95 protein-coding genes, 1 tRNA gene and 1 other RNA gene are annotated in these 97,316 nt (G+C 42.2%); 19 read left to right on the top strand and 78 right to left on the bottom strand.

The window, feature by feature from the left end; genetic code table 11:
- A partial coding sequence (locus tag FC14_RS07880; protein WP_156655773.1) for a zinc ribbon domain-containing protein occupies nt 1-366 on the top strand: 366 nt, incomplete at its 5' end.
- 101 nt (nt 367-467) lie between these two features.
- On the opposite strand, the gene FC14_RS07875 is transcribed toward FC14_RS07880, so the two are convergent.
- From FC14_RS07875 to FC14_RS07810, 15 genes are all read right to left on the bottom strand, one after another.
- Nucleotides 468-1,733: a MucBP domain-containing protein gene (locus FC14_RS07875; RefSeq protein WP_056977211.1), complete on the bottom strand. Its 1,266-nt coding sequence runs from the start codon at nt 1,731-1,733 to the stop codon at nt 468-470.
- A gap of 58 nt (nt 1,734-1,791) precedes the next feature.
- The gene (locus tag FC14_RS07870) at nt 1,792-2,133 is read right to left on the bottom strand and encodes a hypothetical protein (RefSeq protein WP_235804524.1); all 342 of its coding nucleotides are present in this window, start codon (nt 2,131-2,133) and stop codon (nt 1,792-1,794) included.
- 517 nt (nt 2,134-2,650) lie between these two features.
- Nucleotides 2,651-3,379: an acyl-[acyl-carrier-protein] thioesterase gene (locus FC14_RS07865; protein WP_056977207.1), complete on the bottom strand. Its 729-nt coding sequence runs from the start codon at nt 3,377-3,379 to the stop codon at nt 2,651-2,653.
- 11 nt (nt 3,380-3,390) lie between these two features.
- A complete protein-coding gene (gene rsmI, locus FC14_RS07860; RefSeq protein ID WP_056977205.1) occupies nt 3,391-4,275 on the bottom strand; it encodes a 16S rRNA (cytidine(1402)-2'-O)-methyltransferase in 885 nt (294 codons plus the stop codon).
- Nucleotides 4,275-4,607 (bottom strand): DNA replication initiation control protein YabA, encoded by a 333-nt coding sequence (locus FC14_RS07855; protein ID WP_050611651.1) that lies wholly within the window; start codon nt 4,605-4,607, stop codon nt 4,275-4,277. Before FC14_RS07855 ends, rsmI begins: the two co-directional genes overlap by 1 nt.
- Nucleotides 4,608-4,618: 11 nt before the next feature.
- Complete coding sequence (gene holB / locus FC14_RS07850; protein ID WP_056977203.1) at nt 4,619-5,614, bottom strand: DNA polymerase III subunit delta'; 996 nt, start codon at nt 5,612-5,614, stop codon at nt 4,619-4,621.
- A gap of 9 nt (nt 5,615-5,623) precedes the next feature.
- Nucleotides 5,624-5,953 (bottom strand): cyclic-di-AMP receptor, encoded by a 330-nt coding sequence (locus tag FC14_RS07845; protein ID WP_050611653.1) that lies wholly within the window; start codon nt 5,951-5,953, stop codon nt 5,624-5,626.
- Between the two features lie 13 nt (nt 5,954-5,966).
- Complete coding sequence (gene tmk / locus FC14_RS07840) at nt 5,967-6,611, bottom strand: dTMP kinase (RefSeq protein WP_056977201.1); 645 nt, start codon at nt 6,609-6,611, stop codon at nt 5,967-5,969.
- Nucleotides 6,612-6,693: 82 nt separating this feature from the next.
- On the bottom strand, nt 6,694-6,948 hold the full coding sequence (locus FC14_RS07835) for a YaaL family protein (RefSeq protein WP_050611655.1): 255 nt from the start codon (nt 6,946-6,948) through the stop codon (nt 6,694-6,696).
- A 1-nt stretch (nt 6,949) separates the two neighbouring features.
- Complete coding sequence (recR, locus tag FC14_RS07830) at nt 6,950-7,549, bottom strand: recombination mediator RecR (RefSeq protein ID WP_056977199.1); 600 nt, start codon at nt 7,547-7,549, stop codon at nt 6,950-6,952.
- Nucleotides 7,550-7,577: 28 nt separating this feature from the next.
- A complete protein-coding gene (locus tag FC14_RS07825) occupies nt 7,578-7,895 on the bottom strand; it encodes a YbaB/EbfC family nucleoid-associated protein (RefSeq protein WP_089144933.1) in 318 nt (105 codons plus the stop codon).
- An 18-nt stretch (nt 7,896-7,913) separates the two neighbouring features.
- Nucleotides 7,914-9,623, bottom strand: coding sequence for a DNA polymerase III subunit gamma/tau (dnaX, locus tag FC14_RS07820; RefSeq protein WP_056977196.1), 1,710 nt, complete (start codon nt 9,621-9,623; stop codon nt 7,914-7,916).
- Between the two features lie 84 nt (nt 9,624-9,707).
- Nucleotides 9,708-9,794, bottom strand: an RNA gene (gene ffs, locus FC14_RS10415) — signal recognition particle sRNA small type.
- A 65-nt stretch (nt 9,795-9,859) separates the two neighbouring features.
- Nucleotides 9,860-10,324, bottom strand: coding sequence for a tRNA adenosine(34) deaminase TadA (gene tadA / locus FC14_RS07815; protein ID WP_082618718.1), 465 nt, complete (start codon nt 10,322-10,324; stop codon nt 9,860-9,862).
- A gap of 1 nt (nt 10,325) precedes the next feature.
- Entirely contained in the window at nt 10,326-10,934 is a 609-nt protein-coding gene (locus FC14_RS07810; RefSeq protein WP_050611659.1) for a class I SAM-dependent methyltransferase, read from the bottom strand.
- Between the two features lie 221 nt (nt 10,935-11,155).
- Between FC14_RS07810 and nrdH the strand changes: the two genes are divergently transcribed.
- The 4 genes from nrdH to nrdF are packed head-to-tail and all read left to right on the top strand — an operon-like array spanning nt 11,156 to nt 14,930.
- Nucleotides 11,156-11,386 carry a glutaredoxin-like protein NrdH gene (gene nrdH / locus FC14_RS07805; RefSeq protein ID WP_056977194.1) on the top strand — a complete coding sequence of 77 codons (231 nt, stop codon included), beginning with the start codon at nt 11,156-11,158 and terminating at the stop codon, nt 11,384-11,386.
- A 21-nt stretch (nt 11,387-11,407) separates the two neighbouring features.
- Nucleotides 11,408-11,794, top strand: a complete 387-nt coding sequence (gene nrdI, locus FC14_RS07800; RefSeq protein WP_050611661.1) for a class Ib ribonucleoside-diphosphate reductase assembly flavoprotein NrdI — start codon at nt 11,408-11,410, stop codon at nt 11,792-11,794.
- The gene (nrdE, locus tag FC14_RS07795; RefSeq protein WP_056977192.1) at nt 11,775-13,946 is read left to right on the top strand and encodes a class 1b ribonucleoside-diphosphate reductase subunit alpha; all 2,172 of its coding nucleotides are present in this window, start codon (nt 11,775-11,777) and stop codon (nt 13,944-13,946) included. Before nrdI ends, nrdE begins: the two co-directional genes overlap by 20 nt.
- Nucleotides 13,947-13,958: 12 nt before the next feature.
- Entirely contained in the window at nt 13,959-14,930 is a 972-nt protein-coding gene (gene nrdF, locus FC14_RS07790; protein ID WP_056977190.1) for a class 1b ribonucleoside-diphosphate reductase subunit beta, read from the top strand.
- A gap of 146 nt (nt 14,931-15,076) precedes the next feature.
- Here the strand turns inward: nrdF and FC14_RS07785 are convergent, their stop codons facing one another.
- The 6 genes from FC14_RS07785 to FC14_RS07760 form a co-directional block, all read right to left on the bottom strand.
- The gene (locus FC14_RS07785) at nt 15,077-15,523 is read right to left on the bottom strand and encodes a MerR family transcriptional regulator (protein WP_056977189.1); all 447 of its coding nucleotides are present in this window, start codon (nt 15,521-15,523) and stop codon (nt 15,077-15,079) included.
- Between the two features lie 104 nt (nt 15,524-15,627).
- On the bottom strand, nt 15,628-15,891 hold the full coding sequence (locus tag FC14_RS07780) for a hypothetical protein (RefSeq protein WP_056977187.1): 264 nt from the start codon (nt 15,889-15,891) through the stop codon (nt 15,628-15,630).
- 11 nt (nt 15,892-15,902) lie between these two features.
- Nucleotides 15,903-18,506, bottom strand: a complete 2,604-nt coding sequence (gene mprF / locus FC14_RS07775) for a bifunctional lysylphosphatidylglycerol flippase/synthetase MprF (RefSeq protein ID WP_056977185.1) — start codon at nt 18,504-18,506, stop codon at nt 15,903-15,905.
- A 141-nt stretch (nt 18,507-18,647) separates the two neighbouring features.
- Entirely contained in the window at nt 18,648-19,106 is a 459-nt protein-coding gene (gene tsaE / locus FC14_RS07770; RefSeq protein ID WP_056977184.1) for a tRNA (adenosine(37)-N6)-threonylcarbamoyltransferase complex ATPase subunit type 1 TsaE, read from the bottom strand.
- A 16-nt stretch (nt 19,107-19,122) separates the two neighbouring features.
- Nucleotides 19,123-20,109, bottom strand: a complete 987-nt coding sequence (pta, locus tag FC14_RS07765; RefSeq protein ID WP_056977182.1) for a phosphate acetyltransferase — start codon at nt 20,107-20,109, stop codon at nt 19,123-19,125.
- 23 nt (nt 20,110-20,132) lie between these two features.
- Nucleotides 20,133-20,822 carry a uracil-DNA glycosylase gene (locus FC14_RS07760; protein WP_056977180.1) on the bottom strand — a complete coding sequence of 230 codons (690 nt, stop codon included), beginning with the start codon at nt 20,820-20,822 and terminating at the stop codon, nt 20,133-20,135.
- A gap of 139 nt (nt 20,823-20,961) precedes the next feature.
- Between FC14_RS07760 and FC14_RS07755 the strand changes: the two genes are divergently transcribed.
- The 3 genes from FC14_RS07755 to FC14_RS07745 are packed head-to-tail and all read left to right on the top strand — an operon-like array spanning nt 20,962 to nt 22,982.
- Nucleotides 20,962-21,828, top strand: coding sequence for a Cof-type HAD-IIB family hydrolase (locus FC14_RS07755; protein WP_056977179.1), 867 nt, complete (start codon nt 20,962-20,964; stop codon nt 21,826-21,828).
- Between the two features lie 18 nt (nt 21,829-21,846).
- The gene (locus FC14_RS07750) at nt 21,847-22,371 is read left to right on the top strand and encodes an LURP-one-related/scramblase family protein (protein WP_056977177.1); all 525 of its coding nucleotides are present in this window, start codon (nt 21,847-21,849) and stop codon (nt 22,369-22,371) included.
- Nucleotides 22,372-22,409: 38 nt separating this feature from the next.
- Nucleotides 22,410-22,982 carry a GNAT family N-acetyltransferase gene (locus FC14_RS07745; RefSeq protein WP_056977175.1) on the top strand — a complete coding sequence of 191 codons (573 nt, stop codon included), beginning with the start codon at nt 22,410-22,412 and terminating at the stop codon, nt 22,980-22,982.
- Nucleotides 22,983-23,045: 63 nt separating this feature from the next.
- On the opposite strand, the gene smpB is transcribed toward FC14_RS07745, so the two are convergent.
- The 10 genes from smpB to rpoN all read right to left on the bottom strand — a co-directional run bounded on the left by smpB (nt 23,046) and on the right by rpoN (nt 35,231).
- Nucleotides 23,046-23,516, bottom strand: coding sequence for an SsrA-binding protein SmpB (gene smpB / locus FC14_RS07740; RefSeq protein WP_056977173.1), 471 nt, complete (start codon nt 23,514-23,516; stop codon nt 23,046-23,048).
- An 11-nt stretch (nt 23,517-23,527) separates the two neighbouring features.
- Nucleotides 23,528-25,909: a ribonuclease R gene (gene rnr, locus FC14_RS07735; RefSeq protein WP_056977172.1), complete on the bottom strand. Its 2,382-nt coding sequence runs from the start codon at nt 25,907-25,909 to the stop codon at nt 23,528-23,530.
- A 77-nt stretch (nt 25,910-25,986) separates the two neighbouring features.
- A complete protein-coding gene (gene secG / locus FC14_RS07730) occupies nt 25,987-26,223 on the bottom strand; it encodes a preprotein translocase subunit SecG (RefSeq protein WP_056977170.1) in 237 nt (78 codons plus the stop codon).
- A 77-nt stretch (nt 26,224-26,300) separates the two neighbouring features.
- Nucleotides 26,301-27,854 carry a ClC family H(+)/Cl(-) exchange transporter gene (locus FC14_RS07725; protein ID WP_056977169.1) on the bottom strand — a complete coding sequence of 518 codons (1,554 nt, stop codon included), beginning with the start codon at nt 27,852-27,854 and terminating at the stop codon, nt 26,301-26,303.
- A 95-nt stretch (nt 27,855-27,949) separates the two neighbouring features.
- Nucleotides 27,950-29,275 (bottom strand): phosphopyruvate hydratase, encoded by a 1,326-nt coding sequence (eno, locus tag FC14_RS07720; RefSeq protein ID WP_050611677.1) that lies wholly within the window; start codon nt 29,273-29,275, stop codon nt 27,950-27,952.
- 99 nt (nt 29,276-29,374) lie between these two features.
- On the bottom strand, nt 29,375-30,133 hold the full coding sequence (tpiA, locus tag FC14_RS07715; protein ID WP_277922868.1) for a triose-phosphate isomerase: 759 nt from the start codon (nt 30,131-30,133) through the stop codon (nt 29,375-29,377).
- Between the two features lie 32 nt (nt 30,134-30,165).
- On the bottom strand, nt 30,166-31,356 hold the full coding sequence (locus FC14_RS07710) for a phosphoglycerate kinase (protein WP_050611679.1): 1,191 nt from the start codon (nt 31,354-31,356) through the stop codon (nt 30,166-30,168).
- Between the two features lie 106 nt (nt 31,357-31,462).
- Complete coding sequence (gene gap, locus FC14_RS07705; RefSeq protein WP_050611680.1) at nt 31,463-32,476, bottom strand: type I glyceraldehyde-3-phosphate dehydrogenase; 1,014 nt, start codon at nt 32,474-32,476, stop codon at nt 31,463-31,465.
- Between the two features lie 61 nt (nt 32,477-32,537).
- A complete protein-coding gene (locus FC14_RS07700; RefSeq protein ID WP_056977168.1) occupies nt 32,538-33,566 on the bottom strand; it encodes a sugar-binding transcriptional regulator in 1,029 nt (342 codons plus the stop codon).
- A 351-nt stretch (nt 33,567-33,917) separates the two neighbouring features.
- Nucleotides 33,918-35,231: an RNA polymerase factor sigma-54 gene (rpoN, locus tag FC14_RS07695; RefSeq protein WP_056977167.1), complete on the bottom strand. Its 1,314-nt coding sequence runs from the start codon at nt 35,229-35,231 to the stop codon at nt 33,918-33,920.
- A gap of 73 nt (nt 35,232-35,304) precedes the next feature.
- Here rpoN and FC14_RS07690 point away from each other — a divergent pair.
- Nucleotides 35,305-35,376 (top strand) — tRNA-Arg (locus FC14_RS07690).
- A gap of 131 nt (nt 35,377-35,507) precedes the next feature.
- Here FC14_RS07690 and clpP read toward each other — a convergent pair.
- The 7 genes from clpP to uvrB form a co-directional block, all read right to left on the bottom strand.
- Entirely contained in the window at nt 35,508-36,098 is a 591-nt protein-coding gene (gene clpP / locus FC14_RS07685) for an ATP-dependent Clp endopeptidase proteolytic subunit ClpP (RefSeq protein ID WP_056977166.1), read from the bottom strand.
- A gap of 114 nt (nt 36,099-36,212) precedes the next feature.
- Entirely contained in the window at nt 36,213-37,142 is a 930-nt protein-coding gene (gene whiA / locus FC14_RS07680) for a DNA-binding protein WhiA (RefSeq protein ID WP_056977165.1), read from the bottom strand.
- Nucleotides 37,143-37,163: 21 nt separating this feature from the next.
- Nucleotides 37,164-38,162, bottom strand: a complete 999-nt coding sequence (locus tag FC14_RS07675; protein ID WP_056977163.1) for a gluconeogenesis factor YvcK family protein — start codon at nt 38,160-38,162, stop codon at nt 37,164-37,166.
- A complete protein-coding gene (gene rapZ, locus FC14_RS07670; protein WP_056977161.1) occupies nt 38,159-39,043 on the bottom strand; it encodes an RNase adapter RapZ in 885 nt (294 codons plus the stop codon). Before rapZ ends, FC14_RS07675 begins: the two co-directional genes overlap by 4 nt.
- Nucleotides 39,044-39,185: 142 nt before the next feature.
- Nucleotides 39,186-39,656 carry an S-ribosylhomocysteine lyase gene (locus tag FC14_RS07665; RefSeq protein WP_050611687.1) on the bottom strand — a complete coding sequence of 157 codons (471 nt, stop codon included), beginning with the start codon at nt 39,654-39,656 and terminating at the stop codon, nt 39,186-39,188.
- Nucleotides 39,657-39,717: 61 nt separating this feature from the next.
- Nucleotides 39,718-42,570 carry an excinuclease ABC subunit UvrA gene (gene uvrA / locus FC14_RS07660; protein WP_056977159.1) on the bottom strand — a complete coding sequence of 951 codons (2,853 nt, stop codon included), beginning with the start codon at nt 42,568-42,570 and terminating at the stop codon, nt 39,718-39,720.
- Between the two features lie 20 nt (nt 42,571-42,590).
- On the bottom strand, nt 42,591-44,591 hold the full coding sequence (uvrB, locus tag FC14_RS07655) for an excinuclease ABC subunit UvrB (RefSeq protein ID WP_056977157.1): 2,001 nt from the start codon (nt 44,589-44,591) through the stop codon (nt 42,591-42,593).
- Nucleotides 44,592-44,747: 156 nt separating this feature from the next.
- Here uvrB and FC14_RS07650 point away from each other — a divergent pair, with 156 nt between their 5' ends.
- The 3 genes from FC14_RS07650 to FC14_RS07640 are packed head-to-tail and all read left to right on the top strand — an operon-like array spanning nt 44,748 to nt 47,015.
- Nucleotides 44,748-45,257, top strand: a complete 510-nt coding sequence (locus FC14_RS07650; RefSeq protein ID WP_056977155.1) for a TetR/AcrR family transcriptional regulator — start codon at nt 44,748-44,750, stop codon at nt 45,255-45,257.
- Nucleotides 45,258-45,260: 3 nt separating this feature from the next.
- Nucleotides 45,261-46,319, top strand: a complete 1,059-nt coding sequence (locus FC14_RS07645; protein ID WP_056977153.1) for an ABC transporter permease — start codon at nt 45,261-45,263, stop codon at nt 46,317-46,319.
- Nucleotides 46,320-46,340: 21 nt separating this feature from the next.
- Entirely contained in the window at nt 46,341-47,015 is a 675-nt protein-coding gene (locus FC14_RS07640) for an ABC transporter ATP-binding protein (protein WP_056977151.1), read from the top strand.
- Between the two features lie 58 nt (nt 47,016-47,073).
- Here the strand turns inward: FC14_RS07640 and FC14_RS07635 are convergent, their stop codons facing one another.
- The 11 genes from FC14_RS07635 to nusG form a co-directional block, all read right to left on the bottom strand.
- Nucleotides 47,074-48,801 (bottom strand): phospho-sugar mutase, encoded by a 1,728-nt coding sequence (locus FC14_RS07635; protein WP_056977149.1) that lies wholly within the window; start codon nt 48,799-48,801, stop codon nt 47,074-47,076.
- A gap of 321 nt (nt 48,802-49,122) precedes the next feature.
- Complete coding sequence (trxB, locus tag FC14_RS07630) at nt 49,123-50,049, bottom strand: thioredoxin-disulfide reductase (protein WP_050611694.1); 927 nt, start codon at nt 50,047-50,049, stop codon at nt 49,123-49,125.
- Nucleotides 50,050-50,114: 65 nt separating this feature from the next.
- The gene (gene lgt / locus FC14_RS07625) at nt 50,115-50,951 is read right to left on the bottom strand and encodes a prolipoprotein diacylglyceryl transferase (protein WP_056977147.1); all 837 of its coding nucleotides are present in this window, start codon (nt 50,949-50,951) and stop codon (nt 50,115-50,117) included.
- A gap of 23 nt (nt 50,952-50,974) precedes the next feature.
- On the bottom strand, nt 50,975-51,907 hold the full coding sequence (hprK, locus tag FC14_RS07620) for an HPr(Ser) kinase/phosphatase (protein ID WP_056977145.1): 933 nt from the start codon (nt 51,905-51,907) through the stop codon (nt 50,975-50,977).
- Between the two features lie 141 nt (nt 51,908-52,048).
- The gene (locus FC14_RS07615) at nt 52,049-52,393 is read right to left on the bottom strand and encodes a phage holin family protein (RefSeq protein WP_056977143.1); all 345 of its coding nucleotides are present in this window, start codon (nt 52,391-52,393) and stop codon (nt 52,049-52,051) included.
- A 17-nt stretch (nt 52,394-52,410) separates the two neighbouring features.
- Nucleotides 52,411-52,749: a PspC domain-containing protein gene (locus FC14_RS07610; protein WP_056977141.1), complete on the bottom strand. Its 339-nt coding sequence runs from the start codon at nt 52,747-52,749 to the stop codon at nt 52,411-52,413.
- Between the two features lie 89 nt (nt 52,750-52,838).
- The gene (locus tag FC14_RS07605; protein WP_056977139.1) at nt 52,839-54,218 is read right to left on the bottom strand and encodes a sensor histidine kinase; all 1,380 of its coding nucleotides are present in this window, start codon (nt 54,216-54,218) and stop codon (nt 52,839-52,841) included.
- Nucleotides 54,208-54,921 carry a response regulator transcription factor gene (locus FC14_RS07600; protein WP_056977138.1) on the bottom strand — a complete coding sequence of 238 codons (714 nt, stop codon included), beginning with the start codon at nt 54,919-54,921 and terminating at the stop codon, nt 54,208-54,210. The genes FC14_RS07605 and FC14_RS07600 overlap by 11 nt, the downstream gene beginning before the upstream one ends.
- Before the next feature lie 11 nt (nt 54,922-54,932).
- Nucleotides 54,933-56,060 (bottom strand): PDZ domain-containing protein, encoded by a 1,128-nt coding sequence (locus FC14_RS07595; protein ID WP_056977136.1) that lies wholly within the window; start codon nt 56,058-56,060, stop codon nt 54,933-54,935.
- A 59-nt stretch (nt 56,061-56,119) separates the two neighbouring features.
- On the bottom strand, nt 56,120-56,953 hold the full coding sequence (locus FC14_RS07590; protein ID WP_056977134.1) for an alpha/beta hydrolase: 834 nt from the start codon (nt 56,951-56,953) through the stop codon (nt 56,120-56,122).
- Nucleotides 56,954-56,971: 18 nt separating this feature from the next.
- Nucleotides 56,972-57,523, bottom strand: a complete 552-nt coding sequence (gene nusG, locus FC14_RS07585; RefSeq protein WP_056977214.1) for a transcription termination/antitermination protein NusG — start codon at nt 57,521-57,523, stop codon at nt 56,972-56,974.
- Between the two features lie 171 nt (nt 57,524-57,694).
- Between nusG and FC14_RS07580 the strand changes: the two genes are divergently transcribed.
- On the top strand, nt 57,695-58,669 hold the full coding sequence (locus FC14_RS07580; RefSeq protein WP_056977132.1) for a choloylglycine hydrolase family protein: 975 nt from the start codon (nt 57,695-57,697) through the stop codon (nt 58,667-58,669).
- Between the two features lie 91 nt (nt 58,670-58,760).
- Here FC14_RS07580 and FC14_RS07575 read toward each other — a convergent pair whose 3' ends face one another.
- Entirely contained in the window at nt 58,761-59,681 is a 921-nt protein-coding gene (locus FC14_RS07575; protein WP_056977130.1) for a hypothetical protein, read from the bottom strand.
- A gap of 414 nt (nt 59,682-60,095) precedes the next feature.
- Between FC14_RS07575 and FC14_RS07570 the strand changes: the two genes are divergently transcribed.
- Nucleotides 60,096-62,069, top strand: coding sequence for a beta-glucoside-specific PTS transporter subunit IIABC (locus FC14_RS07570; protein ID WP_056977128.1), 1,974 nt, complete (start codon nt 60,096-60,098; stop codon nt 62,067-62,069).
- A 19-nt stretch (nt 62,070-62,088) separates the two neighbouring features.
- Nucleotides 62,089-63,555, top strand: a complete 1,467-nt coding sequence (locus FC14_RS07565) for a glycoside hydrolase family 1 protein (protein ID WP_056977126.1) — start codon at nt 62,089-62,091, stop codon at nt 63,553-63,555.
- Nucleotides 63,556-63,658: 103 nt separating this feature from the next.
- On the opposite strand, the gene secE is transcribed toward FC14_RS07565, so the two are convergent.
- The 11 genes from secE to FC14_RS07510 form a co-directional block, all read right to left on the bottom strand.
- The gene (secE, locus tag FC14_RS07560; RefSeq protein ID WP_050611706.1) at nt 63,659-63,823 is read right to left on the bottom strand and encodes a preprotein translocase subunit SecE; all 165 of its coding nucleotides are present in this window, start codon (nt 63,821-63,823) and stop codon (nt 63,659-63,661) included.
- A gap of 15 nt (nt 63,824-63,838) precedes the next feature.
- The gene (gene rpmG / locus FC14_RS07555; RefSeq protein WP_050611707.1) at nt 63,839-63,988 is read right to left on the bottom strand and encodes a 50S ribosomal protein L33; all 150 of its coding nucleotides are present in this window, start codon (nt 63,986-63,988) and stop codon (nt 63,839-63,841) included.
- A gap of 55 nt (nt 63,989-64,043) precedes the next feature.
- Nucleotides 64,044-64,571 (bottom strand): NYN domain-containing protein, encoded by a 528-nt coding sequence (locus FC14_RS07550; RefSeq protein WP_056977124.1) that lies wholly within the window; start codon nt 64,569-64,571, stop codon nt 64,044-64,046.
- Nucleotides 64,572-64,573: 2 nt separating this feature from the next.
- Nucleotides 64,574-65,320 carry a 23S rRNA (guanosine(2251)-2'-O)-methyltransferase RlmB gene (gene rlmB / locus FC14_RS07545; RefSeq protein WP_056977123.1) on the bottom strand — a complete coding sequence of 249 codons (747 nt, stop codon included), beginning with the start codon at nt 65,318-65,320 and terminating at the stop codon, nt 64,574-64,576.
- A 2-nt stretch (nt 65,321-65,322) separates the two neighbouring features.
- Entirely contained in the window at nt 65,323-65,724 is a 402-nt protein-coding gene (locus tag FC14_RS07540) for a Mini-ribonuclease 3 (RefSeq protein WP_156655774.1), read from the bottom strand.
- Entirely contained in the window at nt 65,724-67,136 is a 1,413-nt protein-coding gene (gene cysS / locus FC14_RS07535) for a cysteine--tRNA ligase (RefSeq protein WP_056977212.1), read from the bottom strand. The genes FC14_RS07540 and cysS overlap by 1 nt, the downstream gene beginning before the upstream one ends.
- Before the next feature lie 118 nt (nt 67,137-67,254).
- Nucleotides 67,255-68,742 (bottom strand): glutamate--tRNA ligase, encoded by a 1,488-nt coding sequence (gene gltX, locus FC14_RS07530; protein WP_056977119.1) that lies wholly within the window; start codon nt 68,740-68,742, stop codon nt 67,255-67,257.
- A 70-nt stretch (nt 68,743-68,812) separates the two neighbouring features.
- The gene (locus tag FC14_RS07525) at nt 68,813-70,201 is read right to left on the bottom strand and encodes an ABC transporter ATP-binding protein (RefSeq protein ID WP_056977117.1); all 1,389 of its coding nucleotides are present in this window, start codon (nt 70,199-70,201) and stop codon (nt 68,813-68,815) included.
- The gene (locus FC14_RS07520; protein ID WP_056977115.1) at nt 70,198-70,875 is read right to left on the bottom strand and encodes an energy-coupling factor transporter transmembrane component T; all 678 of its coding nucleotides are present in this window, start codon (nt 70,873-70,875) and stop codon (nt 70,198-70,200) included. The genes FC14_RS07525 and FC14_RS07520 overlap by 4 nt, the downstream gene beginning before the upstream one ends.
- Entirely contained in the window at nt 70,875-71,456 is a 582-nt protein-coding gene (locus tag FC14_RS07515; protein ID WP_056977113.1) for an MptD family putative ECF transporter S component, read from the bottom strand. Before FC14_RS07515 ends, FC14_RS07520 begins: the two co-directional genes overlap by 1 nt.
- A gap of 108 nt (nt 71,457-71,564) precedes the next feature.
- Nucleotides 71,565-72,608: a zinc-binding dehydrogenase gene (locus tag FC14_RS07510; protein ID WP_056977111.1), complete on the bottom strand. Its 1,044-nt coding sequence runs from the start codon at nt 72,606-72,608 to the stop codon at nt 71,565-71,567.
- A gap of 205 nt (nt 72,609-72,813) precedes the next feature.
- On the opposite strand from FC14_RS07510, the gene FC14_RS07505 reads away from it, so the two are divergent.
- Nucleotides 72,814-74,415: an Nramp family divalent metal transporter gene (locus FC14_RS07505; RefSeq protein WP_056977109.1), complete on the top strand. Its 1,602-nt coding sequence runs from the start codon at nt 72,814-72,816 to the stop codon at nt 74,413-74,415.
- Entirely contained in the window at nt 74,405-74,830 is a 426-nt protein-coding gene (locus tag FC14_RS07500) for a universal stress protein (protein WP_056977107.1), read from the top strand. The genes FC14_RS07505 and FC14_RS07500 overlap by 11 nt, the downstream gene beginning before the upstream one ends.
- 41 nt (nt 74,831-74,871) lie before the next feature.
- Here the strand turns inward: FC14_RS07500 and FC14_RS07495 are convergent, their stop codons facing one another.
- The 16 genes from FC14_RS07495 to FC14_RS07420 form a co-directional block, all read right to left on the bottom strand.
- A complete protein-coding gene (locus FC14_RS07495) occupies nt 74,872-76,803 on the bottom strand; it encodes an FtsX-like permease family protein (protein WP_056977105.1) in 1,932 nt (643 codons plus the stop codon).
- Complete coding sequence (locus FC14_RS07490; RefSeq protein WP_056977103.1) at nt 76,803-77,552, bottom strand: ABC transporter ATP-binding protein; 750 nt, start codon at nt 77,550-77,552, stop codon at nt 76,803-76,805. The genes FC14_RS07495 and FC14_RS07490 overlap by 1 nt, the downstream gene beginning before the upstream one ends.
- A 98-nt stretch (nt 77,553-77,650) precedes the next feature.
- Nucleotides 77,651-78,592: a sensor histidine kinase gene (locus FC14_RS07485; protein ID WP_056977102.1), complete on the bottom strand. Its 942-nt coding sequence runs from the start codon at nt 78,590-78,592 to the stop codon at nt 77,651-77,653.
- Complete coding sequence (locus tag FC14_RS07480; RefSeq protein WP_056977101.1) at nt 78,589-79,260, bottom strand: response regulator transcription factor; 672 nt, start codon at nt 79,258-79,260, stop codon at nt 78,589-78,591. Before FC14_RS07480 ends, FC14_RS07485 begins: the two co-directional genes overlap by 4 nt.
- Before the next feature lie 103 nt (nt 79,261-79,363).
- Nucleotides 79,364-80,476 carry an ABC transporter ATP-binding protein gene (locus tag FC14_RS07475; RefSeq protein WP_056977100.1) on the bottom strand — a complete coding sequence of 371 codons (1,113 nt, stop codon included), beginning with the start codon at nt 80,474-80,476 and terminating at the stop codon, nt 79,364-79,366.
- Nucleotides 80,477-80,487: 11 nt separating this feature from the next.
- Entirely contained in the window at nt 80,488-82,077 is a 1,590-nt protein-coding gene (locus tag FC14_RS07470; RefSeq protein ID WP_056977099.1) for a glycoside hydrolase family 13 protein, read from the bottom strand.
- Nucleotides 82,074-82,898 (bottom strand): hypothetical protein, encoded by an 825-nt coding sequence (locus FC14_RS07465; protein ID WP_056977098.1) that lies wholly within the window; start codon nt 82,896-82,898, stop codon nt 82,074-82,076. The genes FC14_RS07470 and FC14_RS07465 overlap by 4 nt, the downstream gene beginning before the upstream one ends.
- A gap of 21 nt (nt 82,899-82,919) precedes the next feature.
- Nucleotides 82,920-83,780: a sugar ABC transporter permease gene (locus tag FC14_RS07460; protein WP_056977097.1), complete on the bottom strand. Its 861-nt coding sequence runs from the start codon at nt 83,778-83,780 to the stop codon at nt 82,920-82,922.
- Between the two features lie 2 nt (nt 83,781-83,782).
- Entirely contained in the window at nt 83,783-85,072 is a 1,290-nt protein-coding gene (locus FC14_RS07455) for a sugar ABC transporter permease (RefSeq protein WP_056977096.1), read from the bottom strand.
- Nucleotides 85,073-85,161: 89 nt separating this feature from the next.
- On the bottom strand, nt 85,162-86,406 hold the full coding sequence (locus FC14_RS07450; protein WP_056977095.1) for an extracellular solute-binding protein: 1,245 nt from the start codon (nt 86,404-86,406) through the stop codon (nt 85,162-85,164).
- Nucleotides 86,407-86,672: 266 nt separating this feature from the next.
- Nucleotides 86,673-88,415, bottom strand: coding sequence for a glycoside hydrolase family 13 protein (locus FC14_RS07445; RefSeq protein WP_056977094.1), 1,743 nt, complete (start codon nt 88,413-88,415; stop codon nt 86,673-86,675).
- Complete coding sequence (locus tag FC14_RS07440; RefSeq protein WP_056977093.1) at nt 88,415-90,061, bottom strand: alpha-glucosidase; 1,647 nt, start codon at nt 90,059-90,061, stop codon at nt 88,415-88,417. Before FC14_RS07440 ends, FC14_RS07445 begins: the two co-directional genes overlap by 1 nt.
- Nucleotides 90,024-91,010, bottom strand: a complete 987-nt coding sequence (locus FC14_RS07435; RefSeq protein WP_056977092.1) for a LacI family DNA-binding transcriptional regulator — start codon at nt 91,008-91,010, stop codon at nt 90,024-90,026. Before FC14_RS07435 ends, FC14_RS07440 begins: the two co-directional genes overlap by 38 nt.
- An 83-nt stretch (nt 91,011-91,093) precedes the next feature.
- Nucleotides 91,094-91,765, bottom strand: a complete 672-nt coding sequence (gene pgmB / locus FC14_RS07430; RefSeq protein WP_056977091.1) for a beta-phosphoglucomutase — start codon at nt 91,763-91,765, stop codon at nt 91,094-91,096.
- Between the two features lie 11 nt (nt 91,766-91,776).
- Nucleotides 91,777-94,035, bottom strand: a complete 2,259-nt coding sequence (locus FC14_RS07425; RefSeq protein ID WP_056977090.1) for a glycoside hydrolase family 65 protein — start codon at nt 94,033-94,035, stop codon at nt 91,777-91,779.
- A 189-nt stretch (nt 94,036-94,224) separates the two neighbouring features.
- Nucleotides 94,225-95,208 carry a LacI family DNA-binding transcriptional regulator gene (locus tag FC14_RS07420; RefSeq protein WP_056977089.1) on the bottom strand — a complete coding sequence of 328 codons (984 nt, stop codon included), beginning with the start codon at nt 95,206-95,208 and terminating at the stop codon, nt 94,225-94,227.
- 135 nt (nt 95,209-95,343) lie between these two features.
- On the opposite strand from FC14_RS07420, the gene FC14_RS07415 reads away from it, so the two are divergent.
- Together FC14_RS07415 and FC14_RS07410 are read left to right on the top strand one after the other, a co-directional pair.
- Entirely contained in the window at nt 95,344-96,195 is an 852-nt protein-coding gene (locus tag FC14_RS07415; protein WP_056977088.1) for an NAD(P)H-binding protein, read from the top strand.
- Nucleotides 96,196-96,258: 63 nt separating this feature from the next.
- Nucleotides 96,259-96,675, top strand: a complete 417-nt coding sequence (locus FC14_RS07410; RefSeq protein WP_056977087.1) for an Rrf2 family transcriptional regulator — start codon at nt 96,259-96,261, stop codon at nt 96,673-96,675.
- Nucleotides 96,676-96,733: 58 nt separating this feature from the next.
- Here FC14_RS07410 and FC14_RS07405 read toward each other — a convergent pair whose 3' ends face one another.
- Entirely contained in the window at nt 96,734-97,090 is a 357-nt protein-coding gene (locus tag FC14_RS07405) for a DUF1304 domain-containing protein (RefSeq protein ID WP_056977086.1), read from the bottom strand.
- Nucleotides 97,091-97,316: the final 226 nt, after the last annotated feature.

Raw genomic sequence — 97,316 nt, 5'->3', positions numbered from 1 at the left:
AACACCTTATTTGTTTTAGAAGACTTAACAGGTGTTTCCTTTGAACGCACTGATTTGCCCAAAGCCTTACGTAATCAAAATAAATCCTGGGCGTTTTATCAATTAGCACAATTCTTAACCTACAAAGCACACTTAAATAACAGTGAAGTAATTGAAGTTTCAGCTCAATATACTTCGCAACGTTGTCCTAAATGCAGAACGATTAAAAAATCTAACCGGAATCACGACTTACATGAGTATTATTGCACTAATTGTGGTTATCGCTCTAATGATGACCGCTTAGGTGCAATGAATATCCAATTATTGGGTACGCAATATATTAGTGGGCAAGAACAACCTAAATTTGAATTAACAACTAACGCGTAAACGTGTTAGTTAAGTGGGTGCTGTCAACCACCCAATGATGTAGCCACGTATAGTGTGGAAGCAATTAATTGCGTTATGACCACTGACCGTAAGGTCGTGATCTACAAGCCTCTCACTTTAGTGAGGGGTAGTTGACTGTATGGTCCCTCATAGTAAGCTAGGAGAGAATCGGTTACCGCTTGGTTAATAGCTACCCGGTCACTGCTACTATCAGCTACCCGCCCGCCGTAAGTAATCACAAAGGACTTGTTAGTCTTAACATAATCTCCGATAAACTCGATTACATAGGCATTGGGGCTGGAGCTATTTTCAACAAGCTTGTAGTCCGTTCCGGCTACTAACTTCTTAGTGACTTCGTAACCCATACTGTCATGAATGTTAGCCTCATAAACTTCAATACTATCCTTATTGATTTTATATAAAGCGTTACCATCGTATTCGGGGTTGATAGCCTTGTATGAGGAACTTGGATCCCCAATTAGATTTCCTTCACGGTCATAGCCCAGCTTGGTAAACTCTGGGTCGATTCCTAAAACCGTATCCGGACTTAGGTAAACCACGGCTTCGTTTAAGTCGATCCCAGCCTTGTTAATCGTTGTAGCCCACTTAACATCCATGGATTTGTCTGGATTATCCTTTGATTCGTTAGCATACACAGACACTAAGGTTAATTGCGGACTAATTTGGGCCGCGTCAAAAGTAACGTGCAGTGGCCGTTCAACCGTTGTCCCATCTGGCATTTGCAACTGAATCATTTCATCGTTTTCAACTTCTTTGAAATGATTCCGGTCTACGAAAGTAGCAATGTTGATGCTACCGTTATAAATCTTGTTAGGGTCCATTTCCCCGGTAAAACGGGTGTAAATCTTGTGGTTAGTATAATCTAATACTAAGACCCCAATTTCATCGTTGCCGGAATAAAATGGTGTTTCTACCAACTTGGTGATGGAAGTGAATGCAGCTGGCATTTCAGAAACTAGGGTATCACCCTTGACTAAGCCTTTACCTGTCCAGTCGTAAGCATAGTCAATGTCTAAGCCCTGTGATTCTTTAACCACACTCTTATTAAAGTGGACGTTACTGATTGAAACCTTGTTAGTCGCTAATTGGTCAGTTGGGACAGCTGCCACCCTATCTAAGGCTTGTGTAGCCGCTTCAGTATTAGAAATCTTTTTAACTGTGTAAGTTACAGTAATTGGGTCCTTAGTATATGTACCCGTAGCATTTTCAATGCTCGTGCTACCGGCTAGAGCATAACCAGCTGGTAATTCAACGGCAGTGGTGTCATAGCTTTCACCAACGTTGCCTGTCAAAAATTTAGGCATCCCCACTTGGTTACCACTTTCATCAACATACTTAACAACCACTTTTCCTTCTTCAACTGGGGCTTCTTCTGAAGTAGCGGTAGCCGAAGAAGCGCTAGTGTCAGTTGCAACTTGAATCAGGTGTTGCTTCGCTAGCTGGCGCAGCAGTCGTCGTTTCGGCTACACTTGTTTCTTCTGAGCTGGCGGTTGCTGGGGTCGCAGTGCTATTTAAAGTAACCTCGTTTTTATCAGTTGCACTTGAACTCGCTGCACTAGTTGTGCTAGCTGAAGTGCTGTCTGGCGTAGTGGTTGTATCAGCACTGGCATTAGTGATGCCTGAAACCATTAACCCACCAAGCACAACACTGCCGATGATAAAGGAGGCCGCGCCGCCACCGTTTTTCTTTTTCCTAATCGCAAACTTTAAGTCCTTATTTGACTTATCCCTAAACATACTTTCCATCCCTTCTAAACCTAATAATAAATAACTCATCTAAATGATAATAAAATTATAAAAATAAGTGTAAAAAAAGACCCTATGTATCAGCTTGATTCAATTGCAATAGATGAGTAATAGGAGTTGCTTGGTCTTATTCACCTTATACGATTAAATTGTTACTAATGCATAGAGTAGTTACTACTCTTATTTAGAAAAATCCTAATTAGCCGTCACTTTTACCCTCATAAAAGCAGACAAGCTATATAACCTAACAACAGTTGTTATTATAACTAAGACAAGTCCAGACTGCAATAAAAATTGTCCAAAATCTATTCAACTTGTATTCTTTTACGTAAAATTTAAAAAATATCATTTTCCAAAACCTTCATTTATAAACACTTTATCTTAGGTAAAATAACTTGTATATACCTTGTATTTTTAATCAAAATATAATTTGAAAAAGAGACACTTTTTAGACTTTGACCCATTTTTATAAAAAAATCGGTCTATCTACTTAGATAAACCGATTATTACTTACTTATTAACGTAATTCCCATTCACATTGGGCTACGCAGGAGAGGTCTTGCCCGACCTTAATTTGATGGTAGCTAGTTAGGTCTGCTATTTCTACCTCACTGGTAGCTACCTGACCATAACGAACCTCTTGTTTATATTGAATGTTCATCTTTTTGAGCCGGTGACTAGTTAGGAAGTCAGCTCCCAAAACGTCTAGCATCCAGTCAAAGTAGTGAACGTTATTGACGTGGTGGTTACTGTCAATATCCATAAAGCGGACCCCATAATCATTGCTCGCAGTTGGCTGTTTAGGGGCCATAGGTAGGGGATTGCGCTCAATTTTCTTAGTGTATTCCGATTCAAACGGAGCTACTAATTCGGGTAAAATCCGTGTAATCTTGCGCTTGGCTTGATTCATTAAGACGAAGACCGTGTGCATCTTGGCTAACATTTCCCCATCAGCTGCCTCTACCCAAAAGTCCCGGTAACAAAAATACGGATTATAACTGGCTGCCTTGGTGCTTACCGTGACCACTTCATTAGTCTTGGGCAGTCGTTTAACTTCTAATAGGTGTTGGGTAATTACCCAGCCTAGACCTAAACCCAAGACTTTTTGGGTGGTAACCCCAACTGAGTCGCTGTGATCTTCTGAAGCTAGCATCATCATATCGACTAGCTTACCGATTCCCATTTCCCCGGTTACCTCGGTGTCGTAATAAACAACCCGGTGTTGTTCACTAAACTCTTGTGCCACTTAGTTCACCCCTAATTAATTTCATGGTAGTCGTTATAGACGACCTGTTTTTTTAAGTTATTGCGTTTAGCAACCTCTTTGATGGCGGCATTGGGCTTCAAACCAGTTGCCACCAATGCTTCTACCTGTGCCTTTAAACTTAAATTTGTGTCTTGTTCTACTTGCTCAGCTTGGTTAGGCGTCGAATTACCCGCAACAATTAAGACAAATTCCCCCCGAACTTCCTCGGTAGAACTAAAGTCATAAGCGGCTTGTAAATCCCCCCGTAAAAATTCCTCGTACTGCTTAGTTAACTCCCGGCATAAAACAACCTGACGATCTCCACCGAAGGCCTCGAGTAATGCCTTAAGGGTCTTTTTCAAGCGGTGCGGTGCTTCATAAAAAATCAAGGTATAGCGCTCATTAGCCAACGTCGCTAGTTCTGCCTTTAGGTCCTTGTTTTTACGGGGCAAGAACCCATAAAAGGTAAAGGGCTGGGGGGTAATTCCCGAAGCAATTAAGGCGGTCAAAGCGGCGTTTGGCCCGGGCAAGGGTACAACCGGAATTTGCTTTTCTATACAAGCTTTGACTAGTTCTTGGCCTGGATCACTAATTGACGGCATCCCCGCATCACTAACTTGAGCGAGATTTTGCCCTGCCAGTAGCTTATCTACCAACAACGGAATCCGCTCCATGGTGTTGTGTTCGTGAAAGCTGATTTGGGGCGTTTTAATCTCGAAATAATTTAATAATTTAGCCGTGTTACGGGTATCTTCAGCCGCAATTAAATCCACTTCTTGAAGGGTCGTTACCGCCCGGGGAGACATATCACCTAGGTTACCGATAGGTGTCGGTACTAGGTATAAGCGGCCACTAGTGGTTACCCCTTTAAAGCTACTTGTCCTTTCAATCAACATTAATGCCTTTCACCGTAAATCACATCTTGGCAAAAAATACATGGTTCATCATTAACCCGCCGTGAACCATACATATCATTGCAGACATGAAATCCTTCCTTGTAGAGTTTTTCTAAGTTTTGGCGTGATTTAGATAAGCCCGGTTCTTCTTTATGTTGGGGCAGTTCTATTTCTTGCAGGCGTTCGCGTAAGTGTTGATTTTCAATTTCTAATTCCGCATTTTTTTCCAAAACTTGAGTAAGTTCTTCCTTTATCTTACTTAACATCTCACTGACAGTGCGGGTTTGTTGTTCCATTTTTTCAAAACTGTCATAAATCTCACGTTTATCCACAAAATCACCCCTTATCGCTGATGATAACAATTACACAAATTCAAGGTTAATTCTTCTAAAATATTTTGAAAAGCAACATTAAGCGCCATTTCGGGCCAGGACTTTAACACCAATTCCATTGCCGCTACCAACTTAGTCGCGCTTAATGGCAGAATTTGTTGACTCAATTCTGTTTTGTACATGCTAAATGCCACTTCATCATCGCGCTGATAATGCAACAACATGGCATCCCTAACAATCAATACCAATAGCTGCAACAACACTTCTTGTTCGGCCCTAGTTTCAGCATAAGTCATTAACTTAGTTTGCACAAGTACAAATGCCTGTAAATCGTTTTTTAAGATGAGGCGGTACCATTCCCACACGCTCTGAATGACTTGGTTAAAGGCGTCATCCGCCGCTAATTGCTTAGCCAGCTTTAAGTCGCCCGTTAAGTGCGCGAGTAACTGTGCCTTGTCTGGCGGCAGTCCTTGTTCTACCAACTTGGCTGTCAGTTGTTTAACCGTCAACGACGACAGCTCTACTAACTGACAGCGGGAAATAATGGTGGGTAGAATTTGGTTTAGATGACTAGTCAGTAAGAAGGCTGTCACCTGACCACTAGGTTCTTCCAAGAACTTTAGTAAACTATTGGCAGCCCCAACCGTCATCTTATCGGCATCTTGGATAATAAAGATTTTTTGCTTACCTTCAACCCCACTTTTAGAAAACTCGGTCTTAAGATAGCGAATCTGTTCAACTTTTATCGACAAGCCCTCGGGAATAATCCGGACCACATCCGGGTGGTTATTTTCCGCAATCCGCCGACACTCTGGACACTTAAGACAGGGCTTGCCTGCCTCCTTTTGCTGGCAAAAAACCGCTTGGGCCACATACAAAGCCAGTTGCATCTTACCGACTCCGGCTGGCCCGGAAAATAAATAAGCATGCACTAGCTGTTGTTTAGCCACCAGCTTAGTAAAGTGCTCTACTAATTGGGTTTGCGTTTTTCTTACTTCTACTTCCATCTTCCGTCCTTAAAAATGATAAAAACTATCGACTGGTAAGACGAACACAGTCGCGCCCCCAACTTGCACCTCAATTGGGTAAGTATGGGTTGCTTCCATTGGCGAATCAAGGTTAATTGGTGGCGCCATGTATTGTTCCCGCTTTTGGGAAGATTCCTTGATAATCGCCAGTACCGTTTCAATCTTATCTTCTTCCACCCCGATTAAAAAGGTGGTATTCCCCGCTCGTAAAAAACCGCCGGTTGTCGAGAGTTTAGTTGCCCGAATGTCCGCTTCAACTAAAGCATTGCTTAACTTACTACTGTCTTTGTCTTGGACAATTGCAATAATTAATTTCATGTTGACCACCCCACTAATTGTTGGTTGCTAAAATTTTACTTTCAAAAACTTGCCAAACATCACTTTGAACCTGGGCTAACTCTTGGTTGGCATCAATCGCTACTAACCGGTGTGGCTCTTTAGCTACTAGTTTAAGGTAGGCTCTTCTGATGGCTTGATAAAATTCCAAGCGCTCCTTGTCCATCCGGTTAACCTCATCTAAGCGGTTATTGGCAATCCGCTTTAACCCTACTTCAGGGTCAATATCTAATACAAAGGTCAAATCTGCTTTTAATTCATCGGTCGCAAAGTTGTTAATTGCAAGTACAGGCTCAATTCCCACCTTGCGTCCCACTCCTTGGTAGACTAAAGAACTCTCAACATAGCGATCACATAATACAATTTTACCAGCTTTAAGCGCAGGTAACACGGTTTGAACCAAATGTTGCCTCCTAGCCGCAGCGTATAATAAGACCTCCGTTTTAGGGTCCATCCCTTCATATTCTTCGTCTAATAAGATATGCCGGATTGCCTCCGAAATTTTATTTCCACCTGGTTCACGAGTTACAAGGTAGCGGTTTTGGTAGCCTAACTGCTCTAATTTCTCTGTTAGCCCGTTAATAACGCTCGTCTTGCCCGAACCATCCGTTCCTTCAAATGTTACTAAAAAACCAGTCACTTTTTTCCACCACCGTCAAAGTTTTTATTAAAAAACAGCAAGCCGCAAAAAAAGTATCTTGCCTAAACTTGCTGCCAAATGGTTAATTATTAAATTCGTTGACCTTAATCATTGTTGCTTGGAGATGCCCCTTAATTCTGCGTAACCGCGCTTCCCTAAAGAGCAACTGGTATTTTGCCTTGGCCAACTTAGTCTCGGCTTCTAACTCATCATCAGCGTCATAAACTGATTTTTGCGTTAACTTAGCATTATCCCAGTCCACCTTTGCCTGCTCAACATCTGCTAACAGCAGGTCATCATAGGTTCTCCGCAACTTTTGCTTATTTCTGCCAAACATCTTAAATCTCCGTCCTACCTTCAATCGCTTTAAACAAGGTCATTTCGTCTGCGTACTCAATATCACTCCCAACGGCTAACCCGTGTGCTAGCCGGGTTGTCTTAAGTCCCGCTGGTTTTAATAGGCGGGAAATATACATCGCCGTTGCTTCTCCTTCTGGAGTTGCATTGGTAGCCAAGATAACTTCTTGAATAGCTTCGTTATCTTGGAGCCGTTTAACTAGGCTAGTAATATTTAAATCCTCCGGCCCTTTACCTTCGATTGGTGATAAGACCCCGTGTAAAACATGATATAAGCCATGATATTCCCGCATCTTTTCTAGTGACATTACATCTTTAGGTTGTTCGACAACAATCAGCTTACTTTGGTCCCGGGTCTTGTCAGCACAAATTACGCAGGGATCATTTTCAGTAATATTGCCACAAATGCTGCAATAATGCAGGTCCCGCTTAGCCGAAATTAAGGCCTTGGCAAAGTCAGTCACATCATCGGCCGGCATATCAATCGTGTAAAAGGCCATGCGCGTTGCTGACTTAGCACCAATTCCGGGCAATTTCATATAACTATCAATCAATTTGGCAATTGGTTCTGGGTATTGCATTCCACGCACTTCTTTCTAATTATTAATTTTAAAGGCCAGGGATATTGCGGGAGTACTTACCCATTGTCTTTTGCGTTTGGGTTTCAATTTGGTCCATGGCATCGTTAACCGCAGCGATAACCAAGTCTTGTAACATTTCAACGTCATCTGGATCAACTGCTTCTTCCTTGATGGCAATGTCGACCATCTTGCGGTCCCCAGTGAACTTAACCACTACCGCTTCATCAGGGGCTTGCCCTGTAAATTCTGTACTATGTAGTTCTTCTTGATCCTTTTGCATCTGCTTTTGTAGCTTTTGCATTTGTTTCACCATATTTTGCATATTTCCCATTCCACGCATCATAATTAAATCATCCTTTCAGAGCTAATCTGCTTTTATTTCAACATTTTCTTTGCCAAAAAGTTTTTGGGCTGTAAGTACAATTGGGGCAACTTCCTCTTTTTTAGGGGCTTTTTCCTCTGTTTGCGGTTGATTTTGCCGGTAAAATTCCTGGCGAATCTCCTGCCAGTTTTCCTTTGGCACAAAGTGTAGACTTGGTGCTTGGGGTAAGAGCCGACTAAGCCCATTACCGATTGCATCCTGTAATTCTTGACTACTTTGAGCGCGCTGGCACAAATAAGGGTAGGCTCCCTTTAAGATTAAGCCGTCGTCACTGGCCGCTGCCGGTTCAAAGGAACGCAACATTGCCCTTTGAGCTGGGTTGAGCATGTTTAACAAGTCACCCCAAACCTCTCTTAATTGTAACAGATTTTCCTTTTTAGCTTTATTTAAAATTGGCAATAACTGGTTTAAGTTTACCTTAAACTGCCCAGAGCTAGCCTGGCTTGGCCTTGGCCGCTTAGCAGGGGCACTTACCTGCTTAGGGCCAGCCTGGCTTAAGGTTTGTAACTGCTCTTGGAGTTGGGCCACCTGTTTAGCCAGCCGCACTACTTCTTCATGGTCCGCGCTATTTTCTGTTGCCACCGGCGCCTTAGCTTGACCTTGGCTAACCGATTGCGATAGCTTAATGGTCAAGACCTCGAGGTACACAGTCTCATGCGAGGTGTAGCGCATATTTTCTTGTTGCTCATTTAAAATGTTAATTGCTTGATATAAAACCTGGCTATCAATCTTTTGTGCAAACTCCTTAAAGTCGGCATCAAGCAACCCTAGTTCACTTTCCTCGACTAACTTGGGAGCCTGTTTATAGAGCAATAAATCTCGACAATAGCCAATTAAATCCTCAATTAACCGCTTGGCATCCTTACCTTCGTTAACAATCGTGTGAATAGTTTCTAAGGCCGCCGACGTATCTTGAGCAAAGACTTGCTTTAAATAGGCGGTCAGCTTTTGCCTGGTAACCGTCCCGGTAACTAGTAAGGCGTTGTCGAAAGTAACTTGACCGTCCTCGCCAAAAGAAATCACCTGATCCAAGATACTCAAGGCATCCCGCATGCCCCCTTCGGCTGCCTTGGCAATTACCTTTAGCGCACTATCATCGTAGCTGACTTCTTTTTGCTTTAAAATGTATTCCATCCGCCCCAAAATATCTTGGGGGGTAATCCGGCGAAAATCAAACCGCTGTGTCCGCGAGATGATGGTTGCCGGAATCTTATGGGGCTCAGTGGTTGCTAGAATGAAGACGACATTTGCCGGTGGTTCTTCTAAGGTCTTCAACAAGGCGTTAAAAGCCCCGGTTGATAACATATGAACTTCGTCGATAATGTAGACTTTATAATCAGCCACCGTGGGCGCATACTTGGCCTTATCCCTAATATCACGGATTTCTTCCACCCCGTTATTAGAGGCAGCATCGATTTCAATTACATCGTTTAAGCGGCCAGCTGTGATTGCTTGACACAGTTCACACTCATTGCATGGCTCCCCATCCGTTTGCTGGTGACAATTTATGGCCTTGGCAAAAATCTTAGCGGCCGAGGTTTTCCCTGTTCCCCGAGGGCCGGTAAACAGGTAAGCATGCGTCGTTTGGTGAGTCATCAAAGCATGCCTTAAGGTTTTGGTGACCATTTCTTGACCAACAAGTTCACTAAATTTTTGCGGGCGCCAAACCCGGTATAATGCTTGGTAACTCATTAACTACTCATAGTCCTTCCATCTAAGATTTTAGCTTATTCATTCAATAAAAAAACCCGATCATAGATCGGGGTTCACATTCTTCATAACTTGAAGCACATAACGAACCAAACTTAGTGCTGCTTCCTTCCAGACCTGACACGGTTCGTAAGGCCATTATTGCTCCAAGGCCTAACGGCAATATTAATAATACACGATATTATCAAAAATTACCAGTCTTTCCCCAAATTTTCTTATTATTTTTCTTTCCGGACCTGCTTAAAAAAAGTTTGTAAGATACCGAGGCACTTATCCTCTAAGATGCCCTTTTCGATATAGGCTTGGTGGTTAAAGCGCCCATCATTCAAAAGGTTCATCAAAGTACCTGCCACTCCCGCCTTAAGGTCGGCTGCCCCATAATAAACCTCGTCAATCCGCGCATTTAAAATAGCCCCGGCACACATCGGACACGGCTCTAAGGTAACAAAGAGCTGGCAGCCTGCTAAGCGCCAACTTGCTAGCTGCCGGTTAGCTTGACTAATGGCTAAAATTTCCGCGTGATCAATCGCCTGCTGGCTAGCCTGGCGTAAGTTATGGCCCCGGCCGATAATTTTCCCTTTGTAAACTAGCACACACCCGATTGGAATCTCACCTGCATCAAAGGCCAGCTTCGCTTCTTTTAAGGCCTCATTCATAAAATATTCTTTTTGCTCCTGGTCCACGTTAAACTTCCTTAATACTTTGTAAAATAAAGTAACCCTTGTCTTTTTTGAGGACCTGACAGTTACCAAAAACTTCTTCTAACTTCTTTTTAGCAGAGGGGGCGCCTTGCTTTTTTTGAAGCACTGCCGTCAAGGTGCCACCTACTACTAAGTGGTCCTTAGCCTGGCTCAAGATTCCGTGGACCACTTCTTTACCGGCCCGGATTGGGGGGTTAGTGATAATGGCATCGTAATCTTTAGCAGTTACGGTTTGATATTGATCAGACGACCAAATGTTAACGTTCTTAATTTGGTTAGCCGCTGCGTTTTTAGTAGCTAGACTCAAAGCCAATTCATTAACGTCAACCATATCAACTTGGGCTTGGGGAAACTTCTTGGCTACCGCTAACCCTAGCGGACCGTAGCCGCACCCAACATCTAGTAGCTTACGTGGCTGAAAAGCCGGTTGGTCTAAAGCTGCTAGTAGCACACAGGAACCAAAGTCAACCCGGCGCTTGGAAAAGACCCCGTTATCAGTGGTAAAGTTTAATTCATTTCCTAAGAGGGTAAAATTAAAGTTTTGTTCATTATGTTCCACATCGGGATTTTTGGTATAATAATAATTCGTCATTTACTCCGCTCACTTTCTTAAGTCACTTTCTATGATACGGATAATAAGGCTTAAAAGCAACTATTTCAGCCTAAAAATCCTGCTAATCCCAAAAAAAGCTTAACCACAACATGTCGGTTGCTTTCTATGAAATTTTGTCTATATGTTGTGTTTTTACTTGATTAATTACAACAATGTTGTATACTAAAAATTGCAAATTACCACGAAAGGAAGTCTTAAAAATGAGTTTAGAATTATATACTAAAAATAACTGCATCCAATGCAAAATGACTAAAAACTTCCTGATGCAACATGACATTGCATTTGAAGAAAGAAACGTTAACGAAAATCCAGAATACATCGATTACTTAAAGAACAAGGGCTTTCAATCTGTCCCTGTCCTAGAACAAGACAACAATCCAATTATCCGGGGGTTTAGACCAGATTTATTGAAAAAAATTGTTGCTCAATAAAACTGGAAAGGATCCACACTCATGAAAATAGCTTATTTTAGCGTCACTGGGCAAACCCGGCGCTTCATCAAAAAGTTGGCCCTTCCAGCTGATGAAGTCTACGAAATCGACCCGACTGGCGCTTTTAAGGAGTTTGATGAACCCTTTGTGCTCATCACTCCGACCTACGAAGATAACATTACCGAACCGGTGCGTGACTTCTTAGACACCGGTGCAAATGCAACTTATTTAAAGGGGATCGTAGGCACTGGCAATCGCAACTTTGCGCAACTCTTCATCTTTACAGCGCGCGATTTGGCTCGTGACTACCAGGTCCCTATTATTTATGCCTTTGAATTTAACGGCACCCCTAAAGATGTAACTAATTTTAAGAAAGCGGTGAAGAAACTTGAGTCTCAAAACGATTGATCCTAACCAAGTTACTTATTACGACTTAAATAATGAAATTAACTTGCCCCTTAATGGTCAAATCCAATTAGGCAAAGATAAGGAAGCCTTAGCAGCTTTCTTGAAGGAAAATGTCATCCCCAACACGATGAAGTTTAACTCCCTAAAGGAACGTTTTGATTATTTAATTGCTAACGATTACCTCGAAAGTGAATTTTTAGCTAAATACGACTTTGCTTTTATCGAAAAGTTATACGCTAAACTAACGGCAGCCAACTTTACCTTTAAGACCTTCATGGCTGCCTATAAATTTTACGCTCAGTACGCTTTAAAGACTAATGATGGTGCTTACTACTTGGAATCATTTATCGACCGGGTAGCCATTAACGCCCTTTACTTTGCGGATGGCAACGAAGAGTTAGCGTTAAAATTAGCTGACGAATTGGTCAACCAACGCTACCAACCGGCTACCCCTAGTTTCTTAAACGCGGGCCGTAAACGCCGGGGTGAATTGGTCTCTTGTTTCTTAATCCAAATGACCGACGACATGAACTCAATCGGGCGGGGAATTAATTCTGCCCTCCAACTTTCCCGAATTGGGGGCGGAGTTGGGATTACCTTGAGTAACCTCCGGGGCGCAGGGGCTCCTATTAAAGATATCCAAGGGGCTGCTTCCGGGGTCGTACCCGTTATGAAGCTATTAGAAGATAGTTTCTCTTACTCTAACCAGTTAGGACAACGCCAAGGGGCTGGGGCCGTTTACCTTAACGTCTTCCACCCAGATATTGAAGCCTTCCTTTCTACTAAGAAGGAAAACGCCGACGAAAAAATCCGGGTCAAGACCTTATCACTAGGCCTAATCGTGCCCGACAAATATTATGAACTAGTCGCTAACAACGAAGACATGTACCTCTTTGACCCTTGGGGAGTGGAACGCGTCTACGGTAAACCATTCTCTTACGTCGACATCACTAAGGAATACGACAAGATGGTGGCTAACCCCGCTATCCCTAAAAAGAAGATTAAGGCCCGGGAACTCGAAACCGAAATCAGTAAGTTACAACAAGAATCAGGCTACCCTTACGTGGTCAACATTGATACTGCCAATGAAGCCAGCCCGATTGCGGGTAAGATTATCATGAGTAACTTGTGTTCAGAAATCTTGCAGGTCCAAAAGCCCTCAATTGTCAACGACCGCCAAGAATTTGATGAACTGGGAACAGATATTAGTTGTAACCTCGGCTCAACCAACATCGTTAACCTGATGGTTGCCCCCGATTTTGGACAGTCAGTTGAAACAATGGTCCGGGCTTTGACCTTTGTTACCGACCATTCAGACATTCAAGTGGTTCCTTCTGTTCAAAAAGGTAACGCTCAGGCCCACACTATTGGTTTAGGGGCGATGGGACTACACGCCTTCTTGGCTAAAAACCAAATCGAATACGGTTCAAAAGAAGCCCTCGATTTCACTAGTGTCTACTTCATGCTCCTTAATTACTGGACACTGGTTGCCTCTAACAAGATTGCCCGCGAACGGCACACCACCTTTGTAGACTTTGCTAAGAGCAAGTACGCTGACGGGACTTACTTTGACAAGTATTTAGCTAATGATTTTGGCCCTAAGACCGCTAAGGTTAAAGCCTTATTTGAGCACGTCTTCATCCCAACTGCAGCTGACTGGGCTCAGTTAAAAGAAGCGGTCATGACTGATGGCTTGTACCACCAAAACCGCTTAGCCGTTGCTCCTAATGGGTCAATTTCTTATATTAATGACACCACCGCTAGCCTTCACCCAATCATTAACCGGATTGAAGAACGGCAGGAACGAAAGATTGGTAAGATTTACTACCCTGCTCCTTACCTGTCTAACGAAACCATTCCTTACTACAAGTCCGCTTACGACACCTCAATGCTTAAGGTCATCGACACTTATGCAGCCGCTCAACAACACGTCGACCAGGGGATGAGTTTAACCCTCTTCATGCGTTCTGAGATTCCAGCAGGACTTTACCCTTGGAAGAAAGCAGGCAATAACAAAATGACAACCCGTGACCTGTCAATTTTACGAAACTATGCCCACAGTAAGGGGATTAAGTCGATCTATTACATTCGGACCTTTACTGACAATAACGGTGAAATTGGGGTTAACGAGTGCGAAAGTTGCACAATTTAAGGAGTGATTTTTTTGGAAAACTATACAGCCATTAACTGGAATAAACTCGAAGATGAAATCGACAAAGCCACCTGGGAAAAATTAACGGAACAATTTTGGTTAGATACTAGAATTCCTCTCTCTAATGACCTAGCTGATTGGCGGACCCTAACGGAAGCTGATAAGGATGTAGTGGCTAAGGTTTTTGGGGGCTTAACCTTACTTGATACCCTCCAATCCCAAGACGGGATGGCCTCTTTGAAAAAAGACGTCCGGACTCAACACGAAGAAGCGGTCTTAAATAACATTGAATTTATGGAATCAGTTCACGCTAAGAGTTACTCCTCCATCTTTTCAACCCTAAATACCCCGGCTGAAATTGATGAAATCTTTGCTTGGACCAATTCCAACGAACTGCTTCAATATAAGGCCCAAAAGATTAACGACCTTTACCAACACGGTAATCCGCTTGAAAAAAAGGTAGCGTCCGTCTTCTTAGAAACCTTCTTGTTTTACTCCGGTTTCTACACTCCTTTATACTGGTTAGGCCACAATAAGCTTCCTAACGTTGCTGAAATCATCAAGCTAATTTTACGGGATGAATCAGTTCACGGAACTTATATTGGCTACAAGTTCCAACTAGGCTTTAACGAGCTTAACGAAGAACAACAAGAGGAATTAAAGGCCTGGATTTATGATTTGCTCTATGACCTTTACGAAAACGAAGAAAAATATACCGCTAGCCTCTACGATCAAGTTGGTTGGACCGACGATGTCTTGGTGTTCCTACGCTACAATGCCAATAAGGCTTTGATGAACCTGGGCTTAGATCCCCTCTTCCCGGATACAGCCGAAGACGTTAACCCCGTTGTCATGAACGGTATCTCCACTTCGACTTCTAACCACGACTTCTTCTCCCAAGTTGGGAATGGTTACTTGTTAGGTAACGTGGAAGCCATGGAAGATGAAGATTACCTCTTCAGATTCGATGATGATGAAGACTAATAACTAACAAAAGGTGTTGTTTGCATGAAAACGTGCAAGCAACACCTTTTTTATTGTGGCTATAACCATCCCTTAGCTTGAGCAAAATTGGTTCTAACGCCAACATCCGTTGGTAAAAATCTGGCGGCAAAATATGCGCAAAAGCATCAAGCTTTTGACTCACCACTCTCCCCCCTTTCTTTAGCAATTTGTTCTGCAATCTTATACTCTTTGAAATAACTCTTGTCTTGTTTAATTTCACCACTTTCATAAAGAGAAATCTTATGTTCCAACCGCTCAATCGACCGTTGAATATCGGCTTGACGCTGCTTTAGGACCGTAACTTGTTCTTGTAAGAGTTCTTTTCTTGTCTCTAAGGTCGCATCACCCTGTAAGATTAATTCGGTATAATCATGCAAGACCTCCACGGAAACACCTGAGTGTCGCAGGCAAACCAACATTTCTAACCAATGCTGTAGGCTGTCAGGATAGTAGCGGTTGCCATTTGCTTTACGCGGCACCTTAGGAATTAAGCCGACCCGCTCATAGTACCTCACTGTGTCGGGATTGATATTGTATTTAGCGGCTACTTGGGTAATGGTTAAATCAGCCATCTTACTCACTTCCTTTGTCAAATTCACCCTTAGTATACAGCTTGGAGTTAGGTCCAAGTCAAATAAAAAATGGTAATCAGTACTGATACTGACTACCATTTTTCTTAGCCCCGTTTTGGGGACTTAATTGTTATAACTAACCAAACTAACCCCAGACACAAGCCATAATAAATAACAATCGTCCAAGTTCCACTAAGATTAAAAGAACTTTGGCTAGCGGTTCTAATTAAGCTGAGTTTAATTCCTAGCAAGGTCTCGATATTTCCGTTGCCCTTGATTAGTAAAATGCCCCGTAAGCAATCTACAATTACCAGGCAAACAAAGAGAATTGAGCCTTGGTTAAGGATTTGTAACCAGTTCTTTTTCATACAAATTTCTCCTAAGGTTGTAAAAATTTAGGGATAAATGGCAGCTGCTTTTTCCCCCCGTTAGCGGTCCGGTAATCAGCCCGCTGGTTAACCACCATAATTACTTGCCACATTGTGGATAGTAGCGAGCTCTTCTTACGGTAGGCCGTATATTTAGGGTGCCATCCAGTTGCGTACTTGTTCTTGTAAGCCCGCAACCCTTGGAAACCATATAACTTATAGCCATATTGATAAATTAGGTGAGCAACTCGTTCCTCGATAAAGGAGAACTTAGATTGGCCCACGTTTGATAAAGGTGCCATCCCTAAGTCAAAATAAGTGTAGCCCTCTTCTTGACCATACTTAAAGAGGCTAATGAAGATTTCGTCCATAATCCCTGAGGGCGCGTCCTTGCTGTGCCGCATCAGATCAATCGTTAGAATTTCTTTTCCCCCAGTTGGCATCATGCTAGCAAAGGCAACCAGGGTCCCCTCAGCATCTCGGACTAATGCCACCGGTGCTTGGTTTAAATAGTATTCATCAAAGAAACCTAAAGAAAAGCCCTTTTCGACTTGACCGTTAAGCCATTCATCTGAAACGCGCTTCATTTCTGCTAGTAATTCGTTAGACAAAGGGTTAGGTGCTAGCGAAAAGACATAGCCTTCCCGCTCAAACTTATTCATCAAGGCCCGTTGCGCCCGCTGCTTTTTCCCGACCAAGGTAAATTTGTCCAATTCTACTAACCCATCTTCCCCGGTCTTTAGGAAGTCAAAGCCGTACTCGTGTAAAAGCATGGTGTAGTCCTTACCCACTTCATAAAAGACTAACTCATAGCCATAAAGATCAGCTTGGTGTAAGAAACTTTGCAGGGCTTCTTCTTGATAAGCTTGGTTACCTACCGGTTCACCCATGATGATGAGCTTATCGTTTTTACGCCGGTACATGAAAAAAAGCTGGTCGACTCCGTCTACTTGGTAAAAATAAAAGTTCTTATCCCGCAAGAAGGCCAGGTGACTAGTCTCATTTCCCCCAAAGGTTTCAATCACCTGCTTAACCCGTTCACTTTCAAAGTCACGGTCAACAAAAGGATCGCGGCCAGTAGTTAGATACTGCATGATAAAGTATAAAATAATCACCGCAATTCCAATCCCGATTAGGCCGGACAGCCATAACTGTTGACCGGGAAAAAAGAGCACGGACGGAATTTTATGCTTATTACTGTAAGCAGGCGCGTTAATCACCCCGATAACGACATACAGTAAGAAGCTGCCGATAAAGATAACGCCGTCAAAGGCCAATGACCCTAACGAGTATTGGAACTTTTGCCGGTATAAGGCCTTCTTGGAAAAGAGCGTGATTGCCAACACAATCCCCAAATAGATGGTTAAACTCAAGCTCCAATCTTGGAATAAGGTGTTAATGATGCCAACCAATAGGACGGCTAACATCGGCCAGTAGGCCTTTTTTACCTTGGCTTGAATCCCCCGTGCTAGCCCTAAGAGAATAAAGGCGTAGCAGATATTGGTTAGTTGGTGCAAGAAGAAAAAGGTGTAGGGATAAAACCTAACCAAGACCTTGTTTGAAACGGTTAGACTTGGTACCGCCGATTCCATCAACATAAAAATCCCTGAAAAATACAGGAAGATTGTTAAAATCCGGTGGGCCAGCGTCGCCAAAAAGGTCTGCGGAATCCCATCAAAGTAGTCATTAATCCGACCACCCATACTGTGAACCAAAAAGGCTAGCCCAACCATTACGGGCACAATGTAATAGAAAATCCGGAAGTATAATAACCAGGTTAAAGCTAACTCCCGGTTAATACCAAAGGTTGCCATCCCAATTAACATGAAGACGTCAAAAGAGCCTAACCCCCCTGGTAACATCGAGACAATCCCTAAAATCGAAGCGATAATATACAGACAAAAAATGGCAGTTAAATCATGGTTAACCCCTAAAATGCGCCCAACTAATAAGAAAAAGCCAGCCACAAATAACCATTCTAAAGTCGATCCCACCGTGAGGGTCAATTCCTGCCGTAAACTTAAATCGGCAAAAAAGCCATTGTTCTTAAACTTAGTTACAATAAACAGCAAGGGAAAATACAGGGCCCCTCCGATTAACCATAAGCCGTAATTAGCCAGGTGCTCGCCTAAATCAAAGCCATAAATTAACAGTAAGGCTAGCCATGACAACAGCGATAAGCCCGCTAATAAGAAGAGGGCAATCTTAGATAAGGCGTAAAAAATCTGTTTTTTACTAGCACCCTTACTATAAAAACTAGCGCGCAAGGTAGCCCCTAATACCCCACCAAAGCCAGCAATGTTTGTAATCGTGTTTGTAATCCAGCCACTTTTAATAATATAGGCGCGGGAATATTTTCCCGGTAAAAATTTAACAATTGAAAAATCATAGATTAGCATCGGGCTGACCGCCAGCAAGCCCCCAAATAATAGGAGGGCTAACTGCCCTAGTGAGCGCCCCATCAGTTGTTGACTGACTAACTGCCAATCCGTTCCCTTCAAAATGCGACTAATTGCATTAATGACAAAGACTAACACTGATAACACAAAAACAATTTTCAAGAGCGTTAAGCGTTTTTCTAGCGCTAGCTTAGCCTTTACGAAAAAGTTTTTCAAAGTGTCTCCTCCTTTTTTAAATTTTAACCTTCCCTTACCATTATATAAAAAAATCTTAACCGTAACTGTAAAACTTTTATAAACATCTCATTTATAAAAAAGTGGCCCGCAGATTAGCCATAATCCACGACCCACTTTCTTTTATTCGGCTAATTTAGCCACTAACTTCTCATAATGCTTACCCTGGGCGTTAAAGTCTATATAACGCTTATTGTCATCAGTTTCGTCTTTATTTAACCGAATTTCTAAATATTCAGCTGGTAGTTCTTCGGGAATAAAGCTAGCCCATTCAACGACACTGACACCGTCACCATTGAAGTATTCTTCCAAACCTAAATCTTCGGCTCCACCGTCTTCTAACCGGTAGACATCCATATGATAAAGGGGAAGCCGCCCCTCCTTATACTCCCTGATCAGAGTAAAGGTTGGGCTTTTAATATTACGCTTAATCCCTAGACCTAGCGCCAAGCCCTTAGTAAAAGTCGTTTTGCCAGCCCCTAAATCCCCGGCTAAGAGGATTAAATCCCCTGGCTGGAGTAAGGCAGCTAACTTTTTACCGACGGCCTGGGTTTGATCAGGATTAGTTGCAACTATTCTCATACTCTCTCATCCTCAATTAAACCGTTGCTTGTGCAGCTGTAAGTAAGGCCACGTCAAAGACTTCTTGGGAATTGCAACCCCGTGAAAGGTCGGACACAGGGGCATTTAACCCTTGTAAGATAGGACCAACTGCATCAAAGCCCCCAAACCGTTGTGCCATCTTGTAGCCAATGTTACCCGATTGTAGTTCTGGGAAAACAAAGACGTTAGCCTTCCCCGCTACTTCTGAATGAGGAGCCTTTTGCGCAGCGACAACTGGCACGAAGGCTGCGTCAAATTGTAATTCCCCATCAATTTCTTCGTTAGGGGCTAATTCATGGGCCAACTTCGTAGCTTCTACCACCTTGGTAACTTCATCTGACTTAGCAGATCCCTTGGTTGAAAAGCTCAGCATGGCTACCCTTGGTTCAATGTCAAATAAGCGGGCTGTCTTAGCACTTTCAACTGCAATTTCAGCCAATTCTTGGGCATTTGGGTTGATATTGATGGCGCAGTCGGCAAATAGATAGCGTTCCTTACCATCATTGCGGGACATGATAAAGGCCCCACTAGTCCGGCTAACCCCTGGGTGGGTTTTAATAATTTGGAGGGCGGGACGAACCGTATCTCCAGTTGGATGTTTAGCCCCAGAAACTAAGCCATCCACCTTTTTCATATAAACTAACATAGTTCCAAAGTAGTTAACGTCCCGTAACATTTGGCGCGCTTGTTCAGCCGTATTTTTGCCCTTACGTCTTTCTACAAAGGCTTGGACCATGGCTTCAAAATCGGCTTCAGGATAGGTGGTTGGATCTAGGATTTCTACATCATCAGTTAGGGTATAACCGTTGGATTCAACCAACTTTTTAACCTCATCCTTATTTCCCAAAACTACCGGGTGAACTAATTTTTCCTTGGCTAAGCGAACAGCAGCCGTGACAATCCGGGTGTCATCTCCTTCTGGAAAAACTAAGCTAATATTTTTTCCGCGAATTTTTTCTTTTAAACTATCGAATAAGTCCATGAAAATCCCTCCAAAAAATAAGACTATTTAGCCGTTACCTCTGCGGGCAACTGCCAATCAATCGGCTTTTCTCCCATTGCCATCAAAGCATCATTGGTTTTTGAGAACGGACGCGAACCAAAAAAGCCCCGGTTAGCAGAAAGTGGGCTCGGGTGAGCTGACTTGATGATAATATTTTGGCTTTGATCTATCAAGGCTTGCTTAGCTTGCGCCGCTTTCCCCCATAAAATAAAGACCACTGGTTTAGGCCGGGCTGATAAGGCTGCAATCGCTGCATCAGTCAGCTGTTCCCAACCTTGATTGCGGTGGGAAAAGGCCTGACCATCCCTCACGGTCAGAACCGAGTTTAACAACAATACCCCTTGCTTTGCCCATTTTTCTAAGTAACCATGATTTACCGGTGGATAACCTAAATCTGCCTGCAATTCCTTATAAATGTTTTGCAATGATGGTGGTACTTTTACCCCCGGCAAAACCGAAAAGCTCAAGCCGTGAGCTTGGTTAGGACCATGATATGGGTCTTGTCCCAAGATAACCACTTTAACTTTGGAAAAAGGCGTCCACTCGAACGCTTCAAAGATATGATACATATCAGGATGAATAGTATAATGCTGATATTCACTTTTTAAAAAATTGTGCAAATGAGCATAGTAGGCTGATTCAAATTGTGAGCCTAATACCTCTTGCCAATCATTGTGGATAAACGTTTTCATTATGAACACCTCGCCTTTAATTCTAACATAAATTTGCTTAAAAATCAGTGTCCGCTCGCGGCAAAATTGCTTCAGTTAAAAAAAAGCCACGTTCATGTTAAAATATAAGTATATACTTCAAATAAGCGAGGTTAGAGTTATGATTCAAATTATTGCTTCAGATATGGATGGTACTTTGCTAAACGATGAAATGGTGATTTCTGACTTTAATGCAGCTGCAATCAAGGAAGCCCAAGCCAAAGGTGTGCATTTTATCGTTTCTACAGGCCGGGCTTACGCGGAGGTTAAACCCCTCTTAGACAAGGTCGACCTAACCTGTCCACTAATCACGATTAATGGGGCCCAAACCTTCACGGCAGCGGGCAAGCTTTTAAATACCGTTGCCTTACCAGACCAACTAGCCCGAAAAATTTGCCTCAAGCTCAAGAAAAAGGGCCTATACTTTGAGCTAGTTACCTCTACGGGCGTTTACTCAGATAATAAGGCTAGTCGTATTGCTAACTTTGCAGAACTTTTAACTAGGGTCAACCCCGACACACCTTATAAACTGGCGGTCACCCTAGCTTCTGCCCGCCTAGAATTGATGAATATCAATTATATTGATGACTACTTTACTTTAATTGACGATCCCCACATGCCAATTTTAAAGATTGTTGCCTTTAGTCAAGAAGGGCGGCCAGTCTTAGATCCAATTCGGGCAGAATTATCAGCTAACCCAGCCTTAAAAGTCACTTCTTCTTCCGATTCCAACATTGAAATCAATCATATCAACGCCCAAAAAGGGGTGGCTCTCCAAGCCTTTGCTGATAGTTTGAACATTCCAATGGATAACGTCATGGCTATCGGCGATAACAATAATGACGTTTCTATGCTGGAAGTGGCCGGAGTTTCATACGCTATGGGCAATGGGAGCACCGAAGTTAAGCAAATTGCTAAGCGCCTAGCCAAGAAAAATACTGACAATGGTGTAGGCCACGCGATTAAAGAAGTCTTAGCAGAAAACTAGGAAAGTGAGGGGCTAGCTGTGCGTAATCTCTATACCAAACGTGAAAACTTAACAGGCACCGGAACAACTACGGTTAAAGATGAACGCGGCTTGGCCTGCTACTTTTTGACGGGACGCTGGGGGATGCATCCTGCCGTCTTATCTGTTTACTCCAGTAATGGCGACTTAAAGGCCGAAATCAAACAACGTTCCCTAGGTTTTTGGCCTAAGTTTGAGCTGTTTTCCGACCGTAAGCTAGTCGGATCTTTAAGGCGTTACTACGGCTTAGGGACCGAGATGCTCTTTGTTAAAAAACTCAATTGGCTCATCTTAGGCAACTCCTTAACCTTTAATTATAAAATCTACCATGGCCGTCGGTGCGTTCTTAGTTTACACGAGGTCGAACTGGCAAGTGGCAACTACCTCGAATTAACGATTGCCGACATAAACGATGAGGCCCTCTGCCTGTGCATCGTCGCCATCTTAGATTTTTGGGCTAAAGGTGGCCTAAAAGGTGGCTCTAAAGAAAATGACCCCCTCCTAAACCTCAGTTATATTCATTAAATTAATTATAAACTTTAATCAGAAAGAAGCGAATTATTTTGTTAATTAGACCAGCTACTAGCGACGACGCCCCCCAGATACGGGCACTCTTTAGGATTATTCTCAAGCAAATGGAACTCAAAAAGCTGCGCAATCTCAACCAGCAGCGCCTCAATTTAGCTTTAGAATTAAGTTTTAAAACTAAGGAGTGCCGCCTAAGCAAGGGTCAAATCATTGTAGCCGAAGTTGATGGCGAAGTGGCCGGGATGGCCTTTGGTTACCCTAGCCAAGCCGATGGTGACATTGACGAACTACTCTGTCACTACTTCCCTAAAGTCGGGCTTCCCGCCTATGAGAGCCTCTATGACAACGATGATAGTCAACTGACTAAAACCGAGTGGTACCTAGATTCTTTAGCCGTTAAACCTAAGTTTAGGGGGCTAGGAATCGCCACCGCCCTTTTAAAACGTTTGCCTAAAATTGCGGCTCGCTGTGGCAAAACTAAGGTCAGCCTCGATGTCGACCTCACCAACCCCAAGGCTAAGAAGCTTTATCGCAAGCTTGGCTTCAAGCAAACCGACACTTTACAAATTGGTAGCCACCGTTACCATCACCTAATGCGGGCTATCTAAGCCATGAAAATAAGCCACCACTTAAAGTAAGAATTCTTACTTTAAGTGGTGGCTTATTTACTACTACCGGTAGTTTTTAAGCGTCCGCCGAATTTCTCGTTCTTGGTCGCGTTTCTTGATTGATTCGCGCTTATCATAGTCGTGCTTACCTTGAGCAAGCCCTAAGAGCACCTTGGCAAAGCCGTTTTTGATATAGACTTTTAAAGGCACCAAGGTGACCCCCTTCTTGCTAATTTCACCGGCTAGCTGGTTGATTTGCTTTTTATGCAAGAGCAGCTTCCGGTTGCGCAAAGGGTCATGGTTGAACTGGTTACCTTGATCATACAAAGAAATGTGCACGTTCATTAACCAAGCTTCGCCATTTTTAATTTGAGCAAAGCCATCCTTAAGGTTGATTCGCGCTGCCCGTATCGACTTGATTTCTGTACCGGTTAAGACAATTCCGGCTTCAATCGTGTCTAAGATATGGTAGTCATGACTAGCTTTCTTATTTTGGGCTAAGGGCTTGTCTTTTGGACTGCTTTTTTTAGCCATTAAAATTCCTCCTATCTGTGGAATTTATTAGCCTTCTTATTGCCCTTGTAAAAAGGCTTCTTGTTTTTTCCGCCATTATTTGACCGGTTTGCGTTGCGGTTATTGCCGTAACGCTTATTGCCCCGGTCATTTTTGCGGTTACCATTATAGCGCTTGTCATCCCGGTTACGGTTGAAGCGCCGCTTTGGTTCAGCCGGAAGTTCGACTCCGTCTAATAAATTGGTCTGAGGGGCCTTGTCTGCATCTAAGAGGCTAAAGTCAATTTCCTTTTGCTCAACGTTGACGTTGGTAAGTTTAACCCTAACAGATTGGCCAATTCTAAAGGTCCGCTTGGTCCGACGTCCGACTAAAGCTAACTGCTTTTCTAAGAAGACGTAAAAATCCCCTTGCAGCTCACTAATGTGAATTAAGCCTTCAACCGTGTTCGGAAGGGCAATAAACATCCCAAACTTAGTTACAGAGCTGACAACTGCGTCAAATTCTTCACCTACGTGGTCGGCCATGTACTCGGCCTTCTTCATCGCATCGGTATCGCGTTCAGCATCAATTGCACGCCGTTCCATCTCTGAGCTATGGGTGGTAATTTCAGGCAGTTTTTCTTGGTAATCATTATTCTTACCGTGGTCTTCATAGTAACGAATTAACCGGTGCACCATTAAGTCGGGGTAACGCCGAATTGGTGAGGTGAAATGAGTATAATCTTCTGCCCCTAACCCAAAGTGTCCCACCGGCGTAGGTGCATACTTGGCCTGTTGCATCGAACGAAGCATCATGGTTTGAACCATTTGTTCTTCTGGCTTACCAGCAACCTTCTTCAAAATATTTTGCAACATCTTCGGACTAACAGCATCCGCCTTCCCGGTCACTTCAATCCCTAAGCCTGACAACATTTCAAAGAAATTCTTAATCTTATCTTCTTCAGGATTTTCGTGAATCCGGTAAACAAACGGTACGTGTAGTTTGTTATAGTGGGCTGCAACTGTCTCATTGGCTGCTAACATGAAGGATTCAACCATCCGTTCACTAATGCCCCGTTCCCGAATCTGAATGTCGGTTGGGTGGCCTGCTTCGTCCACGATAATTTTAGCTTCAGGGTACTCAAAGTCAATTGCCCCCCGCCGCTTTCTCATCTTAACTAAGATTTTGTGGAGTTCATGCATCGTTTCAAACATTGGCACTAAGTCTTGATAACGGGCCATCATTTTTTCATCATGGGACTCTAAAATCTTGTTAATCGCAACGTAGGTCATCCGTTCCGTAGTCTTGATTACTGATGGGAAGATCTCATGCTTGACCACTTGTCCTTCAGGTGTAATCTCCATTTCACATGACATTGCCAGCCGTTCAACCTTGGGATTTAAAGAACAGATTCCGTTGGATAACTTAGGCGGCAACATTGGAATTACCCGGTCGGTTAAGTAAACGGAAGTTCCCCGTTCAAAGGCTTCCTTATCCAGCGGGGTTTTAGGCCGAACGTAGTGGGACACATCAGCAATGTGGACCCCTAAATGGAAGTTACCGTTAGGTAGTTTCCAGGCGGTCACCGCATCGTCTAAGTCCTTAGATTCTATACTATCAATCGTAACTAGCTGTTGGTCCGTCAAATCCCTGCGCCCGACTTTTTCTTCCGGGGTAACGTAGTCCGGAATTTGGGCAATTTGTTCCAGTACTTCTTCTGGAAATTCGGTTGGAATGTTATGTTGGTAAACAATCTCTAGGATGTCCATCCCTGGATCGTTAACATTACCAATGACCTTAACCGCTACCCCTTTTAAGATTCCAGGCTGGTGGGCATCAGGATAGGAAGTAATATCGCATAAAACCACTTCCCCATCCACCGGATGCAAGCCATTTTCTTCTAGTAAGAAGGTGTAGTTAGCTAGTTTCTTATCCTTAAGGTGAATGGTTCCTAAAATTCCCTTAGGTAGATTTTGGTCAGGTGCACTATTAAATGCACCCACTACTTGGGTTAAAGCATGCCCCGAGATTTGGACCACCTTCCCATTAGGCCGCATTCCCTTGGCCGCATCCCCTGGGGTTAGCATTTGCACTTCAACTTCGTCTCCATTTAAAGCGGCCATTGTTTGGGTTGGATTGACGAAGAAGTCATCTTCTAATTCCTCAACGGTTACAAAGCCAAAGCCCCGGTCGTTTGAGTGGAAAATACCTTGGTAGGTTGGCAGTTGCTTACTCCTTGCAAGTGTAAATGCCCCAGATTGATTTAATGTTAAAAGCTTGTCGTGTTCTAATTCTGCTAACGCTTTGACTACAAACTTAAACTGGCCAGTCGAAGTCATATGTAAGTATTCTACTAATTCTTTGACGGTGAATTCATTATCCGGCTCTTCTTCAAAGCGCTTCATCAATAATTGTTTTAATTTTTCGTTTTCCATCTAATTCCTCATTTTGCTTAAATCTGTCATAGTTAAAAAAACCTCCTGAAAGAACTATGCAGGAGGTCTGATTGTGTCTAGTTTGATGAAATGTAAACCAAAGCAAATGCTAAAACAAAGAAGATCACACCTAACACGGCGGTTACTTTTTGCATGAATGCTTCAAAGCCTCGAGGTTTCTGTTTACTAAATAAATCAGCCGCCCCACCTGAAAGTGCGCTTGACGCATTGTCTGTTTTAGCTGGCTGCATCATCACGGCAATGATGATTAACACTGATACAATGATTAATAACGTTAAGAGTGTGCTGTACAATTAATACCCTCCTCACCCGTATAGGTAATCTACATCTACTCTAATTTAGCATAAAATATTAAAAAATGCTAGTCAATTTACTTGGCGCTTAAATTTTGGGTAATAAAATTAATCTGTTTTCTAATTTTGGCCCGCTGTTCATAGTTAGTCAAAATAATCAAGGTGTCGCCTGACCTAATGACAGTGTCGCCATGAGGAATCTGTTCATTTTCCCCCCGTCTAATCGAAATCAATAGGCAATCCTTAGGCCACTTAATGTCTCTAACCTGCCGGTCTTGCAGTTTAGAACCCGCTAACACAGGAAACTCTAGCCGGTCCTCATACGTGCCGTGAATTTGATCTGGGTTAGGACGTAAATTAGCTAGCATGGCCTCATAAATTGGCCGCCCCCGTAAGACGTCAACCACGGTGTAGGCAATGATTGACACTACTGCTAGTGGCATCAAGTGAGACAAAGATCCCACCATTTCCGTGATTAACAAGATGGCGGTAAACGGGGCCTTACTAATACATGCAAAGTAGCCGGCCATTGCGTAAATTATAAAATTGACAATCAAGTAGTCAGGAAAAATTCCCAGTAAGCAAAAGGCTTTCCCAATCAGGGCTCCTAACACGGCTCCCAAGGTTAAAATCGGTAAGAAAATCCCACCGGGAACCCCTGAACCGTAAGAAATGGTTGAAAAACCTAGTCTGAGCACAAACAACCCGAATAAAACTAGCAGGCTCAACTTAGCGTGACCTAAACTAATAATTAAACTGTTGCCGCCCCCCAGCGTATTAGGCCACAATAACCCAATTGGTAATAACAAGGCTAAGGCAATTAGAGAATCAAACTGCCGGGGAAGCCACTTTAATTTGGCATAGACCTTGTTTACATTGAGGGTTAGGTATTGGTAGAGATAACCTAAAAGCCCCAAAACAACCCCCATCAGCAATAAACACGGGTAATACTTTAGCGGCAGGGAAGTTCGGTAGGTCATGTGTAAGACTGGTGTTAAGCCAAAAAAGGCCATCGAAACCGCGTTGGCGGTCAAAGCTGCAGCTAAAGACGTGGTCCACACCAGGGGAGAAAAATTATGGTAGACTTCTTCGAGGATAAACAGTGTCCCCGCAATTGGGGCGTTAAAGGCGGCGGATAAGCCAGCGGCAGCCCCCCCGGCTATTAGGACCCTTCGTCCTGTGCCCTCGTGGCAGGTCTTTTCAGCAAAGCCTTGACCCACGGCGGAGCCTAGTTGGATGGACGGACCCTCTCTTCCTAAGAATAGGCCCGCCCCAATCATCAAGACGCCCCCGAGCCACTTTCGCCATAAGACTGACCACCAATTCATTTCTAACTCACCGGCAAGTTGGCCTTCGACTTGAGGAATCCCTGAACCCATAATGTCAATATCACCTTGAATGAGCTTGCCCACGATAAAAGAAATTAGCACAGCCACTAACAACCACACTAATACCAACCACGGTTGATTATGAATTTGTGCAAAGCCCCACTTAGAGACTAGGATTAACTTTTCAATCGCTAACCGAAATAAGCTCACGACAATTCCGACTAAAATACCAACCACAATTCCCTTTAAAATAAAACGTAAGCGCGTAACATCAAATAATAATTTCTTGTGCGTTTCTTCCATCGTCCGACCTCTATCATTAATATGTAAAAAAGAGAGCTGGAAAATAATCCCAGCCCCCTTATAAGTTGGTGGTTTCCCACCTATATGTCAATCAATTACTTGTTGATGACGTTTTGACGAGCTTCTTCACTAATGTTGTAGAATGAGTGGATACCCTTGTATTCTGCAACTGTGCTTGTCAATTGGTCTTCAATCCGCATTAATTGGTTGTACTTAGCAAGACGGTCTGTCCGGCTCATTGAACCAGTCTTAATTTGGCCTGCGTTTGTAGCAACAACTAAGTCAGAAATTGTTGTGTCTTCTGTTTCACCTGAACGGTGTGAAACGATAGCTGTGTAACCAGCTTCCTTAGCCATTTCGATAGCTTCCATTGTTTCAGTTAAAGTACCGATTTGGTTAACCTTGATTAAGATTGAGTTTGCGCAACCCATCTTGATACCTTTTTGTAGGTATTGTGTGTTTGTAACGAAGAAGTCATCACCAACTAATTGAACCTTCTTGCCCAATTTGTCTGTGATAGCTTTCCAGTCATCCCAGTTGTTTTCGTCGATTGGGTCTTCGATTGAGATGATTGGGTACTTGTTAGTCAAACCTTCAAGGTAGTTGATGAATTCTTCAGTTGTGAATTCTTCACCAGTTGACCAACGTAACTTGTACTTGCCAGTTTCTGTGTCCCAAAGTTCTGAAGAAGCAACGTCGATTGCGATTGCAATGTCCTTACCTGGCTTGTAACCAGCTGCTTCGATAGCTTTGATTAAGTATTGTAATGGTTCTTCGTTGTTAGCAAAGTCAGGAGCGAAACCACCTTCGTCACCAACAGAAGTTACCTTACCGTCAGCACCTAACAAGCTCTTCAAGTTGTGGAAAGTTTCTGAACCCATACGGATTGCTTCGGAAACAGATTTTGCACCAACAGGCATAATCATGAATTCTTGGAAGTCAACTTTGTTGTCTGAGTGTGCACCACCGTTGATAACGTTCATCATTGGTGTTGGTAATACGTGAGCGTTGAAACCACCTAAGTAGTTGTATAATGGCATTTCTAATTCATCTGCAGCAGCACGTGCAACAGCGATAGAAACAGCTAAGATAGCGTTAGCACCTAACTTACCTTTGTTTGGTGTACCATCTAAAGCAATCATAGCCTTATCGATAGCAACTTGATCAGTTACTTCGTAGCCAACGATTTCCTTAGCGATAACGTCGTTAACGTTAGCAACGGCCTTTAAAACACCCTTACCTTGGTAACGAGACTTGTCACCGTCACGTAATTCAACAGCTTCGTGTTCACCAGTAGAAGCACCAGATGGCACGATACCGCGACCAAATGCACCAGCTTCTGTGTAAACTTCAGCTTCAACTGTTGGGTTACCACGTGAGTCTAAGACTTCGCGAGCATAAATTTCTGTAATTGCAGACATTGATTTTACTCTCCTTTGAGTTTTGATTGACTTGAGAACATTCTCTCAATTTTATTCTAAAGGTTTTCCTTTAGACTTTCAATTAATTTCGTTAAAATATTAGTTCTTGTAGTTAACTAATGCTAAGTATGAATCAGGTACTAATGAAGCACCACCAACTAAACCACCGTCGATGTCTTCTTTAGCCATTAATTCCTTAACGTTAGCTGGTTTTACAGAACCACCGTATTGGATGCGAACGTTGTCAGCTGTTTCTTGGTTGTATAACTTAGCTACAGTTTGACGAACAACTGCACAGATTTCTTGTGCTTGGTCAGCAGTAGCAGTCTTACCTGTACCGATAGCCCAAATTGGTTCGTAAGCAATTACTAAGCTAGCAACTTGGTCTGCTGTTAAGTCTTTCAAAGCAGCTGTAACTTGAGCTTCAACCCATTCTTCAGCCTTACCAGCTTCACGAGTTTCAAGTGATTCACCACAGCAAATGATTGGGGTTAAACCATTCTTGAAGATAGCGTGAGCTTTCTTGTTTATGTCTTCGTCAGTTTCGTGGAAGTAGTCACGACGTTCGGAGTGACCAATCACAACGTAGTCAACGCCCATTTCCTTTAAAACTTTAGGTGAAGTTTCACCAGTGAAGGCACCTTCGTCTTCAAAGTAGCAGTTTTCAGCAGCTACTTTTAATTCTGAACCCTTAGCAGCTTCTAATAAAGCTGGTAAGTCAACTGCAGGAGCAGCGATTACAGATTCAACTTCTGAGCTAGCTGGTAATTGATCTTTAACAGCTTTTACAAATTCAGCAGTTTGAACTGGGTTCATGTTCATCTTCCAGTTACCTGCGATAATTGGTGTACGCACTATAATCCATCCTTTCGGAATTTAATCCAAATTAATTATTTGTCAGAAACGGCAGCAATCCCTGGTAAAGTCTTACCTTCAAGGTATTCAAGGGATGCACCACCACCAGTAGAGATGTGAGTTAACTTGTCAGCTACACCTAATTGTTGAACGGCAGCAGTTGAGTCCCCACCACCAACGATTGTAGTTGCGTCAGATAATTCACCTAAGAACTTACCTACTTCTAAAGTACCTTTAGCGTAGTTGCTCATTTCAAAGACACCCATAGGTCCGTTCCAAACAACTGTCTTAGCGTCTTTAAGAACATCTTCGAATAAAGCAACTGACTTAGGACCAACATCTAAAGCCATGTAGCCATCAGGAATATCGCCTTCAACTACTTGGTTAGGAACATCGTTGTCGAATTTTTCAGCAACAACGTTGTCGATTGGAAGAACTAACTTGTCGCCAGCTTTTTCGATTAATTCCTTAGCTAATTCAATCTTGTCTTCTTCAACTAAAGAGTTACCAATCTTGATACCCTTAGCTGCGTAGAATGTGTAAGTCATCCCACCACCAACAATAACTTTGTCAGCCTTGCCTAATAAGTGGTTGATAACGCCAATCTTGTCAGAAACCTTAGCACCACCCAAGATAGCAACGAATGGACGCTTTGGTTCGTCAACTGCTTCACCCAAGAACTTGATTTCTTTTTCTAATAAGAAACCAGCAGCTGCTTGAGTCATGTTGCTTGCAATACCAACGTTAGATGCGTGTGAACGGTGTGCTGTCCCGAAAGCATCGTTTACGAATACGTCACCTAATGAAGCCCAGTACTTGCCTAATTCAGGGTCGTTACCAGATTCCTTCTTACCATCTAAGTCTTCAAAACGAGTGTTTTCAACTAATAAAACATCACCGTCATTTAATTCAGCAATAGCTTCTTCTAATTGAGCGCCACGTGTTACAGGTACAAATGTAACAGGCTTGCCCAATAAGTCAGCTAAGCGTTCTGCAACTGGACGAAGTGATAACTTCTTCTTGTCATCTTCAGTCTTAACCCGACCTAAGTGAGAGAATAAGATAGCCTTACCACCGTTTTCGATAACATACTTGATTGTTGGTAAAGCTGCCACAATCCGGTTGTCGTTACCGATAACACCGTCTTTGATAGGAACATTAAAATCAACACGAATTAAGACTTTTTTGTCTTTAACATCTAAATCTGAAACAATAAGTTTAGCCATTGATAGCAAACCTCCAATATATGATTGAAAAACAAAAAGCGGAAGGAGTTTTGCCTCCCCCCGCCTCGAACTTGCAGTAACTTTAATCTTAGCTAAGCGCTAAATTTTAAAGCATGCTTGCAAATTTTTCTAATGTACGGATCATTTGAGCAGTGAAACCTGATTCGTTGTCGTACCATGCAACAGTCTTAACAACTTGGCCTTCACCTTCACCAACAACTTGAGTTTGTGTTGGGTCAAATACTGAACCAAATTCTGTACCGATAATGTCTGAAGATACGATACCATCAGCGTTGTAACCGAATGATGCGTTACCTTCAGTAACTTTCTTAACAGCTTCGTTAACTTCTTCAGCTGTAACAGTCTTGTCAAGAGTTGCAACTAATTCAGTTAATGAACCTGTGATAACTGGAACACGTTGTGCGTGACCATCTAACTTACCGTTCAATTCAGGAACAACTAAACCGATAGCCTTAGCAGCACCAGTTGAGTGAGGAATTGTGTTTTGAGCAGCTGCACGTGCGTTACGTACGTTACCACCACGGTCAGGACCATCTTGTAATTTTTGAGTAGCTGTGTAAGCGTGGATAGTTGTCATAGTACCAGCTTTGATACCGAAGGCATCGTTAACAGCCTTAGCTAATGGTGCTAAGCAGTTTGTTGTACATGAAGCAGCAGAAACGATTTTGTCGTCTGCAGTCAATGTGTCATCGTTAACACCGTAAACGATAGTCTTAACCTTACCTGCAGGAGCAGAAATTAAAACTTTCTTTGCACCAGCTTCTAAGTGAGCTGAAGCTTTTTCTTCAGATGTGTAGAAACCAGTTGATTCAAGAACTAAGTCAACACCGTTGTTCTTAACCCAAGGAATGTTACGTGCATCTGCTTCTGCGTATACAGGGATTTCCTTACCGTTAACAACCAAAGCGTTTTCTGTTGCTGAAATTTCAGCATCGAATTGGCCATGAGCTGTATCATACTTCAACAAGTGTGCTAACATTGCTGGAGAAGTTAAGTCGTTGATAGCAACAACTTCCAAATCATTTGATACTTCAGCAATACGACGGAAAGCTAAACGACCGATACGGCCAAAACCATTAATACCTACTTTAGTAGTCATACTAAAATTTCCTCCTTTAGGAAATAAAAAATTTATTTTAAAAAGTGACGCGACTATAACATCACTCTTTTAAAATCAGTTTGGCAGCTCCTTCATCCGTAATTAGACATGTATTTGAAGGAGCAAGTTGCATGTAAGCGCGAATTGCCTTAGCTTTGGATGAGCCACCCGCAACCGCGAATACACAATCCATTGAAGCGAGGTCTTCTAATTGAAGCCCAATTCTTGGAATCCGGTAAATAATCTTGCCGGTTTCATCAAAGAAATATCCAAAGGCCTCACCTACCGCCTTTTGCTTAGTCAACATTGCAATTATTTCTGGAGACATTGCCCGTCTCTTGGCCATGTGGATTGCCTCGCCAATACTATGAATTGCAACATTACTTGACCTAATCAAGGAAACAACCTCCTGGATAGCAGGTTCTTTCAACAAAGGTCGGTAAGCTTCCTCGCTCACCTGCTCTGGCACATACAAAGCCCGGTGTTTACCCCCGGTCTTAAGCGCCATCTGAGCACAAACATTATTAGCCTGAATTTCAACCCGTTCACCAATTCCCCCTCGTGCTGGGACGAAGGTTAACTGACGTTGGTTACTTAAGTCGGGACTCAAACAATTAGCGACCTGGGCCATTGTTGTCCCACCCATCACCGCAATCGTATTCGGTCCTTCAGGTAATAACATTTTTAAAGTGTCATTGACTAATTTACCCATATTATCAATGACTTGAGGCTGTTTATCACTATCACCCGACACAATCAAGCATCGTTTAATGTGAAGTGCTTTGCTTAATCTTCTTTCCATCTGTTGGAGCCCTAACAGCTGGTCCATCAAGCCGGTCAAACCATAAATGGTTTCTTGACCCTTAGCAGTTAAAATCATGCCCGACTTAGTGACAGAGATTAACTCCTGCTTCTTTAAGAAATCAGTCTCGGTCCGTAAAACCCGCTCACTCATTCCTAAGGTCTGTGCAAGCGAACGTCTACCAACCGGCTGTGCCCAACTGATATTACGCAAGATTATAAAACGCTGGCTCATAACATCAACCATATCAGGGGCGATTAACTCGATCCATTCTAATTCCTGGTGCATCTTATGGCCTCTTTCTCGCGGGACATTCGACGTCCAACAGTGTCGTCTAGCGACCCAGTAAGTTAAAAAAACAAAGTATAATAACAATCGCTACCTATCAGTTAAATTGTTACCACACCTCAATTACGATTAAAATTATAGCAACAAAAGAAATATTTTGCAAGCCAAAGACCGCTTTAATCTCATAAAAAACTGGTAAATACTTAAAGTAATTAAGCATTTACCAGTTTTCCCGAATTTTACTTTAAACTTGTTTCCTTTCAAGCTAAAAGAACGAACATTTTCCCTACTTCCTAGTCGATTAACAAATAATCTCTAACTTTGAATTTCAAAATAAATTCTGTTAAAAGGCTAATCAAACCGTTTTCTCTTACTGGAACTAGGAATATTTAATTGCTCCCGGTATTTAGCAACCGTCCTACGTGAAACAGTTAGTTCTTTTTGTTTCAATAATTCACTGAGCTTTTGATCGGATAGAGGCTTGCGCTTGTCCTCATTAGCAACCAGCTCGCTAATATACTTATGAACATCATCGCTACTTACAGACTCGCCCGTTTCAGTTTGATAATTGACCGCCTGTGAGAAGAAGTGTTTCAGTTCAAAGGTCCCAAAGCTAGTCTGCATATATTTGCCGTTAACCGCCCGGCTGATGGTTGATTCATGCAGCTGTAACTTGTGGGCAACATCCCTTAATAAGAGTGGCTTTAAGGGGTGTTCATCTTTTATAAAGAAATCCCTTTGATAGTCAACAATTTCTTGGCCCACCCGCAAAAGCGTCTGTCCTCTTTGGAGCAAGTCATTATATAGGTGTTCATATTCCTTTTGTTTTTGGGCTAAATACTTTTTGACCTCCTGGTCATCTTGTTTGGCTAAGCGATCATAGTATGACTGTTTGAATTCAAGCTGGGGTTGCGTATACTTGGTTGTTTTTAATTCCAGCTGTTGGTTCGTTTCAATCAAGACTAAATCAGGAATTATGTAACCCACTTGATTTTGGTCATAGGCGGCTCCTGGCGCAGGAGACAAGGTCCTAACGTAATCAAATACCGTCTGAATCTCTGCTAGCCTTACCCCTAATTTTTTCGCGATTTGTTCCCACTTCCGGTCTGCGAAGGCTTCAAACTCGTTTTTAATCACTTGCTGGGCTAACTTGGGAGCATGGGCGTCATTTTCAATTTGAAGCAACAAGCATTCCTGTAAATTACGCGCCCCTACTCCCGGTGGGTCTAAACGTTGAAGTAAAGTTAAAGCATCTAGTAAAGTAATCTCACTAACACCTTGTTCTTCGCTAACGGTCTTTAAATCTAACCGGAGGTAACCGTTAGAATCTAAATGCTCTAATAAATAGATGACCCATTTCCTAATTGGCGTTGCACGCATGGTTAAGTGAATCTGATCCAACAAGTACTCAAACAGTGACTGTTGCTTACGCACACTGGTATAAGTTTGCCAATCATCCTTAGATTCAGCGCCAGCCTGTGAGGAATTATAGTTGGTAGCTAAATTGACACTGATAAAAGGGTTATCTAGTTCCTGTTGTTTAAGGTAAGCTTGTAAATCTTCAGCATTGTAGCGTAATACTTGAATTGACTGTTGCATCCGCTGCGTCATCGCTAGTTTTTGCACCTGTCTTTGCTCTTGACTAAAGCCTTGTTCTAGGGCCATTAAAATTCCTCCAAAAAAAATTTATTTTTATACTTGTAATTTTACATGACTTACGATAATATAATAAGAGTACGCGCCGCTAGTGTAATGGATAGCACGCAAGATTCCGGTTCTTGAAATGAGGGTTCGACTCCCCCGTGGCGCATAACTCAGGCTAGCAGTAAGTGCTAGCCTTTTTTATTAACTTAGATATTATACCATATAAAACGCTTAACAAAAAGTTGGGCCTAAAAAAGACGCGGACTAAATTAGCCCGCGTCTTTTTTAACCTAAAGCTTAAGCTTTTTTCTTGTTTTTCATGATTCCGTCAATCAACCCATATTCTACCGCTTGTTGAGCTGTCATGAAGTTATCACGTTCAGTATCTTTATTGATGGTTTCAATGTCTTGGCCTGATCCATCAGCTAAAATTTGGTTAATCAACTTTCTTGTCTTCAAAATGTGTTCGGCTGCAATTTGAATTTCAGTTGATTGCCCTTGGGCTCCACCTAGTGGTTGGTGAATCATAATTTCAGAGTTAGGTAAAGCAAAGCGCTTGCCCTTAGTCCCGGCTGTTGCAAGCACAGAGGCCATCGAAGCAGCCATCCCCATTACGATTGTTTGCACGTCAGCATTGACAAAGTTCATGGTATCGTAAATAGCTAATCCAGCTGAAACAGAGCCACCTGGAGAATTAATGTACATGTAAATGTCTTTTTCAGGGTCTTGGGCATCTAAGAACAAAAGCTGCGCAATAATTGCGTTAGCCATGTCGTCATTAACTTCCCCAGAAACCATAATAATTCGATCTTTTAATAAACGTGAATAAATATCATAGGCACGTTCACCTTGTGATGATTGTTCAATAACTGTTGGAACTAAATTCATAGTGAGAAACCTCCCAGTATTTTTATCCGTCATGTTTTAGAACTCTCATGACTTTACTGCTAGTTTAATACATTGGTCAAAGAACGTCAAACTTTTTGACCACTTGCTTGAACATTAATTTACCTGCAATTTTTGGGCAAATTCATTTATCTTACGTAGGCGGTGGTTCACGCCGGATTTAGAGATAGGCCCCCCTGCCACCAACTCACCCAATTCCTTTAACGACACCTCTGGGTGGGCCTTTCTTGCCTGGGCTACCGCTTGTAACTTATCCGGCAACTTACTGAGTCCGACCGTCCGCTCAATATAATCAATATTTTCGATCTGCTTTCGCGCCGCGTCAGCAACTTTATTCATATTAGCCGTTTCACAGTTAACAATCCGGTTAACTGAATTGCGCATATCCCGGACAATCCTAATATCCTCGAACTTCAACATGGAATTAGTCGCCCCTATTAAGGATAAGAAGTCAGCGATTTTTTCAGCTTCCTTTAGGTAGGTAATATAGCCGCTACGCCGCTCCGTTTTTCTGGCGTTTAAACCATAGCGATTCATCATTTCGCAAATAGTATTATTATGATCTTCGTACAAGGAATAAATTTCTAAATGATAACGACTTGTTTCCGGATTATTAACCGAACCTGCTGCCAAAAACGCTCCCCGTAAATAAGAGCGGACCTTCGCATCATCATCTAAGAATTTCAGCGGGACTGTCTCCTTAATCTGAAATCCATCCAAGATATCCAGGTCCTTTAAAACATGGTCAGACCCCGTCTTTAGGCGCACAATATAAAGATTATTCTTTTTTAACTTCATCTTGCGTCTAACCAATAGCTCACTATCAATATCATAGAACTGTTTCAATAACTTATAAATTCGCCGGGCAATCGCCGGATTTTCTGTTTGAACATTGAGCACAAATTTATGGTTATAGATTCCCAAAGAGCCATTCATCCGGATTAAGGCCATCAATTCAGCCTTGGCATTTCCAAAATGGACCTCAAGCATCGTTAATTCTTTTTTCACTTCACTTGCATACGACATCTACTGCTCTAGCCTTCCTTCCTAAACAGGCAATTGGCCAATCAGCCGCATTAACTCCTCTACTACCTTATCGCCATCATGAAATACCCCGTGGTCCCGTAGTAAAAGGAAATTGTCGGAAATCACCCGGCAGCCCTGGTCTCGTAACCCCTTAAAATCATAGCGGACTTGGTAGAGGTACTCATCATATTTTTGCCTGTCCATATAATCTGTTGGTACTGGTTCCGTATTAACCAATACCGTGTTAATAAATTTTTTATTCAAATGCTGGTTTAAGACCCTAACATGGTCTGCATCGCTAAACCGTTCTGTTTCACCCTTTTGGGTCATGATATTACAGATATACACCACTTCAGCCTGGGTTTCACAAACCGCTTGCCCCACGTTGCTAATCATTAAGTTGGGCAAAATGCTGGTAAATAAACTGCCCGGTCCTAAAACAATCTGGTCCGCCTCCATGATGGCTTGAATTACTTCTGGACGCGCCTCAGGAAGGGAATCATCCCCCGTAGTTACCCAAACATCGGTGATAGTCTTACCCGCCGCGGTAATCTCAGCTTCACCAGAAATCACCGCCCCATCACTAAAACGGGCGTTTAAAACCAAGGGGATATTAGCAGCGGGATAAACATGCCCATCAACTTTCATCATTTCTGACAATTCTTGGACAGAGCTAAAAATATCCCCCTGTTTCATCTCGGATAAAGCGGCAATCACCAGGTTACCAATTGCGTGTCCCGAAAAGAATTGATCCTTTGACTCAAACCGATACTGAAAAATATCCTTGTAAACCTGGGGTAAATCTGAAAGGGAGACCAAGACATTACGAATGTCACCGGGCGGAACCACGTTAATATAATCGCGGATAATTCCAGAAGAACCTCCATCATCTGCGACCGTTACTACCGCGGTGATATCTGCATTTTCCTTATGCAAGCTATTTAAAATCACAGGCAAGCCTGTCCCGCCACCAATCACCACAATCTTAGGCCGCTTACGTTTGCTTGTAAATTTTGTCATGAGCGGTTAACACTTTCCTTTCGTTTATTCATATCACGGTGTGAAATTCTGACAGGATAGTTAGCCGCTAACGCCTTGCCAATCCTTTCAGCCAATGCTACAGACCGGTGTTGTCCCCCCGTACAACCGATTGCAATCGTCACACTAGATTTTCCTTCACGTTTATACCCTGGTAAAACTGTTTCTAACACCTTAATAAAACTTTGATAAAATTCTTCCGTTGTATCAGAGTTCATGACATACTCACTTACTGCTTGGTCCAAACCGGTCTTATTACGTAATTCAGCAACATAATAAGGGTTAGGCAAGAAGCGGACGTCCATCACAATGTCAGCGTCAATTGGCAGCCCATACTTAAAACCAAAAGACATCACCTCAACGTGAAATGACTTCACGTCATTAGTTTCAAAATTGTGGAAAATTTCTTCACGTAATTGGCGGGGTGACAATTTACTGGTATCAATCACCAATTGGGCTTGGGCTTTAATCGTTGCTAACAACTCACGTTCAAGGTGAACCCCATCTAAAATCCGGCCTTCCATTGCAAGGGGATGCGCCCGCCTTGTTTCCTTATACCGTGCCACCAATTCTTCGTCTGAAGAATCTAAAAACAAGATTTTCTTGTGAACAAAGTCCGTTTCGTCCATTTCAGACAACATTTCTCCAATTTCATCATAAAATGCCCGCGAACGCAGGTCGATTACTAGGGCGACCTTTTTAACCTTACCGGACTCTTTAACTAAATCCCAAAATTTAGGTAACAAGCTAGGGGGCATATTATCTACGCAAAAATACCCTAAATCTTCAAATGATTGCATGGCAACCGTCTTACCTGCACCACTCATTCCTGTTACAATTACCAAACTTTGTGTTTCTGTCATTTTAATCACTCCAAATCAAAGCCAATATAAGAATTATACCATACAAGCCGGGTGTTTCTTCAAAAAATAACTATCTTAAAAAAAGTGCCTAACTTCTGAATTTAACCAAAAGCTAAGCACCCCTTAAATTAAGCAACTTATCCTAAATAACTTTTCTTTCAAATGGGTCAGAAGAAATCCCTTCGGCCAAAATCTTCTTGCACCATTCTTGGGCTGAGAAAAGCGAGTGATCACGATAATTACCACAAGACTTAATGTCTGTGCCTTGAACATCTTCCCATGAAGCATTTAAAATGTCGTTCAAAGAAGCCTTCAGAGCCTTTGCAACCTCTACCGTATCATGCTTTCCCCACATAATTAGGTGAAAACCTGTCCGGCAACCAAATGGTGAACAATCAATCACACCCTCCATGTGGTCACGCAAATAACCAGCCAACATGTGTTCAATTGTATGCAACCCTGCTGTAGGAATGGCATTTTCGTTAGGTTGAACCAAGCGCAAATCAAAGTTAGAAATTTCGTCACCATGCTTTCCTTGCTCAACCGTAATTAAACGAACATAGGGGGCTTTTACCGCCGTGTGATCTAATGTAAAACTTTCTACTTCAGCCAAAAAAATCACTCCTCTAGTATTGATACTTTTTACTCTAGCACCTTTCCTTAAAATTGCAAGGCTACTGCTCGTCAGTGGGCGTAAAATAGTGGCCCTTTTCTAAGATTGGTTTTAGATACTTACCAGTGTAACTAGCACTAACCTTAACTATTTCCTCAGGACTACCGCAAGCCACAATCGTGCCACCACCAGCACCACCTTCAGGTCCAAGGTCAATTAGATAATCAGCCGTCTTAATTACATCTAGGTTATGCTCAATCACTAAGACCGTATTTCCCTTTGAAACTAGGCGCTGTAAGACCTCTAATAGGCGCTTAATATCATCACTGTGTAAACCAGTAGTTGGTTCGTCTAAGATATAAAAGGTCTTGCCATTAGACTTACGGTGCAATTCAGAAGCTAACTTCATCCGTTGAGCCTCCCCCCCAGATAGGGTGGTAGCTGGTTGACCCAGAGCCACGTAACCTAACCCTACGTCAACAATCGTCTGCAATTTGCGTCTTATCTTCGGAATGGCTTCGAAAAATTCTAAGGCTTCTTCAACGGTCATCTCTAAAATTTGGGCAATATTTTTCCCCTTATACTCAACCTCTAACGTTTCGGAGTTATAGCGACTCCCATGACAGACTTCACACGGTACGTAAACGTCCGGCAAGAAGTTCATTTCAATCTTAATAATTCCGTCCCCCTTGCAGGCTTCGCAGCGGCCCCCCTTAACGTTAAAGCTAAAGCGGCCTTTTCCATAGCCCCGTAACTTGGCCTGGTTGGTTTGAGCAAAGAGGGTTCGAATGTCATCAAAAACTCCGGTATAAGTTGCCGGGTTACTTCGTGGTGTCCGCCCAATCGGACTTTGGTCAATATTAATCACCTTTTCGAGTGCTTCAGTTCCAGTGATTTTGGTAAATTTACCTGGCTTTTCGGAGGCGCGGTTCAGCTTTTGAGCCAAGGCTCGTTCCAAAATCATGTTGACTAAGGTTGATTTACCCGAACCTGACACACCTGTCACCGCAATAAATTCACCTAGAGGAAAGCTTACGTCAAGCTTTTTCAAATTATTTTCTTGGGCCCCGTAGATTTTAACAAACTTGCCATTACCACTCCTGCGTCGGTCTGGAATGGGAATAAACTTCTTTCCAGCTAAATATTGTCCGGTTAGCGACTTTTTAGAGCGTGCCACCTGTTTAGGGGTGCCGGCAGCCATAATTTGCCCCCCGTTAGCCCCCGCTCCAGGACCAATATCAATTAAATAATCAGCCGCTCTCATGGTATCTTCATCGTGTTCCACCACAATCAAGGTATTACCTAGTTCACACATCTTCTTTAGGGAAGCAATTAACCGGTCGTTATCTCGTTGGTGGAGCCCAATGGAAGGCTCATCCAAAATGTACATTACTCCGGAGAGGTTAGAGCCAATTTGAGTGGCTAGCCTAATTCTTTGCGCTTCTCCCCCTGATAAGGTTCTTGAAGCCCGGCTTAAGGTCAAGTAATCAAGACCGACGTTTTCCAGGAAGGTCAGCCGGTCACAAATTTCTTTTAAAATCGGTTTAGCAATCTGTTCGTCTTGCGCAGAAAATTGTAACTTGCTAAAGAACTTCAAGCTATCACCGATGGCATAATCAGAAACTTGCCCAATGTGTTGGCCCGCAATTTTAACTGCCAAGGCCTGTTTATTTAACCGGTAACCATGACAGGTCTGGCAAGTTAAACTGGTCATATATTGACGCATTACGTCTCTGGTAAAGTCACTATTAGTTTCCCGGTAGCGCCGCTCAACGTTAGGAATCACCCCTTCAAACTTAGTATCTAAGTCACGCAAGCCGCCAAAGTCACTTTCAAAGGTGAAATGAAAGACCCGGCTGTCGTCACCATATAATACTAACTGCTGGTCTTTTTTAGCTAACTTCTCAAAGGGCGTATCCATATCAATTCCAAACGCCTGACAGGCCTGTTCTAACAAGCTCGGGTAGTATTTAGATGAAATTGGGTTCCAAGGTGCCATTGCCCCCTCACGTAAGGTTTTAGTCCGGTCTGGAACCACCAAGTCTTCGTCAACTTCCAACTTCATCCCCAAGCCATCGCAGTCAGGACAGGCCCCAAACGGTGCGTTAAAAGAAAAAAGGCGTGGTTCTAGCTCACCGATAGTAAACCCACAGTAAGCACAGGCAAAGTTTTCAGAAAATTGCAGTAACTCCCCGTCAATAATTTGCACGCTAGCATATCCATCCGAGAGATGAAGGGCCGCTTCAAAGGAATCAAATAAGCGCGAGCGAATCCCCTCTTTGATGACAATGCGGTCAACCACTACGTCAATCGTATGTTGTTGGTTTTTATCTAATTCAAGCTGCTCTTCAACGTCATGCATTTGCCCATCAATAATTACCCGGACAAACCCTTGGGCCTTAATCTTTTCTAAGACCTTTTTGTGTTGCCCCTTTTTAGCCCGAATAATCGGTGCCAAAATCATTAACTTAGTCCGTTCTGGCAAGGCCAACACCTTATTTACCATTTGTTCTGGTGACTGACTGGTAATCTCATGCCCATCATTAGGACAAACCGGTTTTCCAACCCGGGCCCATAATAAACGCAAGTAGTCATTAATCTCCGTAACCGTTCCTACCGTTGAGCGGGGGTTTTTGGAGGTGGTTTTTTGGTCAATGGAAATAGCTGGAGATAAGCCGTCAATCGAATCAACGTCCGGCTTATCCATCTGACCTAAAAACTGGCGGGCATAAGCCGATAAGCTCTCTACATACCGTCTTTGCCCCTCGGCGTATAGGGTATCAAATGCTAGCGAACTTTTACCCGAACCGGATAAACCAGTCACAACCACTAACTTATCTTTAGGAATTTCTACGTCAATGTTTTTTAAGTTATGAGCTCGTGCACCGTGCACAATAATTTTATTTTGCGCCAAAATCTTTCCCCTCTCTTCGCTTAATCAAGTTGTGCTTTTAACTCTAAAATTGTATCACGTAAAGTAGCAGCCTCTTCAAAGTCTAACTGCTTGGCAGCTTGCTTCATTTGGGCCTCTAAGCTGGCGATTAATGCCTGTTGTTCCTTCTTGTTCATATCAACAAAGTCTAGGTCAAGTTCAGCTTTCTTAGACTTAGCTGCCACCTTTTCCGAAGCGGAAATATTAGCCCGGATTTCTTTTTTAATTGTCTTAGGAACAATATGATGGGCTTCGTTGTAAGCCTCTTGAATTGACCGCCGCCGTTTGGTTTCAGCAATCGCTTTTTGCATCGACTCAGTGACATTGTCTGCGTACATAATCACGTGTCCATGCGCATTGCGGGCAGCCCGCCCGATTGTTTGAATTAAGGAACGTTCATTGCGTAAGAAGCCTTCCTTATCCGCATCTAAAATCACAATCAAGGAGACCTCCGGCACATCAATTCCTTCCCGTAAAAGGTTAATTCCCACTAAGACATCAAATTTTCCTAGGCGTAAATCCCTAATTAAGCGGGTTCTTTCTAAGGTTTTAATGTCTGAGTGAAGGTAGCGGACCTTGATGCTTAACTCCTTGAAGTAGTCGGTTAAATCTTCCGCCATCTTTTTAGTTAAGGTCGTTACAAAGACCCGCTCATCGGCTTCGATGCGCTTTTGAATTTCGGCTACCAAATCATCCATCTGCCCCATACTTGGTCTAACATCAATAGTCGGATCAAGCAAGCCAGTTGGCCGAATAATCTGTTGAACCACCGTAGCGGTTTGTTCCATCTCATAAGGACCAGGAGTAGCCGACATATAGATAATTTGGTTAACGTGCTTTTCAAACTCACTCAACTGTAAGGGCCGATTATCTAAGGCCGATGGTAGTCTAAAACCATAATCGACTAACATTTGCTTACGTGAGCGGTCCCCATTATACATTCCACGCACTTGGGGCATAGTCACATGAGATTCGTCTACCACGATTAAGAAGTCTTTGGGAAAGAAGTCTAACAAGGTATAGGGTGGCTGACCTGGCCGTCTGCCATCCATGTGCCGTGAATAGTTTTCAATTCCCGAGCAATATCCCATTTCCCGGAGCATTTCAATATCATAAGTAGTTCTTTGCTTTAAGCGCTGAGCTTCTAAAAGTTTTTCTTCTGCAGTTAGCTCTGCTACTCGCTCAGTTAATTCACTTTCAATTCCATCAATTGCCACCTTCAACCGGTCTTCATTAGTCATAAAGTGGGTAGCAGGGAAGATAGCCACGTGTTCTCTTTGACCATAAACTTCCCCCGTTAAGGGATCGACTTCGCGAATCCGGTCAATTTCATCACCAAAAAATTCGACCCGCAAAGCCTTATCATCACGTGAGGCCGGGAAAATCTCCACTACATCGCCTCTTACCCGAAAACGGCCCCGTTGAAAGTCAATGTCATTACGCTCAAACTGAATATCGACCAAGGAACGTAACAATTTGTCCCGACTCAATTCTTGCCCCACTCGCAGTGAGAGGGTGTGTTCCCGGTATTCGGTCGGATCCCCTAACCCAAAAATTGACGAAACGGACGCCACCACGATGACGTCATTTCGCTCTAAGAGGGAACTAGTAGCCGAGTGTCGTAACTTATCAATCTCATCATTAATACTTGAATCCTTTTCAATGTAAGTATCACTAGAAGGTACGTAGGCTTCGGGTTGATAGTAATCGTAGTAGGAAACAAAGTATTCCACCGCGTTATTGGGGAAGAATTCCTTAAACTCTCCGTATAACTGCCCTGCTAAGGTCTTGTTATGTGCTAACACCAAGGTTGGTTTATTAACATTTTTAATTACATTTGAAATGGTAAAGGTTTTCCCCGTTCCCGTTGCCCCTAACAAAATTTGGGCTTTTTTACCAGCCTTAAGCCCGGCGGTCAATTCTTCAATGGCTTCTGGCTGATCACCTGTTGGCTGGTAATCCGAGACTAATTCAAATTTTCGGTCTGCTTGTCTTTCAATCACTCTTTACCCCTCATTTCTAGCTTAAAATCCTTTATAATCATACCACACCGAACGTATTTTCACAGCTAATTTGTCTTTTCTGAGTTGACAGCGTGTCACTTTAAAGTTATACTTGTAATCACCAAGTGACACAATGTCACCAAAGGAGTTATATTTATGGTAAAAAGCACTTTTCTTAACCTACCCGCCGAAAAACAGGCCCGCATCACCCAGGCGCTATTGCACGAATTTTCGCGCGTTCCCTTGGCAACTGCCCAAGTCGCCCCAATCATTAAGCAAGCACAAATTGCCCGCGGAGCCTTTTATAAATATTTTACTGACCTAACTGATGCCTACCAATATCTATATCAGTTAGCGCTAGCAGACATTCACCAAGACCTTAATTTCAGCAAGGCACTGACCGCTAAGGACTACATCTTACTAATCACAAACTTCTTAAGCGGAACGAAAAATAGTCCTTACTACGACTTCATCCGCCTAAGCGTTACCCAAAACGATTATTTCCTTAGACTTCATTCTCCAATGAAGCAACTGGCTTCAAAGGACTGGGCGGTTGCTACTCTCTGTCACGAAGCTATTTTTGCCTGCTTACTTGAGCCAGAGCACCAAGAGTTGTACCTTGCGCGGTTAGAGGAAGCATTAACCACTTTTTTGAAAGGAGTCTAGCTTATGTTTTTAGCCCTCAAAGAATTTCGGTACGAAAAACTACGGTATAGCTTGATTGTCGTTATGTTTTTACTCATCAGCTACCTGATTTTCATTTTGACTGGCCTGGCCTTTGGCTTAGCTAATCAAAACACTAATGCCATCAATAACTGGCACTTCAAGCAAATTGTCCTCAATCAAGATGCCAATGTTAACTTAAACCAATCCTTATTGACCAAGGAAATGGTTGCCACCCTCCCGCAAAATGCCCACACCGCTTTAATCGGGCAGGCTTCCATTGTTGTAAAAAAGCCTCACCACGCCAACGTTGGTGCTAGTTTTATCGGCTTAAAGCCCCAGCAGTTCATCTACCGCAACCTTAAATTAACCGCCGGTAAAATGCCCACTAACTCACACCAGTTAGTAGTCGATGAAAACTTCAAAAATAGTGGCTACCACTTAAACGATACGGTCACCCTCAATTCTCTCAAGGATAAATTTAAAATTGTTGGTTTCGTTAAAAATCATCAATACAATGTCGCCCCAGTCGCTTACGGCCAGTTAACGGCTTGGCAAAACCTTAAAAACGTTGGCCCCAACTTCACAGCTAGCGCCCTTTTAAGCAAAGAAAAGTTGCATTTTAAGGCAACCAATCTCAAGACCTACTCGGTCACCCAGCTAATCAATAAATTGCCTGGTTATAGCGCCCAAAACCTCACCTTCGCCTTAATGATTGGCTTTTTGCTGGTAATTTCTTTAATTATAATTGCAGTATTCTTATACATTATTACCATTCAAAAACTACCTAACTACGCTGTTTTACGAGCGCAAGGAATTCCGGCTAAAACCTTAGTAGCAACTACCATCATCCAGGCTATGCTACTGGCTTTAAGCGGGACCATTTTAGGCGGACTCTTAACCTGGTTAAGTGCACTATTCATCCCCAAGGCGGCCCCGATTTTCTTTGACCCAGTCGCGCTTGGCTTAGTGGCGGCAGGCCTCTTATTTGCTAGCCTACTTGGAAGTTTACTGCCCGTTAGAACCATCTTAAAAGTCGACCCCGTCACAGTTATCAACAGCTAACCAAATAGAAAGGAAAAAGTTATGGCAACCATTGAACTAATAAATATCAGTAAAACCTTTGGGAGTGGTTTAGGTCAAGTCACTGCTTTAAAAAACGTCAATTTCAAAGCAGATAAAGGGCAACTTATTTTAATTTTGGGTCCATCCGGTTCTGGTAAAAGTACCTTTTTGACAATCCTTGGTAGCTTACAAACCCCTAGCAGTGGCCAGGTCAAACTGAATGGACTTGATTTAGCCCAACTTTCCTCGCGCCAACAAGAAAAGATTCGGTTAGAAAAAATTGGTTTTGTACTTCAAGCTTACAACTTAGTTCCTTACTTAAAGGTCAAAGATCAATTTAATTTCGTTAGCCGGATTAAGAAAAGTAATAACCTCTCTTCTGCTAAACTCAATGCCTTGCTGGCTAAACTAGAAATTGCCGACTTAGTGGATAAGTACCCTGCTAACCTATCAGGGGGGCAAAATCAACGGGTGGCTATCGCCCGGGCCCTCTACACTAACCCTGAAATTATCCTGGCTGATGAGCCTACCGCCGCTTTGGATAGTCACCGGGTTGAGGAAGTTGGCTTAATGCTTCATGACTTAGCTCAAAAAGAAAATAAGGCTGTAATCGTGGTTACACATGACCTTAGGTTGCGTAAGCATGCCGACTCCATCTACCAAATCACCGATGGGATTTTAACTAAAGAAGCCTAGCAAAAAGGATGCACAAATGAACAATTCATCTGTGCATCCTTTTAATTTAGTTCAGTTCTTAACCTTTAACAAAGGCAGTGATTGCATCTTCAAAGGCAGCCCGTTTTTCTTCCGCCTTAGCCAAACTATCTGCTTGGGTCCCAATATAGAACTTAATCTTTGGTTCTGTCCCTGATGGACGTACTGCAATCCAAGTTCCATCTGCTAAGATATATTTCAATACGTTTGAAGTTGGCAGGTCAATCTTTGTAACCGTTCCGTCTGCCAAACGTTTTTCTGACTTAGCAAAGTCTTCCAAGGCAGCCACTTCGTAGCCGGCAAATTCACTAGGAGCATCGTTTCTGAACTTAGTCATCAAGTCAGCAATTTCTTTAGCCCCTTCAACCCCATCAAACGTTAAGGAAATGGTCTTTTCAGCATAGTAACCATGCTTTTCAAATAATTCTTGCAAACCATCGTAGAGGTTCTTGCCTTGTTTCTTGTAGTAAGCAGCTACTTCAGCTAACATTACTAGTGATTGAATTGCATCCTTATCGCGAACGAATGGCCGTACTAAGTAACCGTAACTTTCTTCAAAGCCCATCATGAAAGTATGTTCATTGGTATCTTCAAAGTGCTTGATTTGTTCGGCGATAAACTTGAAGCCGGTTAACACGTTAATCATTTCTACTCCGTAGCTAGCAGCCACCTTGGTTGCAAATTCACTAGAAACGATTGACTTAACAGCGGCTGCGTTAGCTGGTAAACTACCGGCTTCCTTGTGTGCAGTTAAAATGTAATTTAACATTACGGCTGCAATTTGGTTACCAGTCAAGAGTTGGTAGTCACCATTTGGTTGCCGAACAGCTGCCCCTAACCGGTCGGCATCAGGGTCAACTGCTACTAGGAGATCAGCCCCTTCTTTCTTACCCAATTCAATTGCCAAATTAAAGGCGGCTGGATCTTCTGGGTTAGGTTTCTTAACGGTGGTGAAGTCTGAATCTGGCTTGGATTGTTCAGGCACCATCGTGAAGTTTTCAAAGCCTGCTTGACGCAAAGCCTTTTCCCCTAGCATTGCCCCAGTTCCGTGTAATGGGCTAAAGATTAACTTCATCGTCTTGCCTTCTTCAGCCACTAATTCCTTGTTAATCGTTACAGTCTTGACTTGGTCTAGGTAGTCTTGGTCTACTTCGGCCCCGATAACCTTCAAGACACCGGCGTCAATTAATTCTTCCTTGGAAGCAACCTTAATTGCAAATAAGTCGTCCACTTCCCGAATGTACTTTGTAATCAAGTCTGATTCTTTTGGTGGCATTTGGGCGCCATCTTCCCCATAAATCTTGTAACCATTATATTCCTTTGGGTTATGACTAGCAGTAATCATAATCCCGGCGTATGTATGCAAATGTCTAACCGTAAAGGAAAGTTCTGGGGTAGGACGTAAGCTTTCAAATACAAAGGTTGGAATCCCTTGTGCCCCTAAAACCCTAGCAGCTTCAAAGGCAAAGTCTTGTGAATGGTGCCGTGAATCATAGCTGATTGCGACCCCACGATTTCTAGTAGCTTCATCTAAAGTCAACATGAAGGCTGCTAACCCAGCAGTTGCTTGGCGAACAGTGTAAATATTCATGCGGTTAATTCCGGCACCTAGAAGGCCACGCATTCCAGCAGTCCCAAATTCCATTGGGGTGTAAAAGGCATCTTCTAACGCTGCGTCATTACCAGCTAAATTAGCTAGTTCATCCTTTAACTCAGCATCTAAATCTGCATAATCTTTCCAAGTGTTATAAGTTTCTTTCCAACTCATGAAATCACTCCCTAATTTAACTATTACCTAAAGTAATATCCGTCTACTGGATACAACTAATCAGTTCAATATTTAACTCCATCAACTAACCGCGCTTGATTAAGCTAAATACTAAAACGTAACCATCATATATCCGTTTACATTATAGCATATTTATTTAGTTGCGGGCTTTGAAAACAAAATTGGAAATAAAATTAGTTAAAGTTTTCATTCTTTTCTTACGAACTTAATTGTCAGCCTAGGCTTACATCAGTTACCAGCCGGTTAAATAATTAGCCCCCAGCAAAAGGCCAATCAAACTTTTTGCTGGGGGCTTGGTAATTATTTAATTGTTTGTAGGTAGTTAAAGGCTTCTTGCCCGGCAATTCCGCCATCACCAACGGCAGTTGTAATTTGGCGTAAGTTTTTCTTTCTAACGTCACCTAAAGCGTAAATTCCAGGAATCTTCGTTTCCATCCGGTCGTTGGTTTCAATCCAACCCGCTTCATCGGTAATCCCTAGATTTTGGAAAGCCTCTGTCATTGGTTCAATCCCAACGTAAATAAAGACCCCACTAGCTTCGATTTCGCTATCTTCACCAGTTTTTTTGTTGTGAACTAATAAGCCGGTTACCTTTTGACCGTCACCCTTAATTTCTTTGACAACGGTATCCCAAGTAAAGGTCATCTTATCGTTGGCAAAAGCCCGTTGTTGGATGATTGCTTGCGCCCGGAGTTGGTCACGTCTGTGGATAACATTCACGTTTTGGGCTAATTGAGTAAGGTAAATTCCTTCTTCAATTGCCGAATCACCACCGCCAACGACTGCTACTTTTTTATCCCTAAAGAAGGCCCCGTCGCAAACGGCGCAGTATGAGACCCCCCGGCCACCATACTCTTCTTCGCCGGGAACACCTAATTTTCTGTGCTGCGAACCAGTTGCAATAATTACAACCGGTGCCTGGTATTCATCACTATCAGTCTTAACCAACTTTAAATTATCAGCTACTAATTCGACGCTTTCAACGTTACCATAAGCGTATTCAGCCCCAAATTGAATGGTACTTTCATACATTTTTTCCGCCAAATCAGGACCAAGAATTGACTTGTAACCAGGATAGTTTTCAACTTCCGCGGTATTGTTCATCTGCCCACCATAAATTCCCCGATCTAGCATTAAAACCTTAAGGTTAGCCCGGGAAGCGTATAAGGCAGCCGTCATTCCCCCAGGACCTGCACCAATTACGATTACATCATATTCTTTTGCCATGTTATCACCTTTCAAATCTATTTACTTACTCTCATTAACATCACTTACTTTTTGTTAGTATAACATTATTTAGTTTTTTGTAAAGTATCTTGCTTACTACCGTCTACATACCACGCATTAAGTGGATTATAGTAGCGCCGGTAAGCCCAAATTCCTAAAGCAACTATAAAGAGAACCACTGATAACCACTGCGAAACACGTAATCCTCCCAGCATTAAACTATCCGTCCGCATTCCTTCAATAAAGAAGCGGCCAAAGGAATACCATAAAACGTAGCTTAAAAACACTTCTCCTTGCTTAAAGAGTCCTTGCCGATGGCGGAGACTAATTAAAATTAAAAAGCCTAACACATCCCACAGTGACTCATATAAAAAGGTTGGTTGGTAGTAATTTCCGTTAATATACATTTGGTTAATAATAAAGGCTGGCAAATGTAACTGGTGTAAGAAACTTAAGCTAGTTACCCCGCCGTGGGCTTCTTGGTTAATAAAGTTCCCCCAGCGGCCGATACCTTGAGCCAAAATTACCGTGGGGGCAATCACATCCAAAAATAACCAGGCGGAAATCTGCTTTTGCCGGCAAAAAATGATTAGGACAATTAAGGCTCCGATTAAAGCCCCGTAGATGGCAATTCCTCCATCCCAAATACGATAAATTTCACTGGGATGGCTGGCATAATAAGGCCACTGAAAAATAACATAGTAACTTCTAGCGGTTATCAAAGCTACCGGTAGCGCCCAAAGCAAGAAATCATAAAAATCATCTTCTACTAAACCCCGTTTTTTACCTTCAATCACCGCTAAGGTAACCGCTATGATCACCGCACTTGCAATAATCACCCCATACCAGTGAACTGACAGGGGACCTAATTTCAGTGCGATTGGATTAATAGCACTTAACATCGCTGCTCTTCTCTCTTTTCTTGTTAGTCTTGTGAATTTTCTTGAATCAAACTATTAAGGTTGCGTTCAAAGGCCTTGGTAGCGTCATACCCCATTGTCTTAGCCCGGTAATTCATCGCAGCTGCCTCAATAATAATGGCCATATTCCGCCCTACCTTAACTGGAATGGTAATCTTAGGAATTGCCACGTCAAAAATTTGGACTGATTGTTCGCCACTACCTAAACGATCGAATTGCTTATCCTTGCTCCAGTTTTCAAGGTGCACAATCAAAGAAATATCGGTAGAAGTCCGCACAGCCCCCGCCCCAAAGAGGTTCATGACATCAATAATGCCAACTCCCCTAATTTCTAAGAGGTGCTGTAAAATCTTAGGTGCTTCCCCAATAATAGTTTGCTCATCTTGTTGATAGACTTCTACCCGGTCATCGGCAATTAACCGGTGGCCCCGCTTAATTAAGTCCAGGGCTGTTTCTGACTTACCAACTCCTGAGTCACCAGTGATTAAGACCCCTAGTCCATAAATATCGACTAAAACCCCGTGCAGGGATTTTCTTTCAGCCAACTTACTTTCTAAGTAGTCGGTTAATTTGGATGACAACCTAGTGGTTGGCAATTTTGACCGTAAAATTGGAATCTGGTGCTCTTTAGCCGCTTGTTCCATTTCTTCAGGAACCGATAGGTAGCGGGAAATCACAAAACAAGGGGTATTTTCGCCACACATCCGCTCCATAATTTCCTTTCTGGCAGCCGGCTCCATCTTATGGGCGTAAGAAATCTCGGTCATTCCCATTAATTGCACCCGTTCTTCAGGATAATAATCGAAATAGCCGGTTAATTCCAGGCCCGGACGTGAAATATCACTGGTGGTGATAAACCGTTCTTTTAGATACATTCCTCCCGAATAAACAATTAAACCATTAGCATCTACCAATTCAGCTACACTTACTTTATTCACATTAATCACTCCCCGTATTTAACTACGATAATCTTATTTTACCATTTTGTAACCGGTTTACCACCAACTAAAAGGATTTCGCTATAAAAAAAATAGTTTCTCGCAACCTCAGTCGTGAAAAACTATCTAAACGCTAAGTTCTTACCGAGCCAAATAGTTGGTAATAACCAAGTTTACCACGCTTAAAATCAAAGCGACGATTAAGGCCGAACTAAAGTTGGCAAACTCAAAGGCATTCCCAACAAAAGTCGATGTCATTTCTAACATCAAGGCATTAATTACCCAGTAAAAGAAGCCTAAGGTTAGAAAGGTAATTGGAAGCGAGATTAATACCAAAAATGGCTTCACAAACATATTTAAAACCCCTAAAACTACTGCTGCCACAAAGGCCATCCAAATTGACCCAACATGAAAAATTTCCGGAAAAAAGCCTGCTAAGGCAATGAAAGTTAACGCATTAACGGCTGCCCTTTGCCAAAATCCCAAAATAATTCCTCCTCTAGTTAATGGATGTCACGTTCCCGTGCATCTTTAATAATTTTTCGCCCAGACTTAGTGTACTCAGAGTTTGTCTGGTTTGGTTTAGCAGTCTGACCAGTAAATAATTTGAATAAATCAAAATATGAAAACTGCTCTTGCTGCGGATTCAATGGCATCACCAACGCCAAGATGATATAAATTCCTACCGGCACTACTGAAAGGTGGGGTAATATCCCACAAATTAACGTAGCTGCTACAAAACTCAACCGGACCGTCTTAACTTTTATGTTAAAATACTCGGCTAGCCCGGCACAAACACCGGCAATCAAGCGGTTATGAGACCGATACAATTTCTTAGCCATTAAACTTCCTCCCACATTCACTATTCTTAACTTAATTCTACCTACTTTGAGCCCTTGTTACCAAGATTTTGACTCAAGTTTAGAGTTTTTTAAAGTTCAAAACGCGGGAGGGTTACGGTAAAGGTACTCCCCTCATTAGGCTTACTTACCAAACTAATATCTCCCGAAAGTAGCTCGACATACTCCTTGACAACCGCTAACCCTAGGCCAGTTCCTACTATCGCCTTTGTCCGTGACTGGTCAACCCGATAAAACCGTTCAAAAATCCGCTTCTGTTCGGCTTTTTCAATTCCGATTCCCGTGTCACTAACAATTAATTGCCACTCATTGGCTAACAAGTTCGCCTTAATGGTTAATTTCCCCTCAGGCCGGTTATACCGTAAGCCATTTTGGAGTAAGTTATTTAGAATGTGTCGTAACTTACGCTGATCACAGACAATTTCTAAGTCAGGTTCCACCTCTAACTTAACCTTAATCTGCTTTTCAAAAATCAGCTTAGTGAAAGAATCTAAACTGGCGTTACAAAAAGCATAGAGGTTAAAGCTGGTCAGATTTAAGGCCCGGTCGTCTTCAATTCTGGCTAGAGATAGGCCATCCTCGATTAGTTCGGCTAACTCCTTACTTTCACGGTGGATAATCTCCACAAACTGCCGGCTAACCGTTTGATCGCTTAGCGCCCCCGCTAACAAGGTCTCGCTAAAGCCACTAATTGAAGTAATCGGGGTTTTTAATTCATGACTTAAGTTAGCTAAAAAGTCCTTTTGTTGCTGCTCTAACTTGCGTTTTTGGGTAACATCATCCACCAAGCACATTATCAAAAAGTGATGTTTGCTTAACGGAATATAGCGAACTTGCACCGCTAACAGTTTTTCTCCATCTTGGTGGTGCTTGATTTCTTTAGCCTGGTCACTTTTTGTCCGGATAGCCTGCTCGATTAACTGAATTAATTCAAAGTTGTCTAAGACATAGTAGTAAGGGGATTGTTTTTGATTCAAATCCTTTGCAAAAATTTCATTTAAGGCGTGATTGGCCGTATAAATCAAATTATCTTGGTCAATTAACATTACCCCACTGGTTAGATACTCTAACAAGCTGAAGTAACCCCTTTGTTGGCGGACAAAATTTTTTACAAACCGTTTTTGTTTGCTTTGAATAGCATTAATTGACTGAGCTAACTGATAATAAGGATCACTCGGCTTTAAAATAACATGATGATAGGCGCCCTCTTTTAACAAGTCGACTAATTTATCATTTAGTAACTTGATTTCAGCCGCCTGCCTTTTTTGCTGCCATAAATCATAGCCAAAATAAAGGCTGGTTAAAACAAAACTGACTACTAAACTATAGAGGCCTAAACTGTGCCACTGACTGTCAAAATTGCTCCCCTCATACCAGTCGTAGCCAATCACACTAACAACTAAGCCCAAACAGGTTAAGCAATACAGTAAAACATAATTTTTAAGTTTCATTTACTTCTCCCGTAAAACGATAGCCAAAGCCCCTAATGGTTTGAATGTATTGAGGCTGCTTAGGGTTGGGTTCAATTTTTTCACGCAGGTGGCTGACGTGCATATCGACTAACCGGGTTTGGCCTGCGTAATCATAACCCCAAACCCCACTTAATAGCTTATCCCTACTCAAGACCCGGTTAGGGCGCTTGACAAAATAAGCTAGCAATTCAAATTCTTTAGGTGTTAACTTCACCTTCCGCCCGTGAACCACAACCGCTACGTTGGCTAAATCAACCGTAAAGTCAGCAAAGTGATACCGCTCTTTTTCTACTTTGAGCTGCCCAGCTTCTTGGACTGGTAAACGCCGACTAATCGCTTTTAGACGAGCAATGACCTCCCGCGGAGAAAATGGCTTGGTGAGGTAATCATCCGCCCCTAGTTCAAGTCCGATAATCTTATCATACTCACTATTTTTGGCGGTAATCATAATAATTGGTGTTTGCACCTTTTCTTGCCGCAAACGCTTAGTAACCTCGATTCCATCTAAACCTGGTAACATCAAGTCTAACAAAATAAAGTCAAACGAGTTTGCTAGGGCTAATTCAAAGGCCGCTTGCCCATTATCACAAGTCGTTACCTGATAACCCTCATTTTCTAGATTATATTTTAACAGCGTTACAATCGCCGATTCATCATCAACCACCAGTATCTTCTTTACCAACTAAATCACCTCTAATGAAACAGAATCAAACCAATCTCATGGGGGGCGCCGGCGTAGATTGCGCTTTCCGCCAACCGTAATTCACCATTAAAACCCCTAACCCTTAACTTACAGTAAGCTGAGTTGGCCTGGAGGGCTTGGTACAACTCTGCTTCAGAATTAACCAACTGCTGATTACATTCAATAATAATGTCACCTGGAACTAGCTTCATTTTGGCTGCCGGGGTCTTAGGTTTAACTGCTACCACCCGCACGCCTTGATTGGTTTCAACATACCAAAAATCCGCCCGCAAATCGGCTTGTTTCCGGCGGTAGGCCTGATAGAGCCAGAGCAAGGCTAAGCTGCCAAAACCAACTAGGCTGGCGCTAGGATAAAAGTAGCTCACCACCGTCAAACCACTGGCTAACCCCAATAACAGCCAGGTTTGCTTCCGGTATAGACCTAACGCCATCGTCGGCACTTGCTTAGCTAATTTAACCGAAACTGCTATTAAAAAGGGCATTATAAAGAGGCTGTAGCTTTGGTGGCCAATTGTAAGCACTGGCCAAGCCCCGCTAACTTTTAACCAACTTCCTGGTACCAATACCACCAGTGGAATCACACTTACCTCGCGCCAAAAGTAAGTTGCAATCCGCCGCCCCCGTTTGCCCGCCTTAATTTGGGGTGAAAACCAATCAAACTTTTGGGCCCTTAGTAAAACGAGCTTAAAAGCCAGGTAAAGTACTACTAGTAACATGACGCCCGTTAACTGGCTAGGAACTATTTTATCAAAGGACCACCAACTAGGATTAAGGTAAGCGACTCCCCCGGCTAAAAGCCCTGTCAACAGTAGGGCTAAGAAAGCCAAGTTGGCTTGAATACCTGCTACTAACGCTAAGCAGGCCAATGCTTGGTAAATGACTACCACCTGCCAGCCTAGGGTTAGACCTAATCCTAGGGTTACAATTGACCCACTAATTCCTAACAAGAGTCCGTGCTTTAAAAAATGTCTCAGTTCATAAAAATCCCGGTTAACTGCAATCCTAAAAAAGTGGCGCTCCCTTTTAATCCGCGTCAAATACAAGATATAGCTAGCTACTAGACCTAATAAAAAGAGCGGTTCCACTAAATAAGTGGCTACTAGTTTTAAAAATAACAAAGTTTTCCCCCCTTAAGGTAATTTATTCCATTATAACAATTAGCTGAGTTTTTTAGCTACTACTTGAGGTCAAATAAAAAGTTCCCGATTACTTGGTCTACCTGTTGGTTACGCAAAAGGTAATTATGCCCGGCCTTTTTCCCTTTAACCACATACTCTTGGTAGTTTCTCACCGAGTCATCGATTAAATTAGCCAGGGTTAAGACCGAACTTAAAGCGACCTGCCCATCCGAAAAGCTCCCGTCATCCTTATCACCGGCAATGTTTAGAAATTCAATTTGATTTTGATAACGCCAGCGCGACTTCTTTAACTTCTTGAATAACGGGGTTAAAATCTCAGGTGCATTGCGCTCTAAAACCTTAGTAGTTTTGCCGGTTTCAAAGTCATTGAAGGGGGCCCCGAGCGTTACTACCTTTACCACTTGCGTTAACATAATGTCGTTGGCATGTTCGCTAAGGTAATTAAGTACCGTTACTCCACCCTGTGAATGGGCTACAATGTTTAGGGATTTGAGGTGATAATTTTGTTTTAACACATAGGTTAGGCGGTAAAGCCAATCACTTTGCTTAGTTAAAGGAAAACGATTCTTCACAAACAAAACCTGAACCAACCCTCCCGGTAAGCTAGGGTCCCCGCTAATTTTCATACTGCCATCAGGGTTAACAACAATCACCGCCGTCTTTTTACCCCAACCATATTTGCCAAAACGTTCAATCAGCGGCCCAAAGGAGAAACGGTTCCCATTGTAACCATGGATAAAAAGGGTCGGAACTTGATTACTAATCCGAACTTGGGGTCTAATATCAGGCTTGGCCCAGGCTTCAAATTTGCGCAAAAAAAGCGCTCCTAAAGCTAAAAGCCCCCCTACCAATAGGTTCTTTCTTCTTAGCATTAGCAACGCTTCCTCTCATTAAGCTAATTTTTCTGCTTGATCGTAGTCAAGTTCAGTCGAAGTTTCCCGACCAAACATATCTACATCAACTGTTAATTTCATCTTTTCAGTATCGATTTCGGTAATCTTACCTACTAAACCAGTAAATGGTCCGGCTACAATCTTAACTGACTCGCCTACCTCTAAGTCTAAATCTGCATGCCGGCTACTCATTCCTAATTCGTGTAAGATGTGTTGAATTTCTTCATCCAACAGAGGGGCTGGCTTACTACCGGCCCCATGAGAACCAACGAAACCTGTTACCCCAGGAGTGTTACGAACAACATACCATGACTGGTCAGTCATTACCATTTCAACTAGGACGTAACCTGGGAAAGTTTTTAGCATTTCAACTTTTTCTTTACCGTTCTTAGCCTTTTCAACTTTTTCTTCTTCAGGCACTACTACCCGAAAAATATTTTCTTCCATCCCCATTGACTGTGCCCGGGATTCAAGGTTTTCTTTTACCTTGTTTTCATAACCGGCATATGTGTGCAATACGTACCACTTTTTTTCGTTTGATTCAACCATTGTTTCTTCTCCTTTAATTTTTTCCAAAATAAAAAAGCCTCGCCAACGTGAAGCTTTCCGACATGCAAATTATAGCATAGCTTCTTTAGAATTGCTAGCAACTAGCCAAGTTACTTTACATTTTAAACAATCTATTTCATACTTATAAGCGTAAGAAAGTGAGGTTTTATTATGTGCACCAGCATTTTCGTAAGCGCTACCGACAAAAGTTATCTATTAGGTCGAACCATGGATTGGTACGACCTTTATGTTAGTCCCATCTTTGTGCCCCGCAACTATCAGTGGCAGTCTATTTATAACCACCGTCCTTACCAAAACAAGTACGCCGTGGTAGGAACTGGTTTCCAGGACCAAAACCTAATCGACTTAAGCGATGGCATCAATGAGTGGGGCCTAAGCGTTCAAAAACTAACCTTCGCTAACGGCACCAGCCTAACCACTGAAAAAAACGATGCTAACATCCAGTTGGCCGCCTTTGAGTTTGTCCTTTATACCCTTGGTAACTTTAAATCCATTGCCGATTTAGAAAAACAACTACCAACGATTCAACTCATGGCCCTTAAAAGCCAATTAAAACACGGCGGTGATGAACTCCACTTTGCTGTCAGCGACGCCAGCGGACGTAGCATTGTAATTGAACCTTCGCACTCTCCTTTAAAGGTAATTGAAAATCCTTTAGGAGTCGTAACTAATATGCCTAGTTTTGAAAAGCAACTAGCTAAGATGGACAGCTACCTTGACTTCACGCCTGAATTTTTAGCTGGAAACAGTCCCTTAGGTGCCTTTCACGTTACGACTGGTAAACAAGCCGGTAAAAAGCAACCTAGCGGTGGTTATACTCCCAGCCAGCGCTTTGTCAAGGCGGCTTGGCTCAAGGAAATGGTTGACGTTCCAGCAAATGAGCTAGAGGCAGCGGACCTCGCCTTTAAACTACTAGACGCTGTTTCCGTGCCTAAAAGTAAGGCCCACCGTCCTACTTATACGGTTTATCAAACTGTTACCTCAGCTCAAAGTTTAAGCTACTACTTTAAGCCAGTTGGTCAAGCACAAATTTTCGGGGTGAGTTTAAATTCAGACTTACTCAACCGCCCAACAGTCAAGGTTTTCCAGCTCCCATCTACCTGGCAAGCCACTATGCTTTTTTAAATTTATTCCGTTATCAGTGTATAAAAAGAAAACTACTCTTCTAAAAATACGAAGAATAGTTTTCTTTTTAAATTAAAGTATTTATCTAGCGTTATTCAATAATATAAGCTCCTATCAAAGGCGCGGTTACTGTACCGCTACCAGACGATTCATAAGACGTCAAGCCTCCAGAAACACCATAAATTGTAACACTGTCACCCTCTAAATGACGAACTGAACTTTTATTCATTTCTAAAACCTCAATAACATCACCATTTCCAGTCGTGTCAACTATTAATTCAGTTGTCCCATCTTCACCAACAATTGATTGCAAAACTGTACCTGAAATAGTAATTAGCTTTTTCTTAAAATCGTCAGGTGTCCTAGCTAACTGATCATACGTAACACTTTGGTATTGCGACTTATCCGAAGTATTTACTGATGAATCTGTATCTTCTGAATCTGTATCTTCGTCTTCATTATCTCTGCTTTCTGATGAAGAACTATCAGAGTCACTATCTTCTTCATCACTGTCTTCTTCTTCAAGTTTTTCTTTATACTTAACCTGCTTCTTTGTAGTAGTTAACTTCTCTGGTGTGAAATTCTTTCTAATACCTTTTACTAAAGCTTTAGGTGCTTCGTCATCAGCATCCTTATCATATTCTGATACAGCTACTATAGTTACCTTAATATCTTTATTTGCTTCATCCCAAGCATCATCATTTGTAACCTCAGTAGGATCTACTGCTAGCTTAAATTTACCGTCTTTTACTTTAACCCAATCAGAATCTGTATAGCTAAGTGTCCAGTTATAGTAATCGCTTTTATCATTACTAAAAGCTAAAATTTTTGTCCCGTCTGGAGCGTCTGTAGTTCCAGTTATTTTCCAGTCTTGATCACTATCAGTTTTAATTGATGTAATTTCTGTTTTATAAACAGTATGACCATTTATTTTAGTACCTTTATCTTTACAAGCTGTCAATGAAAAAAGTACTATTAACAAACTAAAACCTAATAAAATATACTTTTTCATAAAAATCTCCTTTAAATTAACTTTATATAATCTTAAACTTCTCTTAACATTATATATATATATATTTGCAAGTTATTAATTGCTTAAAAAAAGTTTATAATCATCTTAGATACTTTATTATTTTCAATTTTCACTAGGTTAGAAGAGTTCAGTACTTTTGGACAAGCCACTATGCTTTTTTAAATTTATTCCAACAATTTTTAAAAATGCCATTGACAACGCTTTCTGTAATCGGTATTATAATAGCCGTAAAGAGGTGTGTTACTAGTTCGACTAGGCATCAACCCAGAAACTTAATTAGATTGCTTTTACCCTTAGGGGTAGCTGTACTCTAAATGAGTTTCTGGGTTTTTCTTTTGCAAAAAACTCTTTACTGCACTTATTACTCAAAATTTTTTATTGGAGGTTGCTATTATGGCATACGAACAATTAGCCAAGGACATCTTAGCTGGTGTCGGCGGCAAGGAAAACATTAACTCTGTTGTCCACTGTACTACTCGGCTGCGCTTTAAGCTCAAGGATGAAAAGAAAGCCGATGATGACGCCTTAAAGGCTAACGACGGCGTAGTTACCGTTGTTAAAGCCGGAGGTCAATACCAAGTCGTAATTGGAACTCACGTTGATAAAGTCTATGACACTTTACTAGCCCAAGGTAATCTTGCTGGGGGCGGTCAAGTTGATGACGATTACGAAGACACCTCAGATATGTCCTTAACTGACCGGTTTATTGATTTGATTTCCGGAATTTTCACCCCATTTTTGGGCGCCTTAGCTGCTGCCGGGATGATTAAAGGATTGACTTCTGCCGCTGCTTCTCTAGGCTGGTTGTCCCAGACTTCTGGTACTTACCAAATTCTTTATGCGATTGGGGATAGCTTCTTCTACTTCCTCCCAATTATCATTGCCGTTACTGCCGCTAAGAAGTTTAACTTAGACCAATTCGTGGCGTTAGGAATCGCTGCTTCAATGGTTTATCCTAACATTGTGGCGATTAATGACAGTAAAAATGTCTTAATGACCCTCTTTAAAGGAACTTTCGTTGAATCAAATATTCACGTAACCTTCCTTAAAATTCCAGTAATCATGATGAACTACTCATCAACTGTGATTCCGATTATCTTAGCCGTTTGGTTTGCTTCCCACGTCCAAAAGTTAGCTAAGAAAATCATCCCCGAAATGGTCCAACTTTTCTTGGTACCTTTCTTTACCCTAATCATTACTGTGCCTATTACTTTCCTTGTAATTGGTCCCGTTGCAAGTTGGGCTTCTGATGCCTTATCCGCTCTTTTCCAAGGTATCTTCAACTTCAGTCCAATCTTAGCAGCCCTCTTAATGGGTGGTTTTTGGCAAGTCTTTGTTATGTTTGGGGTTCACTGGGGCTTTGTGGCTGTCTTTTACACCGAACTTGCTTCCCAAGGTTTCGACCAAATTCTCCTTCTTTCCGTTTCAGTTTGCTTCGCGCAAATTGGGGTTGTGCTAGGAATCATGCTTCAAACTAAGGATCCTAAGACTAAGGCCTTGGCTATTCCTGCCTTTATCTCCGGGATTTTCGGGGTAACTGAACCCGCAATTTACGGGATTACCTTACCACGAAAGAAATCTTTCGCACTTTCATGTATTGCCGGTGCCATCGGGGCTGTCTGCTTCGCTTTAGGTAACGTTAAAGCTTACAGCATGGCCGGAATGGGGATCTTCGCCTTTCCAATGGTAATTGGTAAAAATGGGGTTGACGCAACCCTTTACTGGACATTTGCTTCCATCGTAGTTTCATTTATCGCCGGTTTATTACTGCAACTTATCCTAGGCAAGAGCGCAGTTGACCCTGAGGGTGAAGTTGCTAAGGGCAAGGCTGCTGCCGTTGCACAAGCAGCTAGTGAAGCCGCTGATATTAACGAACACGCCGTTAAAGTTCAACAAGCACAAAACACTTATAACCAAGCCACTAAGTTAGTTTCACCATTAGCCGGGCAAGTTTTAGCCTTAAGCGACGTCAAGGATGAAGTCTTTTCTAGTGGGGCCATGGGGCAAGGCTTAGCCATTGAACCAAGTGAAGGCACCCTCTATGCACCTGCTGACGGACACGTTGCCTTAGTCTTTCCAACTGGACATGCAATCGGCTTAAATACAACTGCTGGTGCAGAAGTGCTAATTCACATTGGGATGGACACCGTTAACTTAGAGGGAAAGGGCTTTGAAACCCTAGTTGAAAAAGGTCAGGAAGTCAAAACTGGTGACCCATTAGTAAAATTTGACCTAGAAGCCATTAAAGCTGCTGGTTACGAAGTTACTACCCCAGTTATTATCACTAACTCTAAGAATTACCACCAGGTAAAAGCACTTGCCACCGGCCAAGTCACAGTTGGACAAGCACTCTTAGACTTAGAGTAAGTTAGAAAGGACGAGTTACATGTATCAAGCTAATATCCCCACTACTTTTCCAGCCGGTTTCCTTTGGGGTGGTGCTACTGCCGCCAACCAGTTAGAAGGAGCCTGGAATGTTGATGGCAAAGGCTTAACCACTGCTGAAGTGGTTAAGAAAGCAAAAAATCGCCAAGAATTCTCCATGAACGCTGTTACCAAGGAAACATTAGCGGCTGCAATCGCTGACAAGACTGATAAGCTTTACCCTAAACGGCGGGGAATTGATTTTTATCACCGTTACAAAGAAGACATCGCCCTCTTTGCCGAAATGGGTTTTAAGGCCTTCAGACTCTCGATTGCTTGGGCCCGGATTTTTCCTAATGGTGACGAAGAAAAACCAAATGAAGCTGGGCTAGCCTTTTATGACAAGCTCTTTGCTGAATGTCATAAGTACGGAATTGAACCCGTGGTTACTATCTCCCACTATGAAATGCCCCTAGGCTTAACCCTCAAACAAAATGGTTGGGCTAGCCGGGACACGATTGACGCTTACGTCCGCTATGCCAAGGTCTTATTCGAACGTTACAAGGGACAGGTCAAATATTGGATGACCTTTAACGAAATCAACGCTTCGACTTGGGGCTTTACGGGAACCGGGGCTTTAGATGACGAACTAAGCGACCAAGAAGCAATGCAACTTCGTTATCAAGCCTTACACCATCAATTCTTGGCCAGTGCCCAGGCAGTTAAAATTGGTCATCAAATCGACCCTGAAAATCAGATTGGCTGTATGATTGCCCGGATGCAAACCTACCCTAAAACTTGCAACCCTGCCGATGTTCGGGCAGCCCAATTGCAAGACCAACTTAACCTGTTCTTTACAGATATCCAGGTCCGGGGCGAGTACCCTAACTATATGAACCGTTATTTTGCCGAAAATAACATTAAGTTGCAAATGGCAGAAAACGACCAAGCTTTACTAAAGGAAGGTTGCGTTGATTACCTCGGCTTTTCTTACTACATGTCTACCGTTACTTCAGCGGCTAGCCAAGTTGAAAAAGCATCCGGTAATTTTGCCTTAGGTGAAGCTAACCCTTACCTTGAAGCTAGTGATTGGGGTTGGCAAATTGATCCTGTCGGCTTACGCGTAACCCTTAACGAATACTGGGACCGTTATCAAGTGCCACTCTTCATCGTTGAAAATGGTTTAGGTGCGTTAGATAAGCTCGAAGCAGACGGTACTATCCATGATTCTTACCGGATTGACTACCTCAGAAAGCATATTATTCAAATGCAAGAAGCCATTAAAGATGGGGTCCAACTAATTGGTTACACCATGTGGGGACCGATTGATCTAATCTCCGCATCAACTTCTGAAATGTCCAAGCGTTATGGCTTCATCTACGTTGACCAAGACGATGATGGCAATGGCAGCCTGAAACGTTATAAGAAGGATTCCTTCTATTGGTATAAAAAAGTTATCGCGTCAAATGGTCAAGATTTAAGCGACTAATACTAATAAAGCAGCCCGAATTCTAGGAAGAATAAGCCTAGAATTCGGGCTGCTTATTAAGTTATCAACAATTAAGCCCACCAAATCAAGGTGGGCTTAATGCTTATAGTAAATTCAAGGCTAACTGAATCAAATAATCAATCACGGCAAAGAAAGCCACAAACAGAATCGACATTATAACCACTGTCGTTGTATCCCGTCTTGTTTCCTTCGCATTTAGCCAGGTTGTTTCTTTCATCGTTTGGACAACACTCTTAAAAAACTTCATGCTTTTCCCACTTTCTTACTTAGTTTCGCGGTGAATCGTATGCTTATTGCAATACTTACAAAATTTCTTAACTTCTAACCGTTCTTGCCGGTTAGGATTTTCGGTTAATGTATAATTACGTGAACCACACTCTGAACATGCTAACGCAACTTTTTTCTTAGCCATTTAATTTCTCCTTTACTCTAGCACCTAAAAAGATGCTTTGTCAATCTTACTCGTATCAATCGTGCTGACTTAACTGATCACGTAAAGCCGCTAGTTGTTCCAACTGCTGCTCATCAAAAGGTGAATGCCGGACAGTATTTTCATCTTGATAGCGTCTGGCAGTCGCATGGACTTCCTTATTGGCCCGTTTGATATCTTGGTACAACTCCCAAGCCGGTTTTCTTAAGGCCCCTTGCGAAAAGACCGTCCACTGCTCGGCTTGATCGCTAGTCGCAACCGTCACCTGATTTAAGGTCGACTGCATTTTTCCCGCCAAAGCTTCAATATAACTATCGGCAGTTTGGCCTTCTTCCGTCCACACCACCTCTAGGTTAAACTGTTTATAGCTTTTGGAAAGCCCGGGGACAAACATTGCATCAAAAACCACGATAATGTCTGAATTGCTCTGCTTATGGTAATTAGATAAAATCCGCAATAACTCATCCCGGGCCGCTTCTAGCTGATCTGCTTTCTTTAACTTAGCCAATTGTGGCCAGTTACCAATCATATTGTAAGCGTCAACGATTAAAGTTTGTTTTTTCATTCCTATTTACCTCGTGAACTAAATCCCTGGTAAATAAGAAGACTAGCTGCCACACTAGCATTTAGACTTTGAACATGGCCAACCATTGGAATGGTTAACATCCCGTCACAGGCCTTTTTTATTAATGGCGAAATACCCTTACCTTCATTACCAATTACTAGCGCGGTTGGCCCATTAGCATCCCAAGTTCGGTAATCTTGCCCGGCCATGTCTGTCCCAAAAATCCACAAGCCTCGTTCCTTTAACTCGGCAATCGTTTGGGCCAAATTAGTTACCCGCACAACCGGTACGTATTCAATTGCCCCCGTAGAGGTTTTGGCCACGGTGGCAGTTAGTTGAACCGCCCGCCGCTTAGGAATAATGATGCCATGCACCCCAGCTGCATCAGCTGTTCGCATAATGGAGCCAAGGTTGTGGGGATCTTCAATCCCATCTAAAATTAAAAAGAAGGGCGCTTCGTCCTTGGCTTTTGCCGCTGCAAATAAGTCATCTAGCTCGGCGTATTCATAAGCCGCCACTGCCAAGACCACCCCTTGGTGATTTTGCCGATCCGCTAGCAGGTCTAGCTTCGATTTAGGTACTTGAGAAATAATTAAATTTTGCTTTTTAGCTAACTTAATTATTTCATTGAGTGCGTCTGCCTTTAAACCTGCTTGAATAAAAACTTTGTTGATTGTTTGACCACTCATCAGCGCCGCCTTGACTGGATGGCGCCCGATTACAAAGTCCTCAGTCTTCTTGTCTACCACACCTACTTACCTTCCCTTTCTACTGTCTCAATACACCACTGAGCTAAATAATCCAAGCGTTCCTTTTGCCCGCTTAAGTATAAGTAACCAAATAGAGCTTCAAATCCGGTTGAAATTCGGTAGGTAACCACTGAAGTATTTTTAGCAGAGGTATAACTTTTAGCGTTTCTTCCTCGCTTGAAGTAGTCTAACTCTTCTTTCTCAAGTAATTCTTGCTCTAACATTTTTTCAATTAAAAATGCTTGGGCTTTGGCGGACACGTAGTGTGTTGCCCGGTGATGAAGCTTAGTTGGTTTGGTCATTCCTTTAGCTAAAAGGTGCTGTCTTACATATACTTCGTAAATGGCATCGCCCATGTACGCAAGCGCAATCCCATTCATTTGTTGATAATCCGTTTCAATCATTAACTTCTCTTCCATCTCGTTCCTTGGGGCGTATCTTCTAAGATAATCCCTTGTTCTTTTAGTTGGTCCCTAATTTCGTCACTACGCGCAAAATTCTTCTGAGCCCTTGCAGCATCTCTTTCAGCAATCAACGCTTCGATTTCTGCATCTGGTTTGACATCATTTTCGCTAAACTCAATCCCAAAAACGGCTAAAACCTTGGTGAAGTTCGTCAAGAGGTAAGTAATTGTTTCCTTAACTACCCTTTCTTTTTCAGCGTAAATATTTAATTGCTTAGCCATTTCATAAACGGCCGCAATCCCATTTTGAGCATTGAAATCGTCGTCCATTGCCGCCACAAATTGCTGTTCATACCCCGCAAATTCTTGCTTAACTTCCGCTTCAAGCTCAGCCTCAGTTGCATCCTTTAACCTAAAGGTTAAATTGTCATAGGCCGTCTTCAACTTGGCTAAGTTATTGGCAGCTTCAGTCAGGTTAGCTTGACTATAACGAATTGGGCGCCGGTACTGAGTTGTGGCCATAAAGAAGCGGATGACCTGAGGATCAACCTGCTTGACTAAATCATGAACGGTCACGAAATTCCCCAATGACTTACTCATCTTTTCATCGTCTTCCCCAATCGTCACAAAGCCGTTATGGAGCCAATAATTAGCAAACCTTTGCCCCGTTTCTGCTTCACTCTGTGCGATTTCATTTTCATGGTGAGGAAATTCAAGGTCTTGGCCGCCGGCATGAATATCAATAGTCTTGCCCAAGTACTTAGTAGCCATCACCGAGCATTCGATATGCCACCCTGGTCTACCTAAGCCCCAAGGTGATTGCCAAGAAATTTCTCCCGGCTTGGCAGCCTTCCACAAAGCAAAATCGAGTGGATCTTCTTTTTTAGCTTGGTCTTCCACACTCAAGCGTTCAGAAGCCCCTTGTTCTAAGGCATCTATTGACTGGCCTGATAACTGGCCATAATGTTTAAACTTTCGCGCCCGGTAATAAACGTCTCCTTGAACTTCGTAGGCATAACCCTTAGCAATTAAGTCAGCCACAAAGTTAATGATATCAGCCATATTTTCCATAACCCGGGGATTTAAGCTAGCTTTTTTGACATTGAGGGCGGCTGTATCTTCATAAAAAGCCGCAATAAATTTGGCGGTGACCTCTTCAACACTCAAGTTCATTTCCTGGCTAGCTTTAATAATCTTATCATCAACATCTGTAAAATTAGAAACATACTTAACTTGATAGCCCCGGTACTCAAAATAGCGTCGGACTGTGTCAAAAGCAATGGCACTACGCGCATTTCCAATGTGAATGTAGTTGTAGACCGTTGGGCCACAAACATACATCAAGACTTGGCCAGGTACTTGGGGCTTAAATTCTTCTTTTTGCTTGGTTAACGTATTATATAATTGAATCATTTCTAACCCACCTAATTTTCCCATTAAAAAATATACTTACTCATTATATATGATGCCATAAATAATAAAAAAAGGCTAGCGGTTATCTATCATAACTACTAACCTTTCCGAACCTTAATTAGTTCATTTCAGCTAAAGTTTGTTCGAGGTGAGCTAAAGCCTTCTTGCGACCAAGCAACTCGATGGAAGGTCCTAATTCAGGACCATGAGTTTCACGGGTGGTTGCAATCCGGATTGGCATGTAAAGTTTCCGTCCCTTGACCTTAGTTTCCTTTTGAATCTCCTTAATGGCTGCCATAATTGCTGGTCCATCGAAGAGTGGGAGCGCCTTAGCCTTCTTAGCAAATGCTTCTAAGACCACTTTGGCTGAGTCATCAGCTAATTCTTCCTTGGCAGCTTGGCTCAAAGCAGGTGGTTCTTCAAAGAAGACTTCGGCCATATCTACAATTTGACCAGTGTATGACATTTGGTGCTTATAAAGACTGATTAATTTCCGAGCCCATTCAAGTTTCAATGGTTCTGGATCAGCTTCAACCTTGCCGGCCTTAATTAACTGTAACAAGGCAGAGTGCATAATTTCATCTTCACTGGCAGCCTTAACATATTGGTTGTTAATCCATTCAAGCTTCTTACCATCAAAAGCAGCTGGTGACTTGCTTAAACGCTTAGGATCGAACATTTTGATAAATTCTTGGCGGCTATAGATTTCATCTTCACCGACTGGTGACCAACCAAGTAACGTGATGAAGTTAAACATTGCTTCTGGCAAGTAACCCAACGAACGATATTGTTCGATGAATTGAAGCACAGATTCATCACGCTTACTTAACTTCTTACCAGTTTCAGTGTTGATGATTAAAGACATGTGACCAAATTCAGGTGCTTGCCAACCAAAAGCTTCATAAACTACCAATTGCTTAGGTGTGTTGGCAACGTGGTCATCCCCCCGCAAGACGTGACTGATTTCCATCAAGTGGTCATCAACAACTACCGCAAAGTTGTAAGTAGGCATTCCATCACGTTTTTGGATAACAAAGTCGCCCCCGATTGTATCGGATTTAAAGCTGATGTGACCTTTAACCATGTCATCCCATTCATAAACCTTGTTATGAGGAACCCGAATCCGCACAACTGGTTTTAAGCCCTTAGCCTTAGCCTCAGCTTGCTTAGCAGCGATTTCTTCTTTAGTCATACCTTCGTATTCGTAAACATAGCGAGGAGCTTCACCATTGGCCTTTTGTTCCTCACGTTGAGCTGCTAGTTCTTCTTCGGTCATGTAAGATTCATAAGCCAAATCTTTGTCCAATAATTCTTGAATTAAAGGAGCATAGATTTCCTTACGTTCTGATTGACGGTATGGGCCATAGTTACCTGGCTTGTCTGGACCTTCATCCCAGTCCATCCCTAACCAAGTTAAATTATCTAATTGGCTTCTTTCACCATCCGCAATGTTACGTTTAGTATCAGTATCTTCAATTCTGATTACAAACGTCCCTTTATTACGTCGTGCAAATAAATAGTTGAATAATGCTGTTCGCGCATTACCGATGTGCAAGTGTCCTGTAGGACTAGGAGCATAACGAACGCGAATTTTATTTTTTGCCACTATTAAGCGCCTCTTTCTTTTAAATTACAATATACTTAATAATCATACAATGAATAGCCTTAAAAATAAACTACTTCTTAGTTAAAAAATCGGATAAGTTCAAAACTTCATCGCAAGTTAAATTAATTAACTCCTGATCATGACTAATCACCATTACTATTCGCTTGGAACTTTTTAATTCTAACAGCAAATCTGCCACCCGGCGCATATTTTGCTCATCTAACCCGCTAGTTGGCTCGTCTAAAATAAATAATTCTTTTTGTGCAAGTAAAGCGCGACCTAACGCCACTCTTTGTTGCTGCCCACCAGAAAGGCTAAAGGGGTGACTGGCTAATAACTCGCTTAAATCCAGCTTGGCTGCCATCGCAGTCACCTCTTGCTCCGTGGCCCCACTAGCGTTTAGTTCAGCTTGAACTGTGGGCAAAAATAGTTGCTGGCTAACATCTTGCATTAACAAACTACTTTTAGCTAGTAAGGCCCGTTGCGTCAGCGCCCGCCCATTCCAAGTCAAATGTGACCGTGCTTTTTTTAAACCTACCAAAACCTTGGCTAAACTGGTTTTCCCCAGGCCATTAGCTCCTGTTAAGCCATAAATAATACCCGAAGTTAAGCTAAATTCCTTTAGCCAGCCTAACTCTTGTTGATGCCATTTCAAAGTAAGATCCTTCAATGCCAGTGTATTTTGGCCAGTCACCTGCAACCTAGCTTTAGAAAAAGTTTCCACTTGTAGTGGCCTTAATCCATAAGCTAGCCGCTGCCGGTCTGTAAGTTTTAACCACTCCGCCTTAGTCCAACTTCGTTTAATTTCACCGGCAGTAAAATAGTAATAATCATCAGCCACCTCACGCAAATAATCCAACCGATGCTCTGCGATAATGATGGTTAGTCCCTGAGCCTTTAATTTGGCTAAATTCGCCTGCAACAACGCGATACCCTGCTTGTCCAAATTAGCCGTCGGTTCATCCAAGACCAAAATCTGAGGCCGCTGCATTTGGGCTGCTGCTAATGCTACCCGCTGCTTTTGTCCCCCTGAAAGTTCAGCTAATTGGGCTGATAACAAGCCAGCTAGTCCCAATTCTTGCTCGGTTAGTCTTAATTGCCGCCAGATTTGTTCCGGCGCTTGCCCTTGATTTTCAGCAGGAAAAGCTAACTCATCACTGACCTTAGCAAAGAAAAATTGCCGCCGGGGATTTTGAAAGACAGAACCCACTTGGGCCGCAATCTCTTCTACACTCTGCTGGGTCAAATCTTGCTGGTTAAGCGTTACTTTTCCCTGTAAATTTCCCGGGAAATATTCCGGAATCAAGCCATTTAAAACCCTTAAAAAGGTGCTCTTGCCACTGCCACTGATTCCGGTTAAAACGACACACCGCCCCGCAGCTATTTCTAAGTGGGGGATTTTAAGCGCAGGCTTTTTCTGACCAGCATAGGTAAAACTTAAATTCTCAACCTCTATCATAAAAAGCCTCCTAAGGTAAAAAGCACTAACCCGCCTAAGCCAAACCAGCCTAGGTAATCCTTACCAGTAAAAACATAATTACGATAAGAAGTCTTATGGTGGCTACCAACCGCCTTCGTCAAGGCTGCAATTGTTAAGTCTTGGCCCAGGCGGGTGGCATTTAATAGTAAGGGGACTAAGATTTTTTCAAAGTAGGCTAGGGGGTGAAGCAAGTACTGATACCAACTTACAAATTCACCCCTCAACTTAAGTGCAGCCCTAATATTTAGGTAACTTCCCGTGACCGTTGGTAAAAATCTCATTGCTACCGCCAAAACCAGTAAAATACTCTCAGGCACCCGCCACTTACGTAAGGTCTGAATGAACTCATGAACAGGAGTCCGTAGGATACTCAACCCCACCATAAAACACGGCATGATTGTCAGTCCGCCTAATAAAAAGAAGCCTAGGTAAGGATGACTAGCTTCATCTATATTTAAGCTTAAACAGGCCGTTGCCAAACCAAAAAAGATAAGGTAGCTTGCTAGCCGCACGTATTCGTGCCGCCAAATAAAATCCAAGCTAAATAATAAAATCAAAACCCAAATCACCCCTATCCCAGGAGTAACTAAGGCATAATAATTAGCTAAGAGTAAAAATAGCAGTTTGGTCCTGACATCATAACCCCGGTTCATCAAACTAGCCCCGCAGCCTTAAAATGTTTACTTACTAAATGCTGACCAAACAAGCCCCCGACGATAGCGCAAATCAGAATCGTTCCTACTAACACTGACACATTTCCTAAATCAAAATTAATTAACACCTTGTGAACGTAAGCCATATCTTTCCCCTTAGCTAACAGCTGACTAATATAGGCTTGTTTCATGGTCCACATCATGATAATTGGCGCTAGGTTACCTAACGAAAACAAGCAGTAGGATAATAGATTTAAGAGCTTACTTTGATAACGGCCTAACTTAGCGGCTACATCAGCTAAAAGTCCGCATAACAAGCTGGGGATAAAAGCTAACATGGAATGACCAGACACCAAGAAAAATAGTCCTAGTACAGCCGCCATCAAGGTGATCGCGCCAAATTTTTGCACCTTAACAACCAATAACATATAGACCGTCCCGGCTAACAAGGCTGTAATTGCAGGGGCAAACTTCATATTAGGATTATGGGTTAACAAAACCGCAATTAGGGTCCCAAGCGACATCAAAATAAAATATAACACCGTGTAAATTCCTATTGTAATAATATCTTTGACTTTCACATTCTCACCTCAAATAAATGCTTTTGTCTCTATTATTCATTATCTAAAAGTAAAGGGCAAGAAATAAGCGCGCCAAAATACAACTCGTATTTCAGCGCGCTTGCTTAATTAGTCATCAAACACAATGTAGGATTTGATTGCCTTTCTAGCTGCCATGTCTTGATAAGCTTGGTTAATCTGGTCAAGTTTATAACTATGAGTAAAGACCTTGCCCGGATTAATCTCCCCGTCTAAAACAGCTTTTAATAGAACTTTTTTATCGTAAGTTGTTACCGAAGCAGGCCCACCAGCTAAGGTAATATTGCGGTAAAAAGTAGCGGTTGGGGCCATCTTTTCGCCGTGTGGCAAGCCTACCCGGCCAATCCGACCACCTGGGCGAACTACGCCAAATGCTTGTTCAGTCGCAGCTTGAGCACCAACACATTCTAAGACTGCATCTGCCCCACTTCCGCCAGTCAATTCAAGTACCTTATCAATTCCTTCCTGACCACGTTCAGCCACAAAGGCAGTTGCCCCAGCTTCGAGTGCCATTTGTTGCCGGTCTTCATGGCGACTCATAATAATAATTTGGGCAGCCCCCAACATCTTGGCCGCAATAACTGCGCACTGACCAACGGCCCCGTCACCGACAACTACTACCTTATCCCCCTTAGAAACACGGGCAGTCACAGCGGCGTGATAACCTGTAGCCATCACATCTGATAAGGTTAAAAGTGATTTAAGCATTCCTTCGCTATAATCACTAGGTTGCCCAGGAACCTTGACTAAAGCCCAGTCACCGTAAGCAAACTTAAGGTATTGCGCTTGAAAGCCCATGCTAAAATTATTACTGTGAGCTTGACAAACCCCATCAAAGCCCGCCAAACAAGCCGGACAGTGACCGCAACCATGAGTAAATGGCACAATTACGAAGTCACCTTTTTTGACCGTGTTAATTGCAGGCCCCACTGCTTCTACAATTCCAAGCGCTTCATGACCGGAGTTTTCTGAATGGGCCTCCTTAGCATCACCAGCAGAGTAAGCCCACAGATCAGACCCACATACACAAGCTCTAACCACCTTAATAATCACGTCATCATCATTTTCAATCACAGGTACTGGCGATTCGACCACACCCATCTTTCCCGCTTCTTCAAAAATTGCTTTCTTCATAGGGTTAATCCTTCCTTTCTGTGCAAGCACATTACTAACTTACAATCCACATTATAGAACTTAGAGTTAACTCTAAGACAAGTTTTTTTACAAACTCTTTTATTCTAATTTTTTGGATATTTTTAGGTTAACCTAAAAAATATATTAACATTCTAGTTAAATAATGTTATTATTAATTTGTATTTTTTTAAGGAGTGATTTAATTATGGAAGCAAATAGTTCTGTGAGTCGTAAGCACCACCTAATCGAATATGCTAACGGCCCCTCGCTTGAAGAAATTAATGGGACGGTTGAAGTTCCCAAGGGTAAAGGGTTCCTCAAAACCCTCTTCATGTATTCTGGCCCCGGTGCACTTGTTGCGGTTGGTTACATGGATCCTGGTAACTGGTCAACTTCTATCACTGGTGGGCAAGACTTTTCCTACCTGTTAATGTCTGTGATTTTAATGTCGAGTTTGATTGCCATGTTACTCCAATATATGGCCGCCAAACTGGGCATCGTAAGTCAAATGGATCTTGCCCAAGCAATCAGAGCCCGTACCAGTAAAAGCTTGGGGATTGTGCTCTGGATTTTAACGGAGTTAGCCATCATGGCAACCGATATTGCCGAAGTTATCGGGGCTGCTATTGCACTTTACCTCCTCTTCAATATTCCGCTAGTCTTTGCTGTTTTCTTAACCGTTTTTGATGTTTTGCTCTTATTATTGCTAACTAAAGTTGGTTTTCGGAAAATTGAAGCCCTAGTAGTTTGTTTGATTTTGGTAATTTTATTTGTTTTCTGCTACCAAGTAGCCCTTTCAAATCCCAACTGGTCACAAGTTATTGCCGGCTTAATTCCTAGCGCGCAAACTTTCTCTGACCACCCAAACGTTGGTGGCTTAACCCCTATTAAAGGGGCCCTGGGGATTATTGGAGCTACCGTAATGCCCCACAACCTTTACCTTCATTCGGCTATTTCTCAAACAAGAAAAATTAACCACCACGATGAAGAAGACGTTGCCCGGACAGTACGTTTTACCACTTGGGATTCAAATATCCAGCTAACTTTTGCCTTTATCGTCAATTCCTTGTTATTAATCATGGGGGTGGCCGTTTTTAAGACCGGTTCTGTCCAAGACCCATCTTTCTTTGGCTTGTACCATGCTTTATCTGACACTTCGACTCTAAGTAACGGTATCTTAGTTGAGGTCGCTCGTTCTGGAATTCTCTCAACCCTGTTTGCGGTTGCTTTACTAGCTTCAGGGCAAAACTCAACTATCACAGGGACCCTAACCGGCCAAGTCATTATGGAAGGGTTCGTCCACATGAAAATGCCACTGTGGGCCCGCCGCCTAATTACCCGCTTAATTTCCGTTATTCCAGTCTTGATTTGCGTGGCAATGACTAACCACTTAAGCGTCATTAAGCAACACGAAGCTATTAACACCTTAATGAATAACTCACAGGTCTTCTTGGCCTTTGCATTACCATTTTCAATGTTGCCCCTCTTACTGATGACTAATAGTGAAGTCGAAATGGGCAAACGTTTCAAAAATAGCCCCGTGGTTAAATTCTTCGGTTGGCTCTCAGTTATTTCACTGACTGTCCTTAACATGAAGGGCCTGCCTGATTCAATCGCTGACTTCTTTGGTGATAATCCTAGTGCTAGTCAGTTGGCATGGGCCCACGGAATCGCCTACTTCTTGATTGTCGCTATCTTGGCCTTATTAGTTTGGACGGTGGTCGAACTTCACCAAGGTGATAAGAAACTTCAAGCTAAGTTAGCCGCCCAAAGTCAAACAAAAGGAAGTGTGCTTGATGAACTTTAATAAAATTTTAGTTGGGGTTGATGACTCAGCCGATGCGCTTAAGGCCTTTGATTACGCCATCGATTTTGCTAAACAAAATTCAGCCGAGCTAGATATTATTTCCGTCTTGGAAGAACATGACATCAACGTTTATGAATCACTAGATAAAGATTTTATTCACGGTAAGTATCGTGATTTAGCCGAACACCTAACAAAATACCAGCGTCAAGCCCAGAAAGCTGGTGTTAACCAAGTTAAAACCCTCACTGCCAAGGGAAATCCAGGTGAAACAATTGTTAAACAAATCATCCCGCAACTTCAGCCCGACCTCTTAATTATCGGTTCTTTAGCTAAGAAGGGACTGGCACGTCACCTCGGCAGTCAAGCGGCTTATATGGCTAAGTATGCCCCCATTTCAGTTTGGGTCATTCGTTAGCCGAAAAAAGAGGAGCAGATTTTTCAATCTGCTCCTCTTTTTTAATCAGCGTTAACAATCCGGCGATAGACCTTGGTAGTTAAACTGTAAATCAACAAGTAGATTATAATTAAAATTGCTAGCATCGTCACAGCCACAATTAGCAGTAACTTCAAATCATACATCGAAAAGAGCTTCAAGACACTAGCTAAAGCAGGTAAGGCAAAACATAGGTGAATTGCTGCCACTACAATTGGAAACATAAAGACCATCAGCACCTGGCTATTGATTGCTTGTTTAGTTTCCGCTAAGCTCAAGCCCACTTGTTGCATCGTCTTAAAGCGAGCCCGGTCAGCATAACCTTCAGAAACCTGCTTATAGTAGATAATCATCCCAGTTGTTAATAGCATCGTCACACTGAGCATTAAGCCTACAAATAACATGCCCCCATAAAATTGGTTCATAATTTCGCTGACTTCAACTTTAGTGGTGACAAAATTTTCAGAATTACGCCCCCTTAGCTGCTGACTAGCGGCTTGGCTGTAATTTTTCTTAGCCTGATCCGTCCCTTTAAGATCAAAGCTATAGGTTTCGTTTAGGGGGATATTCAATAAGGATTGCGCACTCTTAGCGTCGGGAGCAATCAAATATAATCCAGTTAGGGTCGCAACATCGCCTAAGCGATATTTATATTCAGATAACATTCTTACCCGATAATTCTTGCCCTTAATTTGCAGTTGTTTTAGCTTCACCTTTTTATCTGTTGCATAAACTAGCAGTTCATTATTTTTCAAGTGATAATTTGTGCCCTCAACCCGGTTATAATCAGCTAGTGGTAAAGTTAACACTTCGTAGTTAGCGGTGTTGGCATCTTGACTAATTTTTAACTTACCTGCTTCAATATTTGCCAACGCTAAATGACTAATCCGTTGAGACTTTTTATTAATTAAGGTTACCTTGTACTTAGCTGCCAATTCCTGAGCCTTTTTATAGGTAGCTGGCGTGATTTTTTTGCTCGTAATGCTGACATCAAGTGGCGCGCTTTGCTTAATTTGATTGTCCTTACCCGCCATTAAACTGCTGGTTGCAACCAAAACCACGATTGAAGCCGTACATAAAAGGCAGATGGAAGCCAGCCCCACCCCGTTTTGCTTCATCCGGTATAACATCCCTGAGACGGTGATAAAGTGATTACGTTTATAATAATAATTTTTGTTTTGCTTTAGTAAGTTCAAAAAGAAAATACTTGCGCTGGTAAAAAGGGCGTAGGTGCCTATTACTACTAAAATAATCGCCAAAAAGAAGGTAGTAATAACCGAAGCGTTCGGCTTAGTAATGACAGAGAGATAGTAACCTCCTATTAACGTTGCCACTCCCGCTAATCCTAACAGCTTAGTAAACCATGAATTCTTTGGGAGGCGCTCCCCTTTTTTGGTAGCGTTCCATAGCTCTACCGGCCGGACCTGACTTAGTTTGGCCAAGTCTACTAACAACAAAGCCATGAAGATTGCAAGGAAGAAGGCCACCATTAGCAAGAGTGCTTGCCCGCTAAATACAGTAAGGTGGACTAACTTCAAATCTAGGAGTTTAACAAATGCTAATAAAACAAACTTTATAAAACTTAAACCGATTAATAAACCTAAAACCAGACTAAAGCCAAATAAACACACGTCCACTCCCAAAACTAGGAAAAAGAGGTTAGCCTTAGTCATCCCTAACATACTATAAAGTCCTAATTCCTTATTCCGTTGCTTGGCGACAATATTATTAATATAAAACATAAAGACTACAATAATTAAGGAAGTAAAGACTAAAGCCACTTGCATAATAGAATTAATCGCCGAAGCAGTCGGAATCTTGGCAAGCGAGTCGTTGTTAATAATCGCTTGAAAAATATAAAAGACTCCTATTAACAACGAAGTTGCTAGGGTAAATGGCAGATACAGTTGCTTATTATTACGCAAACTCTGCCAACCCAATTTTAGTTCTAACATTAATTAAGCCCCCCTTCACTGGTTAGTGCAGTTAAGCCCGCAGAGATTTTTTGCAGGTACTCTTGTTGGCTGGAATCTCCGCGGTAGAGTTCGTGATAAATCAGCCCATCTTTAATAAAGAGGGTCCGTTTGGAGTAACTAGCCGCTAACGCACTATGGGTTACCATCAAGATGGTTTGGCCCGCTTGGTTAACCTTAGTAAATAGGTCTAATAACCGCTTAGTATTTTGGGAATCGAGCGCCCCCGTCGGTTCATCGGCTAATAATAGTTCCGGTTTGGTAATTAATGCCCGGGCAACCGCAATCCGTTGCGCCTGCCCTCCAGAAATTTCGTAAGGATAGCGGTCTAATAAGGACTCAATTTCCAATTGACTTGCTAGCGGTTCTAAGCGCTGAGCCATTTCTTGATGCTTTTCCTTATTTAAAACCATTGGCAGATAAATATTGTCACGGTTACTCAATGTATCTAAAAGGTTAAAGTGTTGAAAAACAAAGCCCAAGTGTTGGCGTCTAAATTTGGCAGCTTCACTTTCCTTTAACTTATTCAAATCAAAACCGGTTAGGCTAACTTCCCCACTAGTAGCCTTATCCAAGGTTGCGATGATGTTTAGTAAGGTTGACTTACCTGCCCCTGATTCCCCCATTATGGCTACATATTCTCCTTTTTCCACCTCAAGGTTAATGTCTTTTAAAACCTTAGTCTGCTTGTTAAAACTTTTAGTTACGTGCTTTAAAGTTAAGATTGCCACTACTAATTTCCCCTTTGCTTTAATTTATATTCTCATTATAAAAAGGCTTTTGCTCTAATCCTAGTTACGATTAAAGCAAAAACCTTACAATTTGTTATTTAGTTGAAATTCAAGCTAACTACCGTCCCTTGGTCCAAAATAGAGCTCACCTTTAAATCAATGTTTAACTTTTGGGCCATGTTTTTAACAATATACAAGCCCATCCCAGTAGCAGCCCCATACTTACGACCGTTTGCGCCGGTAAAACCCGCCTCAAAAATACGGGGCAAATCACTAGCGCTGATGCCAATTCCTTGGTCACTAACCTCCAATTTGCCCGCCTGGTAACTAATCTTGACGATCTTGTTAGCCCTACTATACTTGGCAGCGTTAATCAAAATTTGTTCGACTATAAAACTCAACCACTTGGGATCAGTGACTACCTTCACCGGTTTGACCTCAATTTGCAGGCCAATATTTTTGGCGATGAAAAAATTCATGTTTTTTTGGGCTACTGCTTGAATCAAAGCTAATAAATCAACCGGACGAAACTCCAAGTCATGGTTAAAATCGGCCATCCGCTCATAGTTAAGCAGCAAATTTAATTGGTAACTAGCCACGTCAACTTGGTGATTAACTTCGGTGGCCGGAATTTCTTCTTTAGTTTGGGCTAACAAGGTTAAGGCGGTCAGCGGGGTTTTGATTTCATGACTCCAAATTTTTAAATAATCCGCCCGCTCTTCATAAATCGTCCGCAACTGCCGCTCGGTTTCCTTTAATTGAGCCTCCTGGTCAGCTAAGTATACTTCATAAGCTTGTTCTAAGTAACTACTACCCAAAGGACTCTTCCCCTTCTCTAATAACACCAGCTTCCTTGCTTCAGACAATACACTAAGTACAAGACCCCCTAAAGCAAATAACCACGTTAACCGCAAGTAGTCTAAGACTAATTCAAAGGAAAGCGACTTTAGGTAAACAAGTAGGGTCACAGCCAAAATACTGGCAAAGTAGGCTAGTATTAACGGCCACTTATCCAATAAACTCTTTACATAAACTCTCATAATACCAATAAGTACCCCTTCCCCCTAACCGTTACTAACTTATCCTTTAATCCAACTGGTGCTAATTTAGTCCGTAGGCGGCTAATGTTGACATTCAAGGCATTTTCATCGATAAAATTATTCCCCTGCCATAAAGCTTGAATTAACTTTAGCTTCGTTACAATTTCACCTTGATTAATTACTAATAGTTTTAAAATCAAACTCTCGGTTGGAGTTAGCTTAACCACAGCTTCTCCTTGACTTAACTCATTAGTTAGCTGGTTTAGCTGATAGCTAGCAAAGGTTAAGAGGTGTTCGTCTGGCTGTTGATCTAAGCGCTTAAATAAAACTTGCATCTTGGCCACCAACAAATCAAGTGCAAAGGGTTTTACCAGGTAATCGTCAGCCCCGATCATTAGCGCGCGCACGGCATTTTGGTTGAGGTCTGCCGACGAAATGAAAATAATTGGCACCTTAGTAAACTCCCTTAGCTTTTGCGTCCAATAAAAGCCATCAAAGGCCGGTAAAGAAATATCCATCAAGATTAACTCCGGCTTAAAGGCTTGGACCTGTTCTAACACGTGCTCCCAGTCACTAATAGCCTCAACTTGATACTGCCACTTGGTGAGCTCTTGCTTGATTGCTTCAATAATTGCTGGTTCGTCTTCAAAAATTAGTATCTTCTTCATGGTTCACCTCATCATTATTAGCTTAATGCCTTCCTAACTAACAAGCAAGCAAAAAAAGGCTAGTTGGAAGTCTGTCCAACTAACCTTTTTATCCTTGATGAGACTAGTAAACTGCTAATTCACTTTCAGGGTCAAAGAAATGCGCCTTATTAACATCAAAGCCTAGCTCAAGGCTTTCACCTGGTTGCATAAAGTCACGGGCGTTAACCTTAGAAACAAATTCAGTTGCACCCACCTTACTGTAAAGTTGGGATTCTGCTCCTAGCAATTCTGAAACGACTACTTCCGCCTTAACAACGGAATTAGGGAATGTTTCCAGGAAGGCACGTTCTGAGTGAATATCTTCAGGCCGAATTCCAAAGATAACTTCCTTACCTTCATAGCCTTTGTCCTTAAGAACTTTGAGGCAACCTTCTGGCACTTCTAGCTCTAAATCGTGCTTAGTATCAAAAATCTTATTACCTTTAAGAGTGACTTTAAAGAAGTTCATGGCAGGAGACCCAATGAAGCCACCTACAAAGACATTAGCGGGATTATTATAAATTTCTTGTGGGGTTCCCACTTGTTGAATCTTACCATCACGCATAACTACAATCCGGTCGGCCATTGTCATCGCTTCGGTTTGATCGTGGGTTACGTAAATCGTAGTTGTCTTTAACTCACGGTGTAACTTAGCAATTTCGGCTCTCATTGAAACCCGGAGTTTAGCATCCAAGTTAGACAAGGGTTCGTCCATCAAAAAGATGGGTGCATCCCGAACGATTGCCCGCCCTAAGGCAACCCGTTGACGTTGTCCCCCAGATAGGTCAGCTGGCTTTCTTTGAAGGAATTTTTCTAGGCCTAAGATATCGGCTGCATGGTGAACCCGCTTATCGATTTCGGCCTTATCATACTTTCTTAATTTCAAACCAAAGGCCATGTTATCATAAACTGACATATGGGGATACAAAGCGTAATTTTGGAAAACCATCGCAATGTCGCGGTCTTTAGGGGCTTCATCATTAACTACGCGCCCATCAATTAAAAATTCTCCTTTGGAAATATCTTCTAATCCGGCAATCATCCGTAAGGTGGTTGATTTACCGCACCCAGAAGGACCGACAAAAACAATGAACTCACGATCGGCAATATCTAGGTTAAAGTCGGTAACGTTGTAAACCCCTGGTTCTGCGTTATCGTAATGTTTATAAATGTGTTTTAATTGCAATTCTGCCATGAAAATCACTCCTATGCTAATTTAACTACCAAGGCATCATAGGGCTCTAACAAGTTGCGTCCCTTAACTAAAGGCTTAGCCCCGTTATCGAGGATGACTTGGCTTATTTCATCTGTTATTTCAATTGAATTTTCCTTGTGACTAAGATTAGCTACTACTAACCATTTTTGTTCCTGATAAGTTCGGTAGTAAGCAAATACTTCAGGGCTGGTCTTTAAAAGTTGGTAGTCACCTAAAACCACTAAGGGATTATTATTTCTAAGTTCAATTAACTTTTGATAAGTGTAGAAAATAGAATTAGGGTCCGCTAAAGCTTGCGCAACGTTAATTGTTTGATAATTAGGGTTAACAGCTAGCCAAGGTTGGCCTTGACTGAAGCCCGCATTGGGACTTGCATCCCATTGCATTGGGGTTCGCGCGTTATCACGTCCTACTTTATTAATAGCAGACAAGGCCTCTTTCTGACTCAACCCTTGAGCTAATAACTCTTGGTAAGCATTTCTACTTTCAATATCATCAACTTGGTCAATAGAAGTCACCTTGCGATTAGTCATCCCAATTTCTTCACCCTGGTAGATATAAGGGGTTCCCTTCATCAAGTGAAGTAGGATTGCAAATAGCTTAGCACTCTTAAGCCGGTACTGACCTTCATCACCCCAGCGCGAAACAATTCTTGGGAGGTCATGATTATTCCAAAAAAGACTGTTCCAGCCAGTTTGACTTAATTCCTGCTGCCATTTACTTAAGACTTGCTTTAACTTAGCCACATCCAAGGATTTTACATCCCACTTGCTTTGCCCCTGGTCTAAAGTCATGTGTTCAAACTGGAAGACCATCGCTAACTCTTGGCGTTTAGGATCAGAATATAGCTTAGCTTCCTTAGGACTTGCCCCCCAAGTTTCACCGACTGTCATTAAGTCGCTGTTACCAAAAGTGGCTTGATTCATTTCTTGCAAGTAAGTATGGAGTTTGGGACCGTTGGCCGTAATCTTTTGCGCCGGTTGTTTACCGATTAAATCAATCACATCCATCCGAAAACCACCAATTCCTTTGGCAATCCAAAAATTCATCATTTGGTAGATGGCCTTACGCAAGTTCTCATTGGCCCAATTCAAATCAGGCTGTTGCTTGGTAAATAGGTGCAGGTAATATTGCTTGAGGTGCTCATCATACTCCCAGGCGCTTCCACCAAAAGTTGAGCCCAAATCATTAGCTTGGTCACTCCAGACATAGAAATCATGGTAAGGGTTAGTTTTACTCCGCTTAGCTTCAATAAACCAGGGGTGCTGGTCAGAAGTGTGGTTAACTACTAAGTCCATCACAATTCTAATCTGCCGTTTGCGAGCTTCTTTAATTAATAAGTCCATATCTTCCATGCTGCCGTATTCTTTAGCAATCGCTTGATAATCGCTAATATCATAGCCGTTATCAACGTTAGGAGATTGGTAAACCGGTGACAACCAAATGGCCCCGATTCCTAGCTTAGCCAAGTAATCTAAGCGGCTAATAATTCCGGGTAAATCCCCAATCCCATCGCCGTTGCTATCTTGAAATGAGCGGGGATAAATCTGATAAACAACTGCTTTTTGCCACCATTTCATCTGTTACCAATCCTTTCGTCGTTTAAATAGTGCTCGTTGAAGTGGGTTTTAGCATAAACCACCAACATCAAACAGACGGCCGCAATCATCTGAATTGAAATTGCCAAGGAAATATCAAACTTAACAAATTCAACAATCATTGTTAATAAGGTCGCTGGCCCTAAAATACCAACCATTAGCCCCACCGCTTCCTTATAGGAATTAATGGTTAAGGCTGGACTCTTTCTAGCTAGCCACAAGAAGAAGGCCGCCCCGAAGCTAAAGAGTAAATTAGTTACCAAAAAGAGGTTTAATACTAAGGTCATCATTGAAAAACTAATTGCTGCCTTATTACGTAAAAACCAAGTTTGACTCAACTGTTGCTTTAACTTACCTTGATTAGGTGCAAATTGCTTAGTGTAAAAGAGATGGTAACTGACACCTTTATCCTTTAAGACAAAACTATTATTATTCAGAGAAACCGCCGTTTTATGACTAGCAATATCTTGTTTATCTAAATTAACCCCTACAATCTCACTTCGGTTAGTCAATAAAACCTGTTTGCCTTTAAACGCATAGCCTGACTTAGTGTAGGGAGTCGTCTTTGCTACCTGTTCTAGTTTAGGATTAGCTAACAACTTATTAACCCTGGGCATATATAAAGCTAGGTTAGTACTAGTTTGCCCTTGATAAAAGAAGGGGACAGGTAAGACCACCAGCGCTAATAAGAAGAGGGTTACTAAAATTAACTGCCCCCAAGAATAGCTCCCCCGCTCTAAAAACAAGCGCTTAGCCGAAGCAAAATTTGTAAAGTAATTAAACGGAAATGGCCGTCTGCGCATCTCTTTTTCCCCCAATCAAATTTAACCCTTGGCACCACCAGCTGTTAAACCAGTTACAAAGTAGCGTTGCAAGTAGAAGAACAGTGCACAAATTGGTAAGGCTACCAAGATGGCCCCGGCTGCGAACAAGGCTACTTGTTGATCTTTAGGGTCAGAAATAAATTCTTGTAACCCGACAGCAACTGTTAAGTGATTTTCTTCTCTCAATAAGTAACGAGCTAACATATAATCTCCGAACGGTCCCATAAATGCCCAAAGAGCTTGAACCGCAATCATTGGTTTAACTAACGGCATGACAATCTTCCAGAAAATGGTGAAGTTACCGGCACCGTCTAGTTTGGCCGACTCGTCAAAGTCGTAAGGAACTGTGTCAAAGTAACCCTTCATTAACCAAGCATTCATAGGAATCCCACCACCGATGTAGATTAAAGTTAAGAACCAGTAGTGATCCAAACCATTCAGCAACATGCCTAATACATAAAAGGCTGTTAAGGCGGCCATTGTTGGTACCATTTGTACCACTAAGAAAAATGTCAGTGACCATTTCTTGCCAACAAAGTTATACCGACTGTAGGTATAACCTGCCAAGGTAACAACTGCTACCTGAACAATGGTGGTCATAATTGAAATTGCTAGTGTATTCCAATACCAAGTACCATAAAGTGTATCCGTAAACAAGCTCGTAAAGTTAGCTAAGGTCCAAGGACCCTTAAAGCTTAAAGTAAAGGCAACTACATCACTATTCTTAAAAGCCGTCAACATGGTAATTAACAGTGGGTAAATGATAATCACCGCTAGTACAACCATATAGAGGTAAGTAAAGAAGTGCTTGATAAACCGTTGCCGCTTAATGGAGCTTCTTGATTTTTTCTTTGCTGCCATAACTATCCCTCCATATCAAACGCTTTTGTCTTCTTGAAGACGGCTAAGGAAATCCCAATTACGATTAAGGAAATAATAATGGTAATTGCAGATGCTAAGCCGTATTGTGGCGTCGTCCCGGTGGTTAATTTGTAAATCCAGGAAATTAAGATATCTGTATTACCAGCCCCACCACCGACATCACCAGGGCCCCCATTATTAAAGAGGTAAATAATGGTGAAGTTATTGAAGTTAAAGGTGTATTGGGTAACAAAGGTTGGAGCGGCCACTGCAAAAATAGCAGGTAAGGTAATGTTTCTGAATTTTTGCCATGCACTAGCTCCATCGATTGTTGCTGCTTCGTATAAGTCGTCGGAGATTGATTGCAAAATCCCGGTTACTAAAACGTAAATATATGGGAAACCTAACCATCCTTGAATCATTATCAAAGCTACCTTAGTCCAAAATGGATCTGTCATCCAGGAAATTTGTGGAATGTGTAGGAATGGGAATAAGTGGTTCAAAAATGGAATTACTTGCACGTTGATTGCCCCAGCCGAATCGTTGAAAATATTTGAAAAACTCAAAATGGTTACGAAGGCTGGTACCGCCCATGGAAGTAAGAAGATAATCCCAAATATCTTTTTCCCCTTGATAAAGTCTTGGTGAGCAACTACCGCGGTAAAGATTCCTAAGACAATTTGTAAAGTTGAGGCACATAAGGTCCAAATTAAAGTCCAACCAAAAACCGCCCCAAAGGTTGCCTTATAAGAACTTAACGTAAAGATGGCTTTCAAGTTTTCCAAGCCCGTCCAAGAAATTAAGGCAGCAGGTGGAATGTGGTTAAAGTCATAGTTGGTAAAAGCCATAAACAAGGTCACCAGCACCGGCAAGATGATTGTAAAAATCATTAAGATGTAAGCCGGAAAAGTTAGTAAGTATGGAAACCCGTGAGTGGCTAAGCTTTCCTTAATATCAGCAAAGCTTGTTCCAACCTGGCCACCCTTATTAAGGATTTGGGCAACGTGTTTAGCATCTACCATATTAATAACATAAAACATTACAAATAAAACGAGAATTAATAACTGCAAGGTCCCTCTAACCAGTAAAAACATTGAGTTGTCGACGCCAGGATTATGACCTAGACTGACGATGCCATCAACCGCACTAGCCCCAAAGGTTAGCATTTCAATAATGAACAGGGCAAAAACACCTAGAAAGATGCCCCCCTTGGCCTTTTGACCATTACTGATTTGACCTAACCCAGGGATAAGCGACAGCAACATGGCTTTTTGAGGATTTTTACTTTTCATAAGATCTTCCTCCCTTGATAAAAAGAGGGGCGGACTTGAAAATTAGCGATTTCAAGAGCTCCACCCCTCCTCAAAACTATTGTTGAATCTTAATCTTTATATTTTTGTTGAATTGTTTGCTTGATTTGCTTTACAGCAGCATCTGCAGCTTGTTGAGGTGTCTTCTTACCAGCAGCTGAATCAACAATTAGGTTTTCAGCCCCAGTCCAAACTTCTGCCATTTCTGGGATGTTTGGCATTGAATCTGCATCCTTGTATTGCGCAATAACCGCTTTCGCTAAGTCATTATCACCCTTAGCAACTGCATCACGCGCTTGTTCGTTAGCAGGTACTTCGTTGGTGTCTTTAAAGAACTTAGTTTGGTTCTTCTTGTTAGTTACATAGTCTAACCACTTTTGGCTTAAGCCCTTTTGCTTAGAGTAGTTAGAAATAACCCAAGCTTTACCACCGCCAAATGCTTGATATTTGTTACCATTGTCAAGAGTTGGCAATGCTGCCACACCGTAGTTAACCTTAGCTTTCTTATACTTAGCAGCCATCCAAGGACCATCGATAATAACAGCAGTCTTGCCACTTGTGAATTGGTCGGTTACAAAGTTTTCGTTAGATGAAGCTGACATCATACCTTTTGGCCAAACATTCTTGAACCAATCGCTGATGTATGTTAACCCTTCAACAGCACCCTTGTTATTCAAGCCAATTTCTTTAGGGTTAGTTCCGTTATCACCAAAGACATAACCACCGTAACCCTTAATTAAACCGTAAGCATTGTAGAAGTTAGTCCATTGAGTTAAGAAGGCTACGTTCTTGGTCTTGTCGTTTTCATAGGCAAATTTGCTGTCCTTAGATAAGGTTTCTAATTCCTTAAAGGAAGTTGGAGCTTTCTTAATCAAGTCCTTGTTATAATACATAACCAAGGTTTCAATCGTTACAGGTTCACCGTAAGTCTTGCCCTTTAGCGTAACATTTTTCTTATCCGCATCGTTATAGCGACCGTCATCAGCCAACTTAACTGTTGCCAATTGGCCTTGCTTACCTAAGACAGCCACCCGGTCAAATGGAGCCATCATTACGTCAGCCGCTTTACCAGCAGGCCCATCTAACTTCAAAGAATCAAGGGTTGTCAAGGCATCCTTAGTCTTAACGACCACTTTAACCCCATTTTTCTTTTCAAAATCACCCTTAATGTCGTTGATGTAGTCCTTATAGCCCTTATCAACAGTAACAGTTAAGGTTTTTTGGTTACTTTCGCTTGACTTGCTACCACAAGCAGCTAATCCAACAGTTAAACCAGCGGCTAGCGTTGCTAAACCGACTTTTTTCCAAATACCCATGATATTTCCTCCCAACAACAGCTTTTGGAAGCCGTTTCTTGATTACATCTCTTATAATACTCATAAATCAGGGTTTACGCAACCGTTTTCACCGTTATTGTTATCGCTAACCAAGATTCTCATCATTCTATTATTCAGCCTCTCTTACTAGTTACAAAAAGCAATCAAAAACGCCTAAGTTTATCAACAACTGCTAATAATTCTTAGACGTTTATTTTTTTAAATAAAATTTAACCTTTTTAACAAAATTGATTTAATCAAAAAATTCAGTCAGCTAAACTGATTACAAAGCCACCAGCCCGTAACTGCTTATCACTTAAGCCATTGGCTAACAATGGTTGACTAACTGTAGGGAAGGCGACAGCTTTTTGGCCCAAGTTAAAGCTTGCCTGCAATTTTTGACCCAAATTCAAAGTCACTAAGCCTGCTTGTTCACTCCAACTTGGAACCTGATTTAAGTAACTTGCATATTTCTTTCTTAAGGCAATTAATTTCTTAGTGAAAGCTAGCATTTCTAAGTCCTGCTTAGTTTGATCCCATACCATGCAGGCCCGGCAAGCAGGGTCATTGCCCCCAGCCATTCCGACCTCGGTTCCATAATAAAGGCAAGGACTACCAGGAAGGACAAACATTAGCGCTAGGGCTTGTTTTACCAAGTCTTGTTTTCCTTTAGCTAGGGTTAAAATTCTAGCAGTATCATGTGTGTCGAGGGAATTTAACATCACTTGGTTAGTTTGATCCCGATACTTCATCAAGTTATCTAGGAGGGCAGCCAACATTTCTTTGGGCTTAGTCTTCTTTAAGATGACCCCATCCAAGATAGCCTCTGTAAAGGGATAGTTCATAATTGCATCAAATTCTTCTTGGGCTAACCAAGCTTGGGCTGAATGCCATACTTCACCAACAACATAGAAGTCTGGTTTTAGCGCATGCGTAGCCTCATAGAAGGCTTTCCAAAAATGATGGTCAACTTCGTTAGCCACGTCTAACCGCCATGCATCGATATCGAATTGCTTAATCCAATAGGTTGCTATTTCTAAGAGGTAGGCCTTAACTTCTGGGTTAGCGGTATTAAGTTTAGGCATGTGGGGCGTATTGGCAAAAACATCATAGCTGATGTTTTTTGCATGTTCTAGGTCATCTTCTTCATAAGAAACGGGGAATGATTTAACGTGGAACCAATCACTAAAACGAGAAGCCTGGCCATTTTTAACCACATCTTGCCATTGCATCGCAAAATCTCCCATATGGTTAAAGACTGCATCTAACATAATTTTGATGCCCCGTTTGTGAGCCTCATCAACTAATTCCTTAAACTTAGCCTTGTCTCCAAAGGCCGGGTCAATATTAAAGTAATCGATGGTGTCATACTTGTGGTTAGACCCAGCTGTAAAGAGCGGACAGAAGTAAATCCCCCCAATTCCTAATTCTTTTAAATAATCTAAGTGGTCGATTACCCCTTGCAAATCCCCGCCAAAGTAGTTAGTCCGACTAGGTGGAACACTTCCCCAGGCTAAGGTGCCCTTAGGATCATTACTCTTATCGCCGTTGGCAAATCTTTCAGGAAAAATTTGATACCAAACCGTGTCTTTAACCCAAGCAGGTGCTTTTTTCCGGTCAACTTCGTGGAAGTAAGGCATTCTAAAGCAGGTGCTTGCTAATAAATGCTTTTTGGTTGCGGGCCAAACATGCCGGTCATCATAGAAATAACTTTGTCCGTCCTTAAAGTCTACCGCAAACAGGTATTGCAGCCGCTTTAAGGGCAAAGACACTTCCGCTTGCCAATAATCATATAACTCGCTAGTCCCTAGTTTAGTCATTGCGATTTCTTGATATTCCCACTGGCTCTCATCTTTTTCATTAACCTTATTACCATAAGGGTCTCCATAATACAAACTGACCTTGTTTACGTCATCCTTAGCGGTCCGTAAGCGAATTTGAAAGACCGTCGGCGTTTTTAAATAGGCCATTTCACTATCAGGACGATGATATAATGCTGCTAGATTCATTAAGCTTCCTCCTCATCATTAATAAAGACACAACTGCTATAAGCAGCTAATCTTATCTCTTGTTCAACTACTTGGTAGTCTCCGTTTTTAAATGCACAAGTCTGGGGGGTAAACTCTCCTTTAAAGACTTGGGGTTTAGCAGACAGGTTGGCTAAAACTAAGGCGCGTTTATTATTTAACTGGCGCTCAAAGACTACTAAATCCTCTGCACTTGGCAGAATAATTTCTTGCCCGGCTGTAAATAACGGAGTTTTCTTTAAAGCTAACAATTGCTTGTAGGCACTAAGGCAACTATCGACCCGGTGCAATTGGGCTGTAACCGTTACTGGGGCGTCCTCTTTAGTTTCTAACCACGGGGTAGCGTCACTAAAACCTTGGTGAACTTTAGTGTCGTCCCAAGGCATTGGGGTCCGCGCCGCCATTTTATGTTTCAATGGTAATTTAGCCTCGATTTGATTTTGGCTATAGCCAGCTGCTAGGGCCTGCTTGAGCTCGAGCTTTTCTTGGTAAGCTTCCACCGTCTTTAATTCCAAGGACTCTAACCCTAACTCCTCTCCATAATAAATGCAAGGGATTCCCCTTTGGAGATACATTGCTACTGCTAGACTCTTGACCAATTTTTCCTTAGCCTCACTTGAAACTTCAAACCGACTCAAAATCCGGGGTAAATCATGATTATTCCAGTATAAGGTCGGTAAGGCCCCTAAGCCCAACCCTTGCTGCCACTTGGAAAGTTCCGTTTTTAGGTGAACTAAGTCCAACGTTTGCCGGGCCAAGGCAGGCAATTCTGGGCTCGGTTTTTCTTTAAAGTACCTAAAAGTTACTACTGTATCACACAAATCCCGCTTAGGGTTAGTGTAATCAAAACCTAGACTAACCTCGGCACTAGCTGCTTCCCCGATGATAAATAAATCCGGCTTTTGTTGCTTTAACTTACTGATAAACTCTTCTAAATATTCTTGGACTAAAGGCAAGTTAGCATAGTATTCCTCAGCTATTTGGGGACCTTTTTTAGCCGTAATCACATTTTGTTTAAAATCGGCCTTTACGATGTGAATAAAGGCATCCAGACGAAAACCATCAACCCCTAAATTAAGCCAATACTGGGCAATCTTAACCATTTCTTGGCGGACCTTACGGTTATGCCAGTTTAAATCTGGCATCCGCTTATCAAACAGGTGAAAATAATACTCATTATGACCAACTGGTTCCCAAACGCTCCCACCAAAAAAGGAAGCCCAGTTATTAGGCAACTGCCCACTAGGAGCCGTCTGCCACAAATAGTAATCATGGTAGGGATTATCAGCCCCTTTTAGCGCCTCTTTAAACCAGGGATGCTCATCTGAGGTATGATTCATGACAAAATCCATAATGATTTTTAAGCCCCGCTCATGGGCAGCAGCAACTAAGGCCTTAAAGTCTGCCAGGGTGCCAAAGCTGGGATCAATTTGGTAGTAGTCAGCCACATCATAGCCATTATCGACTTGAGGTGACTTATAGATTGGGTTTAACCATAGCATGGTAACCCCTAAGTCCTTTAGATAATCCAAACGTTGTTCAATTCCCTTTAAATCCCCAATGCCATCGTGGTTACTATCTTGAAAACTTTTAGGATAAATCTGATAGATGATTGGTTGCATAAGCATCTGTTTCCTTTCTCGTGCTAGTGCGCACTACTAGTTTTGACTTATAGATTCGTTGGTAATTACTACTATCCTGACCATTAATTTTGGCTAACAAAATTTCAACTAAGGCCTGGCCCATTTCTAAAATCGGTTGTTTAATGGTTGTCAAGTCACCGACTTGATCCAAAAAGACCCCGTCATGACCAATCACGCCAAAATCTTCGCCCACCGCTTTACCACTAGCCTTTAAGGCCCGACTAACCCCTAAGGCAATCCGGTCGCTAGCACAAATAAAGCAGGTATTAGCTTGCCACTGAGCAACTTTAGCCTTGATTAGGTTAGCAGCCACGTGGGAATGATTAGCACAGAAATATAATTCACTTTGAAGTTTTGATTCTGCCAACACGTCTAAATAACCTTGACGACGTTTTAGTTCAAACGGCTCTTCGATATCCGTCCCAACGTAAACTAAGTGTTCATAACCACACTTTAAGGCATAATGAGTAGCTAGTCTTAACCCTTCATAATTATCGTTATCAACGAAATCATAGCCATGCCGATTATCACCAAATAAGATTAAAGGTTTATGAAAGGCAGCTAATTTACTGTAATCTAGCTCCCTTAAGCCGGTAATAATATAGCCGTCACACAAACCTGGATTTAACTCGAGTTTAGGAGTGACTTGGAGTGTATACCCGTGTTTTTCGAGTTGCTTAGAAATTCCCACCAGTAAAGTCATATAGTAGGGCTCTACTACCGACATTTCTTCTAAAATAAATAATTTTATAATCCGCGTTTTATGGCTAGCCAAAGCCCTAGCTGCTAAATTAGGTTGATAATCTAACTTAGCCATTGCTTCAAAGACTATCTTTTGCAGTTCTTTAGTGACTTTTTCGGGGTGGTTAATTACCCGTGAAACCGTCATCTTAGAGACGTGCGCCTCCTTAGCTACATCAGCTAACGTTACCATTTAATCATCCCTTTGCCTATCTACAAAAAAGGGCAGAAAGATTCCCTTTCCACCCCTATTGTAGAATTGCTGTAATTTAGTGTTTATTTGCCTTGTGCTTGTTGGTAACTAGTAACCAATAGGTCATAGTTTAAGTCAGCCGTTGAACTAACCACTGTATCTGCTTGAGCTAACTCTTCTTTATCACCAATTGCTACGGCTACCATACCTGCAGCCTTAATGGCAGCAACTCCCGCACTAGCATCCTCTAAGCCCACACATTCACTAGGTGCTAGTCCAACTGCCTTAGCTGCTTCAATGAAAATATCTGGCGCTGGTTTGCCAGCCTTCAACTTACTTGGATCCACGATGGCATCAAAATAAGTCAGTAACCCTAATTTTTCTAAAATCATGGGCGCATTCTTGGAAGCCGAAGCCAGTGACAATTTCACTTGCTGTGCCTTTAAATCTGCTAAGAGTTGGCTAATGCCTGGTAAGATATCTGCTTGAGTCAACTTGGAAATAGCCGCTACATAATAAGTATTCTTTTCGTCCGCTAACTCAGCAACTTGCGCTGGGGTATACTTGCCGCTTAACTTACCAAAAGCTAAGATACGCTCTAACGATTCAATCCGGCTAATTCCCTTGAGCTGACTTTCAAATTCAGCCGGTAACTCTAAGTCAAATTTTTCTAAGGCTAACTTACTCCAAGCCTCAAAGTGAAACTTGGCGGTATCCGTAATTACCCCATCTAAATCAAATGCTACACCCTTCAAACTAATGCCTCCTATGCTGTTAATGTTTCTTCGGTACCGTTCAACTTGATTGTTAAATCGTCACCTGCTAGTAAGTCAATCTTGGTGCCCGCTTTATCCACGTTTACGCTCAAAAGACGCCCTCTAAAGTTAATGTGGAAGCTATAGCCATCCCAGTCTTTAGGAACAAATGGGTTAAAGACTAACTGATCATCAATTACCCGCATGCCTGCAAAACCTTGAACAATTGCTAACCAACTACCTGTCATAGAGGTAATGTGCAAACCATCGTTGGTATCGTTATTGTAGTTATCCAAATCTAAGCGGGCTGTCCGTGAGTACATTTCAACCGCCTTATCTTCTTCATGTAAATCAGCAGCTAACACCGCGTGGATGGATGGAGATAAGCTTGATTCGTGAACTGTAAATGGTTCGTAGAAGTCAAAGTTAGCCTTCTTTTGAGCTGGACTAAACTTATCAATGAAGTAGTAAATCCCTTGTAAAACGTCGGCTTGCTTGATATATGGTGACCTTAAAATGTGGTCCCATGACCAGTTTTGGTTCAATGGTAATTGGTCGGCAGGGATGGCTGACACCGGACGTAAATCTTTGTCTAAGAAGCCATCATGTTGAACAAAGATTCCTAGTTCTTCATCTTCTGGTAAGTACATCTTGGCTACAATCTCGCGCCACTTGTCACGTTCAGCTTGGTTTAAACCTAGTTCTGCTAATTTATCTTCCCCAACTTTAGCTGCAATTTCGTCGGTGTAAGTTAAGCACCATTTAGCCAACATGTTAGTATACCAGTTGTTATTGACGTTGTTTTCGTATTCGTTTGGTCCAGTAACTCCGTGAATCATGTACTTGTCATTACGTTGGGAGTAGTGAACCCGGTCGGCCCAGAAGCGGGCAATCCCGACTAAGACGTCGAAGCCATCGTGGGTTACGTACTCTTGGTCGCCAGTATAGCGAGTGTAGTTGTAAATTGCATAGGCAATCGTTCCGTTACGGTGAATTTCTTCAAAAGTAATTTCCCATTCGTTATGGCATTCAATTCCGTTGAAAGTTACCATTGGGTACAAGGCACCCTTTAAGCCTTGTTGCTTAGCATTATGATAGGCACCTGGCAACTGCTTGTAGCGGTATTCCAACAAGTTTCTCGTCACACTTTGATCTGCGGTTGATAAATATAATGGCACCGCAAAAGCTTCGGTATCCCAGTAAGTAGCGCCACCGTACTTTTCACCAGTAAAGCCCTTAGGCCCAATGTTTAAGCGGGCGTCATCACCGTAGTAAGTGGAAAAGAGTTGGAAGAGGTTAAAACGAATCCCTTGTTGAGCTTCGTCATTACCACTAATTGTCACATCCGCTTTTTGCCACCGCTTAGCCCAAGCTTCTTTTTGATCAGCTAGTAATTGGTCAAAAGTCTTTTCTGCTTGTAAATCAAGGAGCTTGCTAGTAGCTTGGTCTAAGTCTGCTTTAGTTTCATAATCACGCGAAGTCGTAACGATTACTCGTTTTTCAAAGTTAGCCTTAGCCCCAACTGCTAATTCAGTAGCTAAAGTATTGACTACTTCTTTTTCAGCTGTTTGCCCCAAATCAACGGCCTCTAAGTCGCCACTATTAAACATAGCCATCTCGGTCATGAATTGTGGGGTACCAAAGTTATTAGGGATTGTCTGAGCTACTAAGCGTCCCTCTTTAGCAGATACTTCTTTGCCTAAGACATTCCAAAATTGTTCATCGTAGTTAGCATCTTCGTTATAAACGTCAGCGTCAATTTTAGAAGCAACTTCGACTCTAACCGGAACTGAGCCCACGTTTTCAAATTCAAGTCGGTTAGCGTAAAGTTCTTTTAAGACAATACTCAAGAAGCGAGTTGAAGTCACCTTTAACTTAGCTTCGCCTCTGTGGATTGTGTAAGTCCGAGTCAAAATCCCTTTTTGCATATCCAGGCTAACTTCAAAGTCCGAATACTTATCTTGGGCAAGGTCGATTGATTCACCGTTAAGCTTAATGTCTACGGAAACAAAGTCTACCGCGTTAATGACTTTACCAAAGTATTCAGGGTAACCGTTTTTCCACCAACCAACTCGGGTCTTATCAGGGAACCAAACGCCCCCGAGATAAATTCCCTTATGGCTATCGGCAGAATATTTTTCTTCAAACATCCCCCGCATTCCCATGTATTCGTTACCAATACTGGTCATACTTTCCTGTAATCTTTTATCTGCTGGATTCAAATCATGACTGATGATTTTCCAAGGATCAATTTCAAAAATTCGTTTCACTATTATTACCACCCTTTAGTTAACATTAATTGTTATAGTTCACCAATAAACTGGAAGGCCTTACATTTCATATCATAGCACAGGCACAAAACTTACGCAACCGGTTTCGTAAATAAATTTTTAATTTGCTTAAATAAAAAGGCACAGCCAATGTCAAGCCTGCCTAACTTGCATTAGCTGCACCTATTATTACTTGGTTGAATCCCGTTTGATAATGGTATGTTCAACTAAGAGGTAGTTCTTAGTGGTTGCCTGGGTTAAAAGCTTAGCCGCTTCCATCCCCAATTCATAGGGGTGAATCTCAACTGACGTCAAGCTTGGATGAACCAGCTGCCCAATCAAAGAGTTATTAAAGCCCGCCAACCCATAGGCATTGGCCGCTAGCCCTAACCTAGTCAAAATTTGTTGAAGAAAAATAGCCGTCATATCGTCACAGGCTACAAAGGCATCCACCTCTGGATTAGTCTCCAAAAAATTAGCTACTAATTCGGTTTGGTCGCTGGACTCCAAGCACAATAAATGTTCGGCCTTGGCCTTTAGGGCATCTTTGTAACCCATATACCGGTCTTCTTGAACCACTTCACTTAAATTAGAGTAAACGTAAGCTACCTCTTGGTAGCCTCGTTTGAGGAGGTAATTAGTCAAATCCTTACCCGCTTGAACGTTGTCGTTGTTCACGTAACGGGCCCTTTTAGTGACCTTAGCGTAAGGACTGCCCACCACAATGGTCTCGGCTTCCGTTCGTTTTTGAACATAATCAAAGACCGGGTCATTTTCCTTCGAGTAAACAAAGATAAACTTATTAATCTGCCCCTGCTTGCTTAACGTTGTCAAATTCGTGATTAATTCCTCATCGGTTTGCCCAGTAGCCAAGCTAACCATGTAATTACGTTGATTACAAACGGTTACAATTCCTTGGATAATCTGCATGAAGAACGGGTTATTACTGAGGGCTGGTTGATCATGACGGACCGGTAAAACAATCCCAATCATATTATTACTTTTATTAGCCAAATTTTGCGCCAAGTAGTTAGGTGAATAATCTAGCTCCTTCATGGCTTGACGGACTTTCTTTTTGGTTGCTTCACTAATCATGTCGCTATCGTGTAACACTCTTGAGGCAGTTGAAGGTGAAACCCCTGCCAACTTAGCGACATCGCGAATTGTTGTCATTTCCTTCCTCCACTCTTTTTCTTTCTAATCTAGTATAGCACAAGAAATTATTTTAAAAACATGTTGACTTAAAAATAACATATGCTATGATAATACTTGTAAATGATAAGGCAACAAGTCGAAAGGATGTTTTTTATGAAATATGCAGTTACCGCCGCTACCGGCAAATTTGGTCAAGCCGCCGTTAAGGCTCTATTAGAAAAGCTCCCCAGTCAAGAGTTAGTCATTATTGCTCGTAATCTAACTAAGGCTAAACAACTCTTCCCTCACCTAGAAATTCGCCCTGCTGACTATGACAGTGAAGTTGAACTAACCAAGGCCTTAACGGGGATTGATAAAGTTCTCTTTATTTCTTCGCAACCAGGAGGAGCAGTTAGCCGGGATATTCAACACCAAAATGTTGTTAACGCCTTAAAGAAGGCGGGGGTTACCTACGTTGCCTACACTAGCTACCCCCACGCTAATAGCGCCCAAGCTAGCTTAGCAGCTGACCATAAGTTAACCGAACAGCTACTTCAAGCTAGCGGCATTAAGCACAGTTTTTTACGTAATAACTGGTACTTTGAAAATGAACTAGGCTTAATTTCTGGCTTAGCTCAAACCCAAACCGGAGCTTACTGGGCAGATAATAAAACCGGCTGGGCCCTTGAAAGTGAATATGCCCAAGCGGCAGCTAACGTCTTATTGATGGCACAACCTAAGGAAATCTACGAATTTGCCGGAACACCCCTTAGCTATGAAGAACTAGCTCAAGCCGTAGGCACGGCTACTAACCAAACAGTAACCATAACTAAGCTTAGCCACGAAGACTACGTTGACAGCCTAGCGCAAACTGGTTTAGACCACGAAACGGCTGCCCTTTACGCCTCCTTCCAAATTCCAAATTCACTGGGAGATTTAGCTCAGCCAAGTGATGATCTAACCACAGTCTTAGGTAAACAGCCCCTGGAAATTACGGCTGCAGTCGCTAACCTACTCCAAAACTAAGCTTGCGTAAGCTCTAAGAACCGTGCTAAAATGCTAGCAGCTAAATTTGCGGAGGATTTATTAATGAAGTTTTCATATAAATTAAGTGACGCTATCCATATTCTCGCCTACCTCGAAATTTTCAAAGACGGCGACCGTTCCAGTCGGCAAATCGCAGCCAGCATAGAAGCCAATCCCAGCGTGGTCCGAAGTCTCATGAGTAATTTACGCACTGCCGGTCTAATTGTCACTAGGCAAGGAGCAGCCGGGGCCTCCCTGGCCAAAAGTCCGGCTGAAATCAATCTCTACGATGTTTACCAGGCCATCGACATGCAACGACTCCTTCATATCGACCCCAAGACTAATCCCAACTGTCCAGTGGGGGCCAACATTCAGACCGTTTTAGACCAGGTTTATACCGCGGCTGAGCAAGCAGCCTTTGCCAAGCTAAAAGACACCAGCTTAGCAGATGTTATCGCAGCTATCAAAGCCCGCTTTTAATACTAAAAAAGAGCTGTCAGTTCCATTTTTTTGAGAAACTGACAGCTCTTTTGCTTGGCTAAAGCAAAGTGCTCAGCAAGGTTAAAATTGCTAGCCCGCCTTGCATCAAAATAATCTTGGGATTGCTCGTTAAACTTCCATATACAGCCACCAAGATAATGTAGCCCATTAGTATTACAGTCGCGATCTTACTTGCAAACACAAAGACTGCTAGTAAAATCAACACAGCTAGTAACCCGTTGTAGATTCCTTGATTTTTAAAGAGAGTTTGGACCGTAGGGTTGCTTAAATCTGCCGGCGTCAATTTAAAAACTTTGGCCGTCTTGGCAGAGGTGGTTCTAAAGGTTTCTAGGTACATGATATAGAAAAATTCAAGTGCCACCAAGGTAGCCAAAATCAAAGTTAACTTACTCATCAATTAATTTTCCTTTCAAAATAATTTTCAGTTTATTCTACTCATTTTTTAGGTAACAGACAACCTTTTTTGCAAAACTTTCGGAAATTTGTTGCAAATTAAATCCTGTATATACAAGAAATTTAGATTTTACCCTTAATTTAACTATATTTCGTCCGATTTTGTTAGTAAACTGAAACTTGAAAGCATGAAATAGTGGATACTTCCCGCTACTTCATGCTTTTTT

The organism is Ligilactobacillus agilis DSM 20509, from assembly GCF_001436215.1.
Lineage (GTDB): Bacteria > Bacillota > Bacilli > Lactobacillales > Lactobacillaceae > Ligilactobacillus > Ligilactobacillus agilis.
The sequence above is the reverse complement of the archived record's forward strand: the minus strand, read 5'-3'. Positions and strand labels throughout refer to the sequence as shown.

Coding starts and splice junctions, on each gene's coding strand:
- FC14_RS07870 (WP_235804524.1), bottom strand. CDS start 2,133: ATGGAAAGTATGTTTAGGGATAAGTCAAATAAGGACTTAAAGTTTGCG.
- rsmI (WP_056977205.1), bottom strand. CDS start 4,275: ATGTTGATTGAAAGGACAAGTAGCTTTAAAGGGGTAACCACTAGTGGC.
- holB (WP_056977203.1), bottom strand. CDS start 5,614: ATGGAAGTAGAAGTAAGAAAAACGCAAACCCAATTAGTAGAGCACTTT.
- FC14_RS07845 (WP_050611653.1), bottom strand. CDS start 5,953: ATGAAATTAATTATTGCAATTGTCCAAGACAAAGACAGTAGTAAGTTA.
- FC14_RS07835 (WP_050611655.1), bottom strand. CDS start 6,948: ATGTTTGGCAGAAATAAGCAAAAGTTGCGGAGAACCTATGATGACCTG.
- recR (WP_056977199.1), bottom strand. CDS start 7,549: ATGCAATACCCAGAACCAATTGCCAAATTGATTGATAGTTATATGAAA.
- dnaX (WP_056977196.1), bottom strand. CDS start 9,623: ATGAGTTACCAAGCATTATACCGGGTTTGGCGCCCGCAAAAATTTAGT.
- FC14_RS07810 (WP_050611659.1), bottom strand. CDS start 10,934: ATGACGAATTATTATTATACCAAAAATCCCGATGTGGAACATAATGAA.
- nrdH (WP_056977194.1), top strand. CDS start 11,156: ATGAGTTTAGAATTATATACTAAAAATAACTGCATCCAATGCAAAATG.
- nrdI (WP_050611661.1), top strand. CDS start 11,408: ATGAAAATAGCTTATTTTAGCGTCACTGGGCAAACCCGGCGCTTCATC.
- FC14_RS07785 (WP_056977189.1), bottom strand. CDS start 15,523: ATGGCTGATTTAACCATTACCCAAGTAGCCGCTAAATACAATATCAAT.
- FC14_RS07780 (WP_056977187.1), bottom strand. CDS start 15,891: ATGAAAAAGAACTGGTTACAAATCCTTAACCAAGGCTCAATTCTCTTT.
- tsaE (WP_056977184.1), bottom strand. CDS start 19,106: ATGAGAATAGTTGCAACTAATCCTGATCAAACCCAGGCCGTCGGTAAA.
- pta (WP_056977182.1), bottom strand. CDS start 20,109: ATGGACTTATTCGATAGTTTAAAAGAAAAAATTCGCGGAAAAAATATT.
- FC14_RS07760 (WP_056977180.1), bottom strand. CDS start 20,822: ATGAAAACGTTTATCCACAATGATTGGCAAGAGGTATTAGGCTCACAA.
- FC14_RS07755 (WP_056977179.1), top strand. CDS start 20,962: ATGATTCAAATTATTGCTTCAGATATGGATGGTACTTTGCTAAACGAT.
- smpB (WP_056977173.1), bottom strand. CDS start 23,516: ATGGCTAAAAAAAGCAGTCCAAAAGACAAGCCCTTAGCCCAAAATAAG.
- rnr (WP_056977172.1), bottom strand. CDS start 25,909: ATGGAAAACGAAAAATTAAAACAATTATTGATGAAGCGCTTTGAAGAA.
- FC14_RS07725 (WP_056977169.1), bottom strand. CDS start 27,854: ATGGAAGAAACGCACAAGAAATTATTATTTGATGTTACGCGCTTACGT.
- eno (WP_050611677.1), bottom strand. CDS start 29,275: ATGTCTGCAATTACAGAAATTTATGCTCGCGAAGTCTTAGACTCACGT.
- FC14_RS07710 (WP_050611679.1), bottom strand. CDS start 31,356: ATGGCTAAACTTATTGTTTCAGATTTAGATGTTAAAGACAAAAAAGTC.
- gap (WP_050611680.1), bottom strand. CDS start 32,476: ATGACTACTAAAGTAGGTATTAATGGTTTTGGCCGTATCGGTCGTTTA.
- FC14_RS07700 (WP_056977168.1), bottom strand. CDS start 33,566: ATGCACCAGGAATTAGAATGGATCGAGTTAATCGCCCCTGATATGGTT.
- rpoN (WP_056977167.1), bottom strand. CDS start 35,231: ATGGCCCTAGAACAAGGCTTTAGTCAAGAGCAAAGACAGGTGCAAAAA.
- clpP (WP_056977166.1), bottom strand. CDS start 36,098: ATGAATTTAGTTCCAACAGTTATTGAACAATCATCACAAGGTGAACGT.
- whiA (WP_056977165.1), bottom strand. CDS start 37,142: ATGTCGTATGCAAGTGAAGTGAAAAAAGAATTAACGATGCTTGAGGTC.
- FC14_RS07675 (WP_056977163.1), bottom strand. CDS start 38,162: ATGACAAAATTTACAAGCAAACGTAAGCGGCCTAAGATTGTGGTGATT.
- rapZ (WP_056977161.1), bottom strand. CDS start 39,043: ATGACAGAAACACAAAGTTTGGTAATTGTAACAGGAATGAGTGGTGCA.
- FC14_RS07650 (WP_056977155.1), top strand. CDS start 44,748: ATGGTAAAAAGCACTTTTCTTAACCTACCCGCCGAAAAACAGGCCCGC.
- FC14_RS07645 (WP_056977153.1), top strand. CDS start 45,261: ATGTTTTTAGCCCTCAAAGAATTTCGGTACGAAAAACTACGGTATAGC.
- FC14_RS07640 (WP_056977151.1), top strand. CDS start 46,341: ATGGCAACCATTGAACTAATAAATATCAGTAAAACCTTTGGGAGTGGT.
- FC14_RS07635 (WP_056977149.1), bottom strand. CDS start 48,801: ATGAGTTGGAAAGAAACTTATAACACTTGGAAAGATTATGCAGATTTA.
- trxB (WP_050611694.1), bottom strand. CDS start 50,049: ATGGCAAAAGAATATGATGTAATCGTAATTGGTGCAGGTCCTGGGGGA.
- lgt (WP_056977147.1), bottom strand. CDS start 50,951: ATGTTAAGTGCTATTAATCCAATCGCACTGAAATTAGGTCCCCTGTCA.
- FC14_RS07610 (WP_056977141.1), bottom strand. CDS start 52,749: ATGGCTAAGAAATTGTATCGGTCTCATAACCGCTTGATTGCCGGTGTT.
- FC14_RS07605 (WP_056977139.1), bottom strand. CDS start 54,218: ATGAAACTTAAAAATTATGTTTTACTGTATTGCTTAACCTGTTTGGGC.
- FC14_RS07590 (WP_056977134.1), bottom strand. CDS start 56,953: ATGCTAAGAAGAAAGAACCTATTGGTAGGGGGGCTTTTAGCTTTAGGA.
- nusG (WP_056977214.1), bottom strand. CDS start 57,523: ATGGTTGAATCAAACGAAAAAAAGTGGTACGTATTGCACACATATGCC.
- FC14_RS07580 (WP_056977132.1), top strand. CDS start 57,695: ATGTGCACCAGCATTTTCGTAAGCGCTACCGACAAAAGTTATCTATTA.
- FC14_RS07575 (WP_056977130.1), bottom strand. CDS start 59,681: ATGAAAAAGTATATTTTATTAGGTTTTAGTTTGTTAATAGTACTTTTT.
- FC14_RS07570 (WP_056977128.1), top strand. CDS start 60,096: ATGGCATACGAACAATTAGCCAAGGACATCTTAGCTGGTGTCGGCGGC.
- FC14_RS07565 (WP_056977126.1), top strand. CDS start 62,089: ATGTATCAAGCTAATATCCCCACTACTTTTCCAGCCGGTTTCCTTTGG.
- secE (WP_050611706.1), bottom strand. CDS start 63,823: ATGAAGTTTTTTAAGAGTGTTGTCCAAACGATGAAAGAAACAACCTGG.
- rpmG (WP_050611707.1), bottom strand. CDS start 63,988: ATGGCTAAGAAAAAAGTTGCGTTAGCATGTTCAGAGTGTGGTTCACGT.
- FC14_RS07550 (WP_056977124.1), bottom strand. CDS start 64,571: ATGAAAAAACAAACTTTAATCGTTGACGCTTACAATATGATTGGTAAC.
- FC14_RS07540 (WP_156655774.1), bottom strand. CDS start 65,724: ATGATTGAAACGGATTATCAACAAATGAATGGGATTGCGCTTGCGTAC.
- cysS (WP_056977212.1), bottom strand. CDS start 67,136: ATGATTCAATTATATAATACGTTAACCAAGCAAAAAGAAGAATTTAAG.
- FC14_RS07525 (WP_056977117.1), bottom strand. CDS start 70,201: ATGATAGAGGTTGAGAATTTAAGTTTTACCTATGCTGGTCAGAAAAAG.
- FC14_RS07520 (WP_056977115.1), bottom strand. CDS start 70,875: ATGAACCGGGGTTATGATGTCAGGACCAAACTGCTATTTTTACTCTTA.
- FC14_RS07510 (WP_056977111.1), bottom strand. CDS start 72,608: ATGAAGAAAGCAATTTTTGAAGAAGCGGGAAAGATGGGTGTGGTCGAA.
- FC14_RS07505 (WP_056977109.1), top strand. CDS start 72,814: ATGGAAGCAAATAGTTCTGTGAGTCGTAAGCACCACCTAATCGAATAT.
- FC14_RS07500 (WP_056977107.1), top strand. CDS start 74,405: ATGAACTTTAATAAAATTTTAGTTGGGGTTGATGACTCAGCCGATGCG.
- FC14_RS07495 (WP_056977105.1), bottom strand. CDS start 76,803: ATGTTAGAACTAAAATTGGGTTGGCAGAGTTTGCGTAATAATAAGCAA.
- FC14_RS07485 (WP_056977102.1), bottom strand. CDS start 78,592: ATGAGAGTTTATGTAAAGAGTTTATTGGATAAGTGGCCGTTAATACTA.
- FC14_RS07480 (WP_056977101.1), bottom strand. CDS start 79,260: ATGAAGAAGATACTAATTTTTGAAGACGAACCAGCAATTATTGAAGCA.
- FC14_RS07475 (WP_056977100.1), bottom strand. CDS start 80,476: ATGGCAGAATTGCAATTAAAACACATTTATAAACATTACGATAACGCA.
- FC14_RS07470 (WP_056977099.1), bottom strand. CDS start 82,077: ATGAAATGGTGGCAAAAAGCAGTTGTTTATCAGATTTATCCCCGCTCA.
- FC14_RS07465 (WP_056977098.1), bottom strand. CDS start 82,898: ATGCGCAGACGGCCATTTCCGTTTAATTACTTTACAAATTTTGCTTCG.
- FC14_RS07460 (WP_056977097.1), bottom strand. CDS start 83,780: ATGGCAGCAAAGAAAAAATCAAGAAGCTCCATTAAGCGGCAACGGTTT.
- FC14_RS07455 (WP_056977096.1), bottom strand. CDS start 85,072: ATGAAAAGTAAAAATCCTCAAAAAGCCATGTTGCTGTCGCTTATCCCT.
- FC14_RS07450 (WP_056977095.1), bottom strand. CDS start 86,406: ATGGGTATTTGGAAAAAAGTCGGTTTAGCAACGCTAGCCGCTGGTTTA.
- FC14_RS07445 (WP_056977094.1), bottom strand. CDS start 88,415: ATGAATCTAGCAGCATTATATCATCGTCCTGATAGTGAAATGGCCTAT.
- FC14_RS07440 (WP_056977093.1), bottom strand. CDS start 90,061: ATGCTTATGCAACCAATCATCTATCAGATTTATCCTAAAAGTTTTCAA.
- FC14_RS07435 (WP_056977092.1), bottom strand. CDS start 91,010: ATGGTAACGTTAGCTGATGTAGCTAAGGAGGCGCACGTCTCTAAGATG.
- FC14_RS07420 (WP_056977089.1), bottom strand. CDS start 95,208: ATGACAACAATTCGCGATGTCGCTAAGTTGGCAGGGGTTTCACCTTCA.
- FC14_RS07415 (WP_056977088.1), top strand. CDS start 95,344: ATGAAATATGCAGTTACCGCCGCTACCGGCAAATTTGGTCAAGCCGCC.
- FC14_RS07410 (WP_056977087.1), top strand. CDS start 96,259: ATGAAGTTTTCATATAAATTAAGTGACGCTATCCATATTCTCGCCTAC.
- FC14_RS07405 (WP_056977086.1), bottom strand. CDS start 97,090: ATGAGTAAGTTAACTTTGATTTTGGCTACCTTGGTGGCACTTGAATTT.